The following is an 86,786-nucleotide window of genomic DNA, read 5'->3' on the forward strand; positions in this document are numbered from 1 at the left end:
CAGGAAAAGCAGGAAGAGCAGACAAAGAGAGAAGAAAAGAAAAGAGGAAAAAGAAAGAAGGGAAAAGCGATCGAAGAAAAACAGAAAATAAGAAAAAAGAAAAGAGAAAAGAAAAAGAAGAAACAAACTTAAAAAGGGAACCTAAGAAGGAAGGAAAGAAAAAATAAAGAAAAAGGGGAGAAAAATAAAGAAGGAGTTAGGAGTTAGGAGTCAGGAGTTAGGAGTCAGGAGTTAGGAGTCAGGAGTTAGGAGTTAGGAGTTAGGAGTTAGGAGTTAGGAGTTAGGAGTTAGGAGTTAGGAGTCAGGAGTTGGGAGTTGGGAGTTAGGAGTTAGGAGTCAGGAGTTGGGAGTTGGGAGTTATGAATTTTTAATATCTTATTTCTTCTCTTCGAAAACCAGAGTAACCATCTGTTGTAAACCAATATTCCCAACTTCCCCCAGAAGCTGTTAACCAATTATTCAGATCGAATAAACCACTTCCTTCAGGCGTTCCTGAAATTCTATAAACCTTTACTGCTCGTCCGTAATTATCCCAAATTAAGGGCGAACCGGGTTGTATTTGTTCCGGGAAAGCACCATTAGTTTGTAAAAAATAGGCATCTTGTCCCCGATCAGAACCGTTCCCGAAAACCCGACCAATTCCCTTCTCATCAATACCTACAAATGCACCTTCTTCTAAACCGATACCATAAACTTTATGATTCTCAGCCACCATAATTCGAGCAATTAACCCAAAGATTCTTCCATACCTAGTTTCGGGATGACGGTCGTTATGTCTATCTAAGTGAGTATCAGTAATGACATGCTTGAGGTAAGGAACTTGAAGAAAATCACTACGATAAATATCTTTAGTGTTGGTATGAAAAGGATCATTTAAAATTTCTGAACTTATCAACCCTTGTCGAGAGGGAGCATAATAATAATCCCCTAAAATCGCCATCCCGGCGCTGGTTCCAGCAACAGGAATTTTTTTATGATTAATTAAATAGTTAATAGCATCTTGTGTTGCTGTTCCTTCCCAGTAATCTTCATATTCATTTTGATCTCCACCAGCAAAGAATAAAGCGTCAGCATTTTTAATATATTCCACTACATCAGGATTATTTGCTGCTTCTCGACTATCAATAGAAAGTTCTGCTGCAGAATTGATCGAGTGACTATAATTATCCGCTACCCACTGGGCTTGTCTACCTATTCCCCTGCAACGTAAAACTAAATAATCTCCTCGATCTGCTTGTTTTAAAAACCATTGAGTTGCTGCATCTTCTCCTACTGTTCCTCCCTCTGAACCACCGATTAAGAGAACGGCGGGTTTTTGAGTAGAAATATTTACCTTTCCATACTCTAAAAAGTATTCATAGTTTTCACTATCGTCTGTTCGTCTAAAATCAGAGATTTTTCTCGACATAAACTGGTTACCTTCACTTCTCGTAAATACCACTCTTGTGAAATTCCCCCATAGCAATACTTCCTGCTGGTCAATCAAAGTTTTGATGAACTACACAAAAAATTGACCTAGAAGGATAGTAGAAGCTGACAAAAAAATCACTAAAACGTAACAGTTTATACTTGCAATGACTAGATGTATTTTCAAACTATTGTTCGCAGTGCTTGCTGACTTTTGAATTCCTATAAATCTATCGGAAAAGGAGAATATGAAAAGATTTACACCTTTACTAAGTTGGATTTAAGGGGTAGAACTTAGCTCGAATACATACCCTAGTTTTGTTGTCTGCGATTTAATTCCATTCCATTTTTTACTATTTCTGTTTTTTGATTTCTGTTCAATTTATCAACTATGCAGAGAGTTAATTGTTCGGGATGACGCTTTATTAAAATGCGATTGCTTTGCACGCGCTGACGAGAACATAGAACACCTATACGGCATTTATCGTTGTTTTGTATGTTCTTTTTCTAAAGTAGGAATAACATTGGCTACATAAACTTAAAAACTAGTTAAAACATATATAGTATCTGTTTACTTATAGCTGCAAATCAGCAAAAATAACTATGCATATTGCTTACTTTGATTGAGTAGCCCCTATGTCCCTCTGTATTAATCCCCATTGCTCCAAGCCAGATAATTCTGACAACATATTGTTTTGTCAAAGTTGTGGTTCAGAATTGCTGTTGGAAGGACGCTATCGAGCAACCAAGTTATTAGGACGAGGTGGTTTTGGTCAAACTTATGAGGTGAGTGATGCCCGTAGGAATATTCCTAAGGTACTAAAAATTCTCATCAACAATCAACCCAAAGCAGTGGAGTTATTTCAACGGGAAGCAGAGGTTTTAAAAACATTAAATCATCCCGGTATTCCCAAGGTTGAAGAAGACGATTATTTTGTTTATTTACCCAGAAGTCAGCAACCATTGCACTGTCTAGTGATGGAGAAAATTGAAGGGATGGACTTATATCGTTATTTGGAAAAGCGAGATGGTCGTCCGATTAATCAAAAGTTAGCAGTGCAATGGTTAAAGGAAATAGTCACTATTCTTCATTTAGTCCACGAGCGAAAATATTTTCATAGAGATATTAAACCTCCAAATATTATGCTCGGGGCAAAGGGGAATTTAGTACTAATTGATTTTGGAGCAGCACGTCAAGCAACACGAACATACTATGTCGCTCACCAAAAAGGTAATGTTACAGGTGTGATATCCGTTGGGTATACTCCAAGCGAACAAATCAATGGTCAGGCGATACCACAGTCAGATTTTTTTGCTTTAGGGCGCACGTTTGTATTTCTACTTACGGGTAAAGAACCTAACGATCCAGCAATTTTTGACTCATATAATGATCGGGTGGATTGGCGTGACAAGGTACCGGAAATCTCACCAAAGTTTGCAGATTTAATCGATAGAATGATGGCACGTTCGCCTAGTCAACGTCCTGCTAACACAAAGGAGATTTTACAAGGTTTGGCAGAAGTTGAGCAAGTAGTGAATCCCTCACGGAAAAGTTCTCAATCGAAGCGATCGATACCTCCTCTTTCACAATTACCACCAACTGAAGTAAATCCACAAACTCCAACTTCAGATCCAACTACTCCGAAGAAAAATATTGGGTTGGGTTTTTGGTGGTGGTGGTTACTAGCAAATTTAGCTGGTTTTTTATCTTTTGGTATGTTGCTCCCAGTTACCCAATGGCTGGTTTTACGAGGTAGGGTACATTCTTTGCCTAAAACGGCTTGGTGGGTTTTGGTAACTGCTGTGGGGATTGTTTCAGGTGTTTTTGTATTGATGATTATGGCGGATTTTATAGGATCGTCTGATGCTATGGTGGTTTTTACATTAGGTGCTATAGGTGGTGTACTTGGAACTATACAATGGCTGTTACTGCGGCAATGGATTTCCCAGGCTAGTTCGTGGATTTTAGTCAATGCTATCGCGGGCGTTATGAGTGCTGTTGTAGGTAATACCTTAGATGATGTTGGCTATGATACTTTTTTAGTTTGGTTTGCCGTATTAACAATCTTCTCAGGAATTACGGGATTTGCTCTGATGCAGCTACTGAAAAATCCGATTTCAAAATCTTAAAACAAGGATGTGTTACAACAGGAAACATCGCAAAGGTAAATAAATATATAAACGAATATATTGTTTTGCCATAACACACCGATCTAGTAATTAGCTTTTGGGTTTTAGAGCCTTTTAAAACATCTTTAAAGCAGCACCGATACTTAAAAACTCTTTAAATCATCGCTACAACTTTTTCTAATAATCCTGCGAACATCTTCAAACCGTCAGTACCTCCGAGCATTGGATCGGCTGCTCTTTCTGGATGGGGCATCATTCCAATCACATTACCCTGAAGATTGCAAATTCCAGCAATATTATTTAAAGAACCATTAGGGTTATCACTTTCATAGCGAAAAACGACTTGGTTGTTTCCTTCTATTTCCGCCAATATAGCTTCACTTGCATAAAATTGTCCTTCACCGTGGGCGATAGGTAAGGTAATAACCTCACCTTCGTTATAAGTTGTAGTCCAAGCTAGATCGTTACGTTCTACCGTCAATGAAACGCGATCGCAAATAAAATGCATATCTCGATTTCGTACTAATATTCCTGGTAAAAGTCCCGACTCAGTCAATACCTGAAAACCATTACAAATTCCTAGGACAAATTTACCTTGATTTGTATGTTCTATAACCTGTTGCATCACCGGAGAAAACCTAGCGATCGCACCACAACGTAAGTAATCTCCGTAACTAAAACCACCAGGAATTACAATAACATCTATATCGGAAATATCAGTTTCTTGGTGCCAAATCATACGTGTTGGTTGCTTGAGAATATCTCGAGTTACGTAAGCAACATCGCGATCGCAATTTGAACCGGGAAAAACAATAACGCCAAATTTCATTTTTTATAGGTAACTGGTAACTGGTAACTGGTAACTGACAACTGTCAAACAATTCCCGTTTGTGTTTCTACTTCTCTCATGTCAAAGCGATAGTTTTCAATCACAGGATTCGCTAACATGGTGTCACAAATGCGGTCAAGATTTTCTCGGGCAATTCTCTCATTAGGAGCTGTAATATTTAATTCAATGTATTTACCAATTCTTACTTGTTCGACAGTACTGTATCCTAATTGTTGAAGTCCAGATTCTACCGCCGTTCCGGCTGGATCTAACACAGAAGGACGAAGAGTAACAAAAATTTTGACCTGATATTTACTTTTCACTAGCTTTAATTGAATACTGCTACGCTAATACTATTATTTTTCTGCGATGATTGGGTATTTGCAATATTATCAAATGATATGAAGATATTAAATTAGATTTAAAGCTAAAGGGCTTTCAAGCAAAAGAACTATGAGCTAAATCACGTGTATTTTATTTTTTTAATAAAATTAAGTTCTAATAGGGTAAATTCTCCATTTGCCCATAATGAAGAAATATTTACTTAAATCTTGGTGAAAAATTTCGCCAATGTCAATTTTGCTAATCTCTAACTACAACCAGTGGGAATTATAATTTTTCTATGAAAGTAATACGCACTCGCTCTCAAGAAAGAGTTTTGAGGCTACTCAAAACTATTAAGCAGAGTATTTCTGCACAAGATATTTATGTTAAATTGCGTAAAAGAAACCAAGGCATAGGTTTAGCAACGGTTTATCGTTCTTTAGAAGCTTTAAAACTTGAAGGCTTAGTACAAGTAAGAACTTTGAGTAATGGTGAGGCTGTTTACAGCTTAGTAAAACAAGATAAACATTATTTGACTTGCCTGCAATGTGGTAATTCTATTCCTATTAAGCAATGCCCGGTCCATCAACTAGAAACTGATTTACAAAATAATCATGACTTTAAAATCTTTTATCATACCTTAGAATTCTTCGGTTTATGTAATCACTGTCAAATAGAACAAGCAGCAGAAGAAACTGCATGATATCATCATTTCATTGCAGTAGGCAGTAAATAGATATGAGCAAAAGTACAGTTGTGCTAATTAACCTGTGCTAATTAACCCTGTTCTCTGTTCTCTTTCATAAACGTTCTGCTTGTCGCGTTCTAAGTGTGGCAATCTTAAAGGAAATTGGTCTTAAAAATTAAGAGTTAAGAGTTTGAAAAATCAGAACCCTTAACTCTCAAATTTCAATAACCTAAGCTTCGTATGGTAACTGGTTATTGGTTAGCGGAGAAATTTGAATATTGAAAATTTGAAAAAAGCTCGAAAAATTTATTAACTAAAATTTCCGTTGGTATTTACGCTGGCATCTATTTGGCTATCGGAAACTATGGATCGTATGCCTTCTAAAGTACCAGGAATAGTACGAGGATCCATAAACATGACCTTGCTACTATCACTTTTACCGATTGTTGCTCCCATGTCAAGATATCCCAAAGCAAGTAATACTTCTAAAGCTTGTTTGGCTGTGGCATGAGTTTGCATTTTTTGAGAGATGATATCTGTGGCTTCAGCAATAGCTTGGGCTTGAAGAACCTTTTGTTGGCGCTCTGCTTGGGCTCTAAGTACTACAGCTTTCTGGTCTGCTTCTGCTCCCAAAATCACTGCTTTTTGATGGGCTTCTGCTTCTAATACTTGAGCATCAGCTTTACCTTTTGCGGAGTTAACAGCAGATTCCCTTTCCCCTTCAGAAGTTAAAATAGCTGCACGTTTACGTCTTTCTGCTGACATTTGGAGTTCCATTGCTTCCAAGACTGCTGGTGCAGGAACGATGTCTCGTAATTCTACCCGCGTTACTTTTACACCCCAAGGATCAGTAGCAATATCCAAATCTCTTAATAGAATTTCATTAATTTGAGCGCGAGCGGTAAAGGTATCATCAAGTTCGAGTTTACCCATTTCGGCGCGGACTTGGGTTAGCACCAAATTTGTCATGGCTGAATGGAGATTTTCGACTTTATAGTAAGCTTTCTCCATATCCACGATCCGCCAATACACTACCGCATCTACGGTAATTGAGACGTTGTCACGGGTAATACATTGCTGCGGAGGAATATCTAAAACCTTTTCTCGGATAGTTTCTTTGTAAACAACATTATCTAAAAAAGGGAAAACAAAGTTTAGTCCTGGTTCTAATTTTTTGTTGTAGCTACCTAATCTTTCAACTAAAGCTTCATTACCTTGATTTACAACTTTGACAGAACCAACTAGAGCAGAACCCCCAAACACCAACGATATCAATAAAAATAATGGATTCATTTTGATTCTCCCTATTTTTGTTTGGTAATTATTTGATTTGGTAATTATTTGATTTGGTAATTATTTGATTTGGTAATTATGTGATTTGGGAATTATGTGATTTGGGAATAAATATTAAGAATGCAAAAGATTTTCGGGCATCACAATTAAAGTCGTACCTTCTCGTGCTACTACATATACTGGTGCATTCGGTGCAATGGCTATTGTTGCATCATCACATCTAGCTCGCCAAGAACTACCTTCATATAAAACTCTCCCAGCTTTACCCGGAGGAATTTCTGTTAAAGTTTCAGCAGTAATTGTTTCGCGAATTTTAGATTTTCCTTTAGGGTGGGATATCAGACGTCGGGTGTATACTACCGAAAATGTGGAAAGGGATAACCAAACTAAACCTTGCAACCACACATTTCCAATAAACAGGGACATAGCCGCAACTAAAATAGCACTGACACCCATCATCAAAGCTACAAAAGCTGTTGGTAAGAACAGTTCTGTTAAACATAGACCTGCTCCAAAGATGAGCCAGATTAAAGTAATGTTTGGCATAGTGCTGCCTTATAAATTACATTCTTGAAAATGTATGTATTTATAATTTAGATACAGTTCCCACTAGTATATTTTAGTAAATATATGCTAAGTATTTATACTTTATACTCGAATTATTAACTAACCAGGAACAGTGACCAGTGGAGAAACTAATATGACATAACGCAGTGAATTATTAGTACAAGCGCGCAAGCGTAATTTAGTACTGGCTGCACGTTAGCAAATTAACTAGCGTTAACCGTGGAAGACCATTAATTATATATAGTCTAATCTAACTTTTTTGAATTTGGCGGTAAGTTTTCATCTAAGTTTACTTGTTTCATTTTTTATTTTTCGTTTTTTGATTCTTAACTCTTACTAACCAACTCTTAACTCTTAATTTTTACCTCCTGATTCTTAACTCTTGATTATTAATTATTAATTCTTAAGCTCTTGGATTTATACTGGTATGATTTCTAGCCAATTAACTCAATCAACAATTTATTGCACCAACCCAGAGTGCGATTTTCCCATTAATCAAATCGGCAATACTTTTTGTGCTGGTTGTCAAACACCTCTAATTCGCCGCTATTTATGGGCGGTTGGGGAAGGAGCAGAGCGAGTACCCCTGGGAGAAAAAATGGGGGAGCGATACGAAGTCATTGCACCCCGTCTATGGCTGGACACTAAACCTGGAATGTCGCCGTATATACCTGAGGCTGATTCTTTACCGCCGGAAATAATTCCATATTCACCACTGTATTCTTTGCGGTTACACTTACCAACTATTTATGGTTTTACTAAGCTACCAACAGGTACCGATAATATTATTTTGTTAGACAATTTACCTGTAGATGAAACTGGCGGTCTTTACCCATCAATTACTGATTCATGGGAAAAAGTAAGTCCGGTTCGTCAAGTATATTGGTTATGGCAAATTCTCCAATTGTGGACGCCACTTAAGGAGCAAAATGTTGCAAGTAGTCTGTTAGTGGCGGATAATTTGCGCGTTCAAGGTTGGTGTGTCCGATTATTAGAACTTACAGCAGATTCCTTATCTGATACTCAGTCACTGAGTATTAAACAACTAGCAGAAAGCTGGCAGATTTGGGTAGAAACAACTAAGTCAAATGTATCGACGGTGTTACAGGAAATAGTCACCCAAATGCAGAGTGATGAGGTAGAGCTAACAGAAATTCAGTACCAACTTAATCAATTACTACTTTCATTAGCTGGCGAACTACCCCTAAGTTTGGAAGTTGTAGGTGGAACGGATACCGGTCCAGTCTTAAGTAAAAATGAAGATACTTGCTTTCCTCTGAGAAAAGATGCTGATGATTCCTTGTTACCCAACTTAGCAATTATTTGTGATGGGATTGGCGGACATCAAGGGGGTGAGGTTGCTAGTAATTTGGCGGTACAGTCGGTAAAACTACAGGTACAAGCCTTTTTAAGTGAAGTTGCATTACAAAAAGAACTAACATCTCCAGATTTATTAGAAAAGCAATTAGAAGCAAGTTTGCGGGTTGTAAATAACTTAATTTATACAGCCAATAACGAACAGAATCGCGTTTCTAGGGAGCGGATGGCGACTACCATTGTTATCGGGGTTCAAGTACCGCAATCAGTGCAGACTTTCTCGGGTCGGAAGTCGGGAAACGCCCATGAATTATATATTGCTAGTGTGGGTGATAGTCGTGCATATTGGATTACTGCTGAATATTGTCAGTTGCTGACTGTAGATGATGATGTAGTGGGAAGGGAAGTACGAAGTGGACGTCGTTTATATCAGCAAGCATTACACTGTGAGGATGCTTCTGCTTTAATTCAAGCTTTGGGAACAAAAGATGGAGAATTATTGCAACCATCGGTGCAAAGATTCATTCTTGAAGAAGATGGTTTATTGCTACTATGTTCTGATGGGTTAAGCGATAATAATTGGGTACAACAGTCATGGCGGAGTTTTGCTGTCCCAGTTTTAGCTGAGCAGGTTTCCTTGCAAGACACTTTAGATTCTTGGATCCGATTAGCAAACATGAAAAATGGTCATGACAATACTTCAATTGTTTTGATTCATTGTCGGGTATCTCCTGAATATCCATCCCTGAGCAGTCATCTTTCAAGTAGTGATTCCCTCAGTACTAATTCTTTAAGTAATAATTCTTCAGATAACATAAGTGAAACAATTGCATTTACTAAATCTCCATCTGTTGAAAAATCTGAAGTTAAAAATCTAGATCTGGATTTAGATCTAACTTTACCGGATCCAGAAGAAGATATCTCCCCAACAACTCCAGTCTCAGAAAGTTCTGTATCAGAAAGTTCAAACCCAGAAAATGCAAGTGCTGAAGAAGTCACACTTTCCAAAAAATCTAAGAAGGGTACTTCCCTGAGGGTAACGATATTGAGTTTAAGTTTATTGGGCTTAATATTTGCAAGTGCTGCGGGAATAATTTTCTGGAGACGAACTTCTCCAAAAACTTTCAACCAAACTTGTAAACAACTTCCACCAGGTTTAGAGGAGATTTGTCCGCGATAGAGTAATAAGTAATGAGTAATAAGTAACAAGTAATGAGTGAAGAATTTCCAATTACCAATTACCGATTACCAATTACCAATTACCAATTACCGATTACCAATTAACAATTACCAATTACCAATTACCAATTACCAATTACCAATTACCAATCATGCTTGATTTTACAGTTTGGGATGAATTACTTCGTCGGTATGTAAATGAAAAGGGACTGGTAAATTATGCTGCTTGGAAAAGAGAACAACCTCAAGTACTTGCTAATTGGTTGTCGAGTCTCCAGGGTATGGAACTTAATTCAGATGCTAGTTCTTCTGAACAGTTAGCGTTATGGATTAATTTGTACAATGCATTTACCATCGCAACAATTTTAGAAAAATATCCCATTAAATCGGTTCTTCCCAAAATTTTTGATCGTATTCCTAACTGGATTGCTTTTTTGTGGTTTTTTCAACGTCGAATTTATGATGCTTTCGGTAAACGTTATAGTTTGGCTGAAATCGAAAATCAAATTCTTCGCCAAGATTTAAAGGAACCACGAATTCATTTTGCTATTGTTTGTGCTTCGGTGGGTTGTCCCCTACTGCGATCGCAAGCTTATATTCCCGAACTAGTGGAACAGCAATTAGATGAAGATGCTCGTCGTTTTATTAATAATCCAGATAAGGTTCGTTATGATTCTTCTTCGGGAATACTTTACTGTAATAAAATCTTCAAGTGGTATCGTCAGGATTTTCTGTCGGTAGCAAATTCAATTCCAGAATATATTCATTCCTATCTAGAGACAGATTTACCTTTAACTGCTAATACAGCGATCGCTTACCTCCATTACGACTGGAGTTTGAATCAACGAATATCCTGATAAAACTGTTTGAGATAATTTGCATCTACACCTATTCCCCATAAAACCCCAATGTAAATATAAATTGCAGTTGCTTTCCAAGCACCCCACCGAGCTACCCGACGGTCGGAACTTTGGACTATGCGGTTAACTAAACGAATTCGTCCTTTGCGAGCAAGTTTGCAACATAAATCTCCATCTTCCATAATTGGTAACTTGTGATCGAATCCCCCAAATTCCCAAAAATCATTGCGACGACAAAATATTACTTGATCTCCAAATAACAAACGTAATCCTTTCCAAAATGAAAGAGGTTTGAAAATTAAAGGAGCGTAATAAGTTTTCAAGTAATTATGGAGAGAAATTCCCCACCGCGTTGAATTAGCTCCAACCATTAAAGAAATAAATCCTCCAGCAGCAACTTTTGGATCTGTTAGGGTTTTTTGAATAATTGCGATCGCATCATTTGGTAACCAAGTATCCGCATGCAAAAAACAAAGAATATCTCCCGTTGCAATATCTGCACCTTGATTCATTTGAATGGAACGACCGCGCTTTGAACTAAATATGATTTTTGTTTTGATTGATTGGGGAAATAATTCAAAACTAGTTTTGACTCGATCTACTGTTTCATCTTCGCTTCCTGCATCGATAACTATAACTTCGTGGGGTGGAGGGTTGAGTACAGTTAATTGCTGTAAAGTCTGTTGAATCGTGCTTTCTTCGTTTAGAGCAGGAATAATTATCGAAACGTCCCTACGGACACGCTTTGCTAACAAAAGTCAAAAGATAATTAATTTACAAGGAGTTGCGGTACTCTGGTTTGAGTAGTTTTCCCCATAATTTATTATATGGGTGTACCGACTTTACTAATTGGTTTTTCTGAAAAACTGGTTTTTCTTCATTCACCCATTGGAAGATACCACCACTTAAATTGAAAACGCGAGAAAAACCGGCTTTGACGAGGGAATTTGCAACGTCAGCACTACGGTAACCGATAGAGCAATAAACCACGATTGGTGTATCTAGCGTAGAGACGTGACATGTCACATCTTCTAATAAATCTTGCACAGACGTAAACAATTCAGCAGTTTTAAGATGACTAAGTTCATATTCTTCGATATGACGTGCATCGATTAATAATGGATCTGATTTATCGGGGTCTTTTAGCCAGAGATCTAGTTCTTGGGTTGTTAGTGGTTTTACTTGGGGAAAGTTTAATTTGATGAGAAACTGTAGGAGATTAAGTGTTAATCTTCGCCAAGATGGGAGCATTTCTTAGTCAAATTATTTAGAACTTTGAATTATCAAATTTGTGAAAATTTGATAATTCATGAAAATATGCGTACAACGTCGAAGTAGTTATCTTTTATAAGTTACAAATCTCTGCCCGAGAGAGAAAACTTATAATAGTCTGATTATGAAGACTGATTACTGATGATTCCCAACTCAATCTATTGTTCTTCGTGTAACGTCGATTTACAGGTAATGGGAGACTACCTCGAGTTGGAGTGCTGAAATTAAATTGTAAATCGCGTGGACCTAACCAAGAACCCCTTTCGCGCCAACCTACACGATCTCCGAAATCAACTAATTTTCGTTCATCGTCGTATTGTAGTGTAACTCCCAAGCTTTGGTAAATTTCTTGTTGAACACTAAAGCCAAAGTATCCCTGACTGTAGGCGACCCACAATAAATTTATGATATAGAAATCTTCACAAGGAAATTTTTCGATATCTTCTATATTCAGATACCTCTGTTCGTCCCTCCTCACAGCTTTTAATATTATATGTAAAGTTTCATCATCAGCTTCTCGCCATTTTTTTCTGTACAAAAAGTCTGAAAGTTTTTTATATCGAGATGGTAACTTTACCCTAGATAATCTAATTTTACCATTTTCTTCAATTGGTTTATAAAATGTTTCTAATTTACTTAATTGAGAATTTAAATATTTTCCAGTCAACCAAGTACAAAAACGATTGATATCCCTTTTATTTAGTCCGTTAACTGCTTTCTTTGCATCTCCAAATATAAATCTATTATTTAGCCATTTCTTTGGGGAAGTATGTTGTGAATCATTTATAAATAACTGATATTCAGCACAAGTTATATAACTATTATCTTGCTCTAAAATTTCATTTACCCGTGTTAGATTATTTAACTGTCGTGCTAATTGTACTTCAGCAGCTAACTTAAATATTTCTGCATCATCTGATTCTAAACCTGCATCCAGTTTATCTATTAACTGTTGCCTTACTTGTTTATCAATTCGCCAACCTTCTTCTTCATAATACGCTATTACTAGAAATGCATTAACTGACGGTGAAGGCATATTAATAATCGTACTGACAATGTTAGTTGCATCTTTTGATTGTGCGCCGTATAAACGAATAGTTTCTGACCACCAAGTTTGATCTATGTTTTGAATTAATATATTTTCTTGATGGGATTCACTGATTTCAATAGCAGCTAGATATTCTTGAAAGCTTAAGTGTGCAAATTCATATTCTCCTATTTCCTTTTCGACTAACAAAGCACAATCATCTTGAATATGTTTGATAAAATCTCTTGTATTATTTAAGTTTGGTAAATTAGTTAACTGTTGAGATATCCAATTTTTAGCTTCAGCTAATGTAAATTCTCGTGTTTGCTTTTGCATTAAACTTAATGCTAGTACTTGCAAAACTGATTGTTTTTGCGAAGCAGTTAAACCATGGAATATATTTTTAGCTCTTTGACGTTTTTCTAGTAAAATCTGACAAATATCTTTATATAATTCTACTCTTTTTCCTGGTAAAACATTTCCTCGACGATGAACAGTCGCAATCATTTTCAGTAATAGTGGGTTTACAGCCATTGCAACTAAAGGACGATTATTAATAATCCGCTCAATCAAATTAATAGCCTTTTCTTCTGCGACTTGTTTAACTCCATCGTCAAATTGTCCTGCGCGACTTTTTATTTCTGTCTGTAAATACCAACGCTGTAAAAAATTTGTGATTTGTTCCCGATTAAATGGCTGAACTTCTAATTGATTAACTGCAATTCTTGATTTTACTTCTTTGTAACCATTGGGACGAGAAGTGAGAATAAAAACTGTATCAGGATAGTCTTGCATTTGACTATCTATCCAAGTTCTCACTTGCTGGCGTTGGGTTTTATTTGCAACTTCATCTAATCCATCCAGCATAATGATAAATTCGTTTTTCTGTAACTTATTATTTACCCAATTAGAAGGTGGAATTAGATTTTTATTATTGATTTTTAAATTTTCTATATATTGCTGTATTAATGTTTTTAATGATGATTTATTACTGATTATTAAGTCACGTATATCACGCAAATAGAATAAAACTGGAATAAGTTTTGGTGCTTTTTTATTAATTTCCTGCTCTTTTTTTATACTATAGATAAGTGTTAAATGTCTTAGTAATGTTGTTTTACCAGAACCTGGTCTACCTAAAATTACTAATCTTTTATATATACCTCTTCCTCCTAGATCTCTCGCAGCTAAACAATCCCAAATTGTTAAGTCTACCAAAGACTTATTTTGTGATACAGGGATAATATCTTGTCTCGTATTACTTGCATTATTTGCTGCTATTTTTAGAGGAACGAATACTTTCTGTAATTCTAAAGTAAACTCATTATCTAAACCTTGGGTTTCATCATCTCGACATTTATACTCTAATGCTTTGTAATAACTATTTTGAAAATCTGAAACCAAATCTTCCAGTCTGTCATTAATCAATTGACCTGTTTTTATAGCTTGCTGACGCTGTAGTTTTACCCAAAACAATCCTACATCTTTAATTATCTGAGCTAAAAACTCCCGTATTGTCAATGATACAATAAAAATTAAAGTAAAAATAAAAGATATAAATGCAGCATCTAAGTTGCGAATAATAAAATTATGAAATGTTAAAAATACTCCAATCCCAGACAATAAGAATAATAATATATTTTGCCATAATTTCGGAATTAATAGAAAGCTTGGTATTATTGCACCAAATCCACATAAAATTAATGATATGTAACCAAATAGGATATTATATTGTCCAGTTAAGATATTAAATTGCTGTAATCCATAGATGATACCACCTACTATAAGTAGTGATAATCCAGCGAGCGAATTTGATTGTGAATTTATATTATGTTTTGTTTATTTTGGTTGTATGTCTGTCATTAAAAAAGTGAGAATACAAAGTATAACAGTACAAACAACTGTAACAATCAATATTATCTTTGGATCTGCTTTAATACCCGGTATTTGATTGATAAAGTAGGCCAAAATACCGTTAATTAGTACTGTAAATATTGGCGCTAAATAGTATTTTGTAAATTTAGGCATACTTTTCGAGTACTTTTAGCTATTTGTATTTTTATAAACAGAGAATTGGCATATCTAAATATTCACATTTAACCACATCTAAATATTTAATTATAGGATTTCAGGTTACAAAACCCTAAACAGCTTATTATTAGACATCTCCGAAAAAGAATATAAAAGCCTTGTGTTGTCAGGGGTGATATCTCATTCCTGGAGATGTCTATTATATTTCGCCAAAATCATACTGATAATATATGAGGTGCGTTACGCTTCGCTAACAGCACCCTACAAATCATTGCAAAATAGAAAGAATCTTCCCAAATATTAAGTATTTTGAATTATGCTCTCTTCAAATTCTTAAATAAACTAATTATCACCAAAGCTGTTACACATAAAAAAGCCACAATCTTGATGATATGGTTTTCCCAATTTTTAATTGCGATCGCAACTAAAGCCCAAATAGTTACACCTGTATAAGTAAGGTCTCTATTTTGCAGGACAGTAACGACAGAAATTGCAGCAGCGACCAATGTCATAATTACAGTCCAAGCTTGAGCAGATATACCCCAACTATTCCAATTTTGAGCGTACAAAGCAGAGGCGACATTAACAACCGTAGCAACGCTAATCCAACCTAGATAAATCCCTATGGGATAATGAACGCACCATCTTTTGACACGAGATGTCGCAGTCTTACTAGTTCCCAAATGCAGATATGTTGCAATCAGTGGTAGCAAAATTATAACCATTGCGACTACTGAAAGTGTAAATAAACGAAATGAAAACAAATATACCCAAATACTTTGAGCAATAGATGCAATTACTAAAAAATACCCGATTTTACGTAAATCGGGGTCATTTCTCTGGTTAGGTAAGACTTGATAAGTAGCGAAAGCAAATAATCCGAGGTAGATTAACCCCCAAATAACAAATGCATAATTAGCAGGAATAATCAAAACTTCTTTGAACAAAGTATTAGAGATTTGACCAATAGTAAGTCCATTAAACGGGAAAATATTTGATGCAACGTTGACGACGAAAGCTAGGATAATTGCTACAAGAGTGACAATTTGTCGCAGAAAATCCCGGTGGTTACTAGATGAAGAATGCTGCATGGAATTGAAGAAAATTACCTATTTTCAATATTCTCACTTCCCCAATAAGGAATACAACTCTCCTAAATCGGGAGAAAGGGTATGGTGATTATTAGATATAAATAATACTTCAATCCCACAACTAAAAACCTAAGCTATTAAACAGTTTTGAGTTTCAATATATTAAATGACTGTGACTATTCTTAGTAAGTCAATCGTCCGTTTCTATTGTGAATATCATTTAACCTAATTGAGGTATTTCTGTATCTACCATTTCTTTTTCTACAAGATGCGACTAATGTACTTCCTCTAACTCCAATTTTACGACAACTTCTTTGGAAGGAGGCTGATTCTCTTCCACCACTAAATCTTAGGACGCCGTTATCATTATAAATTCCCTGTAAACGTATTGAACTTTTCTTATAGCGACCATTTATCATACGACAACTGGATTGCAAGTAAGCATTACCCCTAAAACTTACTATTCCGCTCCTGCGACAGGTTTTCTGAAAAGTTGATGGGGCAGCAGAAGCGGGGGGATTAATTGCTAAAATAGCAGAACTACCAACGATTATTGCACCAACTGATAGTAAGAGTTTCTTTTTAATAGACATAACTTTATCCTTTATCTTTTGATAGGTTAGTTTTTCAAAATTCTGTTTTGGCTTGTTTGCCATTCTTTCTATACATTAATAAATTCATGCTTGCAAAATAAACTACAAAATCTGGTCTATTTAATACACTTTTTTGAACAAATATTAGCGTAATTATGCACGCAGTATTGCAGAAAACTGCATGCTACCTATCGAATAATGCATTACAATGTAAGGCCGGTAAAGGTTAATTTAAGTTACTAAAAGCTAAGAAAAGTAATAGTTTAACTGAAGCTTACAAGCTCCTAGTAATAGGGTATAACGAATAAAAAGCTGCTCAAGATGTCTAATAATGAGTAGCTTTATATATCAATTAACTTTCAGATTGTAACCTTGAATTATTTATCAGCTTTCTTCGGGACCTACAATATTAGCAGCAGGAGGATTACTATCGTCACCGATCGTTATCTTAATATTAATCTTCTTCCTTGACGGTCAAAAGTATCTTTCCCAGGTGTTTTAAACTCTATTTTTTAGGACATTTTGATACAGCACAGAAGGAGGAAATTTTATTAGCAAACCTACCAAGACTTCGTCCCGTGTTGGGTCTGACCACAGTAGATCGACCTTTGAAATTTTTCCCAGTATAGAACCTCCAGGCTACACTGCTATTGATTTCAACAAAATCAGCTCTATTATCAAAACCAACTTTACTGAGATCTGATATACCGCTGTTACTCCCAAATGAGCCTCTTCTATCTCTATCCCTTAAAGTTACTTCTTTTAAAGCTCTCGAATTTCTTCTAGGTCTTGCAGATGCTTCTGAAAGAGTAAGCGTAGTTCCAGCAACAGAAGTTAATGTTAAAAGTGCTAGAGCAGTTAGCTGTTTATTAAATTTGAACATGATTGTTATTTCCTAGGTTGAGGATTTATCGTAAAACTTTGCTTTATGTATTTCCAATTAATAGATTAATGTATTTGATTTAGTCAGATAAACTACAAAAAGTGGTGTTTGCATTACATTTATGTGAATATTAATATGCTGAATTATGTATGTTAAATGCCAGAAAAGTGTATGCTATCTATCAAATGCCAAACATAATTTAATTGTAAAAAAAGATTAATTTAAGTTGATTAAATATAAAAAATTAACAAATAAACTGAGTCTTAAAAGCTTATAACATAGGATATGACGAATAAAAAGCTACTCAAAATGTCTAATAATGAGTAGCTTTATATAAAAATTAAGTTTTAGATTTTAACCCTGAATTATTTTTTTATAAGTCTATTCCTCAAAAGGAGCTATTTGAGGGACAGGACCATCTGTACCACCAGTTTTTAACACTAACTTTCTTCCTTGACGGTCAAAAGCATTTCTTCCGGGTGTTAGTCTTACACTTGCAACTCTGTATCCTTGACCAATAATTTCATCATATTTGACTAATGGATGACGTACTCTACGTCTAAGTTTAAAACAACGTCGGAAACTAAATTGTCCTTTTGAACGTAAAAAAGATTTCCTTCTTCCAAGATTGAAGTCAACTCCACGATTAGTTCTGTTTATGAGAGTATACCTATAACAACGTCGTCTAATTTTGGTCGGGCGTATTTCTTGTGCAATTGCACTATCAAGAAATATCATTCCTCCTAACATTGATGCTAAAGCTGCACCACCAAATAGAATATGCTTTAGATTTATTTTTTTTGTTGTATTTTTCATAGTTTTAGCTTTAAATAAAGAATTGAAATAAATAGAGATTTTCGCTTTTTTACTGACTATTTATTTATTTCGTAATACCAATCTATCCTTGAGATATCGGGTAATAGTTACGTATTTTTCGGAATTAAGAGACAAAACAATTAAGTATTTTTAGATTTTCACACTTTGGGGTTGTTATATCCTGTTTTTATAAGTTTTTTTGGAAAAAAATTAAATGCAATAACGATAGCAAATAACTGTCTAAACAATTACTCACTACCACCATCATTAATATTTGCTAGATCTACTCGAATAGACTCTATTTAAAACTCAAATTTTAGTGATTTTAATTTTTGTTAGCAAAGCTACTTTGACTTTCACGTAGCGTTACAATTGCTATATTACTTCGACTTTCCTTGGTTTTATCTTTAGTTTTAGACGACTTTACAGCGTTGTGCTTTCCTCCAAGCATCTGGAGTATTGTTATAGTAACCGTGAAACTGTTCGTAGAAATGATTGATATTTTGATAACCTACATCTAAAGCAATTTGCTTCACTGAGTGGTTAGTTTCTAAAAGTAAACGCTTTGCTTCTACTATCCGACGTTCGACAATCCAATTATTAACTGTTTTCCCTGTCAGTCTTTTTACTAAATCAGTTAAGTAAGCAGAGGAATAACCCACAGCTTGAGCTACTTTTTTTAAACTAATAGGTTGATCGTAATTTAATTCAATAAACTCAAATACTTCCTTTAGTCTAGAAGTCGATGGGAATATAGACTCAGAGTAATTTGATTTTTTACTTGCTTCAGTACTATAAATCTTCTTATCTGCTAACTGAATTTTAATAAAGTCATTTTTTGCACTAATAACCTCAAATCCTGCCTTTTTTAGGCATTTAACTACAAAATTTTTGGTTTTAGTATGTTCATTGTCGAATACAATCTTAATCATTGTCTCTTGAATACTTGAGATAAATCATAGGTGATCCTATTATTTCTTCACTTGAGAGCAACCCTATTTATCTCAAATAGTCTATTTTTTAATAAAAATTATTATTTTATAACCTACTTGTATGTATTATTTGGATGTTTTCCCTTGGGTAACGACACCACATCTGAGATCCTTTATAGCTTCCGAACTGGGGATACAATAAACCTGTACTGATTTAATTGCAGCATCATCACGAAATTCCTTTGTTTGGTTATATTCTCCTTGTTGAGATTTGTAGATACCTGCAAAGTTGTTAGGTGATGTTGAGGGACGAAAAGCGATATTTTTGGGTTGATTTGCAAAACTGACAGACTCTCGAGACTCATTAGCAGTGCTGTAAGCTAGAGTTGCTTCACCGTAAGCAGCTTGTGCATCTTTAATTGTTGTTCCGACCCCTATTCCTTTATCCGTACGATAATCAGGGTTGTCAGTAATTATTGTTGTAATAACATCGGAATCAGAGAAAGTGGTGTTAGCGGGATAGATGATGTGATATTGGGTGTTTCCATCTTTATTCACAGAAATTGCATCAAAATCTACCATGAAAGGTGATTTCACCTCAAATTTGACTTCGGAACCTAAGGATTTTTTCAGTTCCCCGTAAGTCATTCCTAAGCGCGCATCACCAATTCCTTGGGGAGATATGAGGTGGGAAGAATTGACCTTAGTTGTTTTAGGTGATGTCGAAACTAGATCTGTGCTTGGACTTGCTGAGGTTTCTTCGGAAGTAGTTGTAGAAGTAGGTGGGCTACAACTAGCGAGGGTTACTAAGATGCTGAGAACAAATAATGGGTAAATAAACAGGTTCTTGATTTTATTATTTTCGCTGCTTGATAAAGTCTTAATCATTCTCTATGGGATGTTATTTGAGATAAATTAGGGTTTATTTTACAGTTGAGCGACTTAAGAGCAACCCTATTTATCCGAAATACGGTAAATATTTAATAAAAGTTTGTAAAACTTGGAAGTAAAAACAGATATACCCAAATACCGTAAGCAATGGATGCAATTACTAAAAAATACCCGAATTTAGGTAAATCGGGCTCATGATTCTGAACGGGTAGGATTTGATAGATTTCTGTATGAGAAATTATTGAGAGAAGTAGGACTGGAAGTTTTTAAATAGGTATGTTGATATAGCGATCGCCCGCAGATTTGTGAATAGATAAATCCTGTAGAGACGTTGCATGCAACGTCTCTACAATCTTGATTCTCATGAGTGATTTAGGATTACTATATTTCGCTATGACTGAACTATATTTATCTATATCCCGTACGGTAAATTACTGATACTAAATCCGGTTTAATTACCCCTTTTTAGAATGAGAGAGGGAAGTGTGGAAAGTGTGGGGGAAAATCCCAAAAAATATAAAGGGGTTTTAAAAATCGGATTTGGTATGAGGTAATGATTGAAAAAATTGGAGCCTAAAAGCCCTCAGTTTCTCCTTTTACTGGATCTGAATTTTTGAACTTTAACTAAATGCTCCATTAGCAATCACCCGACCCATTTTTTGATACTCCCGTCGAGCCGCCCAGAGTAGGTGATTCATTCCTACTGTACCGCCATCATCGGCTGCAAGGAAGGCGGCTGCGAGGGCTATGTTACGGATGTTACCACCGGCTATTTCGAAGCGTTCTGCCATCAAGTCTAAGTTTAAATCTGGGTTGCGGGGTGTGTCATCTGGCCAAATTTTTTCCCAGATGCGACGACGCTCTTTTTTATTGGGAAAGGGAAATTCCAGGCTGAAGTGCATCCGACGAATAAAAGCGTCATCCATATTTCCCCGCAGGTTGGTGGCTAGAATTACCATTCCTTGGTATTCTTCCATTCGTTGTAGGAGGTAGCTTACTTCGATATTGGCGTAGCGATCGTGGGAGTCACGAACTTCACTACGTTTACCAAATAGGGAGTCTGCTTCGTCGAAAAACAAGATTGCATTGCTGCTTTGAGCTTCGTTGAAAATTCGAGATAAGTTTTTCTCGGTTTCGCCGATATATTTACTGACGATGCTGGAAAGGTCTATTTTATAAAGGTCTAATCCCAATTCTCCGGCAATAATATCGGCAGACATGGTCTTACCTGTACCTGGTAAACCGGCGAAGAAAATGTTTAATCCTTTACCCATTGCTAGTTTGCGATCGAAGCCCCATTCTTCGTAGATCARWGCKYKGTRTTTGAGGGTGTTACAAATTTCTCGCAAGATTTGCAGTTGGTCGCTAGGGATAATAATATCACTCCACTTATAATGGGGTTCAATTTTCTTGGCGAGTTTGCTTAATTTACGGTTGGATTGCAGGCGACAAGCTGCGTACAAGTCGTCTATTATCAAGTTTTCCTGTCCGGCTTCGCGCCATTGGGCTAGGTTGCGGGCGGTGGCTGTTGCGTCTTCAATTTGACCACCACTAAAGCGGAATTTACTGGCTAATTCTTTCAGTTCTGTTTCGGAAGCAGGATTTCTTTTACTGTTTAAGTTCTTTAACTTTAAGTTCTTTGATTTTAAATTTTTCTCCCACAGTTGTACCCGTTGGTTGGTGGTAGGATAGGAAAATTCCACTCGTAGGAAACTGACATTTTTTAATGCGTCTGTTGGTTCCCAAATTATGTTTCCAGCGAGGAAAGTTAGTGGAATTTGTTGCTCTTGCTCTGACCATTGCTGTAAGAGTAAATTCAGCCACGGGTGTTTTTCCTCTTCGAGGAAGCTATCAAAGCCTTTCCAATATAAGGCTGCTTCTTGTAAGATTGTTTCACGATGGATTAAGCTAATTGCTGTTTGAAGTTCCCTTGGTTCAAGTTTGAGTAGTTGTTCTCCATCAACTATTAATAATCCTGTACCTAAGTTGTTGCAGATTGCTTCTGCTGTTGCTTGCTTACCGACACCGTAGTCACCCTGGAAGTAGAAGATAAAGTTGTTTGTAATTGCTGGTTTTTTCTCAATTAGCTTTTGGAAGCGTTGTTTGGTCTCATTTGGTAGTAATAAGTCTTCTAGGTTTTGTTCTGGTGTTTGATAATTTGTATAAAATTTGATTTGAGAGTCAATTTCGTTATCATCAAGTAAATAATTGACTATACGCTCTTCAATTTTTAGATATTTACTCAGCAGTGGTGCTTGAGGTTGAGATGGATCGTTGAATAAATTTAATAGGTGATGTTTTAACAGGGGAGAACTGGGAGTCAGGCTTTGACGGGCTTCTAGTTTGGCTTCTAAGTTGGGAGAAAGTAAGTTTAAAACTAGGTCTACGCTGGGTCGTTTTTTGGTGACATCACCGTGGAGGTAAGCGTAAAGACTTTCGTAGCGTAGGTCGAGTTCTGGTGCTAAACAGATCAGGAGGATATCAACATCGGTAGGGGTAAGGTCGAAGTCATGGGTGAGGGATTCTAGGCGTAATTTTATGCCTTTTTTTGTGCTTTCTGCCTGGCGTTGAGCAATATCAGCAGCTAAACTATCAAATACAGTTTTGATTTCGTCGTTAGATAATGGTGTTTCCGCAACAGCCCAACGGGGTACTCCGATTGGTATGGTGAGTAGTTCTTCTAGTTCTTGTTCGGATATATATAGTCCTTGGAATTCGGGATCGGTTGACTGGAGTTTTTGCAGTCGCTGGAGTTGGATTTGGATGAGTAAGTCGATTCTTTCTAGGTTCGCAAGTATGTGTTGTAGAGAAGTTTTGTAGTGTTTCATAATACAGCATATTCATTATGAATCATGTATTTACTTGTGTTTTGATTTACTCATCTTTATCGACTAAAAAGTTAATTTCCGACATCCAGTCTGTATCTGCAAATGAGGGTATTTTAAAAGAACTTAAAGCTTTTTCCACTGCCTCTTCTGCGGATTTTTTTATTTCTTGTTGGCGTTTTTCTTCTAAACGTTTTTTTCGTTCGCTGAAGAAATCTTGGCTTAAAGATGTGTAAAATTCATAGATTACTTGTGCTAGTAATTCAGGATTATCTTCTATTTTTTCTTCTATTTCTCCTAATTTGTTAATAAAATCTGGGAGACATTTTTCGATATTTGACTCGGAGAATATTTCTTCGAGCATTTTGGGGATTTCTTCTAGACTATCCTCACTGATTTTGATTTGTTCAAATAGCTTATTTAATTCTTTTTCGAGATGAGTATTAGCTTCTTCTTCTGTTATTTCAAAGGAAGAAATTGCTGTTAGTGCTACTTTCTTTTTTTTACCAGTGAGGTTAAAAAGGGTGAAATTTCCAGGGGGAATATTCTGGTTTTCGGGAATGAGAAAGTAGCGCGATCGAGTGGAGTCGATCCAGAGAGCAGGGGTATTTTTGTTGTTCATAAAAACCTCTAATAGTCTATCATTGTAGCTATACTTTCTATGCTTGATATTTAGCTGGGGTCGATCTCCATTGCATCCCCATTGGATTCAGAATTATTGTCAGTTCTTGTTGCTTGTAACCACAAATAATCTTGCTTAGCAACCTTGGAAGCCCATGGTATGTTCCAGTTCGAGATTTGCTGTGGGTTGAGAATTTGGTTTGGGTTCTGGGTCAGATATTGTTCCATTTGTTGCCAGCCATCTGCATAATCTTGCTTAGCCTGGTTGAAAGCGGGATTTCTATCCCAGTCCCTGTTTCCCCATCGGATAGAAGCCAAGCCAGTTTCATAATCTTGCTTAGCCTGGTTGAAAGCGGGATTTCCATCCCAGTCCCTGTTTCCCCCTCGGATGGAAACCAAGCCAGTTTCATAATCTTGCTTAGCCTGGTTGAAAGCGGGATTTCTATCCCAGTCCCTGTTTCCCCATCGGATAGAAGCCAAGCCTTGTTCAAAAGTCTCTTTCAGTCCTAGATAATTTGCCTCCAGATATGCAAGCCCCATAGTTCCTTGTTCTGCTTCGCCCAATTTCGTTCTAACGTCAGTAAAAATTTTGTCATTGTTTGCGTTATTTTGTGAGCTTTCGATTGCTTGTTGGTCTGGAGGAGAAGGTGGAGGAGTTTGATTTGTTGATGGTGGATTACTGCTGCTGGATTGATTAATTGAGGCTGTGATTTTTTCGTTTAATGTCTTTTGTAACAACCGAACTTCGTTCTTGTCTATATCCCCCCTGGTTGCATCCATGATGTGGTCAAAAATTTTGTCTTGATTATGCTTGTTTAAAATCTTTATCCTCATAAAGTCTGCTTGCCCTGTTTTTGGATTTATGTAATTCGTGAATTTAAGTAAGAGATCGTCACGAAAATTAGATTTTCTGAAAACTTCTTCTATTGCTAATTGTTCTGTATTTTGATGCAGCGATGCTGGCCAAGCATTTGTTATACGGGTATGACCTCCCGTTCCAGCTCCCATCATATGGGATATCTCTAAATACCACTTTGTCTTACCTGAAGAAAGAGTAGCCCATGTTAGACGGTTGTTTTCTGTCAATTGTTGTTCTAATGCACTTCTGTGTTGTTTTTGAGCATCTGACCACCCCCTTGGGCCGCGAGTTATGAAAATTGGAAGACCACTTGTTTTCCCTCCTTGGTTTTTCCATCCGTTTTGTCTTTCTCCTTTTACATGAACCCTTTCCAATTCTTGTTTCCACTGTTTATTTTGTTTATTTGTCAGATATGGCAGTTCTTTCAACAAGCCTAAATCTTGTGGAGTTCCCTTCTTGTAATAATTTTTATCTGGTATGTTCATTTTGGTATAGGGATTGCCCTTATCGTCAAACACTACTAGATAACCATTTATTTCTTGTTTATTGTTTGGAAATTTAGCGGCCAAATCTTCAATTTTATATTCATCAACTTTTGGTTGTACTGCTCGTCCTTTGGCTCCTCCAAATCCTCCACTTGTGCGCGGCAACTGCGATTTATTTTGTTCAAGCCAATCGGAAGCTTCTTTAAATGCTTTTCTATCTGTAGTTGGATCGATCATGTCAATCCAACTATTGCCGTAGTTATGCTTTAAACTGAGAATTGACACCTGTAGTGTTTCGTCTTCAGAAAGCTCTGTGTTTTGTTTGATAAAACTTTTCCATTTTTCTCTTAAATTATTTTCTGATAATCCCCCATGCTGGACATTTATTTTGTTCTTGTGAAATTCTTTTTGCTCAAGAAAATAAAGATACCCCCAATCCCTTAAAGTATCAAAATCATTTGGTTTTCCGAGAATTGATGATAGACTTTTCTTTTGGCTCGATCCGTCTAATTCGTATTGAGTTATAATTCCCTCATTCAAAAGTTTCAATAAATCTCTTATTTGAGTTGGAGCTAAACCGTTAGTTAAATCTTTTTGTATATCTTCTATTTTGCGATTATCTATTAGGTTTTTAATATCCTTGGGTGACAAAGTTAAATCTAGATCCTCAAGATCTTTCAGAATGTGATTGGCTCGATCGAGTTTTATATTTTCATCATTTTCTTGGTTAATCTTATTAATTTCATCCTTTAAGTTGTCACTCTTGATTTTCTCGTTTATTTTGTTTATTTCTTTCATTACGTCTTCACAACGCGAGCAGCGAATCACGCGACCATCTTGAAGAACTTTGATCTCATGTCCATCATCCGTCTTCTGTTTTGCAACCACACCAGGGTCGTTAACAGGATCGATTTCTGGTTTATCATAGTGAATGCTGCGATCGCCAGATTTAATTGTCTCAGGTGTTTTTTCCGTATCTAGTGGTTTGATTTCTGTAGTGCGCCCTGGAGTATTATCTGGAGTATTATCTTCAAGAATATCCCTTTCTCTTGTCGTCATTGGTACATCAGCGTCGGGTTGTAAACCTCTGGGTGTTTCTGTGTCTGCTAAGGGGCGATTACTAGATGTGCTAACGTCTGCCTCACTACGGCTACCGCCAAAAGCATTCTTAATCGGTCTTGTTACCGCAGAACCAACCCGCTGACCAAATTCAGCCCCACTTCTTTGGTAATTCTCAAACCCTTGAGCAAAGTTTTTGATTTTTTGACCAGCCCAAGAATCATATTTACTATTACGCTGTTTAGCGTTTTCTACATACTTCTTACGTTCATCTGGTTTTAGTTTGGAAAGTTGCTGAAGTTTTCCTGGATCTATCCCCGTTTCTTTTGCCAGCACATTGATTTCGTGGGGTTTCATACCAGGAAGCTTGTTAACCAGATCGGGGTTCTTATTAAAAGTATCAGAAACCTTAGCCCTATTACTAATTCCTTGTAGCTTATTTATCGAACCATCAACACTTGCCCCAATTGCCAGACCCATAAGAATTCCTTCAGCGGTAATTTCTTCGCCTGTCGCTAAATTGCCAACTATCTCACCAGTAATATCAAAAATAGAATTAACTCCAAACTCCCAGAAAGCTTTAGTTGTTCCTACACCCAATTTACCTGTCTGAGCTAGTAACCTACCAGCAACACCACCAGCAGTACCAAATAAACCGCCAATAGCACCCATTAATGCTGCTTTGCCTGTATCTTCCATTAGGTCTTTACCATCAATAGCATTAAATGCTATTTGAGATAAAAATCCAGCTAAAGCTCCTACGGCAGGAAGAATTATGGCTTGAGCAACAAGACCGAAACCAGCAGTGAAAACTGCAATGACTATTGATGCAATAATGACAGCAATTATTACAAGACCTTTTAAGAATACATCCAACCAATTAACATCATTAACATCATCTTGGTTCTCTTCTTCCTCTTTATGGGCTTTGGCCACATAGTTTTCTATATCCGTTTCTAAACAACCTAATGTTCCACAAAGACTTTTCCTGAGTTCAGGTACACTCTTTTCTAGATCTTTCTTTATTCGTTTGCCAGTACAATCAAGCGAGTTAATTAAATCATTAATGGCATTAGGCAATTCTTTTTGTATGTCTTGAGTAAAATCATCAATTTGTGTGCTGTAAGCATCTAGTGATTTTGTAAATGCACAATTTGAACTATTATTTAAGTCGGAAAATAGCTTTCTGGCTTCTTCAAAAGCTATTTCTATTTCCTCAATGCCTACTTGAGCTATTTTATTTACAGCATCAATAAGTTGTAATTCCCCTAGTTTGATACTTTGCTCGCTAGTTGCAATACCTAGTTCGATTTTTTCTTGCACTGTAGCAATATCGTTATCAAATACTTCGAGTATTTCTGCTATAGTTATACTCAAATCTTCAGGGTGGGGAGCTTCCATTCCCTGAAATTTATTATAAGAATCCTGTAGAACATCAAGCAGCTTTGTTGCAGTTTGATTTACTCCATCTTGTAACGACGCGATCGCCTTTTGAGCATCTGTTTCAATTGTTGATACTTGGCGATCGCCGTAAACCTGTAATATTTGTAATTGAGCAGTTTCTTGTCGATCTAATGATTGTAGAGTCCCTTCTAGATATTGATTTGTCTGTTTCGTTTGTATAGTTCTGATGCAATCAGCATCTGCAACACTGGTTTTCCTTAATTCTTCTAAATTATCATAAGTCTCGCGTTCATTTTTAAATAATTCTTGGCGAATTTGTTTTGTTGCACAGCAAATACTTTCAATAATATCTTTTTTGCTATCTACAAGGTCATTAGCCTGTTTATTAGCTTGATTTTGTAGTGATATTTTATAGTTATCTGTAACTTCTCGAGCTATTCTAGCTTTATCTTCACCTGTTAGACTTTTATTTAATAGCTCAGCTAGTTCTTTTTGCTTATTCACAAAATCTTCGTCAGAAACACTGTCATCATCATCACCAGTAAAAGTACTGAATTCTGATGGAAAAGTTATTACGTCTGTCGATTTATTCGATTCGTCGAACATGTCCTGCTTGAGTTCCTGGAAGACTTTGTCAGCCTCTGCCTTTTCGTCTGCAACTTCTAGTAAATATCTTGTTTCATAACTCCCTCCAATCTTCTCTGCGTCGATCGCTGCAGTTGTACCAGCTGATACATAATAATCAAAAGTCTTACCATAACAAGTGTCAATATTTTCAAGTAATTGGGATTGTTTCTCTCTAAGTTCGGTAAATACTTCTGTGTATTTAGATCCGATAGTTTCGATGGCTACCCTATTTTTTTCGTTAATCTTGCCGACTTGTTCTCCGTGTTGTGTTTCAATATTGAGTTGAGTTTCTCTAGCTAGACTTTCTGCTTGAATACGTTTTTGTTTTACTTGAGCAGAAATGATATCTTTTTGTTGCTGGACTGTTGAGAGTACGGCTGCTTTTGCATTTTCTGCAGTTATATTAATACGAGTAGATATACTTTCTCCTAGCTCTGTAAATGTGTGTACTCGCAAAGCTGCGTCTGTCAAAAACTTACTTGCCATGCTGCTTGCAGTAGCTCTTTGCTTTTCTAAAACCGTAGAATTATTTTCTGTATAGGTTTTTTCGCCTTGGGGCAATTTAAAGTTTATTTTAGCCGCAGTTAGCCGAATGATTTTACCTTGTGTAGCTCTCAGCCCAGTTTGTACATCTCTAGGGTTGTTTATAGCTTGGACTTTTTCTGCTATTGTTTCTGAATTATTTGATTCCCCTGTTACCAAATTTTGTTGAGTGTTTGGGGCTGTTATGGCCGAGCTTTGTTGATTTAACTTTGGTTTTGCTTCTAGTGAGGTATTTGCTGAAGGTTTTTTATTTAAAGCTTTTGTACCTTTGTTAGCTGTATTATCTGGTTGATTAACGTTATTTTCGCACGTAGAATCTTGTTCTAGACTTCCTTTTTCTGCTTCAATAACTTCTTGTTTTCCCCCACCTTCTTCTCCTTCCTTTCCTTCCTCTTCCGAAGGACACTTTTGTTCATCAGAAGACTCTTCTTGTTCAGTTTGTTCCTCATCTTGCTTACCACAATCATCAGAATTTAAGTCAGCTGTACTATCATTTTCTGATGAATCTTCTTGTTCAGTTTGTTCCTCATCTTGCTTACCACAATCATCAGAATTTAAGTCAGCCGTACTATCATTTCCTGATTCACTTCCAGTAATGTCTTCAGCCGTACTGTCATTTCCTGATATACCTTCGGTAATGTCTTCATTGTTACCACAATTATCAGAACCTGAGTCAGCCGTACTATTGTTTCCTGATGGCTCTTCTTGTTCAGTTTGTTCCTTTTGTTTGTCACCTGTATTTTGCTCACCACAATCATCAGAACCTGAGTCAGCCCTACTATTGCTTATTGATGGACGTCCAGTAATGCCTTCATTAGGAATTTCTCCTTTGGATCTTTTTGATTTATTATTACAAGTGCTGGCATGAGTTGCTGTTGTTACCTCAGGTGCTTCTTTTGATACAGACCCACCCGATTCTTCTTTCGCTTGAATAACACCTTCTGCTTTCTCTTCTTGCTCGCACTGAGCGCAAGCATGCTGTACTTCAGTATCTTCAGATACCTCAGAAACTTTTACTCCTGCGTCTTCCTTCGACTTAACCCCATCGCCATTTTGCTGCACCACATGAGTCAACTCATGGGCTAATAACTCCTGTCCCTGCTTACTTTCAGGAGTATATTCTCCCTGACGGAAAAAGATATCTTGCCCGATAGTAAAAGCCCGCGCTTTGATAGAGCGTGTCAGCGCGTCTGCGTTGGCATCTGCATGAATCCTCACCCTGCTAAAATCCTTACCAAATGCCTGTTCCAGTTGTTGTCGAAGCTGCCCTGGTAGGGGTTGTCCCTTACCCCTTTGGCGTTGAATGGAACTAGTCAAATCTGGCGTGGCTTCTACCCTACCTCCAGTCGCCTTGCGCTGCACCATCAGGTCTTCATTGTCTGCATCTTCTGACATTTCTTCTGGATGCAAAGCCTCAGTTTCCGGCTGACGCTGCACCATCAGGTCTTCATTGTCTTCATCCCTTGACATTTCTTCTGGATGCAAAGCCTCAGTTTCCGGCTGACGCTGCACCATCAGGTCTTCATTGTCTTCATCCCTTGACATTTCTTCTGGGTGCAAAGCCTCAGTTTCTGGCTGACGCTGCACCATCGGGTCTTCATTGTCTTCATCCCTTGACATTTCTTCTGGGTGCAAAGCCTCAGTTTCTGGCTGACGCTGCACCATCAGGTTTTCCTTATCTTCCTCCTCTGACATTTCTTCTGATGGTAAAGCCTCGGTTTCTGGCTTCATTTGAACCCGATCGTCTTTTTGCCCGCACCCGCTGCATTTTTGTTGTATTTGTGGAGAATCCGTTTCCTCTTCGACTTTGGCGCGTTCTTCTTTTGGTGCAGTCTCAGATTCAACTTCTGATTCACTCATCTTCTGTATCACCTGATGCGCCGTACGATCTGCTTCTTGCTCATACTTATCCCCCGCTTGACCAATAGTTAATTTTGCCTGAATTACTGGTTTTTCCCTTGGTGTAACAGATGTTTCCTCTTTATTAGCCCGGGCTATTTTCAACACCCGATTCACATAATCATTCCCATGCTGTTGCTGTAGCAGTAACAGTAATTCCTGTTTAGAAGATTGCTGACTTGCCGGAGCGCGATTTAAAATAGCAGCGTGCGCGCTAGGGTTAGGAGCATTACCCATCCGGGAGAGCTGCTTCAACAGTGGATTATATTGAACAGGGCTTGGACGAACAGCGCTCTTCTGGGTTAAAAGGGACTTTTTATTGGCAGTTTTTAGCTTTGGTGCATACATGGGTGGTGCGGGGGGGGTGAAGAATTAGTCTTGGGTATAAATTTGAGACGAGGAATGGAGAACCGGGAGCAGGGAGCAGGGAGCAGGGAGCAGGGAGCAGGGAGCAGGGAGCAGGGAGTAGATTTTATAAATCGATAAGGTATAGCTATATAAATAAATAATTTTGAACTTTGTAGAGACGTAGCATGCTACGTCTCTACGACTTATTCAACTAGGATATACCTGCTACGACCGCTACGCTCGATCGCACCTTCATTGACCAACTTATCTAGTTCGGTATCTACGCTGGAACGCTCCACATCCAATTCTCGACTGATTGCGGTCATAGTCATACCTTCGGGATTATTTGCAAGTAATTCTAGAATTCGATCTCTTAAAGAAGGTGCTTTTGCTCCAGCTATTACCCAGTAAACTACTTCCACCTCCTTGAGGTCAAGTTCGCTTAAATTGGGGTCGCAACCGTGAATTTCAAAGCTTTTATTATAGGGTTGTGGAACATAAGCAACATAGGTGCGCGGTAATTCAGGATGGGAACCAAAAACAAAACGCAACCCCGATTTATTATCTTGTTCTCCTAAAGTGGGAGTAAAAACAGGAGGAACAGTAGCAGGTAATAAAGGAGCTAACATTACTGAAAAAGGTTCTTCTGGATTGAGTTCATTAATCTCAACGGTGACAGGTTGGAGAGAACCCTTGGGTAACTCCTCATTAGTTGTCAATTCCAACACTTCCTTACCCGTAAATACCCGGCTACGGTTTTGAGTACTTGGTTCGGTCATTCCAGAAGCGAGGGTAAAATCAAATTGTTGTGGTTCCTCTGTTGGGGTAATGGTAATACTTTCATCGGAAGATATGAAACTATTAGCATCAATTCTGGGAGTTGCGATCGCTTCTTTGGTTAAATCATAGACGTGGCTGAGCAGATCGTACAACATGGGATTACTGCGCAGAACGGGGCGATATTTTTGGGTTTCTTCCTCATTGAGAGTCGCTTCTCCTCCTTCTGAAATATCGACTACGGCTAAGGGAATTTGATCGTATTTATTTCGAGAACAAGTTTTTAATGCTTGGTTATGATATTGTCGGACTAGTTCATCTAACGATTCTGCAGTCATTTCAGAGTCAGAATTTTCAGTATCAGAATCTTCAGTATCAGAATCTTCAGTATCGGAATCCTTAGTTGGTGGTGCTTCAGAACTAAGGGAAAGACTATAGCTTTCTTCAATTCGGTTATAACGACCCTCTGATTCATCAGCAGAACCGTTTGCTAAATCTGCAACAGGTTCTTTAGAACGCTCATCATATTCAATATAGATGTATTTTTTACCCGGTGACTTGATTTCTAATTGCTCGGATTTGGTTTTGCTGACAACAATTTCACATCCACAGCGATCTAAAGCAACCCCTGGAGTTAAACTAACGCTGAGTAGATCTGTTTCCTGTTGCTCTTTAAGTTCAATTTCTAAACCGCAGACAATTCCTTCCCCCAAAATCAAACGATTGATGAGGTGATTTTTTTCAATACCATATCTTTGTTCCAGTTCAAAATCGCGAACCGTTAGCAGCTTACTATAAAAATATTTGTTCCGCTCAAAGGTTGATAAAGAGCATCCGTTATTTTTTACCATAGTGATTTCTCCTGTCTTTAATAATTCTGAATTCTTGTATCTGTTATTTATCCTTCTTGTAGGAGACGCGACATGTCTCGTCTCTACAATTCCTGACTCCTGTACAGACGCGACATGTCTCGTCTCTACAATTTCTGACTCCTGTACAGACGTAGCATGCTACGTCTGTACGACTTTTGACTTTTGACTTTTGAATTTTGACTTCAATTGAGCACTGTATCTAAACTTACTCTCGAACGTATTCCAATCTGTGCAAATTCTTCTGTGTCGGTTAAAGTACTATCCTGAGAAATTGCTGCTCCTTCCTGAAGACGTAAAACTGGCTCGAATATGCGGGTGTTAAACTCTAGATAGCTCTCCCGATCCAAAGCAATCCAAGGTTGTAATATTCTTACCGAGGCTTCCGTATAAGCTGGTTTTTCTGATTCAATTAAGCGTTGTAAGGTTTGCAGTTCTTTTTCGTTTTCGATATGAGAGTTATCAAGCAAAACCCAAAAACGGAAAGGGTTGTCGCCATAAAGCTGTTTCAATTCACTACGGTTTACTTGGTTATTAGCTGAACTATTAGCTAAGCTTGTTACTTGAAAAGGCTCAATGAGCAAAGGACGAGAGCCGGTAAAAATTTCTACAGTTCCAGCAATTCCTTCTCTAGTACCCCGCTGCTGGTAAAGTTGGGGAGCTTTTTGCATCAGTTGACGCAATTGTGCTGACGTCCAATTTTCATCTACTGCGATCGCTAACCAACCAGCTAACCAAGGTAAGAAATCTTCAGAAACTACCTCAGCATCAAAATAGCGGACGATATGGTCGATCTGTTTTTCTATATTGGTTAAACTAGTTTCAAAAATCGAGAGAAAGCGTTCGAGAAAATCGCGACTTTCTTCGTCTTCTTGATAGACCACCGGTAAGTAACGCAGGTAAGATAGACGAGGAAAGTACACCCGCAAACTTTTTAAAATTGGTGTTTCCCGCTCGTTACCGATCAGTTCTACTTTTAAATAAAGATAACGTCCAGCAGGTCCGCGAATCAGAGCATCTCGAGGATTAATTAGAGGTTCCGACCATTGGCGAATTTCGCGGGGGTCATCACTAATGGCATAATAAACTTTGATTTGGGTATTAGTTGGAATATGAGCATCTAATACAATTTTGTGCCAGCGTTGTCCGGGATTAGTGCTGTCGAGAACTTGGGAACGGAAAATTCCTGATGGTAATCTTTGCTGCTGCGGTCTTAACAACCGCTTTTCTCCCCGCAAAATATTGATTTCTTGACGTTTGGAATTAAAGATAAACAGACGATTGTTGCGATCAAGGACAAGTTTTGTGACCGCACCTCGATAACCCGCAACTAATTCAGTGATGTCCCCTGATGGGAAAAAGTGAAAAATGAATCGTTCTTCTTCTTCTCCCACACCTAAAGGACGGCGATCGCCAATGTAGAAATTTCCTTCCTCATCAAGTGCTAATCCAGAGGGTTCTATGCTTTGAGGAATTAATTCTCCTAAATCAAGCCTGGATTGAGATTCGGTGGGACTACCATCAAGGTTAAATCTCACCACTGTTTCCCCGTCGAGGACACAAATATGTTTATTATCTCGATTAGAAGTAAGAGTATTAGAAGTAAGAGTATTAGAAGTAGAAGTATTAGTAGCAATAATATTAGAACTAGAACCAAGAGCGATCGCTTTGGGTGATATCAGGTCACCCCTAGTAAATCCTGCTGTTGGTATTTCTTGTCCCGAGGGAGCATATTTTGCAATTAGATGTTCACCAATATTTAATAAAATATATAGTGTTCCATCGCGATCAGCGACCATATCGATCGGCTTCATCCCTAATGGAAGGGTCACCATCCATCGAACTTCCCAGTTAAGTCGATGAGCAAAAGCATAAATACGAGTTTGGTTTGACGGTTGAAATTCGTCTGCGACGTAAATAGTTGAGGGACTATAAGCAATATTGGTAGGAGAGTCGAATAAATCTTGGAGAAAATCAATGGACTCAGAATAGTTTTGCTGAGAATCGAACAAGACAATTTGTCGATTTTTAGCGTCAAGCAAATACACTTGAGCCAATTCTCCCACTGAGAAATCGACGATATCAAAACGTCTCAGTTGCTGCTTAGAGAAAAACCGCTCGGGGAAAAACTGCAAACCGGATCTGAGTTGGACTCCCTCGTCACCAACAGTCAAATTGTCCAGGTCTCCCCCTTCCCAATCCGCTTTTGTATTCAGAACTAAAAATTGAAATTCTTTTGGTTTCATCTCAACTCCTCCCAGAGACAATCTCGATTTGATGTCTCGTCGAATAAATTAAACTCTCAGGATGAATTGGAATATTTCCCAAGCGATCGACCCTGATTCCTCGATCTGTATCCCTAACCAGCAGTTGTAGATCTTCTACACAATCCACCCCTTCACTGCTGTTTTCAATCGCTTGATAAACTTCTGATTGATAAACAGTCCGACCAAAAGACCAACCTTGTCCTTGACGTCCCCCGGTCAAAGGATGTAAGAATTTTTGTTTGAGAAAATTCTCAATTTCTTCACGGGTTCGCTCTGGATTAAATTCAGACCAAATTCGCACAACCGCTCTAACACTCACCTCAACAAAGTGGGAAGGAATGACTTCTATTTGGGTAGTAATCAACCTATGTTTATTTAAATGTCGATGGACAGCTTGTAAAAACCCCGGACTTGGTTGAGTTGGTTTTGAGGTTTCACTGTAGGGTACGACAACAACTCTGACCAGGGAATTTGGTTCTTGTTCTTGCGGTAGAATTGCCTTAGCTCTAGCTACCCGCAGTCCAGGGGTGGAAAGAGTTAATTGCTCAAAATCTTCACTAGTAACAGCGCGATCTATTCTTTTGAGTTCTTTTCTTGCTCGTAGCTTTCCTTCTTCTAAGGATTCGTGGAAATTTCCTCCTAAAGCAGCTTTTTGATTCTTAACGGTGATGAATTGTTCATCCAACAGACCATAAGCTGGATTGCAAATCTCATTGATAGTATTAGCTTCTACATTTCCTTGCTCTCCCCTGACAAGTTGACAGGAAATAATGCGGATGTTGTACTCGTTCTGAGAATCAGAAACAGGAGGAATATTTCCATTGACTCCATCCCCAAAATAGATTTCACCGTTTTGTGGATCTAAAACATAATGAGGGTCTTCTGGTTGGGAAGCATCAAAATCATCAACTCGAATCCAATCACACCAATAATAATTATTATTAATTTTTTCTTTAACTTGAATTTGGAATGTTTTAGTAACAATAGGAAATAGTTCGAGGGAGAAACTTTGATTGGGTAATCCATTGCTGTGGAATAGACCCTGGGGATGATCTGAATCGGAAAAATAGGAAATTACTCTAACATTATTAATTGCTGCTGGGGGAATTTCTCCTCTAAAAGTAATCCTGATCGCCTCGTGATTTTCTGTTTTATCTAACTCATAATCATACCAATCTTGCCAATATTCATTTTTCCAATATCCATCTGACATCTTTACTTGGAGAATATTGTCACCTTTAAGAGTTAAATAAGAAGTAGGAAATAACTGCACAGATTCGCCATTACTGGAATAGGTTGTTACTTCCGTAAAAGTATCGATCTGGGTAGCTGATATAGTGTTGAGGAGAATTGAATTTATTTTCGGTGCTAGTTCATATCCAGCGCGATCGACCTTGATACGCAACCAATACATTTGTTCGGGAAATGGAAAGATATTCCGTACCCTCATGTCAATGGGAGTATGAAACCAAACCCGTCCACTCTGATATAAAACCTGGGTTTCATCTCGTTCTACCCGTAGTTTTTGCCAATATCCAGTTCCACCATAATATTCCCATTTCAGAGAAACTGAAGGGATAAAATCTACAGGTTGTTCTCCGTGAATACCTCTACCTACAGGATAATTTTCAAACAGATTAAAAGTTAGAGGAATAGTTTTGTAAGCGGGAAATGGTTGAGCATAGACAATTAACTTGTCGTTTAACTTATCGTCTTCTTTGGAAACATAAAAATAAATCTCACTACTTATTTCTGAGTTAGAGACGAGTTTAACTCGGTTGTTCCCCTCATCAAGTTCTAAAGTTAGTTCGCGATTCCCATCACGGATTGCAATTATTTTTCCATCATTGATTTTGCTAATAGCTTGGTTATCTAGATTTTTAACCCAACTGATTCCTAAATACTGGTTTAAATACTGCTTTAATCTTTCTGTATCAGCATTTTCCTCAGAACTGGGAACTTTATCCCAGTCAAATAAATAGAGTGGATCGAATCCAAGATATAAGAAATTACCAACCTCAGCTGTTTCACCAAAAGCATAGAAAGAAAGTCCCTTCTGGCGATCGACATCGAGATTATCTTTGCGCTCCCTTCCATAAGAACTAATAATTTTTCCCAGTTGAGCGGGGACGAGCAATAGTGATTCATCTGTCTCAAAGACAACTTTTCCCTTAGTTGTTAGCTTCGTTTTCTGGGGAACCAGAACGGGTGTCAACATTTGCTGGTCAACCAAGGAAAAAGTGACATCGGTAGTAGCTGAATTCGCGTCTTTGAGTCGTACACCCAAGAGTTTGAGAAATTTGAGATAATTTTCGTCCCTGACTTGATCCAGATAATAACGCTGGATTTCAGTCAACCAAGCAAACAGCTCGATGAAAGTGATACCAGGATCGTGAGTATTATGATCCGTCCAATTGGGAGCATTGCGGGGAATTAATTTCCGCGCATCTTCCATGAATTGAGCAAAAGTTTTATCGTCTAACTGGGGTAAAGGTAGTGACATGATTGCATTTTCCGTTGATTGCTTAATTAACTGTAAATTCTGAAATATTAGATTCTGAAATATTTTTTGCTTTAACGCTAATTAGATGTTGACCGCTAGAAACTAATGTATAAGCAGGTAAATTAACTTCATCATCTGTAATATTAGTAATCAAAGATTCGACACGATCTAAACCGGGAATAGATCCTAATAAAGCATAAAAATCAGATAAACAAGGTAAACGTCCAAATTCCCATCCTTGGTTAGAGTATCCACCGGTCAAGGGATGGAGAAAAGCATTAAGGATTTCCATCGCTCTAAGTTTTACATTGGATATAGCTTCAATATCATCTGCGATCAGTACCGTCTCAATTACCACCTCAAAATAAATCGGACCGCTGACTCGCAGATGTTTGGGTGAAGTAACAACATTTGCAGTATGTTTTTGTAAATATCTCTCAACTTGCTGTCTTAGCAGTAATGAAGGTTTAGGTTGAAGTTCACTACTGTTGGGAACAACAATCAGGGTTACCCAACCAAGTTCATAGTTTCCTTGATCATTAAAATTTGGTAGACACTTGACTCGGGAAATACTGCGAGAAGCTTGACGAGTTAAATATTCAAAATCACTTACTGTTACAGCACGGTTGCGATGTTTCAATATTTGTGGACCGCGTTGTAAAGCTTTTTCTAGTAACTCGGTATCCGTACCCCCCTCTCCAGGTTCGGGATTAGTAACACTATCCACATAAGCGATCGAGCTTTTCAAAGCATTGATTTCAAAGCGTCCAATATTACCCTTTGTTCCACCTCCTAATTGATAATTGGCGATAATATTATTTGCACCTATCGGGGGTATTGCTCCCTGTGTACCATTACCAAACTTAATTTGTCCAAAAGTTCGGTCAACTTGATAATGACGGTCATTTTGGTCAGATTCGAGTAATTCCTGTTTAGGTTCCCATCTCACCCAAAATTCTTGGATATCTCCTCGGTTATCTTTAACTTCCCTAACTCTAATCTTGCGCTGACGGGAAAGATTTTTTTGCTCTTCGCTGGAAAGAGCATTAAACTCATTTACCCAAAGTTCTTCAGAAATTACAGGAGACTTAGAAAAAGTAAAAGTTTGGTCTGCTCTACCGTCGCTAGAACCAAGAATTTCATTATTAATCGTCTCTATTTGGGAAGCCCATGTTGTGTTTAAATCGATACCCTTAATTTTGGGAGCAGGAGCAAAATTTACAGCATTGTCTTGTCTATTATTTTTGTTACTATTAATTTTCTTTTCTGGCTTAAATTTGTCCTCTACATCAACAACCCGAATCCAGTAAAGTAATTGACCAAAGCGTGATATTTGGGCAAAATCAGAAGAACCAATAAATTCAACTGTCCCACTTCGAGTTAAACCGTTGGTTAGATCTTGAACTTCTAAAGGTACCCACTCACCTTTACCTTGTCTCCTGCTGTAATATTCCCAATTAAGTTGTGGTCTATTTTTCTTAGTATAAGCTTGTATCTCTAATGAAAAGAAAATACTAATTGGTCCTTTTAATGGAGGAGCATCAAAGCCAAGATAAAGAGATTGATGTAATACTTCAAGAGACTCAAAAGGTTTAAATGTAATATCAGTTGTTTTGCTTTCTTCAGTTTTATCTTGATACTGTAAATTATTAAAAGTTAAACAATAATCCAAAAGGCTAGCTTCCGGTACGTAAGTAATAGTAAAATCCTCAAGTAGAGGAGCATTAAATCTATACTCAGTAATATTTTCGTTATTTTCAGAATTAATTTGTACTACTTCTCTTCCATAAGTACCATTGATTAAACGTACCCGTAACCAATATTGTAATTCGCCATTAATTGTTGTTTTTTCGATATCTTCCGGACAAATAAAAGATAATTCAACAAAACTTCCATCTTGCTGAGTTAAGTTAATAATTGTTGCATCGGTTTCTCCTTGAGAGACATCTCCTTGAAATATAATCTTATCCCAGCTACTTCCATTCCAATATTCCCAAGAAAGGATAGGATCTTGAATTTCATTGCTGTGGTCTTCTTCTGGTTGTTTGATTTGAAATTGTAAAGTCAGAGTAACACCTTTTTTGGAAAATGCTTCTTGGTTCGCAAAGTAAAAAGTATCCAACTGTCGGGGCTGTTTACCAAAAGGATAAAACTCTTGGCTAGCATCAATCGGAACATCATTGTAAAATGCCTTATTGAGAGGAACACCTGCAGTTGTATCACTTATTTCTAAAGGTGTTGCTGTTACTTTGATAGTATCTATTTCAATAGTATCTAATTTATTTATTTCTAAACTTTCACTTTCTGTACTATCAATAATCACACAGCGAATCCATCGGCTTTTTACTTTGTTAACTTCCTTTTCTTTAATTTCATCATTATTGTTTTTAATAAAAGTAATATTGTTATCTACGATTTCATAATCATCAAAAGAATACCATCCTAAAATTTTAGTCTCTTGACTTTCTCCCCAATATTCCCATTGAACAAATTCAGAATTCACAAGCTGTTCTGGTGCGTTAGATATTTCTAGAGTTACGCGAACACTAGCGGTAATATTAAAAATATCCAAATGTCCCAGATACAAAATATGTTCTTGTTTATTCTTTCCTGTAAATAGTTCAAAATTTATGACTTTTTCAACTCTAGTATTTATTGTCCTATAGGAATTAATAAGTTTATCCTTAAGAGTAACTTTTTTCCCAGAAATATTATCTACTTCTACATACTCATTATTCGAGAATTTTTGAAATTCAAGAATGTCCCCTGGCTTAATTTCTAAAGTATTTTCTAAAAATAAACTAGTATCTCCTTCCCGGACATTAGATATTAACTTAGTAGATACGGGATTTAACCTTCCTTTCGCCAAAAAATATGGAGGTATAGAGAAAACACTATCCTCCATTTTCTTAAAGCTATAAGCATCAACCAGTTGAGCAGGAGTTGCTAAAATATTCCTTTCAGTCTCAAAATTAATGGAGTCACCACCTTGAGCAGATTGAGCAGAAACCGAAGTTTTTGCTGGGATCAAAATAGTTTTAACAGTGCCTTGACTGAGATAAAATGTTACGGGTACCCGAGACTGTTGAGCAGGTAATAATTGAACGCCAAGTATATCCAGAAAAGCAATGAAATTTTTCTCTGGAACTTGGTTTAACTGCTCAAGAGTACCTGTAATCATATGAGCAAAGATTTTAAGTAGTGCTGAATCTGGAGTATTATCATCAGCAACTAACCATTCCGGAGTATAGTAAGGAATTAAATTCCGGATTTCTTGTAGTATATTTGCAAATTTTATTGTGTTAATTTTTGGTGGTGCTCGCATTTTTTTACTATTCAAAAAATCACAATCATTATTGTTATTAAAATTTATATTTTATCCCTGAATTTTTAGTTTTTAGTTTGAGCTTTTAAATTTGAACTTTAATTATAATATTCTAACTTTTTACTTAATCATTATCCTCCTTGAAGATAGAATGGGTAAACTAAATTGAATGCATTATTTGTTTTGCGAACTCGATAATTGATATTAATTTTCAAGTTTCCTGGAGTTTTTGGAATTGGAATAACTTTAATTTCATTCAAATCAATTCTGGGTTCCCAACGAATTAAAGCTTCTCGTACGCTTGATTCTACTAACCCTAAAGTAGTCATACTCAGAGTTGCAAAAATAAAATTATGAATTTCACAACCAAAATCAGGTTGCATAGCTCGCTCACCTTTACTAGTTGCAAGAATAATCCAGATTGATTCTCGAATATTTTCTTCATATTCCGATATCAAGATTTTCCCAGTGGAATTGTCCACCTTTACCGGAAACTTCCAACCGATTCCTAAAAACTCTTTAGCCATTTTTATCTCTTACTACTAATTACTCATTACTTCTTACTTACAATTACCTCGATATTTTATGACTCCGTATCTTTAAGGGGAGGGTAAACAAAACCAATGATAAAAGGATATTCAAAGCTACCTTGTTCAAAAGCAATTAATACTACATCATGAACATCTACGGAAGGAGTACTACCCTTATCACTCGTAATTATTCGCGCTGTAATTTCATCATTTTGGTCTTGATTAATTTCACCTTTATACTTTCTCCATTGAAATTTTACTTTGACTTTTCCATTACTTATTTCTGAGATATTTGTAACAGTTGCGAGAGCTACTCCTCGAATCGAAGCTCCATTAGTTTTGTCTTGTGATTGGAGAAAAAAGCAATTACGTAAATCCTTCATGATAATGGTGTTGTTTCTGAAGTAACTATTATGTCGTCCTCATTGGGTACTCGTTTGACATCAAAAGTTGTTTTATAACCCGAACTACTAAGACTATGATTTGTTTTTTCAATATAATAAGTATTACTAAACTTGCTTCCCAAACCTTTTAGCTCAATATTTGTACCAGCTAAAATATCGGGAACACCGATAGATTCTCCACTCCCCTTGAGTACATCTTCATGTTTTTTTAATAAAATAGATTTTGCTAAGTTTTTAGCATGTTCTTCTGATGATACAGGTTGTTTAACCTGTTCCTTGATAATTTGTTCGGTCGATTGTTCTCCTGTAATATGACTAATGATTTTATGAAGAAAAATTTTTTTAATCTCATCATTAAAAATCTTTGCTGTCGCTGTAATATTTTTCTTGTCATCTGTAGTATTTTGTCCAATAACATCTATTTGGAAAACCCGCTCAGCAATGTTAAGATCTGGAGAAAAATTAATAAGACTTACCTGCCATTCTAAAGTCACAATTGGTTGTGATTTATATATTGGTTTTCGAAAAAAAAGTGTTTTCTTAAAAACGAAAAATTCATAAAAATTTCTTTCAGCTAATCGCGTTAAAAATTCAAAATCATTTTCTTTTTCTTGTTTTACAATTTGTTCATATTCAACTTCTGTATCATCTATAGTTTTTTCATCATTAGGAAATGGATATGGATCACTAGAATAAATCTGAAGTTGATAATAATTTGCTATCTCTTCTACAACTTCATGGTCTTTTTTATTCTTCCAAGAGCGTGGTTTTTTTTCTTTCATCATTCGATAGGAAATGTCAAAACCACTGACCTCTATCTCAGGGTTACCACCAGAAAGGAAATCTATCTTGACTGCAGTAATTATGCCAAATATAATCGTTTTTATTTCATTCGCGTAACCAAGTTTAATTTCAACTTCCGCGTCAAAAACTAATACATTTTCAACAAAAGAGTTTATTTCCCTAGTAATGGGATTAAAAGCATTAAAAATAATAAAAGAAAAAGTATCAGCACCATCTAAAGTGTTGTCAACATTTACACTGATTACTTCCACTCCTGCTTTGAGAATATCCTGTCCTTCAACTAAAATCTCAAAAGTAGGAGCATATAAATTGTGATATTTTTGCTCTAGAGCTACAATATCCATAATATTATTTTAAAACTGGAACAATAAGTTCTTGAGCAACTGTTAAAAGACGGGGGTTGCTGATTTTATTGGCGTTAGCTATTAGACGCCACAAACTTGAGTCTTTATATTCTTTATTCGCGATCATCCATAGAGAATCGCCTTGTTTGGGAATAATTCTTTTGGTGTCAGCGCTAGATTCTTTACGCACCCCTTGTATCTGCTCACTCAGAGTTTTATATTCTTTGAAAGTAACACTCAGAGTTGCTCTAACTGGAACTCCTGATTCCAAGAATAAAGTGAATGTTTGATTGACTTGTTCTAAAGTTGCTCTAAAAGAAAGAGAACCCCAACGAAATTCACAAATTGGAGGAGCATGGAGAATTGGATCTATATCTAATAATGATGTGACTTGTGTTGTGTAGCTTCTAACGTCTTCTCCTCTTTCATAAGAATCGAAAAATAGATCCATTGTTAAGGTTTGAGTGTTACCATTGACAAATTGAGTAGCAGGTGTAGCAGTCCCAGGAACTGCGGTACGTTGAAATTGATTGCTTGTCTCCAGAGAATATTCAGTTGGATTAAATAAAACCTCGATTTCTTTTCTGCTCAAATCTCCATTTCCTGCCAGAATAAAAGCCTTTTCTAAAGCCATTTTTACCTTCCTTTTAACGTTATTCCAATATTGAATTTAAAAAATATTGGACTTAAAAATATTGAACTTAAAAATATTGAACTTACAAAAGTCCTCTCCTTTGACGTTCTATTTTGAGTTTTCGCTCAATTACCTGAAATACCCGATCTGCAAGTCCATTTACATCGATATTAGATAGGTCAAAATCAGTTTTTTTGTGTTGTTCCCAGGCATTTTTTCTAACTACTTGATTCTCTTGATTAGAAGAAACAGGTGTAGTCATTGCTTTGGATTGAGCAAATTCCATTGCACTTGTTTTAGAGAATTTACTATCCTTTTGTTCAGATTGTTTATTTGCTACCGTATTCTGGAAAATAAGTCCTTCATAAGTGGAACCAAGCTTGTTAGTTGGGATTTGCTTCAATCTTTTCGTGCGAATATGATGGGGTTGGAAATCATCATGTAAGTCAATAACTGTTTTCCTTAAATCTTTTTTCCTTAAGTCTAAAGTCGATTTTTTCTCATTATTTTGCTGCTTGTGGATAAAATTAAACCTACGTTCAAAGGTTGATATTGTCTGACTCATATTTACCGAATAAATTAGCAGCGATGTTTGAGTTTTCTTCAGTCTGGTTTGAAAATCTGGGAACCAAGATTTATTAATATTTTCATCTAGTAAATTTCTGTCTGATAAATTTACTACTTCTTTTTCATTTTGTTTGAAGATTAAATTTACAAGTTCAGAATCAAAACCAGATGAAACTGATTGATTTGGGTAAAGATTAGATAGTGCTAATTGAATTGGGTTATTTGGCAGCAATTTAAATTTTTGTTTAGGTGATAAGAAAGTTAGGATATCTAGAGTACTGATTTTCGATGATACAAGTGGTAGATTTCTCGGAAGTAAGAAAGTAAAAAAGTGAGGAAGTGAAAAAACTACTTGACTAACAAATTTTCGCCCAAGTTTTTGTACTCTGAAACTCTCATGATTTTTATCTTTCTTGTTCTGTAATCTTTGTTGAAGAGTTGTGTGAAAAGGTTTCCTCAAGAATTTGTATGGGGATTCTACTACTAGATCGCGAACAAATTCTGTATTTGAACCCAAAGAGTTATCATCAATAATTAACTGCGATCGCCAGTTCTTCCCAACCTGTCGCTCTGGGAAAGATAAAGGTATCGTTTTGAAATTCTGCGATAATCGCAATAACAAAACATTTTGGTTCAACCATTGCTGTTGTAGCTTCAGTCCCATATTTAATGGCTGATTGCTTTTTAATTGCGATGTTCTGGTAATCAGAATTGAATCGTCCTTAGAAAAATCGCTACTAAACTCCGTATTTGAATCCAAAGAGTCATCAATTATAGAACTTAACTGCTCATTAGAAATTTCTAATGGTTTGAGATTGCTATTTTCTTGAGGTAAATCAATACCTGTAGCTGTGCTATCTACACCTACGGTACGCTGTGCTAGCTCGCTAACCTCCGTCCCAATTATCCTAATTACCTTTTCCCTGGGTAATTCCTGAATGACTAACTTAGTTCGTGAGTCACTTCTAAACTGTCGCTCTGGTAAAAAAGATAAAGGTATTGTTTTGAGATTCTGTAATCGCAATAATAAAATATTTTGGTTCAACCATCGCTGTTGCAATTTCAGTCCCATACTGGTTTGCTGATGGTTTTGTAATTGCGATGCTTTGGTAATTAAAATTGAACTACTCTTAGAGAAAGTTAATAACTCTTTTTGCAAATTTTGAGGTTGATTGTTACTCTCTCTCCTCAGCGTTTTTTGTACTGCTGTATTCCAGAAGAAAAGAAAATTCAATTTTAACTCTAGCTGAGTTGTGGAATGTAGACTATGAATTACCTCCTTCTTTAAGAACTGGTTTACGTTAAATATATTACTTTCACTGCTAGCTTTGTGAAGCAGAATTAAGGTTACTAATGGAAATTTACCTAGTTTTAAGCCACTATATTTACTAGCAATCCGTTGGCTGAAATCAAAATTGCTTAATCCAAAGGAACGCAATTGTTGAATTTGGAGTGCTAATTTTCCAGCTTTGGGAATATATGGTTGGGTGCGTTTCATTTTTCAAGCTTTATTTTCATCAAGCTTTATTCATCAAGCTTTGTATAAACCATTGTGAGCTAGCTCTAGCGTCTCCACCGCAACTGCATTGCTATCACCTTTCAAATCGGGTCCAACCCATTTCACTGGATAAGCACCAGTAAAATTCCAGCGCCACTTTTCATTGCAAGTATCGTCAAGTAAAATTACTGAACCATTTTGTCGCTGAATTTGCCCAATAATGACATTTTGATGCCACTGCCAAAGCTCGGTTGAGTTCGTAATTCCACGGCTAAGAACAAGATTTGGATACTTAGTTACCTTTGGCAGCTTATGTACAAAACTATTACGACCTCCTTCGTGGTATTCCTCAGTTTCAGTTTCTGCCTGCAATCCAGAGACTTCAGAAAAACTAGCGACAACTAAACTCCTAATCTCTATTAAAAAATTGAAGGCTTTATAGGGAAGCATCGTTTTTTCAATGACCTAAATCTTGTAACAACCTAAATTTATTAGCTTTGTGTATTGCTATTTAACTTACGATTAATCTTGGAAATTTCCTCGCACCAAATTTTGCGATCGCGATGTTCCATGTTCATAATTTCGTCATGAGACCAGGGAAAATGATAGGCAATAAAGGCTACCTCTTCATGTATCTTTTCTAAAGGGTAGCCTACTATACTTCCCCCGAGGCAATTACCTCTATCTCGTGTTCTTGCCCACATTTTGGACAAACCGTTTTAATATGTGGTGTCCCATCTTCATTAATTCGACGGTAGAAGTCTTGTAAGAAAGCTAAATCTGTAGCAAATAGTCCTTCAATGACTTTAGGGTTAACTTGGTCTAGGGTTCCCAAGCGAGTAATTACCCGAGAGAAAATTATTACAACTAGGTAAGCAGGATTAGAATTGCAGCGCGGGTCTTTCATAGGGGCAATTTCATCGTAGGCAGTTGCCAAGCGCATAACCCCTTCCCGATGGAGATTACCTTCACCATCTACATAACCACGGGGTAGAGTGAAAGGAAATTCAGTTTGTAGCATTAGCCTTTAGATATCCCCTCATGAGCAATTTCTAAAGTCTCAATTGCTACTTCATTACCTGTAGCATTAAAACTAGTACCTGTCCATTTAGTTGGCCAACCTTCGCGAAAATTCCAACGCATCTTTTCTTGACCTAAGTCATCCAAAAGTACAATTGAACCGTTTTTGCGTTCGACCTGACCTTCTACAGCTTTCGTACGCCAATCCCAAATTTCTACATCGTCGGTAACGCCATACTTTAAGGAAATATTCGAATATTTAACCAAACCAGTCAACTTACGAACAGTGAGATATTTTTCATTACCTTCACGATATTCAATTGGGTCTTGGGCTGAATCGAGTCCCGAACACTCCCGAAAGCCAGCACGAGTAATACCATCAATTTCGACTAAAAAGTTATATGCACGGTATGGATCTTTGCGAACTCCAACTACCATAATTGAATCTCCTTAAAGTGTATTAAAGTGTATTAAGGTATAAAATTTATAGTTTTGTACTTGGCAACAGTATAGTTCTAGTAGAATCTCCAATTGCAACACCACTAGGGTCTTGTAGGATACGAACAACAATAAACTCACTTGGAACCGCTGGTGCTAAACCTATTTCCGCAACAACCTTTCCGGTATCTCTAATTTCAGGAGGGTTAGTTTCTTCATCACACTTGATGTAAAAGGCTTCTGAGGGTGAATTCCCTTTTAATGCACCTTTTGCAAACAAACGATTAAAATAAAATGTCAATTCGCGACGAATACTCGCCCATAGTATTGAGTTGTTAGGTTCAAATACAGTGTCTGCCATTTCCCGCTCAAGCCAACGTCCTAGGGTTAGAAACAGTCGCCGCACATTAATATAAAGCCATTGCTGTTCAGAACTGAGTGTTTTGGCTCCCCAGATACGAATCCCGCGTCCAGGAAATACCCGCAGAAAGTTCACACCTATAGGATCGAGTTCCCCCTGTTCGTCATTATTTAGGTTGAATTCCAGTTCAAGCACTCCCTCCAGGATTTCATTTGCTGGTACTTTATGAATGCCAATCAGATCGTCACAACGGGCATATACACCAGCAACATGACCGCAGGGTGGAATAAAATCAGCATTTTGCTGTGGACCATTGGATATTCGAACCCAAGGGTAGTATAAAGCACCATAACTTCCAGTCAAATTCCGCCGTTGTTCCTGAACTTTTTGAAGGTTAGCCCTGGGTAAAGAGTCCAAGATTGCAAAGCGATCACCTAGATCACTGCAATGTTTCAGCACAGCAGACTGCATGATTCCTACTTGCTCAGGGTCAGTTTTTACTGGGGGTAAGCCCATAATATCTGGGGCACACACCAAATCAATGGTATCTAGAAATTCCAATGCAGCTAATCCTTCCTCTAGCGCCTGTAGGGTAGCGTTTTTAAGACGAATCACATAACACAAACGACCTCCATTCTGGAAAAAACCACGTACTGCATAAGCTAGATAGCTATTGGATAGCGGTTTGGTAAAAAACTCTCCGAACTCAGACCATAGTAACTTTTGGGGCTGATTTACAGGAATCTCTTCGCCTTGAAGGTTTCGGGAATTGCATATCCCAATAAAGGCAGGTACACCAGTATCCAGTTCCACTGCAGGCTGTGGACAAATATATTCTTTATAGAGACCTAGGGAGCTATACATAAGCAACCTTTTATTGGGCTAAACAATTTATTGCGAATAAATAAGCTTATTGATTATTTTCTGGTCCTGACCATTGAGTTATGCGGAAGATGACAAACTCTGCTGGTTTGACAACTGCGACACCGATTTCTGTTACTACCTGACCCAAATCACGAACTTCGGGGGGATTAGTTTCTTCATCACATTTGACATAAAAAGCTTCTGCTGTGGTATCACCAAATAAAGCCCCATCTCGCCAGACATTGGTCAAGAAAGCAGAAACATTGCGCCTGATTTTTGCCCAAAGTTTAGTGTCATTAGGTTCAAACACCGCCCATTGAGTACCTTCGTCAATCGATTCCCGTAGGTAAAGAAATAGGCGGCGGACATTGATATATGTCCATTCAGGCTCCTCTTTACTTGCCAGAGTTCGGGCACCCCAAACAGTAATATTGCCATCAAATTTGCGAATAATATTGATACCTTCTGGGTTTAGCCCTGCTTGTTCTGCTTTATTGATAACAACTTCAACTCCTAATGCACCCCTAATTACTTCATTCGCTGGTGCTTTGTGTACCCCACGCTCAGTGTCCACTCGGGAATAGATTCCAGCAATGTGACCGCTGGGAGGAACGTAAATATTTTCTCTAGTAATTGGGTCAAAAACTTGAATCCGGGGAAAGTAAATAGCGCCATAGCTATCATCTCTAATACCTCCTTGAATGGCTTCTTTAGTGAGATTACTATTACTTACTCCTTCATAACGACCATCTAAAATTGCAAAGCGGTCTTGCAGATATGTGTCTTTACAATGATCCAGTACAGCAGTCTGAACAGCATCATCTACAGCACCAGGTATGACTACAATGGCAATTTCATCAATAGGTTTGAAACTATCTAAGGCAGACTGAACAGTTTCTAAATTATTGATTTCATCATTATTGATTCGAGTCACCCAACATTGAGTACCACCATTGTTAAAAAAGCCAAACACGGCGTGAGCTAAAGTTGAGTTCCCATCCTGAAAATCACCAAAAGTAGTTTTAAATCTTTCCCAATTACTGATTAATTGTGGTTCATTGACTGGCGGTAGAGGATAAAATTCTGTTGGCAAAGTCCCTGGTCTTTCTGGCATTGTGACAATGTCAGATACATAGCCAATAAAACCAGCAGTGCTAGTACCTACACCAGCAATTGGTTTACTTCCAGAGGATACCTCCTCAACGTATACTCCTGGCGTTTGATAAACGGGCATTATTTTTACTCCTTATTTTTAAGTGGCAGTAGAGGCAAAATTATTCATTTAATTTCGCTACCAGTGAGGATTAATACCCCATCTGTTGATTTATTTCAAAAAGCTAAAGATTATTTGATTTTTTTGTCAAAATAAAGTTCAAATTTTCCTCTATTCCAGCTTCATTAAATACTACAGTCTGAGAAGTCGTTTGGTAACCTTGTGCAGAGATTATTATTGTGCGCTCAAATTTTTCTGCTGCCTCTATCGCATTCAATAAGTATTGACCCTCTTGATTACTAAAAGTACTTTCTTGACTGTACTTCAGTCGGACTTCAGCTAAGACAATAGGGTCATCATCATCATCAAGTATCTGACCTTTTAAGCAAGTGGGTGTCAGTGTCAAATCAGCTACAGTAATAATGTTCTCATCTTCTGGAGCTTGAGAAACTCGGAGATCGAGAAAAGCCGTACCGTAACGCCTAGAAGCATTGTGAAAGAATGCATGCAAACGATATTCACCTTCAGGGAGATCCAAAAAGTGGAAGTGACCGTCATAAGCAGTTCTGGTTCGGTCAGGGCGCTCTAGCATCTTTTCCCATTCGTCTCCATACTGTGAAGCTCGAATTCTTAGCCAACCCATAAAAGCTTCTGGTCCTTTGGTTATCGCGACCTCTACCCCTGCGATCGCTTTGTTGGTCTGGGCATCAGTGACCTGTCCTGCGATCGCAACTCGATGTCGAATTCTTTCCCAACGCAGCATTGACTAACCTTCCTGTAAATTTGACCTGATAAGAATTTGCTGCTCTGTCACAAGTGGTAATTCTACAGGGGTGAATGGATCTACACTGATAGTCACAGTATAATGTAATGCTGCTTTAGGTTTACCTCCCAGAGCTTGCCAAAATTCTCCTAAGCTTTGTAACCTAGCTGGCTGTAAAGTACTGGTTGGTAATGATGGCTCTTGCCCTGCTAAGCTTCCAACTAAGATGGTATCTGGAAGAGTCGGATAACGTAGCAGCACTTTCATCACTTCACCTAATAAACTATGCTCACTCTCAGTATTACCTGACCAAGCTGTCACCATATAAGAACAGTCAACTCGTACGGGAGCTAAATTTTTACGAAGAATACCGTTACTTTGTCGCTCTAAGAGCCGCTCATTACTGCGTAAATCTCGATTTTCCCGTACATCATAAAGAAAGAAATCAACTGTTCGCTGGTTCGGAGGGTTAAATTTGTCATCAGGCGTATCGAATACCACTGTTACCGAATCTGATAGAACTCCGAACAATTCCACTTCGAGAAGTCTTTTCAGGCTATCATCTAAATCCCTAAACATATAACTGAAATAGGTTCTTTTGAATTTTCCTTAATATTTATCAGCTTCAAAAGTAGCAGTGTTCTTAGGGTTTGGATAAGGCTCATCGTAACAACCTTCTTCGTCAGAAAGTAATGTAACATCCTGTGCCTCTCGAATAAATTTATTCATTCGGCTATCCTTAAAGTTTTGATAGTTTTGTGCGGCTTTCTTTTCTTGTTCTATAAGTTCAATCCAGTTATTATGCCAATAAAAATATTCATATGTTGCTAAACAATAATTTCGTAGACATCCCGTCAGTACGCTTTTGAGCCATTCATGGTCTTTGACCATAGTTGAACTTTGCGCTGGTCTCTTTGTTTCATTTTTTTTCAGTTGTCTGACTTCGTGCAAAATAGAATAAAATTCCAAGCGGTAAGCATATAAAGCTTTATAGTTTTCTATATCAAGAAGTACTTCTGCCTTCTTATATATATCGTCAAGCTGTTTAAAGTAATGAATTACTGTTTCCTTAAACTTTTTATAATGCTCAAATTCTTGCTCAGTTATCTTTTTGAGTTCTAAAGCTTGGTCGCGACAACATTTGCCATTTTTAAATTCTTTCCTGGCATTATCCCATTCTACCTTAAGACAATCTTCTACATGATTGTAGAATTTATCTCTTAACTGTGTTATGGCTTTGCGGTACTTATCTCCAGGATTGTCAACATCATCAGACCAGTTGACTAGTTTTTTGTATTGTTCTTCCGCCTTAGGTAATTTTTCTCTAATGAAAGACGGATATTCTTTTTGATAATCATCAACAATTTTGGGTATCTCTTCTTTATATGCTTTTTCCAGAATTTCCAAATTTTTTTTGAAGTCTGTAGTTGCTTCAGAAGCTGGATTTTGTTCTAATTCTGTTTGCAGTATTATTTGTAATTCGTTAAGTAAGCGTCCAATAGTGGAACATTTTTTAAGTTCTTCTGCTTTTGGAATTCTACATAAAGCAACGTTTTCAGTCTTGTAATCAACATTAGCATCCATGTATTTTTACCCTCTGATAAACGACTGAGAGATTTAATTTGAATAGGAAATTTGTAAACAAATAATCGAAAAATTAACTATTGTGTTACTATCCCTTTGCTACCTTAGATTTTCCTGATAGCTATCATTTTTTCTTTGCTTGTTCGGATTTCTAATCTCGTGAATTAAAAAGTAATCATCAGGAGAAGCTTGAAATACTGGAAGAAGGTCACAAACAAAATCAAAATAGATGTGAGAAGAGTCCTATAAACTTTTAGAAATATCAGAGAAATCCATAAATATTGCCCTATGGAAATCCAGTTATTTTTATGTTGTAAAAACTTAGCTTAGTCATAATTACTCGTGTAAAATAGGGAAACCTTAACGGATCACATTTTTTAGACTTAACAAAGATATAAGTTGTCACAGCCACCCCACAAGGGTAGGAAGGTCCACCAAAAAACTAAACAGAAATTATAAACGCCTACCTGACCCGTAAATAGCAGTTCCGTTCTGTAGGTAGCGTAGCTATAGCTACGATATTTTCAAAAATCAAATGTATGGTTTTCAAACATAAATACAGGTTATACCAACAAAAATCTGCGGAGAAGCTCTATGAAATTATTAAAAATTTCAATCTATTAGAACTTTCAAGTTAATTCCTGCTTGTACATTAACTTATACATTTATTCGCTGGGAGATACTCAAACCTTTGGACGAACCTTTTATTCCCTCTATATGAAATAAATAATATATTGAAAAATTAGGTTCGACAATTAACTCTTTTTCGATTTTTATAGAAAAACATTAATTATTTTTAGACTATTCTCATATTTTTATATGTTAATTACAGTGAATTAAACCATAATCGATAATTTTTGCATTATAAATACTACTAAGTTATACAACTCATTAATTTTGCTTAGTTACATTTTATTTCACTCAGTTAAGGTTAAATAAATTTCCTTCCAATTAATTGAAATGAGATATTTTAGTTGATACAATTACCACTTTATTAGTATCTATATAATAGAAAACTAATACAAGAAATTTACTTGTATTTTATTGAATTCTATATTCTATTCTTGTTTTAAAAGCTGTTGTTTTCTCCAACTACCGGGAGTTTTATGATAAAAATCACGAAACTGGCAGTAAAAATGATTGAGATTCTTATAGCCTACTTTTACAGCAATTTTTTCAATAGAATCCTCAGTTTCCAAGAGTAAGCGCCTCGCTTCTACTATCCGACGCTCTACAATCCAGTCATTTACTGTTTTCCCTGTCATACGTCGAACTAAGTCGGTCAAGTAAGCGGAGGAATAACCAACAGCTTGAGCTACTTCTTTTAATTTTATTGGTTGATGATAATTTAATTCGATGAACTCAAAAACCTCATACAGTCGCGGAATTGATGGAAATATAGAATTAAGAGTATGGGAGTTTTTACTTTCTTCTGTAGGAATTAGTTTGTCTTGTGGTAAATCAACACTAATAAGACCATTTTCTACACTAATAATCTCAAATCCTGCTGCTTCTAAAGATTTAATTAAGAGACTCTTGCTTTCAGATTTATCATTAATCAGTAAAACCTTATCCATTTTATTTTATAAATACATAACTACCGAGAACAATAAGTTGCTCCAAAAGTTACTCAGTTCAAACCAAAGCTCTTTATCTGAAATACAGCAGAGTTGTAATATAACTTTATAAAATCACTCTATCAAAGCCGATCTGAATCTTCATTCAATAAACTTTTAATCTCTTCAGTGGTGAAAGGGTTTTTCCCAGCTTCTAGGGTCTTAATCCAACGTTGTCGTCGTGATTTCTTGTTCTGACTGTTAGTCCAAAGGATGAAAGGTTGAAAGTCCTCGATAGCTCCTTTAGTATTGCCTGTTAGTGCTTTAGCAATACCGCGACTATCTATAATTGCTGCATCATCAGGAGCAAGAGCCAATGCTTTTTCACAAAAATGCATAACATCAGCAGCATATCCATGTAGGCTACCAAACCGACAAAGGATATTCCAATAATTTGCAGAAATTTTTTGTGAAGTAAGCTTTTCGGCTTGTGCGTAAGCTGCGATCGCTTGCTTCACCTTACCATTTCTGGCAAAGCTTTTCCCTGTCCTAACTAGGATTGAAAATGCAAACCGACTATTTGCTTGATTTGTATCTAGTTCTAACGCTTCTCGAAACTTAACGACCATGCTTTCCAGATCGCCCTGTTGTCCTGTATATTCTCCTTCTTTAAGTAAAGTTAGGGCTTTTGCTTTTGTTATGGGATTAAAATTTAACTGAGAATTCCAATCTAGCGCTGTGCGAAATTTAGTAATTCCACCTTCAATATCGCCTTCTTTAACTAGTTCTTCACCTTGAAGAATTATTGCAGGAGCGCTATCTGCTAAAATAACAGGAGTTTTACATTGTTCTAAATCTTCCAAGGCGTCAGGGTGAGTGATGAGATAATTCTTTAACCAAGCACATCCCTGCTTTTGTAAATCATCAAAATCGAAATTCCATAAAATTACCTTTTTATCCCAACCCCCTGTGGCGAGGATTTTACCATCGGGACTAAATTTTGCACTTGTGACAAAATCACTATGTCCGGTAAGTGTTTTTAGCAGTTGACCTTCCCGGTTCCATAATTTGACTGTTCCATCATGACTAGCGCTAGCCAAGATTTGACCGAAACCCTCTTGGGTCGTCATCCTAATGGGACTGAAACTAAGACCTTGGACATGGTTGCGATGTCCAGTAAGAGTTTTAAGAAATTTGCCTGATCGATTCCATAGTTTGATATTGTTGTCTAAACTACTAGTGGCGATGGTTTTACCGTCGGGGCTAAATGCAACTCTTCGAGTCCAAGAGTGATGTCCAATAAGAGTGTTTAGTAACTGACCTTGGCGATTCCACAATTTAACTGTCAGGTCATTACTGGTAGTAGCAAGGATTTTGCCGTCAGTGCTAAATGTAACGCTATTTACCCGATCCTGATGTTGAGCAGTAAAGGTGTTTACTAAGTGACCCTTGAGATTCCATAATTTTATGGTTTTATCATCACTGGCTGTGGCAAATATTTGACCGTTGGGGCTGAATGTAACGCTATTTATCCGATCGCCATGGGCGTTGTGAAGAGTTTTTAGTAGTTGACCCTTTATATTCCATAATTTAACTGTTTTATCATCACTGACTGTGACAATAATTCTTTGACCAATTCCTTGGCTCGTAGAGCCTTTGTTTGGTGCAAACCCAACGCCATTTACCCGGTCGCTATGTCCTGTCAAGGTTTGTAATAGTTCACCTTTGCGGTTCCACAGTTTAGCTGTTTTGTCATTACTAGCAGTGGCGAGGATTTGACTGTCAGGACTAAATGTAACGCTATTAACCCAGTCCTTATGTTTGGTGAGAGTTGGAAATAGTTTGTTATCTAAGTTCCAGAGGATTACAGTGTGATCGGTACTAGCACTAGCAAGGATCTTACCGTCCGGGCTAAAATTAGCACTATTAACTAACGCATTATGACCAATAAGGGTTTTGAGGAGTTTACCCTCTCGGCTCCAAATTTTAACTTTCTTATCGTTACCAGCGGTAGCTAAAGTTTGACCGTTGGGGCTAAATTTAACACTATTTACCCGAGTGCTATCTCCAAGGAAGCTGTTGAGGAGTTCACCTTCTTTGTTCCATAATTTCACTATCTTTTCACCAACAGTGGCAAGGGTTTTACCGTCAGGGCTAAAACTGACGCTATTTTCCCGCTCGCTATGTTCAATTTTCCCATCGGGTTCCGTGGAAGCAAGGGTTTTTAGGATCTGTCCCTCCCGGTTCCACAGTTTGACTGTCCGGTCTTTGCTCGCACTAGCAAGGATTTTACCATCAGGGCTAAAGGTAACGCTATGAACCCAATCCCTATGTCCCCGAAAAGTTTTTAACAGTTGACCTTCCCGGTTCCATAATTTCACCGTCCGGTCGTCGCTAGCAGTGGCAAAGATTTTCCCATCAGGGCTAAATGCAACACTATTAACATCATGATTTGTATCTTCTCTAAGAGTTTTGAGAAGTTTGCCCTCCCTATTCCATAGCTTGGCTGTATCATCCTGACTAGTAGTAACAAAAATTTGACCATCAGGGCTGAAACTAATACTTTCTAGGATACGATCGTGTGCATCAAAAGTTTTTAGCATCTGACCCTTGCGATTCCAGAATTTAACTGTCCTGTCATGACTAGTAGTGACAATGGTTTGACCATCAGGGCTAAATATGGCATTCTCTACATAACTGGTATGTCTCTCCAAACGATTAAATTGCTTTACTCCATGCAACGCTTGTCCCAATACAGCAGTAACTTGAAGTTTAAGATCGGCTTTGTCCTGATGTATCTGCGTTAATTTGTCCGCAGCTTTGAGACTATTTTTTAAAGCATCAAACTCTTGTCCTGAAGCAAGAAGTTCTTCTGTAGCATTAATCAAAGATATTATTTCATTCTTTGCTGAGTTTTGTGATTGCCACCAAGCCACTCCAGCCAAGCTCAAGGCTATAATCAAACCGCTTGAGAGACCTAAAATAGTAAATTGTTGCCTTCGTCTTTGCTTTTTACTATTATGCGATCGCAATTCCAAGCTCAGTTTAATAAAATTCCTCTCTGCCAAACTCAGTTCCACTAAGCGTTTTTCATGCCAATATAATGCATCTGTCAAAGGCTTCCCTCGCAATAAGCCGCCCTCATCTTTGCCACTACTCTCCCAAGTACGCATAGCTGACCGTAACTGCTCTTGCCAAAAACGAAAGTCCCGGTCTTGTTGCATCCACTCTTGTAGTTGTCCCCAATTGCGAATCAGAGCTTCATGGACAATTTCTACAGTTTCTAAGCCAGTTTTTTCATCATATCCGGTAACAACTAAGCGAGCATCTGCCAAGCGACTTACCAAATCCCAGTTTTCTTCACCAACCTCAGTACGGATAGCTACACGACGGGTATCTTCTGCTCCCTGTCCTGGATGGACAAGTTGAATAAAAATTCGTTGTGCCCTTTCTTTCTCCTTGGATTTGAGCTGATTATATGCATCTTGTGCATAACAAGCTAACGCTGCTTCTACTCCGCCAATTTTATCGTAAGCAATATGTGTCAATTGAGCATCTTGCTGTTTTCCCCACAACTGAGTTAGAGCAAACTCCAATAAAGGTAAATCCCCAGGTTCAGCACTCACATTGGAAAGAATGCGTTCGATAAGTCCCTCCTCAATTGTTACTCCCAGTAACGCTGCGGGTTTTTCTACTGCTGCTTGCAACTCTTCCTCTGTCATAGGACCAAGCTTTAAATCTGCGTACTGTAAAGCATCAGCGAAGGGACGATAAGATAATGCTTGTCCCAGAAAATCTGCTCGTAGAGTGATAACAAAAGTGAAATTTCGAGAGTTATTAATTGCTTCTAACAATCTATCTAAGAAGGCTTTGCGCTCTTCTGGATCTTTGCAGAGAGTGTAAAGTTCTTCAAACTGATCGGCAATTAATAATAAACGTTTGCTTGGATCTTCCCTGAGGATATCATCAATTACGTCGAGCAACCCATTCTCATATTGTTTCAGATCGCTCGCAAGATTTCTCGTAGAACGGAGGCGTTCAGTGCGGTTGAGATGACTTTCTTCTTGAGAAACTAATCCAGCAGCGAGGGAAAATAAGGGTCTAGAACCTGGTCTGAAGTCGATAAAATGCCAGTTATTCGTATCTCGCAAATGTTTTACCAAACCAGCAAAAACCACACTAGATTTACCACTACCACTAGAACCGATAACAGCAACTAGAGGCTGATGATATACAGCCTCTAACAACATATCGGTAAAATTTTCCCGTCCAAAAAAGAACTGCGAGTCTTCTTCCCGAAAAGCAAATAAACCGCGATAGGGGCTGATTTTACTCGGACGGCGACCTAAGTCTAGCCAAGTTGGTGGGACCGCAGAGGAATTTTGACAAATCACTGGTAATAAAGAAGCACAAGGATAGTCATTTTCCAAACCATGCAATTTCAACCTTGCTTCTTTCACCGCTTGATACAAAGGTTTGCGTTCGGCAGCAAAAGCTGTGAGAAAATACTTTAAAAATACCTGCGCGACTTTATCTGCTACTTGTTCTCGCATCACAACCATTTGAGGAATGTGTAGTGCTTCTAAGTCACAAGCTAATCCCAAACCATCACAGGAATTGAAAATCACCAAACCTAAACCGTTAGCGATAGCTTTTTTTAAACCGTACTTGAGGTCATCAGTTGTTAAACTTTCTTTATTTTCATTAATATATATGCGACCACTATCTCCCACTGTCTGACTGTGACCGGCAAAAAACAGGATATCCCAAGGTTCTTCCCATAAAGAATCGTTGATTTGGTGACGTTGGGGTTGCACTAAGAACGTGACATTGGCATCTGGTAAACTATTGAGTAATCTTCGATCTGCTTCGACATCAATACCAGTACTATTGCCTAGAATTGCCAGAATTTTGACTTTATCTCTGTAAGTAGGCGTTGTTGGTGTTATGGGTTTGTGATAATAATCTGGCGCACTTAAAGCCGGTTCGATATTAGGGTATCCTTCTAATAAATCCCAAAAATGCCATGGTATTTGTCGTAATTGCTGACAAGATGTACGAATGAGTATCCGCGCTGACTCATCTTCTTTTAATTCTTTCAACCAAGTCTCGCGTATGGGGCGAAAGGACTCCGAACGCATCCAGTTATTTAGTTGTTGTTGTAACTCACTAATGGATTTTTGGCAGCTTTCTCGCTTTTCGGCTATTGAACCATCATAAGTAACTTTTATTGCTTTAATTGCACGATTAGATTTTCCCAAACTACGATAATATGACCGCCACTGGTCGATTTTTGTCAGTAATTCTGGAATTGGTGGTAAATTAGCATTAAGTTCTTTATGGGGGCTGTAACCTTCTAGAGCAATTGAAAGTGTTACTTGCATGCCCATCTGAAGATCCCCATCTAGTTTTAGGACAAGCAATTTCGCCATTGGTACTATCAAGAGGATTTATAAGACTAACCTTACTATAAGTGACATTACTTCCAAGTTATGCAGCCAGCTTCACTTACATCGATCAATAAACTTGAGTTTAGATCGCAAAATTCTCGATTGCGCTGACATCCCCTAAAACTATCTTGATGCTGAAGAGATCTCCACGAGAAGCACTAAACTCTAATTCAATTTTTCTGTTATCGTTTTTGGTTTTAGCTTCCATCACAGCAGTTCCTTCGTCATCTAAAATCATGACATGAAGCAAAGGTGGTAAGTACTCGTTTTCATGTCCTGGATATAAGCTGACAATAATATTTAAATCATCAAAGTTGTTTTTATCACGACTGATATTAACAACTATTCCTACTGATTCTCTATTGGCTTTGATGCCAAAATCAATTAATTTAGCCCTTTCAACAGAACCGCTTAAATCTTCTTCACCACTTCTAAATTGCCAACCTGGTTTAGCTAAAAGAATACTTTCAATAGTTTGCCAATCTACTTCAAAAATATTCTCAAACCATTTTGTTAAATTTACCTGTCTCTTTTCAGATGATATGGTATTTTTTAACCTTGTAGATTCTAAAGATTCGAGATATTCTAGTAATTTTTCTAAAGGTTGTAGTTGATTAATAGGTAGATTATCAATTGATGTCTCTTTAAAAAATCCCAATAATTCGGCTGATTGTAAAGATTTATTTATTGCCACTGCGACATAACCAATACGGTTTGATTGGACTTCCGGTGGGATATAAACAAAATTTTCATCTTTTTGAACCGGACGACATTCTAATTTTCCTAAATTTTCGAGCAATAAATCAGCTATATCCGTAAGGGTTTGTTGTACTGGATCCCAACTTTCACTAGCTTCAATATGGGTTTTAAAACCCATACATTTAAGGTAAAAGTCAACAAAAGATACAGATAAAGTGTTAAGTAAAACCTGCTGACTTTTTTCTGGTGTAACTTGCTGCTTAGACCATTTTTCTGCTCGCATTCTAGCAATAGTTGATATTGGACCGCAAAATGTAGAAAAAGTTGCTGTATCACTCATTAATTTGACCCTAGCTAATATCTTGACATCCAAATAAATCTCTAAATTTGCCGCTAAATTTTTCTAAAGTTCGTTGATAGAAGTTACTTAAAGTTGGGATTGGAATATTCAATTCATCTGAAATATCTTTCCAAGATATACCCGACCATCTTTTTATCGCAATAAATTGGAAATTTACTTGGGGATATTTTTTAATATATGCTTCCTTAAAAATTCCCTGTGGGTCTGTTTCTATATATTTTCTGATATTGTGAAAAATTGATACATAATTATCTTCGTTTTCTCCGTTTTCAAACATCAGATTCTCTTGATTATCTAAAAAAGAATTATCAATATTAATTTCATTCGTCTGACCAATTATTTTCGGAATTGCCTCTGTAAAAAAACGTCGACTTAATAACATATTGATCCAAGTTATGAATTTGCCACGTTCAGGGTTATATTTATCAATATTTGTGCATATATATAGAAATAAGTCTTGCAGTGCTTCTTGATAAATATATTCATAAATTCCTTGGAACTGACCTTTATACGGATGTATCAGTTTTTGCGAACGGTAGATAGCATCAATTAATTTCGATAAGGCTATTCGCCTCCCTGTTGTACCTAAAGGTTGTTTTTGTGCTTGCAGAGCTAGCTCTTGAAGCTGTTGCTCATTCATGTTTCATATTTTCATGAGAATTTTATTTCTCTCAAAACTATCAGGTTTTTAGGAAGAGTTTTATTCAAATTATTTGATTTTTGTCATAAAAATTTAGAAAATATAGCGCCACCCGCAGGTCAAAATAGCTTTGCTAACAAAACATCTACAATACGCTAGAGGCTTATAGCTACGATACCTACAGCGTCGGCAAAGCCTAAGCATGTGTCCGTAGGAAAAACAGAATTTACCAATATCCTAACCTTATTACGTAGTGCTATATTTTTTACTGTTAGGGACTTCCAAAAAAAAAGAATATACTATTAGCGCACATTGGTCATTGGTGCGCTCCTGCAAAGGAAGAATATAGTATAAATTATTTTCTGGAAATCCCCATATCAAAATCAGTTTTGATTATATTATGAGCCTGAAACTCTTCCCACAACTTCATTAGAACTTATTGCTGCTTTTAACTGCTGACAAAGTTCTCCAACAGCTTGTAATCCTTCTACTGAGTTTTCATTTGCCAATTTTTTCACAAAAGCACTACCAACAATTACCGCATCTGCTCCCCAATCTTTGACTTGACGTGCTTGCTCGGGACCAGAAATTCCAAAACCAACACCGATGGGTTTATCAGTTATATCTCGCATGCTGACAAGCAAATCTTCTACTCTACTTTCCATTTGCGATCGCATTCCTGTTACCCCAGTCACGCTGACTAAGTAAATAAAACCTTGGGATTGACGGGTAATAGCCTCTATTCTTTCTGTAGAGCTAGTAGGAGCGACTAATAAAGTTACCTCAATCCCAAAATTTGCAGCATTTTGAATCAAGTCCTCTGCTTCTTCTAAAGGTAAATCCGGTATTACCAATCCTCGTACCCCAACTTTAGCAACCCGGGCTAAAAATTCCTTCACTCCCCGGTTCAAAATCGGATTGTAATAAGTAAATAAAATTATTGGTGCTTGTAACTCAGGGCTAACCCGTGCAATCATTTCTAAAACTTGCTCTAACTTCGTACCTTTTTCTAAAGCCCGAGTTGCAGCAGCTTGAATTACAGGACCATCTGCTAATGGATCGGAGTAGGGAACACCCAACTCAATAAAGTCCGCACCGTTGCGGTCTAAGACTTGCAAAGCTTTCTCTGTGGTGTCTAAATCGGGATCGCCCGCAGTAATGAAAGGGATTAAAGCACAAGATTTGGAAGCCCTTAAGGATTGGAAGGAATTGGAAATAGAAGTCATGCGATCGATTCAAAAATTCAAAAATTCAAAATCTATTAACTTATTTTGCCCACAAGATTATATTTTCTGAGCAAGAAAATAGAGAGTAACTTCATTTTCGCCTCTCAACTCAAGTCCTCAACAAAAATATGCAAATTTGCTAGTAATTTTGGTAATTGGTAATTATTTTTATATCTGCATTCAATAAATTGCTTGACCTAGAACAGTTTAATTTTGCTCACGGCTAACATTTAAGAAAAAATTAAAGGGAGAGAAAAATTATTTCTCTTTCCCTTTGATTAATTCCATCTTTTGGAATAGCCGATCCAAGCAATATGAAATCTATCAGTAATGCTAGTTTTTTGTTTCATCCTTTGCAGCACAAGGATTAGCACTATCTTTAGCCGCACAAGGATTAGCATTATCTTTTGCAGCACAGGGATTCGCGACATCTTTCGCAGCGCAAGGATTAGCACCCTCTTGTGTTGTCTCAGGATCACCAGTGGTTTTACCCGCACATGGGTTTGCACAAGCTCCAATAAATCCCAAGCTCAGCATAGAAACGGTAACGAGTGTAGCCAAATATTTAGCTCTCATACAATCTCCCTTCAGCAAAAATTTCATTTCATGGTTTATACGAAGCTGAAGTGAAAATGGATTCACTTATTATTTTTTGTTGTCAACTGTGGATCTACCGTTATCAATTCAATCTAAGTCAGCAAACGAAATTACTCGTTAGTTAAAATTTTCTTAACTAATTCGGGTATCTGAGAAGGACGTTCTGCAACAGGAACTTTTGCTTTAGACAAAGCAGCTAGTTTATTTTTAGCAGTACCAAAGTCGGGATCGCGCCCTATGACTGCTGCTAAAGTTCCTGTTTGACGCCAATGCTTTGCTGGTGGAACTTGAGTTCCTGCGATGTAAGCAACTACTGGTTTATCAATAGCTTCTTTAATATACTGAGCTGCAGCTTCTTCACTACCTCCACCAGGTTGACCAACTAATACAATAGCTTCAGTTGAGTCATCTTCATCAAGAATCTGTAGCCATTGATTAAAAGATGAACCAACCACTGCATCGCTACCAATACTGACGCTGATTGACTGTCCAATACCTGCTGTTGTTAATTCCCGCGCAACTTCATAGGTTAAAGTTGTACTGCGACTGATAATTCCAACCACACCTGGAGTATAAAATTCTGCTGGTTGAGTTCCCAAAAGAATTTTACTTGGTACGATGATCCCCGGACTATTAGGACCCACGATTAAGGTTTCATTTGCCTCGGCTTTACGCACTAACTTCACCATATCCAGAGGTGGAACTCCAGGTGAAATAATAATAATTTGGCGGATACCTGAGGCGATCGCCTCTAATGCAGCGTCCAGTACTTGGTAAGAGTGTACGCAGATAATTGTTGTATCAACTACTCCAAATTCATCTACAACTTCTTCCACTAAATCAAACATTGGCAGATCGTATATTTCTTGTCCACCATATCCAGGATTCACTCCTGCTAATAGATTTGTGCCATATGCTTTCATTTGAGCAATATGAGATGCACATATGAATTCACTAAAACCCTGGATTAAAACTTTACTGTTTGGCGTTAAATTCATAAGAGTTCGAATAAATTGGGCTACCCACTACCCCAGCCATTGGGAAAAGAAAATAAAATCAGCAAGCATGAATATAAAGTAGCAAATGAGGATCAATAATGTTCGTTTTTTCTACGATCTAAGATAAAGGGTTAAATATTAATGTTAACTAAAAATCAAACTAAAAATCAAACTAAAAATCAAGGAAAAATTTCATACCTTATCAAATCAGAGGAATTAATTATCTCCGAAATTTTTATTCGTCGCGTTCGTGAAAAATAGAGATGTAATATATTACATCTCCAGAAATATTAGATTTCTAAAAAATTATCTTTGCTTTTACATTACACCAAATTCTTTTCCAATAAATAGAGATTGGCTTAATTAATACCAAAGAGAAAAAGCTTAATAATAACCATGAATATAGAGAATAAAAATCCTACTTTACCTTTTGTTTTGTACCCAAAACTTATAATTCTCTTCGGTTAGATTTTATCTGAATTATTATTAAGTAATCATGGATATTCAGATGTCATGAGTACAACCTTATAAACTTACAGAACTAGTTAATCTAACAGTTCTTTCCACTGCTTCATCTAAATTTTCTACTACTGTTAAAGCTAAATTACGAGGAGTTTCTAATTCGGTTAAATATTTTCGGTCTGTCTTGTACTCAGAACCAGCGAGACGAACAACTAAATGTGGTAAATTTCGAGAAGAAAGACCTTTATTCCCATTTAAACGCGTCATTGGTGGTTTAATTTGACTTTCAAAGTTTTGAATAAATTTCTCGATTGCATGACTTACTCCTCCAGATGCAGGTATACTGCCCAGAAAATTAATTAAAATAACATGAGTCTTTTTGTCATTAGCCATCATATGCAGAGCAGTTTCAAGGCGCTCGCTAAAAGTAACCTTTGAGGTATCAATCGAAGAAGAATGGCGTAAATTTAAACAGGTTCCAGGTTTACCTCCTGCATTGCTAACCGAATCTAAAGTAGTCATTAACGAACCTACACCATTACCAACGATCCCAACATTACCCGTCAAATACAGACCATTCCAAGTATTGAAATTAACATTTGCTTGGCGTGAATAAGACCGCTTAGTCATTTTCGCAGCCATGGTAACGATTTCCGGATGGCGAGCAATAGCTCGGTCGTTTACTCGCACATTACCATTAAGAGCCATAACCTGAGAGGAGCTACTCACGGCTAATGGGTTAATTTCTACTAGCTCTAAATCTTTTTCTGTAAATAATCGGTACATCTTTTCCAGGATTGCACTTACCGATTGCATGATTTTGCCCCGTAAACCCATTTTTAAGGCTAATCTTCGGGCATAAAATGGGGAAAAATCTTGATCCACCACCACATGTTGCATCTTATTTTCTGAGTGCTCCCAATCTACATCGGGTTCGTTACATCCCAAAAGTACTGGTCTACACAAAGCAGTATCCAGAACTACAGCCAAATAAAACTCTTTATGTACCTCGAATTTTGCTTCCGCAAGCAAGACATCCGGTAGTTCACCCAAAATTGGTAAATTAAAAATATTGTGTGCTGCTGCGATTGCATCAATAGTTGTCTCTACGAATCTGACTCCACCAGCTTTAGTACGTCTATCTCCATGAACTTGAGACTTTAAAACTATGGGATAGCGGATTTTCAATCTTTTTAAATCTGTAGGATGATCTATTCGTTGAGAAGGCAATACAGGTATGCCGATCATCCTAAACCATTCTTTAACTTGGAATTCCAACAAATCCATTGATATACACCCTAATTTGCCGTTGACAAAGCTATTCTGCAGCTATCGGTAGTAATAGAAATGTTGCACCTTTAATTGCAGAATCTAGCTTTAGTTTGGCTATAAAAATAAGACTTCTACTTATTAATTCTATCTAATGTAGTAGTAATAGTAAATTAATTTTTATAGCCAACTATCTTTGTCCTATTACTAATATGTAATTTTTACATCGGTAGTTTTGCGACAGTTTTATCTCCAGCTTTGCGCGGAAAATGAAATATCATCTATTAATAAATAGAATTTTCATCATACAACATAAATGAATCACAAAAGATAAAATTTAAGTTGAATTTTAGATACTGAAGTACACAGCTACAAAAATAAGAAATACTGAAAAATCATGATTTTTTCGAATTTAAATCATTTACTCAATGTATTTAAGTTTATTTTGGAATTAGTTTAAAAAAACTTGATTTGTTCTTTTGAATTTAAAATTCTAGATTGGAATAACAATTTACTAAACAAATATTTGTATTTAGTCTAAATATAAAACTCTAAGACATGGTTAAGGTTAAAGCATCTTAGCAGGGATAATGTTCTATCCCATAAAGTTGATAAATGTAAGTGTGGCTTTTTACTCCTAGCTATCTGTCCACAATAGTTATGATTTAGAAAATTAAGATTAATTAAAAACTGTGTGTGATGAAAAATTTGACTTTGGGATTACTTTTATAGTTATTTACAATTTTTTGTTGCACCTCTCATATTCATTCTAAAAATCAGTATCAACTTGGATTCATCATTTTTCAGGTAGCTATAGCTAGTTTGTAAAGCATATGTTTTGGCTCAAATTAGGCTCAAAGCATCTCTCAGAAGATTTTTTGGTTGATGTATGAAATTTATGAAGGTTGCCTTCATAAGTTTAAATACTGAGTTTATAGTGAAAAATAACTTACAAACTGTATAAATTGTGTTAGAAAATTGGTCGTTTGTGTTTTATGGCTGTGGTGGGTTCAACCGTGTATCTGCATTCAACCAATACAGAAAGTTCATATTCTAAGTTCGAGGAAGAACAAAACCAGCAAAATCACTGTCTGGGATCGACCTCTGAAAAAGATTTGCAATTCCTGGCTCAGCTTTTGCAAGAATATTTACGCGCAGAAATTCCCTCTGGAGAATTTTTTCTAGTGAGATGTGCTTTTGAAAAGAAGCAAACAATGGTTTTAGTTGAACATCCGTCAGGAGTTAAGGTTGATGCTAAAGCAATTTTTACAGTAATAGAAGAAGCTTTAGAATCAGAGTTGAATTTGTCTCAACAGTATCTAGAACTGTTTATCAGGGTTGTGGGTGCAAAACTTCCCTATGCAAAATGTTCTTTAAAGTTTGAAATGAAAGAACCCGCAACTTTAAGTCGACAGAATTCCGGAGAAGATAACGAAGAAGCGATTTCCAGTAGTTCCTCTACTGCGGCTTTATCTTTCCCATCGATTGCTCCCTCATCTTCTGAATCAATTGAAGAACCAGAACCTGTTTTGAGAGATACGAGTGAAAATGAAATCGAAGTAGAAATATTAACATCTTCTCCATCTTCAAAGACTAAATTACCCCATAGAGGAACTTTAATTTGTGGAATTATGGGAATCGTCGGAATATTTGGAACTGCGGGCTATTTATTTAGTAGCCCTTGCGTTGTGTCAAAATGTTCTCAAATTCATACCGCAGAAATGTTGACACAAAAATCGCCACTATTAGTAAGAGGTGCTGCTTCCGATTCTGATTTGGTGGTTCGACATAAAAAACTTAATCTTGCAATTAATTCGCTAAAAAAAATTCCCGGAATTTCCCCTCAGTACAACCAAGCAAATGAATTAATTATTAATTTATCTCAAAAATCAGAACAAATTGAACAAGTATTGCAAGCCTTCCAAACAGCTAGGCAAGCAACCGAGGCAAACTGGGGTAAAATTAGTAATTTATCAGAACTCCAGAACAGACAGCAATTGTGGCGTAATGCGATCGCTCCATTAGAAACCATCAACCTCAAGAGCGAACTATATAACGTTGTACAGCCAAAGCTAGCTGTGTATCGTAAAAACTTGAAAGTTGTAAATGAGCTATTATTCAGTGAGGAGAGATGGTTGAAAAAAATTAGAGATGCTTCATCTGTAGCAAAAGTAGCAAGTGTGCGACAAACACAAGCGAGTTCTTTAAAAGATTTACAAAAAGCTCAATCTACTTGGCAAATTGTTGTTAATGCCTTGAAACCAATACCCAAAACTAGTGTTGCATATTTTCAAGCGCAACAGAAGCTAGCAAAATATCAACCCAAACTTGTTGTAGCTCGTCAACGTACCAACAAAGAGTTAGCTGCTGCAAAATCCTACGAACAGATTCTCAGCGCCACAAATCAAGCTGAAAGCTATGAACGAAGTCATCAATTGGAATTAGCTGTTGTGCAATGGAAACAGGCTTTAAATACCGCACAAAACATTGCAAGCAATACATCTTATTCACAAAAAACACAGTCTTTAGTAGAACCTTTAACCGCAGCTCTTACCAAAGCACAACGAAGATTAAAAATTTATACCGAGCAGGAAAAAACTCTTAACGACTTAGAAAGAACTTGTTCTGGTGAAGTTATAGTTTGCGAATACACTTTTAATAACAAACAAATTGTGGTTAGGGTTACCAGTGAGTACGAGCAAGCATTAGAGCAACGCTTAATCGACGCTAGTCTTCAGGGAGATTCTGAACCGATCGCCAGTGTCAACGGTCATCTGCAAATGTTACAGCAAGCTTTAGAAGCAATCAGTATCAATGCTAAATCCTCACTTCTTGTTTATGATGCTCAAGGTAATGTGATTCAAGAATCAAAAATTCACTAAAGGAGTCAGAAGTCAGGAGTCAGGAGTCAGGAGTCAGAAGTCAGAATAGTGAGCAATAGCGCACCGCTTTGCTAACAGAAGTCAGGAGTCAGGAGTCGTAGAGACGTAGCATGCTACGTCTCTACAGGAGTCAGGAGTCAGGAGTCAGAAGTCAGAATAGTGAGCAATAGCGCACCGCTTTGCTAACAGAAGTCAGGAGTCAGGAGTCGTAGAGACGTAGCATGCTACGTCTCTACAGGAGTCAGGAGTCAGGAGTCAGAAGTCAGAATAGTGAGCAATAGCGCACCGCTTTGCTAACAGAAGTCAGGAGTCAGGAGTCGTAGAGACGTAGCATGCTACGTCTCTACAGGAGTCAGGAGTCAGGAGTCAGAAGTCAGAATAGTGAGCAATAGCGCACCGCTTTGCTAACAGAAGTCAGGAGTCAGGAGTCGTAGAGACGTAGCATGCTACGTCTCTACAGGAGTCAGGAGTCAGGAGTCAGAAGTCAGAATAGTGAGCAATAGCGCACCGCTTTGCTAACAGAAGTCAGGAGTCAGGAGTCGTAGAGACGTAGCATGCTACGTCTCTACAGGAGTCAGGAGTCAGGAGTCAGAAGTCAGAATAGTGAGCAATAGCGCACCGCTTTGCTAACAGAAGTCAGGAGTCAGGAGTCGTAGAGACGTAGCATGCTACGTCTCTACAGGAGTCAGGAGTCAGGAGTCAGAAGTCAGAATAGTGAGCAATAGCGCACCGCTTTGCTAACAGAAGTCAGGAGTCAGGAGTCGTAGAGACGTAGCATGCTACGTCTCTACAGGAGTCAGGAGTCAGGAGTCAGAAGTCAGAATAGTGAGCAATAGCGCACCGCTTTGCTAACAGAAGTCAGGAGTCAGGAGTCGTAGAGACGTAGCATGCTACGTCTCTACAGGAGTCAGGAGTCAGTAGAGAAAAACTACCAATTACCATATGGCTAATGTCACGCTAGAGCCTACGGCGTCGGCAAAGCCTCTGACTAACGTCACGCTTCGCTTTCGCTAATGCTAACGCCGTTAGGCGCGGGCGTATACCAATTACCCATTACCAATTACCAATTACCAATTACCTAACAACCAACTGTGCTGCCGAATTAAAAGACTGACGACAAATTCCCCAAGTTACCAACAAAGAGGTCAGTAAATTAGTAAAAGCGATCGCAAACACGATTAAAATTTGGTAAGATGCTGCCTCACGGGGATTGACTCCACTAAGTAATTGTCCGGAGAAGAATGTTGGTATTGCAATCATCGCAATAATTGTCATCTGATTAATACTAGGAATTAACCCAGCACGAATTGCTTCTTGACGATATTGTCGAATTGCTTGTTGAGGAGATGCACCCAAACTCAAATGGGTTTCAATTTCTTGCTGGCTAGAATTAATCGTTTTTACAAGTCTTTCTCCTGCTATTGCTGCTGCATTCATTGCACTGGCTAAAATCATCCCAGCAATAGGAATCAAGTATTGGGGCTCAAACCATACCTTTGGTTGAATTATCAGTAAATTAATATACATAATAGCCACAGTGCTACTAAAAAGCATTGAAACCCATACCAAAGGAAGCATAAAGGGATTTTTTTGTTCGATGCGATTGCGTGCGATAATTGCCGCAATTGAAAGCATTACTGCTAACATCGCCAAAACAGCCCACATACTATGCAAAGTGAATACAATATCCAAAATGTATCCCAGCACCACTACCTGGAGAAGAGTTCTACCAGTTGCGATCGCAAATTTTAGTTCTAACCCTAATTTTTCCCAAGCAGATAGGGCTATAACTATCCCCATTAATGCTAATGCGCTAACTAAGTCCGCAAAAGTGAGTTGAATAATATTCATTATTTGACTCGAATCAGTAATAACCAAAGATAGTGATGGGTAATGATGCAAAAAATCCCACCTAATCTATTCGACCAATTTTTAAACTCCTTGCTTTCAAAAAGCTTAATGGCCTAATATTGGCAAATATTTTCAGCTTAAAGTAGCAATCATATCAATTGCGTTTACAATAACATACCATGCAAAAGCAAGTAAAAATGCTTGGGCAAATAGTATTAAAGACGACAGCTTTTTACTCCTTCTATGATGAAAAATGCCATTATTCCAAATTGATTGGCCTAAATTAAATATTGGTAAATACTGGTATCTATCTTTCTAAACACACATAAAAATTTATGATTCAAACTGTAAAATCTATCCCTGCTTTTGACATTAAACAACAGTATGCTGCTATGGAAGCAGAAATAAGTGCAGCTGTCCTCGAGGTTTTAGCTTCCGGTCGCTATATTGGCGGTCCGCTCGTTGAAGGTTTTGAGGAACAGTTTGCTACTTATCATGGTGTCTCTGAATGTATCGCTTGCAACTCTGGTACTGATGCTCTTTATCTAGCCTTACGTGCATTCGATATTGGTGCAGGTGACGAAGTAATTACAGTTCCTTTTACCTTTATTGCTACATCCGAAACTATTAGTAGTGCGGGGGCGCAACCAGTTTTCGTTGATATAGATCCTGCCACATTTAACCTCGATCTACAGCAAGTTGAAGCTGCAATTACACCTAAAACAAAAGCTATTATCCCGGTTCATTTGTTTGGACAACCGGTTGATATGACTAAATTAATGGATTTAGCTACTAAGCATAATTTAGTTGTAATTGAAGACTGCGCTCAATCTACAGGAGCAACTTGGGGCGAACAAAAAGTCGGAAGTATCGGACAAGTAGGTTGCTTTAGCTTTTATCCCACCAAAAATCTTGGTGCTTGTGGTGATGGAGGTGCAATAACTACTAGCGATCACGAAATTTCGAAAAAGCTAAGAGTACTCAAGGACCACGGTCAAAAATCCAAATATCACTATGAGTATATAGGTGTTAATAGTCGCTTAGATACAATTCAAGCAGCTATTTTGCAAATTAAACTGCGTTATTTAGATATTTGGAACAAACAGAGACAAAGAATAGCATATCGTTACCATCAGCAACTTTCACAGGTCCCCGGTATTATTACTCCACAACAATTGGCAGGAGGACAAGGAGTATGGAACCAATACACAATTCGAGTACTCGATAATAAACGCGACTTAGTAAGGGAAAAATTACAAGAACGAGGTGTAAATACAATGATTTACTATCCTCGTCCTTTGCATTTACAAGAAGTTTATGCACACTTGGGTTATCAAATCTCTTCATTACCAGTTTCTGAAGAAGTTTGCAATCAAGTTGTATCTTTACCTATGTTTCCAGAGCTTTCTGAAGAACAACAAGATCGAGTGATTCGCAGCTTAAAAGAAATTATGGGTTAGAAGTGACCCGTCTGAGAAAACCGCCCGCCTAATGCAGCAAGCTGTAGAGCTTAAGGTGGCGCAAGCTGCTCGCTCATAGGAGCGGATTGGGGTTTGGGATAAGGAATAAGGTAGTTAAAGAAAAGAAAATATTTACCAATGATAATCATCCATTAACAATTACCTAATCCCTACTCCCCAATCGAGATGGTAAAGATTGAATTTCATTGAGCCAAATTGATTGCTGGGGTACAGGGATAGAAATTCCTGCTTCGTCAAAGGCAATTTTGACGCGACGCCTGTATTCTCTGGCGACCTCCCACTGCTTTAAAGGTTGGGTTTTGATCCACACCCGAATGGTTACACCTCTGTCACCAAAATTCTCTATTCCTAAAACTTCGGGAGTATCAAGAATGCGTTAACTCCATTCTTGGTCTTTTGCCATATTTAAACCAAAAGCTAGAGTTTTCTTGAAATTTAAAGAAACTCAAACTGAATGAGTAAAACTTATATTAGTTGTAAATATCAGGTTAATATTCAACAATATTTTGCGGTCTGTATTTATAATACTATAGGACTTACGCATTGACATAATGAGAAAAATATGAAGCATGTATTTTAGGCATTAAACATCAATTTTCCGATACCTTTTACGCAATTACTTTAATCATGGAGTTATTGAAAATAGTCTGAAACAACGTATTCTCGTTACTTTAAATTAGTATTTTTGTACTATACGTAAGTCCTATACTAGGAGAAAGATAGATCGAACTGGTGCATCTAAGACAGAAATAATATATAGGCGAAAAAAATATTTGCTGTTATTGCCTTTGCAGACCGTAGGTAATGAATATCTGTAATTTATTCTGACCTATATTTATTGGTGCTTTAGTTCAGTAACTAAAAGTGAGTTAAAGCCATAGCAGTTCAAATCATATACATAAATCCTATGTCATCAGAAAATTCTTCCCCAGACAAAATTTGGATCATTACTGAAGAAATATCGGAAACATCACCCACCGATGAAAAATCTACCTATAGAGGTGCTAGAGGAAGTGATGATACAGGAGGATACCTTGGTGCGGAAACCAATGAGAAAAAAATAGTTTTTGATACACCGACAGGGAAAAAATTAGCTATTACCAGACGCCCTGTAGAAGTAAGTAAACTTAAAGAAGAAATGAGAGGGTTTCTGCAAGCAATGAGGGAAATGCTGGATGAAGCAGAAACATCAAATTCCAAAATACAACTTGATGAAGTAGAGTTATCTGTGGAAATTAATGGGGAAGGAAAAATCAACTTGTTTGGAATTGGTGGGGGAAAAGCTGGAGGTAAAGGAGGAATGACCTTTAAGTTTAAGCGGAAATAATCGACGAAACAGATGGGTAAGAATTGGGCGATCGCGATCGGCATCAATCACTACGATAACTTGCAACCGTTGAAGTATGCTCAACGGGATGCTGAAGCGATGCAAACTTGGTTTCAGCAGGAAGCTAAGTTTGATCGGGTATTTCTGTTTACGGAAAATTCTCCGCCAATTCCTGCTAGTAGACCCATACCAACTCAACCTACACATGGGCGTTTTCTAAGATTTTTAAATTTCCAGTTTCAAAAACCTTTGCTGCAACCAGAAGATAATCTGTGGTTTTTCTTTGCTGGACATGGTAGAAGATACCAAGACCAAGATTATTTAATGTTCTTGGATAGCGACCCCCAAGCAGTGGATAGAACAGCTATTTCTGTTGATTATGTAACTCAGCGATTGCGTCGCAGTGGTGCTGATAATGTTGTTTTATTTATCGATGCTTGTCGAGATGAAGGTGGTAGGGGAGGATTGGGAATTGGTGAGGAGGAACATCAAGGAGTAATTACATTTTATTCCTGTAATGCAAATGAACAATCTTGGGAAATCGATGAGTTACAACATGGTGCGTTTACCCATGCTTTGTTGGAAGGATTAAAGTTACAGGGAGGGGGTAATTGTGCAACGGTTGAGCGTCTGGCGCGACATTTGTATAACAGGGTTCCACAGTTAAATACTCAACATAGAAGACTGGTACAGTATCCCTACTTTAAGGCCGATCCGCCTTACAAAATGTATTTTATTCTATTAAAGCAGTTTGCTAATTTTCGAGATGTACAACCTTTAATTGATCGAGCACAGCAAGCAGAACTGGAAGGAGATTTTTTATTAGCGGAAAGTCTGTGGAAAAGACTTTGGGGAGTTACTGGTGTTGAGGGACGTGCATTTCAAGCTATTAAAAGAATTGCTCAGAAACAGACAGATTTTTCAAATTCTCAATTTCCTAATTCTTCTGAGGGAGGAAGGGGAGGAACTGTTGAGAGTAATATTGTTGAGATTAATACTCAAAGGGAAGAGCAACATCAGCAGAATTTAGCACAGTATCGGCAAAGATTCTCTCAAGCAGTAGAACAAGAATTTCCCCTAACTGAAGCTAGTCGTAAACAGTTAAGGAACCTACGACAATCTTTACAGCTTAGTGATGAAGAAGTATTGCAGATAGAACAACTAATTGTTGATCGAAAGGAAACAGAGAGGAAAAGACAACAGCAGGAAGCACAGAGATTACGCGAGCAACAAGAAACTGAAAGACGCAAGAAGCAAGAACAAGAGAGAATAAAGCAACAGCAAGAAGCTGAAAGACGAAAGCAACAGGAACAAGAGAAAATAAAGCAGCAACAAGAAGCTGAAAGACGGAAACAGCAGGAACAAGAGAGAATAAGACAGCAACAAGAGGCTGAAAAGCGAAAGCAGCAGGAACAAGAGAGAATAAAGCAGCAACAAGAAGCAGGGAGACGCCAAACACAAACTACAACTACTATATCCCCAACGCCAATCAACCGCAGGCAGTTTTTGAAGTGGGCTGGATTAGGAAGTGGAGGTTTGGTGATCGCAGTAATAGTTGTTAATGTGTTTTTTAATACCAGTGATTTACCGGAGACACTTCCTAGTTCTCCTTCTTCAAAGCCATCAAATCCTGCAAGTTCTTCACCGATAATGACTGAACTACCAAAAAGTAATAATCCACAGAGAAACTCAACGTCACTTTCTAAGGTATTTGCAAACTTACCAAGATTAGAAGGCAAAGCAACTGTAGTAATGACTGTTGGAGGTTCGCCAATCACCATCGAATTAGATGGTGACAACGCTCCCATTACTGCTGGAAATTTTGTAGATTTAGTGCAACGCGGTGTTTACAATGGGCTAGTGTTTCATAGAGTTGTCCGCAGTCCTGAGCCCTTTGTAGTCCAAGGTGGCGACCCGAAAGGTAATGGAACTGGGGGCTTTATTGATGAGAAAACGGGTAAGGAACGCAAGATACCTTTAGAAATTAAGCCAAAAGGTGCTGAGCAGCCCGTGTACAGTAAAACAATTACCCAAGCTCCAGTACTCGAGCATAAGAGAGGTGTGGTGGTGATGGCGCGTTCCCAAATGCCTGATTCTGCTTCTTCTCAGTTTTACTTTACTTTGGCTGATTTAGCTTTCCTTGATGGAAACTATGCTGTGTTTGGTACAGTGACTGACGGCATGGAAGTTGTTGATAAAATTCAACAAGGCGATCTCATTGATTCAGCTAAAGTAACCCAGGGTTTAGAAAACTTGAAATTGAGTAGTAATTGAAAATTTATCCATCAGCCAAAGGTCGCAAATTTGCTAGCAATTTGGTATTTTAACCTGAGTTCGGGATAAGAAAAAGGGCAGGTAGTAAACTGAGAATAACATCAAATCAGCAGCCTGCCCTATGTTCAGTTTAGATGCTTTGTTTTGTCATATAGATGATTTTTGTAAATCTTTTGAGGCTCAATGGCACAAAAAACTATTAAACAATGGAGGTCTATTCAAGGTGTAAATGTTCTCAACCGAAAACCGTCATATAGTATGGCGAGAGGCTGAAGACATTTCAGTCAAATAAATACCTTTGAAGTAAAATTACCATGCAAACCATAGGGGATGTGGTGCTTTAAGTGTAATTTTGCAATTGGTCCTTGCTGCAAGTCTTTGGCATCTAAAATCACCACATCGGAGCGATGTTCGGCTGAATCATAAATTACAGCTAACAGCCAACCATCATCTTCATCTCCTGTATTGGAACCGGGGTCACAGGGTACAAAGATGGGTTCGCTAGCAAAACCTTTTGGTGCAGCACTCCAAAATTGCTTCTCACCAGTTTCTCGATCAAGTTTGAGAAATGCCTGTAAGGGAGCATTACCACTTACATTAGGATCTACTGTCCCTAAATACACATATCGATTATTACGTCCAACTTGATCGGGATGGATGGTGGGAAACTCGCAGCAAGAGTTCTCAATTAGTTCCTTTCGGCTTGTATTATCTTTGATATTGAGATGAAATCTCCACAGTTGACCGGGTTTAAGACTTTCAAAATCTGTTTCCCGGAAATCACTGTTAGGTTCTACCTCTGGAAGAGATTCGTAGCAAATAGAGTCAATAATAATTTCATCCCCTTCTTCGTATGCATTGGCGTGATGAAAAACAAAACCTGCTTCTATTTCAATTATCTGTTGTCTCCGATAATTTCCGTTATTTTTCTTGTCTGTTTGGGGAGGATTGCGTGAAATTATGACTGCGCGTGTTGGTTTACCTGGTTGGAATTTGACACATTCCCCTGCACCACGCATCCCCAAAGCGAAGGGAAGAGGATTGAAGGTAACAGGATTTTGAAAAAATATACAGTAATTGGGAGTTATGGCAAAATCGTGAATAAAGGCGAATCCGGGAACATTATGAGTATGTTGGCGGACTACTTGAGCTTTATCATCTAATTCAAAAATCGTAATTGCGGTTGATAGTCCTGCTTTGGTGGAAAAATTAACCATACAGGGCGCACCGTCATCCCGAGAACTGCTCGGATCGAAGCGTGGATGAGCGGAGAAAGCTTCACCTTCTGATAAAACACCATTGAAATGTTCTTTACCCAGGGTATCTAAAGTATGGGGATCGAGTCTGTGAGGTTCTGCTGCTTCCCATAATGCTAACAGCTTCCCGCCCCAGTAAATAATATTGGTGTTAGCAATATTTTTTAGTCGGAAATCAAAAGCATTTGCTAACCAACCTCCAGGTTTTTGGGTCCCAAAAACACCGCGATAAAGAATTTGTCCGGCTGCTTGTTCTTCCAGGTATGCGCTAGTGCGGACAAAGCGATTACTAAAGTGAGCTCTTCCGTTACAAAAACTGATGCGGCTAATCATTCCATCACCATCAAATGGATGCTGAAATGTTTGTCCATTTATATCGAGCAAACCAGGTCCATTTCTAAATAATGTTCCTGTCAGTTCTGGGGGAATTTCTCCTTCAATTTCATCAATCCAATAATCGAATTCTTGTTTGAGAGATTGATATCCTCCCTTCCAATCATCACGATTATAAGTTTTCTTCCCATTGGTGGATGTAGGTAATGTGTCTGAAGTTGAAAAACTCTGCATAAATTTTAGTTAGTTTTTTTGAATCTCGATTAGAAGTTACGAATCAAAATTATGTTCGCAGCAAAATAACCCAAGAAATACGTCAGGAGATTTTCCTTGTACTTGGGGAAATAAGATTTGATTTACTCGTTATTGACACATCAGTCAGATTGATTTATCAAACATCAGCATCGCCGTCAACATAGCGATTGGATAGCTATATTGGAAGATTTAATAGCTTTGTCATATTTGCGCGATCGCAAAGTCACTATGCAAAATATATTTTGCGATCACACAGTTCTAACTCACCTGTTAGTATTTTCTGTAAATGCCTCTTTTTGTAGTAGAATAAACCCCTGATAAGACTATTCAAAATTTGTTGGGGCATAATTTAGAATTTAGAACTTGCAAAATTTAAAACTTGTAACTCATGAATGTGCACGATTTTTGGGTTATGGGGGCTAGAAAGCAATGAGAATATTAGATATCTAACCCAATAAACTGAGGTACAGCTGTTTACATCTCTATTGAATAGAAAATTAGATCTGGTATCTCTTATCTAAATAAGTTCTTTAGCAGTCACATTACCGACTCAAAATGTGCTGATGAATTACTCATTTAATTAGATAGTTAATCAATTAGATTTTCATCTAATCAAATGTTATTCAATCAGGCATTAATTCTGGAACCAATTGTGAGCCATGGTGATGAGTACCCGCAGAATCAATTCCTACTGCTGGAGAAACACTTTCCAGACCATTGCTATTGCTGGGATTTTGGTTTTGGGAGTTAGCAGCTGGCAACCAATTAAGAAATGGCAATGGTAATAATGTGCTGAGATTAGAAATTACTACTAGCAACCACAAGTTATCAAAGTTAGTTTCGGTCACTCCCAATAAATGTGTTAGCCCTGCACCTAACTCGTGGGAAACAAGTCCCGCCATATTAGATACAGACATTAGTAAAGCAAATAACGTTGCTTCGATTCCTGGAGGACATAATCTCGCAGCAAGAATCAATACTGGCATATAAGCTATTTGTCCCATGACAGTCAAAATCAAACTGTCCCCCAAACTAAACCAATGGTCATCAATACCCAAACTACGATTGGTATGGGTGACCAAAAGCAACATGGACATTCCTAAAACCGCAGAAATTACTGTACTCCAACCAAAAATAACCCTAAAAGGAACTGTTTTAAGGAAACGTTGAAAAATCCAAATTCCAACAAGGGAGGCAATACTGGTTACTAAACGTACCCGTCCCAAAAATTCTGGCTCGAAGTGCAGTTCATTGGTCGTAAAAAAGAAAAATGCCGAGTCAGAAGTTGGAGTCGCTTGCCAAATAAAAAGAAAAGCTGTCGGTAACCAAATTGCTTTTTGACCGATCGCTTGACGTAGTTGTTTTACCTGTTGTCCAACTGACAAAACATCTTTACTATTTTTGGTGCTATCATCTTGCAGATTATTATTTGCGCTATTATTTTTTTCGCGACTATCTCGGGTAATTGGCGATTCAGCAATCAACCAAGCAACCCCTGAAACTATTAGGGGAAATGCTGCAGTAATGAAAAACACCGTGCGGTTCGAAAAATGCTCCAATAGCAAACCACTTAGGTAAGCAGTTAATAAACTACCAATAGCAGAAGCTCCCCAACATAAAGACTGCAAAGAACCTGCTTTTTCTTGGGATTCGGCTCTAGCTCTTTCTACCACCAAGGAATCAACAATTACATCACTTACAGCCACACTCAAAGAACTAGAGGCGATCGCAATTGTTGCAGTCCAACTATTATTAACAACTGTTGCTAAAGATATCCAAGAAAGGGTTCCGAGTAAACCCGATAAAATTAAATATGGACGTCGCCGATAACCAAAAATTGGTAACCCATCGGAAATAAAACCAAATACTGGCTTGATTACCCAGGGTATAGCCACAATTCCGAATAATGCCGAAACTTGAGCGGGACTCAGTCCCAATTCATCTTTGAGGAAAAAACTGACGGCTAAACGCGCCAACCCCAAAATACCTTGGACAAAATAAACAGTGAGGATAGCAATTAACTCTGGAGTTGGTTCATTTCCAAATAAAATTGTTTTTTTTACTGAGTCTTTGACCTTGGAGAAACCAGAGGAGGATATCAGCATTGATAAATATTCTTTAAGTTTTGTCTATTTTTATTATGGTATCTAGTGACTGAAAAAGCGACTCTCCAATGAACTATTATGGCTGAATCACTTGATAGAAGAGAACATCGATTTTATATTGGGGTAATTTGGCAATTAAGATAAGTTTTAAGTTTGTTTGCAATTTCCTCATTAATTATAATTTTAATTTTTTATCTGAGAAGAGTTAAGCATTGCGAGTAATTTCAAGCATGAAGGGATGATATTTCAAGTATTCATTCACTAATAACCCTGTAAATGACTGATTTTTCTATTTTTTATCCAAAAACCAAATTTTAACCAACTTGTAAAACTAATCTAGTTTTTCTGTAAGAAGCTATCTACAAATTTTGATTTTTATTTGTCTAATTATTAAATTTGTATCGTTTATATCTGGAGTAATTTAAATTAGGTTTACTCAAATGTGTATAGAAAAAAGATAAAAATAGTAATATCTACTAATACAAGTTTAACTAACCGCCATTATTTATATTTACTTAATTGTCCTAAGATTAAAAATTAAGTTTTTGAAAAAAGCTTGATGTTATATGTACCAATTAAGTAAATTTAAGTAGTCTGACAAATTTCGTATCACAAGTATTATCTTTTATCTCGAACCCCAAATGTTTTGCTTTTAGAGTGAAAGTTACTAAAGTATTACTTGTACTTGTTTAAATATCTTCTGAGGTGTAGATGAATATATCCGAGTAATGCGGTAGAGTAACTCAAAATTTATGCTTGTTTTTGATTGAGTAATTATATACTGCGTCTACTTAAATCCTATTTTCTATGTGGTAATTCGTAATTTTGTAAGCAGCTTAATTCTAACTTTTGAATTACCAATGACAATCATTATTTGTATCGATTATTTTAATTTGGAATCGAAATCATAGATTTAAAGCAAACATCAAAAATGTGGATTTGAGATTTCTAAAATCAGAATATTTAATCAAGATATAAAAAATACAAATATTTGTTTTTCATGACTTCAAGCTTCATGACTTAAAGCGATTACAGCATTTTGTCCCCCAAACCCAAAGCTGAAACACATTACTTGTCGCACTTTATCTGTACGGGATGTATTCCTTAAAGCCTTTCCCTCTGGAACAGTCACAAAATTAAGGTCAAATTCAGGTTCCGTTAATCCTACAGATGGCGGTAATATTTGCTGCTGTAAAGCCATTAAGGAAAAAGCTACTCCTAAAGCCCCTGAGGCTCCAATCGTATGACCTGTTGCTCCTTTAGTAGAACTGACAGCGACTGTAGGAGGAAATATATCTTGGATAACCAAGCTTTCAACGCGATCGTTTAACTGAGTTCCCGTTCCATGGGCGTGAATATAATCAATATCACTTGCTGCTAATTCAGATCTATTTAAGCATTGTTTAATGGCCGATATTGCACCTTTACCTTGGGGATGTGGTTGATTCGGGTGAAAAGCATCTGCAGTTAAACCAAAGCCAGTAATATTTCCATATGTCTGGGCTTTTCTTTGTTTTGCTAACTCTCTCGACTCCAGAATAAAAATTGCTCCACCTTCACCTAAAGCTAAACCTTGGCGATTAACATCAAAAGGATACAAGCCATCATTAGCTAAAGCACCCATTTGTTGAAAACCAGTAATAGTTAAAGGGGTAATGGGAGCTTCAACAGCACCTGCAATAACTCTCTGACATTGTCCCGTTTGGATTAGTTGGGTCGCCGCACAAATCGCCCAAAGACCTGTAGAACAAGCAGCCATTGGTGCTAAAACTATATTTTCTGCACCGATTAATCTTGCGGCTGCGATCGCATTCATATGGGGTAAATTATCTAACCAGGTATTATTTCGTGCTATTGCTGCTTGAGGAAAAAGTTCTCCTTTGGAATCGCTAGCTTGATCGAATTCCCTCGCCATCTTTTCCCAAGATGCTTGATAAGCACGACTCGAACCAATAACAACTCCACATTCCGGTAAAGGAGGTTTTAAAACTGCATCTTCCAGGGCAGATTTTACAACTTGGGGTGTTAGGGTATGTAATTCTGTCGGTTGTGTTGATATTAAACCTAAAGGTCGCGGTTTTAGTTCCAGGAAGGGTTGATGTAGGTGAATCCCCGAATTACCCTGAATTAATTGTTCCCAACTATCCTTTAAGTTTATACCCAATACCGAAATTAAACCGATTCCCGTGACAACAACCTCATTCAAATTTAAATCACCTACTGACTGTTAATTAACATTTACAACCAGCCACTCAAAAACATTTACTTAGAAATTACTATGAGAATGCATAGAAAAAATTTATGCAAGATTTGAACCAAAATCAAAATTCACAAATTCAAAATTCACAAATTCAAAATATCTTTGCTAATAAAATTCAGATTATACATTGTATGTAGAGACGCGAAGTGCTCACCTAGGTTAACACTGTGCTAACGCGTCCCCACTATCGAACGTCTTAGCAAAACGTCTGCGATCGCGATATAGGGATATTAGAAAGTTTACGAGATTAGTAGAGGTTTTTAGTTTTTTTTCAATTTAAAAGCTAAAAGCTTACTTACCACCATTCTTTAAATTATCTGCACCAGCAGTGACTTTAGCTGAATCAATGAGATCGCCTTGTTGAATTTTATCAACAACTTCCATGCCGTCAGTCACTGTACCAAACACAGCATAGTTTCCATCAAGGAAAGCTAAATCAGCCAAAGTAAAGTAAAACTGAGAAGAAGCAGAATCAGGCATTTGGGAACGCGCCATCGCCACCACACCTCTCTTATGCTCGAGTACTGGAGCTTGGGTAATTGTTTTACTGTACACGGGCTGCTCAGCACCTTTTGGCTTAATTTCTAAAGGTATCATACGTTCTGTTTTGGTTTTCTCATCAATAAAGCCCCCAGTTCCATTACCTTTCGGGTCGCCACCTTGGACTACAAAGGGCTCAGGACTGCGGACAACTCTATGAAACACTAGCCCATTGTAAACACCGCGTTGCACTAAATCTACAAAATTTCCAGCAGTAATGGGAGCGTTGTCACCATCTAGTTCAATGGTGATTGGCGAACCTCCAACAGTAATTACTACAGTTGCTTTGCCTTCTAATCTTGGTAAATCTTTCATTTCAGGAAAACTCTCACTAGCATTATAAGCTACAGAAACTGCTTGCGTAGAATCAGTAGGTTTTTTATCGGTAGTCTTTTGTGCTGCTTCAGTAACAGCCAGATTAGTATCTGTCGAGCTAGAACCTATGGCATTTCCAGCGCATCCCCCTAAAGTTAAAGCAGTGACGATCACAAAAGCGAAGAATAAATTAGGGATTTTCAACCACATTTTTAGTTACAAACTCAATCAGAGTATCTTATCCTCTCATAAGTTGGAGTTAATGGTCTTCAAATTACAAACCTTCTAAGGAAACTCCTAAAAATTTCGCTAACTCTGCTCCCTGAATTTCTAATTCTTTTAAGGATAAAGGTTGCCCCACCCGCGTTAAGGGAATATCCCGACGTCCTTTTACCCTCAAGTAAAGTGCGCGACGGGGGTTAAGACCCTCTTTAATCTCAACTATTACAGATTGGGCATCTTCGATCGGCGACTCTATTTCAATCCGACGATTTTTACCCGGAAAGCCCCAACGGAAAATCTTAATCTTATTTTTAGATTTGTCGAATTCGTTGTAACCCCCACCCAAATCCCATAGAATTGCCAGCCATAGATATAACGACAGTAGCAACCCAGCAGTGCCGTATAATCCCATTACCAGACCCTGAGGGACAAAAATGAGTTGAGTTGGATCGGATATGAGCAATAAATTCACTTGGAGATAACTAGAAATCCCGGCTAGTAAAAAGCCTGTAGCTCCTACAGTTACGATTGTTGCCCACAAATAATTACTAAAGCGTCGGGAACCCAAGACCGTTTGCTTGAGGACCTTTTCGTTTTCTCCTCGATTGATGGTTGTTGATGCCGTCATGAAACTTTTGCACCGCGCACAAGATATTCCCTACAAAGTCTGCCCCATCAACAACATAAATATCAACCTCCGTTGAACTTAATTTGAACTTGAATTTTAAGTTTTCTGAGAAAACGTATGTCAGATTGTAAAATTTCTGATATTGATATTAATAAATAGACTTTTCAATTGATACCCAAATTACGGATGTCAATTGGGCACAAAGTGGAACAAAATGTGATAAGTTAAGAATCATTAAGTAACATTGAGTTGAGAAATTAGCTACATGTTATTTGTTTGGCGAGATTCTGAGAAAAGCTTACAGAAATAGCAAGTTTTCTCATAATTTCAGTATAATTTTGACATACTGAGAACGCCAAAATGACGTTATTTATCCAAAAACGTTGCAATTTTAGTAAAAGAGGATTTTAATCCTATGACCATCGCAGTTGGACGTGCCCCCGCGCAAAGAGGGTGGTTTGACGTTGTAGACGACTGGTTAAAGCGGGACAGATTTGTCTTCGTTGGTTGGTCGGGATTACTATTGTTCCCTTGCGCTTATCTAGCGTTAGGTGGATGGTTAACCGGAACAACCTTTGTTACATCTTGGTATACCCACGGTTTGGCATCATCTTACCTGGAAGGATGTAACTTTTTAACCGTAGCAGTGTCTACTCCCGCAGACAGCATGGGACATTCCCTGTTGTTGTTGTGGGGACCAGAAGCTCAAGGAGATTTCACTCGTTGGTGTCAATTGGGCGGTTTATGGAGTTTCGTTGCTCTACACGGAGCTTTTGGTTTGATTGGCTTCATGTTGAGACAATTTGAAATTGCTCGCCTAGTAGGGATTCGTCCTTACAATGCCATTGCATTTTCCGCACCAATTGCTGTATTTGTCAGCGTCTTCTTGATGTACCCCTTGGGTCAGTCTTCCTGGTTCTTTGCTCCAAGCTTCGGCGTAGCAGCAATCTTCCGCTTCTTACTATTCTTACAAGGTTTCCACAACTGGACACTTAACCCCTTCCACATGATGGGAGTAGCAGGTGTACTAGGTGGAGCATTACTCTGTGCGATTCACGGTGCAACAGTAGAAAATACCTTGTTTGAAGACGGTGAAGGATCTAACACTTTCCGTGCTTTTGAACCAACTCAAGCAGAAGAAACCTACTCAATGGTGACTGCAAACCGTTTCTGGTCTCAGATTTTCGGTATTGCTTTCTCCAACAAACGTTGGTTGCACTTCTTCATGTTGTTTGTTCCAGTAACAGGTTTGTGGATGAGTGCGGTAGGGATTGTAGGCTTAGCCTTGAACCTACGGGCATACGACTTCGTATCCCAGGAACTGCGAGCAGCAGAAGATCCAGAATTTGAAACATTTTATACCAAAAACATTTTGCTGAACGAGGGTATCCGTGCTTGGATGGCACCTCAAGATCAGCCTCACCAACAATTTATATTTCCTGAGGAGGTTCTACCTCGTGGTAACGCTCTCTAATACTGGCGTAATGGGTGTTGGACGCGACCAAGAGTCGTCCGGCTTCGCCTGGTGGTCAGGTAATGCCCGCTTAATCAATCTATCAGGTAAACTTCTTGGCGCACACGTTGCCCATGCTGGCTTAATTGTCTTCTGGGCTGGAGCAATGACCTTATTTGAAGTTGCTCACTTTGTACCTGAGAAGCCTTTATTTGAACAAGGTTTAATTCTTATCCCTCACTTGGCTACTCTCGGATGGGGAGTTGGTCCTGGCGGTCAAGTAATTGATACCTTCCCTTACTTTGTAGTTGGTGTACTTCACCTAATTTCTTCAGCCGTACTTGGTTTTGGTGGAATCTACCACGCCATTCGCGGTCCAGAAACCTTAGAAGAATATTCTTCTTTCTTTGGTTATGACTGGAAAGATAAGAACAAGATGACCAACATTATTGGTTTCCACCTAATCATCCTTGGATGTGGTGCCTTCCTGTTGGTACTCAAAGCTATGTTCTTTGGTGGTGTTTACGACACTTGGGCACCTGGTGGTGGTGATGTTCGTATAATCAGCAACCCCACCTTGAATCCAGCCGTTATCTTTGGCTACCTGTTTACTTCACCTTTTGGTGGAGAAGGCTGGTTAGTTGGCGTAAACAACATGGAAGATGTGATCGGCGGTCACATCTGGGTTGGTCTAATTTGTATTTCTGGTGGTATTTGGCATATCCTAACCAAGCCATTTGGTTGGGCGCGCCGTGCTTTCATCTGGTCTGGTGAAGCTTATCTTTCCTACAGCTTAGGCGCTTTATCCTTAATGGGCTTTATCGCTGCCTGCTTTGTATGGTTTAATAACACAGCATACCCCAGTGAATTCTTCGGCCCAACAAACGCTGAAGCATCCCAAGCACAATCTTTCGTATTCTTGGTTCGCGACCAAAAGTTAGGTGCTAACGTTGCATCTGCTCAAGGTCCTACAGGCTTAGGTAAATACTTGATGCGTGCTCCTAGTGGTGAAATCATCTTCGGTGGTGAAACCATGCGCTTCTGGGATTTCCGTGGACCTTGGTTAGAGCCACTACGTGGTCCTAACGGTTTGGACATCGACAAAATTAAGAACGACGTTCAGCCTTGGCAAATTCGTCGTGCTTCTGAGTACATGACCCATGCTCCTAATGGATCCATCAACTCAGTTGGCGGTGTAATTACCGAACCTAACTCATTTAACTTTGTTAACCTCCGTCAGTGGTTAGCTGGTTCTCACTTTATCTTGGCGTTCTTCTTCCTCGTTGGTCACCTATGGCATGCTGGTCGTGCAAGAGCGGCTGCTGGTGGTTTCGAGAAAGGAATTGACCGGGAAACCGAACCAGTTCTATTCATGAACGACATTGACTAGATCGTTAATTTAAAGTTTAGTTTTCTCACTGAGAATCATATCAGTCCCTGTCCCTTGACAGGGGCTTTTTTTATTTTGGGGATTGGGGATTGGGGATTGGGGATTTGGTAGTAGGTAATACCAATTCAACAAATTATTGCAACAGATTCTCCGGTAGAGACGTTGCATGCAACGTCTCTACAAAATCTATCTGTCTTATTATTTTTCCAAATTGGTATAACTATAAGTATTCTTCTTGTTGTTAACTTATGATTCCTAAATCTTGAATTTCGCTTAACTCCTAAGTTACTGAGATTAATTTTTTATGAGTAAATATGCCAGTCATTCTAACTCCAGTTATCATAATATTTGTATAAAAGACTTAAAAATTTTCGATCCTCTCAAACTTTCCAGAAAAAGGAAAGCTTGCATAAGTTCTATGCTATTTAAATTGGGAGTAAGTTTTATGAGCAGCGTTAATTTTCCCGGCACTTTCCAATGGTCAAAGGAAGCAAAGGCTAAACTCAAAAATATTCCTTTTTTCGTTCGTTCTCAGGCAAGAGCAAAAATAGAAGAATTCGCGCGTAAAGTAGAACAGGAAACTATTACACCAGAATTCATGGACCAAGCAAGACTGAAGTTTGGTCAATAGTATATAAATTTTCTCTAGTTCTACTGCGATTAGAAGCCATTAATCAAATACAGATGCTTAGGTCGAAAAAACCGTAGAGGCGTAGCATGCTACGTCTCTTATAGTTGTATGTGTTGTGATTAGTATTAAAGAGAGTCCGGAATTGATGACTGAAAGCACGGAACGCAACACCTTTCACCAAAAGATGACAAGACTCCGAACAGAAAGTTAATCGACAAGAAAGTTAATCGACAGTTGTCAAGACTCCGCACAGCAAGTTAATCGACACCAGGTGCAAGATCTAAGCCAAAGAATTTTAAAGTTCTCCCTTGTTGGCATACGGAATTCCTGTATTGTCAATCTAAATTGGTAATTGAATAACAAATGTTGTTCCTTCCCCTGTTACAGACTCAAACCAGAGCTTACCACTGTGTTTTTCAACTATAATTTGATAGCTAATTGATAAACCTAAACCAGTTCCTTTCCCTACTGGTTTGGTTGTAAACAAATTGTTAAATATTTGGTTTCGAATTTCAATTGGTATCCCCGCTCCGTTATCTTGGATCCTAATCAATACCCAATGCATATCTTCACTCAGACTAGTATGAATTTTAATTTGATTGGGTAGATTTTCGATTTCAGAAAAGGAACGTCCTTGATTTGTTTCTTCTAAAGCATCAATTGCATTAGAAAAAATGGTATCCGCTCAGTAAGTCGGGGTAAGAAGAAAAAAGAAGAAGGAACAAAAGTAGAGCATGTGTCGTAGAATATGACCCATGAC

General features: G+C 37.7%; 62 protein-coding genes and 3 pseudogenes. 14 read left to right on the plus strand and 51 right to left on the minus strand.

Going from position 1 to position 86,786, the window contains the following annotated elements:
• Window positions 1–367: 367 nt before the first annotated feature.
• Window positions 368–1,408 carry a cyanophycinase gene (locus BC008_RS29390; RefSeq protein ID WP_058184118.1) on the minus strand — a complete coding sequence of 347 codons (1,041 nt, stop codon included), beginning with the start codon at window positions 1,406–1,408 and terminating at the stop codon, window positions 368–370.
• A gap of 635 nt (window positions 1,409–2,043) precedes the next feature.
• On the opposite strand from BC008_RS29390, the gene BC008_RS47720 reads away from it, so the two are divergent.
• Window positions 2,044–3,537, plus strand: coding sequence for a protein kinase domain-containing protein (locus tag BC008_RS47720; RefSeq protein ID WP_082650662.1), 1,494 nt, complete (start codon window positions 2,044–2,046; stop codon window positions 3,535–3,537).
• Between the two features lie 154 nt (window positions 3,538–3,691).
• On the opposite strand, the gene purQ is transcribed toward BC008_RS47720, so the two are convergent.
• Window positions 3,692–4,366 (minus strand): phosphoribosylformylglycinamidine synthase subunit PurQ, encoded by a 675-nt coding sequence (gene purQ, locus BC008_RS29400; RefSeq protein WP_027845670.1) that lies wholly within the window; start codon window positions 4,364–4,366, stop codon window positions 3,692–3,694.
• A 44-nt stretch (window positions 4,367–4,410) separates the two neighbouring features.
• Complete coding sequence (purS, locus tag BC008_RS29405) at window positions 4,411–4,689, minus strand: phosphoribosylformylglycinamidine synthase subunit PurS (RefSeq protein ID WP_027845671.1); 279 nt, start codon at window positions 4,687–4,689, stop codon at window positions 4,411–4,413.
• Window positions 4,690–4,988: 299 nt separating this feature from the next.
• On the opposite strand from purS, the gene BC008_RS29410 reads away from it, so the two are divergent.
• Window positions 4,989–5,393, plus strand: a complete 405-nt coding sequence (locus BC008_RS29410; RefSeq protein WP_027845672.1) for a Fur family transcriptional regulator — start codon at window positions 4,989–4,991, stop codon at window positions 5,391–5,393.
• Between the two features lie 294 nt (window positions 5,394–5,687).
• On the opposite strand, the gene BC008_RS29415 is transcribed toward BC008_RS29410, so the two are convergent.
• Window positions 5,688–6,671, minus strand: a complete 984-nt coding sequence (locus BC008_RS29415; RefSeq protein ID WP_027845673.1) for an SPFH domain-containing protein — start codon at window positions 6,669–6,671, stop codon at window positions 5,688–5,690.
• Between the two features lie 114 nt (window positions 6,672–6,785).
• The gene (locus BC008_RS29420; RefSeq protein ID WP_036267449.1) at window positions 6,786–7,217 is read right to left on the minus strand and encodes an NfeD family protein; all 432 of its coding nucleotides are present in this window, start codon (window positions 7,215–7,217) and stop codon (window positions 6,786–6,788) included.
• 448 nt (window positions 7,218–7,665) lie between these two features.
• Here BC008_RS29420 and BC008_RS29425 point away from each other — a divergent pair, with 448 nt between their 5' ends.
• Genes BC008_RS29425 through BC008_RS29430 form a run of 3 tightly spaced genes read left to right on the plus strand, consistent with a single transcriptional unit; the run spans window position 7,666 to window position 10,591 of the window.
• A complete protein-coding gene (locus BC008_RS29425) occupies window positions 7,666–9,735 on the plus strand; it encodes a PP2C family protein-serine/threonine phosphatase (RefSeq protein WP_027845675.1) in 2,070 nt (689 codons plus the stop codon).
• 36 nt (window positions 9,736–9,771) lie between these two features.
• Window positions 9,772–9,894 (plus strand): hypothetical protein, encoded by a 123-nt coding sequence (locus tag BC008_RS52215; protein WP_268768253.1) that lies wholly within the window; start codon window positions 9,772–9,774, stop codon window positions 9,892–9,894.
• The gene (locus BC008_RS29430; protein WP_027845366.1) at window positions 9,887–10,591 is read left to right on the plus strand and encodes a DUF547 domain-containing protein; all 705 of its coding nucleotides are present in this window, start codon (window positions 9,887–9,889) and stop codon (window positions 10,589–10,591) included. The genes BC008_RS52215 and BC008_RS29430 overlap by 8 nt, the downstream gene beginning before the upstream one ends.
• On the opposite strand, the gene BC008_RS29435 is transcribed toward BC008_RS29430, so the two are convergent.
• From BC008_RS29435 to BC008_RS29615, 38 genes are all read right to left on the minus strand, one after another.
• Entirely contained in the window at window positions 10,576–11,349 is a 774-nt protein-coding gene (locus tag BC008_RS29435; RefSeq protein ID WP_027845367.1) for a TIGR04283 family arsenosugar biosynthesis glycosyltransferase, read from the minus strand. The genes BC008_RS29430 and BC008_RS29435 overlap by 16 nt on opposite strands.
• 19 nt (window positions 11,350–11,368) lie before the next feature.
• Entirely contained in the window at window positions 11,369–11,845 is a 477-nt protein-coding gene (locus BC008_RS29440) for a rhodanese-like domain-containing protein (RefSeq protein WP_027845368.1), read from the minus strand.
• A 94-nt stretch (window positions 11,846–11,939) separates the two neighbouring features.
• The gene (locus tag BC008_RS29445) at window positions 11,940–14,414 is read right to left on the minus strand and encodes a GUN4 domain-containing protein (RefSeq protein ID WP_153009682.1); all 2,475 of its coding nucleotides are present in this window, start codon (window positions 14,412–14,414) and stop codon (window positions 11,940–11,942) included.
• 824 nt (window positions 14,415–15,238) lie between these two features.
• The gene (locus BC008_RS29450) at window positions 15,239–16,015 is read right to left on the minus strand and encodes a hypothetical protein (protein WP_027845370.1); all 777 of its coding nucleotides are present in this window, start codon (window positions 16,013–16,015) and stop codon (window positions 15,239–15,241) included.
• Window positions 16,016–16,197: 182 nt separating this feature from the next.
• Window positions 16,198–16,608, minus strand: coding sequence for a mannose-binding lectin (locus BC008_RS29455; RefSeq protein ID WP_161938178.1), 411 nt, complete (start codon window positions 16,606–16,608; stop codon window positions 16,198–16,200).
• A 505-nt stretch (window positions 16,609–17,113) separates the two neighbouring features.
• Window positions 17,114–17,491, minus strand: a complete 378-nt coding sequence (locus BC008_RS29460; RefSeq protein ID WP_058184120.1) for a hypothetical protein — start codon at window positions 17,489–17,491, stop codon at window positions 17,114–17,116.
• A 381-nt stretch (window positions 17,492–17,872) separates the two neighbouring features.
• Window positions 17,873–18,307 (minus strand): hypothetical protein, encoded by a 435-nt coding sequence (locus BC008_RS29465; RefSeq protein WP_058184121.1) that lies wholly within the window; start codon window positions 18,305–18,307, stop codon window positions 17,873–17,875.
• A gap of 413 nt (window positions 18,308–18,720) precedes the next feature.
• Window positions 18,721–19,239, minus strand: coding sequence for a helix-turn-helix domain-containing protein (locus tag BC008_RS29470; RefSeq protein WP_027845371.1), 519 nt, complete (start codon window positions 19,237–19,239; stop codon window positions 18,721–18,723).
• Between the two features lie 126 nt (window positions 19,240–19,365).
• Window positions 19,366–20,127, minus strand: coding sequence for a hypothetical protein (locus tag BC008_RS50785; RefSeq protein ID WP_063800833.1), 762 nt, complete (start codon window positions 20,125–20,127; stop codon window positions 19,366–19,368).
• Window positions 20,128–20,750: 623 nt separating this feature from the next.
• Window positions 20,751–22,958, minus strand: coding sequence for an AAA family ATPase (locus BC008_RS29480; protein ID WP_058184122.1), 2,208 nt, complete (start codon window positions 22,956–22,958; stop codon window positions 20,751–20,753).
• Between the two features lie 46 nt (window positions 22,959–23,004).
• Window positions 23,005–23,577: a hypothetical protein gene (locus BC008_RS29485; protein ID WP_027846770.1), complete on the minus strand. Its 573-nt coding sequence runs from the start codon at window positions 23,575–23,577 to the stop codon at window positions 23,005–23,007.
• A gap of 50 nt (window positions 23,578–23,627) precedes the next feature.
• Complete coding sequence (locus tag BC008_RS29490) at window positions 23,628–30,707, minus strand: eCIS core domain-containing protein (RefSeq protein WP_201026191.1); 7,080 nt, start codon at window positions 30,705–30,707, stop codon at window positions 23,628–23,630.
• Window positions 30,708–31,003: 296 nt separating this feature from the next.
• Window positions 31,004–32,428, minus strand: coding sequence for a helix-turn-helix domain-containing protein (locus BC008_RS29495; protein ID WP_027841932.1), 1,425 nt, complete (start codon window positions 32,426–32,428; stop codon window positions 31,004–31,006).
• A gap of 203 nt (window positions 32,429–32,631) precedes the next feature.
• Window positions 32,632–34,692, minus strand: a complete 2,061-nt coding sequence (locus BC008_RS29500) for a phage tail protein (protein WP_027841931.1) — start codon at window positions 34,690–34,692, stop codon at window positions 32,632–32,634.
• A gap of 1 nt (window position 34,693) precedes the next feature.
• On the minus strand, window positions 34,694–37,216 hold the full coding sequence (locus BC008_RS29505; protein ID WP_027841930.1) for a putative baseplate assembly protein: 2,523 nt from the start codon (window positions 37,214–37,216) through the stop codon (window positions 34,694–34,696).
• 22 nt (window positions 37,217–37,238) lie between these two features.
• The gene (locus BC008_RS29510) at window positions 37,239–40,541 is read right to left on the minus strand and encodes a putative baseplate assembly protein (protein WP_027841929.1); all 3,303 of its coding nucleotides are present in this window, start codon (window positions 40,539–40,541) and stop codon (window positions 37,239–37,241) included.
• Window positions 40,542–40,672: 131 nt separating this feature from the next.
• Window positions 40,673–41,068 carry a GPW/gp25 family protein gene (locus BC008_RS29515; RefSeq protein WP_027841928.1) on the minus strand — a complete coding sequence of 132 codons (396 nt, stop codon included), beginning with the start codon at window positions 41,066–41,068 and terminating at the stop codon, window positions 40,673–40,675.
• Window positions 41,069–41,124: 56 nt separating this feature from the next.
• Window positions 41,125–41,454 carry a hypothetical protein gene (locus tag BC008_RS29520; RefSeq protein WP_027841927.1) on the minus strand — a complete coding sequence of 110 codons (330 nt, stop codon included), beginning with the start codon at window positions 41,452–41,454 and terminating at the stop codon, window positions 41,125–41,127.
• Window positions 41,451–42,623 carry a phage late control D family protein gene (locus BC008_RS29525; protein WP_027841926.1) on the minus strand — a complete coding sequence of 391 codons (1,173 nt, stop codon included), beginning with the start codon at window positions 42,621–42,623 and terminating at the stop codon, window positions 41,451–41,453. The genes BC008_RS29520 and BC008_RS29525 overlap by 4 nt, the downstream gene beginning before the upstream one ends.
• Before the next feature lie 4 nt (window positions 42,624–42,627).
• The gene (locus BC008_RS29530; RefSeq protein WP_027841925.1) at window positions 42,628–43,257 is read right to left on the minus strand and encodes a CIS tube protein; all 630 of its coding nucleotides are present in this window, start codon (window positions 43,255–43,257) and stop codon (window positions 42,628–42,630) included.
• Window positions 43,258–43,339: 82 nt separating this feature from the next.
• Window positions 43,340–45,322 carry a hypothetical protein gene (locus BC008_RS29535; RefSeq protein ID WP_027841924.1) on the minus strand — a complete coding sequence of 661 codons (1,983 nt, stop codon included), beginning with the start codon at window positions 45,320–45,322 and terminating at the stop codon, window positions 43,340–43,342.
• A 33-nt stretch (window positions 45,323–45,355) separates the two neighbouring features.
• On the minus strand, window positions 45,356–45,772 hold the full coding sequence (locus BC008_RS29540; protein ID WP_027841923.1) for a phage tail protein: 417 nt from the start codon (window positions 45,770–45,772) through the stop codon (window positions 45,356–45,358).
• Window positions 45,773–45,813: 41 nt separating this feature from the next.
• Entirely contained in the window at window positions 45,814–46,026 is a 213-nt protein-coding gene (locus BC008_RS52510; protein ID WP_072207787.1) for a DUF6760 family protein, read from the minus strand.
• On the minus strand, window positions 45,978–46,343 hold the full coding sequence (locus BC008_RS29545) for a hypothetical protein (protein ID WP_027841922.1): 366 nt from the start codon (window positions 46,341–46,343) through the stop codon (window positions 45,978–45,980). Before BC008_RS29545 ends, BC008_RS52510 begins: the two co-directional genes overlap by 49 nt.
• Window positions 46,343–46,780, minus strand: a complete 438-nt coding sequence (locus BC008_RS29550) for a phage tail protein (RefSeq protein WP_027841921.1) — start codon at window positions 46,778–46,780, stop codon at window positions 46,343–46,345. The genes BC008_RS29545 and BC008_RS29550 overlap by 1 nt, the downstream gene beginning before the upstream one ends.
• Before the next feature lie 46 nt (window positions 46,781–46,826).
• Entirely contained in the window at window positions 46,827–48,005 is a 1,179-nt protein-coding gene (locus tag BC008_RS29555) for a phage tail sheath family protein (RefSeq protein ID WP_027841920.1), read from the minus strand.
• A gap of 46 nt (window positions 48,006–48,051) precedes the next feature.
• Window positions 48,052–49,239 (minus strand): phage tail sheath family protein, encoded by a 1,188-nt coding sequence (locus BC008_RS29560; RefSeq protein WP_027841919.1) that lies wholly within the window; start codon window positions 49,237–49,239, stop codon window positions 48,052–48,054.
• Window positions 49,240–49,342: 103 nt separating this feature from the next.
• Window positions 49,343–49,981, minus strand: coding sequence for a carboxypeptidase regulatory-like domain-containing protein (locus BC008_RS29565; RefSeq protein WP_058184124.1), 639 nt, complete (start codon window positions 49,979–49,981; stop codon window positions 49,343–49,345).
• 3 nt (window positions 49,982–49,984) lie between these two features.
• Window positions 49,985–50,560, minus strand: a complete 576-nt coding sequence (locus tag BC008_RS29570) for a DUF4255 domain-containing protein (RefSeq protein ID WP_027841918.1) — start codon at window positions 50,558–50,560, stop codon at window positions 49,985–49,987.
• A gap of 30 nt (window positions 50,561–50,590) precedes the next feature.
• Window positions 50,591–51,565, minus strand: a complete 975-nt coding sequence (locus BC008_RS29575) for a hypothetical protein (protein ID WP_027841917.1) — start codon at window positions 51,563–51,565, stop codon at window positions 50,591–50,593.
• Between the two features lie 1,058 nt (window positions 51,566–52,623).
• Window positions 52,624–53,142 (minus strand): helix-turn-helix domain-containing protein, encoded by a 519-nt coding sequence (locus tag BC008_RS29580; protein WP_027841916.1) that lies wholly within the window; start codon window positions 53,140–53,142, stop codon window positions 52,624–52,626.
• A 122-nt stretch (window positions 53,143–53,264) separates the two neighbouring features.
• Window positions 53,265–58,553, minus strand: coding sequence for an nSTAND1 domain-containing NTPase (locus BC008_RS29585; RefSeq protein ID WP_063800834.1), 5,289 nt, complete (start codon window positions 58,551–58,553; stop codon window positions 53,265–53,267).
• Window positions 58,554–58,653: 100 nt separating this feature from the next.
• A complete protein-coding gene (locus BC008_RS29590; RefSeq protein ID WP_027841915.1) occupies window positions 58,654–59,610 on the minus strand; it encodes a DUF1822 family protein in 957 nt (318 codons plus the stop codon).
• A gap of 10 nt (window positions 59,611–59,620) precedes the next feature.
• A complete protein-coding gene (locus BC008_RS29595) occupies window positions 59,621–60,271 on the minus strand; it encodes a hypothetical protein (protein ID WP_027841914.1) in 651 nt (216 codons plus the stop codon).
• A gap of 398 nt (window positions 60,272–60,669) precedes the next feature.
• Window positions 60,670–61,497 carry a tryptophan synthase subunit alpha gene (trpA, locus tag BC008_RS29600; RefSeq protein ID WP_027841913.1) on the minus strand — a complete coding sequence of 276 codons (828 nt, stop codon included), beginning with the start codon at window positions 61,495–61,497 and terminating at the stop codon, window positions 60,670–60,672.
• Window positions 61,498–61,830: 333 nt separating this feature from the next.
• Complete coding sequence (locus tag BC008_RS29605; protein ID WP_027841912.1) at window positions 61,831–62,073, minus strand: hypothetical protein; 243 nt, start codon at window positions 62,071–62,073, stop codon at window positions 61,831–61,833.
• 131 nt (window positions 62,074–62,204) lie between these two features.
• A complete protein-coding gene (locus BC008_RS29610; protein ID WP_027841911.1) occupies window positions 62,205–63,092 on the minus strand; it encodes a succinate--CoA ligase subunit alpha in 888 nt (295 codons plus the stop codon).
• Window positions 63,093–63,617: 525 nt separating this feature from the next.
• Window positions 63,618–64,841 (minus strand): ATP-grasp domain-containing protein, encoded by a 1,224-nt coding sequence (locus tag BC008_RS29615; protein ID WP_027841910.1) that lies wholly within the window; start codon window positions 64,839–64,841, stop codon window positions 63,618–63,620.
• Window positions 64,842–65,839: 998 nt separating this feature from the next.
• On the opposite strand from BC008_RS29615, the gene BC008_RS29620 reads away from it, so the two are divergent.
• Window positions 65,840–67,705 carry a hypothetical protein gene (locus BC008_RS29620; RefSeq protein WP_153009683.1) on the plus strand — a complete coding sequence of 622 codons (1,866 nt, stop codon included), beginning with the start codon at window positions 65,840–65,842 and terminating at the stop codon, window positions 67,703–67,705.
• Between the two features lie 1,074 nt (window positions 67,706–68,779).
• On the opposite strand, the gene BC008_RS29625 is transcribed toward BC008_RS29620, so the two are convergent.
• On the minus strand, window positions 68,780–69,559 hold the full coding sequence (locus tag BC008_RS29625; RefSeq protein ID WP_027846815.1) for an ABC transporter permease: 780 nt from the start codon (window positions 69,557–69,559) through the stop codon (window positions 68,780–68,782).
• A 332-nt stretch (window positions 69,560–69,891) separates the two neighbouring features.
• Here BC008_RS29625 and BC008_RS29630 point away from each other — a divergent pair, with 332 nt between their 5' ends.
• On the plus strand, window positions 69,892–71,016 hold the full coding sequence (locus tag BC008_RS29630) for a DegT/DnrJ/EryC1/StrS family aminotransferase (RefSeq protein ID WP_027846814.1): 1,125 nt from the start codon (window positions 69,892–69,894) through the stop codon (window positions 71,014–71,016).
• 163 nt (window positions 71,017–71,179) lie between these two features.
• Here BC008_RS29630 and BC008_RS46855 read toward each other — a convergent pair.
• Window positions 71,180–71,413, minus strand: a pseudogene (locus BC008_RS46855) (mechanosensitive ion channel family protein); the annotation flags it as partial.
• A 531-nt stretch (window positions 71,414–71,944) separates the two neighbouring features.
• Between BC008_RS46855 and BC008_RS29635 the strand changes: the two are divergent.
• The 4 genes and pseudogenes from BC008_RS29635 to BC008_RS52935 all read left to right on the plus strand — a co-directional run.
• Entirely contained in the window at window positions 71,945–72,364 is a 420-nt protein-coding gene (locus tag BC008_RS29635; protein ID WP_027846961.1) for a Pepco domain-containing protein, read from the plus strand.
• Window positions 72,365–72,376: 12 nt separating this feature from the next.
• A pseudogene (locus BC008_RS51650) lies at window positions 72,377–73,063 on the plus strand (caspase family protein); the annotation flags it as partial.
• A gap of 864 nt (window positions 73,064–73,927) precedes the next feature.
• Complete coding sequence (locus BC008_RS46865) at window positions 73,928–74,638, plus strand: peptidylprolyl isomerase (protein WP_407657085.1); 711 nt, start codon at window positions 73,928–73,930, stop codon at window positions 74,636–74,638.
• 121 nt (window positions 74,639–74,759) lie between these two features.
• Window positions 74,760–74,864: pseudogene (locus tag BC008_RS52935) on the plus strand (IS982 family transposase); the annotation flags it as partial.
• A gap of 58 nt (window positions 74,865–74,922) precedes the next feature.
• Here the strand turns inward: BC008_RS52935 and BC008_RS29645 are convergent.
• From BC008_RS29645 to BC008_RS29665, 5 genes are all read right to left on the minus strand, one after another.
• Window positions 74,923–76,461 (minus strand): carotenoid oxygenase family protein, encoded by a 1,539-nt coding sequence (locus BC008_RS29645; protein ID WP_027846095.1) that lies wholly within the window; start codon window positions 76,459–76,461, stop codon window positions 74,923–74,925.
• A gap of 644 nt (window positions 76,462–77,105) precedes the next feature.
• Window positions 77,106–78,587, minus strand: coding sequence for a folate/biopterin family MFS transporter (locus BC008_RS29650; protein ID WP_082650664.1), 1,482 nt, complete (start codon window positions 78,585–78,587; stop codon window positions 77,106–77,108).
• A gap of 1,006 nt (window positions 78,588–79,593) precedes the next feature.
• Window positions 79,594–80,793 carry a beta-ketoacyl-ACP synthase gene (locus BC008_RS29655; RefSeq protein ID WP_027846094.1) on the minus strand — a complete coding sequence of 400 codons (1,200 nt, stop codon included), beginning with the start codon at window positions 80,791–80,793 and terminating at the stop codon, window positions 79,594–79,596.
• Window positions 80,794–81,138: 345 nt separating this feature from the next.
• Window positions 81,139–81,912: a peptidylprolyl isomerase gene (locus BC008_RS29660; protein ID WP_058184125.1), complete on the minus strand. Its 774-nt coding sequence runs from the start codon at window positions 81,910–81,912 to the stop codon at window positions 81,139–81,141.
• A 64-nt stretch (window positions 81,913–81,976) separates the two neighbouring features.
• The gene (locus BC008_RS29665) at window positions 81,977–82,552 is read right to left on the minus strand and encodes a photosystem I assembly protein Ycf4 (protein ID WP_027846975.1); all 576 of its coding nucleotides are present in this window, start codon (window positions 82,550–82,552) and stop codon (window positions 81,977–81,979) included.
• A gap of 415 nt (window positions 82,553–82,967) precedes the next feature.
• Here BC008_RS29665 and psbD point away from each other — a divergent pair, with 415 nt between their 5' ends.
• The 3 genes from psbD (at window position 82,968) to BC008_RS29680 (ending at window position 86,026) form a co-directional block, all read left to right on the plus strand.
• Window positions 82,968–84,026 carry a photosystem II D2 protein (photosystem q(a) protein) gene (gene psbD / locus BC008_RS29670; protein ID WP_058184126.1) on the plus strand — a complete coding sequence of 353 codons (1,059 nt, stop codon included), beginning with the start codon at window positions 82,968–82,970 and terminating at the stop codon, window positions 84,024–84,026.
• Window positions 84,010–85,395 carry a photosystem II reaction center protein CP43 gene (gene psbC, locus BC008_RS29675; RefSeq protein ID WP_058184127.1) on the plus strand — a complete coding sequence of 462 codons (1,386 nt, stop codon included), beginning with the start codon at window positions 84,010–84,012 and terminating at the stop codon, window positions 85,393–85,395. Before psbD ends, psbC begins: the two co-directional genes overlap by 17 nt.
• Window positions 85,396–85,840: 445 nt before the next feature.
• On the plus strand, window positions 85,841–86,026 hold the full coding sequence (locus BC008_RS29680; protein WP_027847083.1) for a PCP reductase family protein: 186 nt from the start codon (window positions 85,841–85,843) through the stop codon (window positions 86,024–86,026).
• 340 nt (window positions 86,027–86,366) lie between these two features.
• On the opposite strand, the gene BC008_RS29685 is transcribed toward BC008_RS29680, so the two are convergent.
• Complete coding sequence (locus tag BC008_RS29685) at window positions 86,367–86,702, minus strand: sensor histidine kinase (protein ID WP_082650665.1); 336 nt, start codon at window positions 86,700–86,702, stop codon at window positions 86,367–86,369.
• Between the last annotated feature and the right edge of the window lie 84 nt (window positions 86,703–86,786).

The organism is Mastigocoleus testarum BC008 (genome assembly GCF_001456025.1).
In the GTDB taxonomy this organism is placed as follows: Bacteria; Cyanobacteriota; Cyanobacteriia; order Cyanobacteriales; family Nostocaceae; genus Mastigocoleus; species Mastigocoleus testarum.

Coding starts and splice junctions, on each gene's coding strand:
- BC008_RS29390 (WP_058184118.1), bottom strand. CDS start 1,408: ATGTCGAGAAAAATCTCTGATTTTAGACGAACAGACGATAGTGAAAAC.
- BC008_RS47720 (WP_082650662.1), top strand. CDS start 2,044: ATGTCCCTCTGTATTAATCCCCATTGCTCCAAGCCAGATAATTCTGAC.
- purQ (WP_027845670.1), bottom strand. CDS start 4,366: ATGAAATTTGGCGTTATTGTTTTTCCCGGTTCAAATTGCGATCGCGAT.
- BC008_RS29410 (WP_027845672.1), top strand. CDS start 4,989: ATGAAAGTAATACGCACTCGCTCTCAAGAAAGAGTTTTGAGGCTACTC.
- BC008_RS29415 (WP_027845673.1), bottom strand. CDS start 6,671: ATGAATCCATTATTTTTATTGATATCGTTGGTGTTTGGGGGTTCTGCT.
- BC008_RS29420 (WP_036267449.1), bottom strand. CDS start 7,217: ATGCCAAACATTACTTTAATCTGGCTCATCTTTGGAGCAGGTCTATGT.
- BC008_RS29425 (WP_027845675.1), top strand. CDS start 7,666: ATGATTTCTAGCCAATTAACTCAATCAACAATTTATTGCACCAACCCA.
- BC008_RS29430 (WP_027845366.1), top strand. CDS start 9,887: ATGCTTGATTTTACAGTTTGGGATGAATTACTTCGTCGGTATGTAAAT.
- BC008_RS29440 (WP_027845368.1), bottom strand. CDS start 11,845: ATGCTCCCATCTTGGCGAAGATTAACACTTAATCTCCTACAGTTTCTC.
- BC008_RS29450 (WP_027845370.1), bottom strand. CDS start 16,015: ATGCAGCATTCTTCATCTAGTAACCACCGGGATTTTCTGCGACAAATT.
- BC008_RS29455 (WP_161938178.1), bottom strand. CDS start 16,608: ATGTCTATTAAAAAGAAACTCTTACTATCAGTTGGTGCAATAATCGTT.
- BC008_RS29460 (WP_058184120.1), bottom strand. CDS start 17,491: ATGTTCAAATTTAATAAACAGCTAACTGCTCTAGCACTTTTAACATTA.
- BC008_RS29465 (WP_058184121.1), bottom strand. CDS start 18,307: ATGAAAAATACAACAAAAAAAATAAATCTAAAGCATATTCTATTTGGT.
- BC008_RS29470 (WP_027845371.1), bottom strand. CDS start 19,239: ATGATTAAGATTGTATTCGACAATGAACATACTAAAACCAAAAATTTT.
- BC008_RS50785 (WP_063800833.1), bottom strand. CDS start 20,127: ATGATTAAGACTTTATCAAGCAGCGAAAATAATAAAATCAAGAACCTG.
- BC008_RS29485 (WP_027846770.1), bottom strand. CDS start 23,577: ATGAACAACAAAAATACCCCTGCTCTCTGGATCGACTCCACTCGATCG.
- BC008_RS29495 (WP_027841932.1), bottom strand. CDS start 32,428: ATGGTAAAAAATAACGGATGCTCTTTATCAACCTTTGAGCGGAACAAA.
- BC008_RS29500 (WP_027841931.1), bottom strand. CDS start 34,692: ATGAAACCAAAAGAATTTCAATTTTTAGTTCTGAATACAAAAGCGGAT.
- BC008_RS29505 (WP_027841930.1), bottom strand. CDS start 37,216: ATGTCACTACCTTTACCCCAGTTAGACGATAAAACTTTTGCTCAATTC.
- BC008_RS29510 (WP_027841929.1), bottom strand. CDS start 40,541: ATGCGAGCACCACCAAAAATTAACACAATAAAATTTGCAAATATACTA.
- BC008_RS29515 (WP_027841928.1), bottom strand. CDS start 41,068: ATGGCTAAAGAGTTTTTAGGAATCGGTTGGAAGTTTCCGGTAAAGGTG.
- BC008_RS29520 (WP_027841927.1), bottom strand. CDS start 41,454: ATGAAGGATTTACGTAATTGCTTTTTTCTCCAATCACAAGACAAAACT.
- BC008_RS29525 (WP_027841926.1), bottom strand. CDS start 42,623: ATGGATATTGTAGCTCTAGAGCAAAAATATCACAATTTATATGCTCCT.
- BC008_RS29530 (WP_027841925.1), bottom strand. CDS start 43,257: ATGGCTTTAGAAAAGGCTTTTATTCTGGCAGGAAATGGAGATTTGAGC.
- BC008_RS29535 (WP_027841924.1), bottom strand. CDS start 45,322: ATGAAACGCACCCAACCATATATTCCCAAAGCTGGAAAATTAGCACTC.
- BC008_RS29540 (WP_027841923.1), bottom strand. CDS start 45,772: ATGCTTCCCTATAAAGCCTTCAATTTTTTAATAGAGATTAGGAGTTTA.
- BC008_RS52510 (WP_072207787.1), bottom strand. CDS start 46,026: ATGTGGGCAAGAACACGAGATAGAGGTAATTGCCTCGGGGGAAGTATA.
- BC008_RS29545 (WP_027841922.1), bottom strand. CDS start 46,343: ATGCTACAAACTGAATTTCCTTTCACTCTACCCCGTGGTTATGTAGAT.
- BC008_RS29550 (WP_027841921.1), bottom strand. CDS start 46,780: ATGGTAGTTGGAGTTCGCAAAGATCCATACCGTGCATATAACTTTTTA.
- BC008_RS29555 (WP_027841920.1), bottom strand. CDS start 48,005: ATGTATAGCTCCCTAGGTCTCTATAAAGAATATATTTGTCCACAGCCT.
- BC008_RS29560 (WP_027841919.1), bottom strand. CDS start 49,239: ATGCCCGTTTATCAAACGCCAGGAGTATACGTTGAGGAGGTATCCTCT.
- BC008_RS29565 (WP_058184124.1), bottom strand. CDS start 49,981: ATGCTGCGTTGGGAAAGAATTCGACATCGAGTTGCGATCGCAGGACAG.
- BC008_RS29570 (WP_027841918.1), bottom strand. CDS start 50,560: ATGTTTAGGGATTTAGATGATAGCCTGAAAAGACTTCTCGAAGTGGAA.
- BC008_RS29575 (WP_027841917.1), bottom strand. CDS start 51,565: ATGGATGCTAATGTTGATTACAAGACTGAAAACGTTGCTTTATGTAGA.
- BC008_RS29580 (WP_027841916.1), bottom strand. CDS start 53,142: ATGGATAAGGTTTTACTGATTAATGATAAATCTGAAAGCAAGAGTCTC.
- BC008_RS29585 (WP_063800834.1), bottom strand. CDS start 58,553: ATGGCGAAATTGCTTGTCCTAAAACTAGATGGGGATCTTCAGATGGGC.
- BC008_RS29590 (WP_027841915.1), bottom strand. CDS start 59,610: ATGAGTGATACAGCAACTTTTTCTACATTTTGCGGTCCAATATCAACT.
- BC008_RS29595 (WP_027841914.1), bottom strand. CDS start 60,271: ATGAATGAGCAACAGCTTCAAGAGCTAGCTCTGCAAGCACAAAAACAA.
- trpA (WP_027841913.1), bottom strand. CDS start 61,497: ATGACTTCTATTTCCAATTCCTTCCAATCCTTAAGGGCTTCCAAATCT.
- BC008_RS29605 (WP_027841912.1), bottom strand. CDS start 62,073: ATGAGAGCTAAATATTTGGCTACACTCGTTACCGTTTCTATGCTGAGC.
- BC008_RS29610 (WP_027841911.1), bottom strand. CDS start 63,092: ATGAATTTAACGCCAAACAGTAAAGTTTTAATCCAGGGTTTTAGTGAA.
- BC008_RS29615 (WP_027841910.1), bottom strand. CDS start 64,841: ATGGATTTGTTGGAATTCCAAGTTAAAGAATGGTTTAGGATGATCGGC.
- BC008_RS29630 (WP_027846814.1), top strand. CDS start 69,892: ATGATTCAAACTGTAAAATCTATCCCTGCTTTTGACATTAAACAACAG.
- BC008_RS29635 (WP_027846961.1), top strand. CDS start 71,945: ATGTCATCAGAAAATTCTTCCCCAGACAAAATTTGGATCATTACTGAA.
- BC008_RS29645 (WP_027846095.1), bottom strand. CDS start 76,461: ATGCAGAGTTTTTCAACTTCAGACACATTACCTACATCCACCAATGGG.
- BC008_RS29650 (WP_082650664.1), bottom strand. CDS start 78,587: ATGCTGATATCCTCCTCTGGTTTCTCCAAGGTCAAAGACTCAGTAAAA.
- BC008_RS29660 (WP_058184125.1), bottom strand. CDS start 81,912: ATGTGGTTGAAAATCCCTAATTTATTCTTCGCTTTTGTGATCGTCACT.
- BC008_RS29665 (WP_027846975.1), bottom strand. CDS start 82,552: ATGACGGCATCAACAACCATCAATCGAGGAGAAAACGAAAAGGTCCTC.
- psbD (WP_058184126.1), top strand. CDS start 82,968: ATGACCATCGCAGTTGGACGTGCCCCCGCGCAAAGAGGGTGGTTTGAC.
- BC008_RS29680 (WP_027847083.1), top strand. CDS start 85,841: ATGAGCAGCGTTAATTTTCCCGGCACTTTCCAATGGTCAAAGGAAGCA.